The organism is Thiohalocapsa halophila (genome assembly GCF_016583825.1).
In the GTDB taxonomy this organism is placed as follows: domain Bacteria; phylum Pseudomonadota; class Gammaproteobacteria; order Chromatiales; family Chromatiaceae; genus Thiohalocapsa; species Thiohalocapsa halophila.
This window is the reverse complement of record NZ_NRRV01000002.1, coordinates 56,350-158,650: the sequence shown is the minus strand read 5'-3', so window position 1 is coordinate 158,650 and position 102,301 is coordinate 56,350. Positions and strand designations below refer to the sequence as shown.

The 102,301-nt window shown below is 69.0% G+C and carries 86 protein-coding genes and 1 pseudogene; 48 read left to right on the top strand and 39 right to left on the bottom strand.

Annotation, left to right across the window (positions count from 1 at the left end; genetic code table 11):
- A partial coding sequence (locus tag CKO31_RS01840) for a helix-turn-helix domain-containing protein (protein ID WP_200233480.1) occupies window positions 1-247 on the bottom strand: 247 nt, incomplete at its 3' end.
- A gap of 63 nt (window positions 248-310) precedes the next feature.
- A complete protein-coding gene (locus CKO31_RS01835) occupies window positions 311-1,039 on the bottom strand; it encodes a hypothetical protein (RefSeq protein WP_200233473.1) in 729 nt (242 codons plus the stop codon).
- Window positions 1,040-1,755: 716 nt separating this feature from the next.
- On the opposite strand from CKO31_RS01835, the gene CKO31_RS01830 reads away from it, so the two are divergent.
- On the top strand, window positions 1,756-1,899 hold the full coding sequence (locus CKO31_RS01830; protein WP_200233508.1) for an integrase: 144 nt from the start codon (window positions 1,756-1,758) through the stop codon (window positions 1,897-1,899).
- A 512-nt stretch (window positions 1,900-2,411) separates the two neighbouring features.
- Here CKO31_RS01830 and CKO31_RS01825 read toward each other — a convergent pair.
- From CKO31_RS01825 to CKO31_RS01795, 7 genes are all read right to left on the bottom strand, one after another.
- Entirely contained in the window at window positions 2,412-2,774 is a 363-nt protein-coding gene (locus CKO31_RS01825; protein WP_200233471.1) for a DUF2442 domain-containing protein, read from the bottom strand.
- A 517-nt stretch (window positions 2,775-3,291) separates the two neighbouring features.
- Window positions 3,292-6,777, bottom strand: a complete 3,486-nt coding sequence (locus tag CKO31_RS01820; protein ID WP_200233469.1) for an efflux RND transporter permease subunit — start codon at window positions 6,775-6,777, stop codon at window positions 3,292-3,294.
- 102 nt (window positions 6,778-6,879) lie between these two features.
- A complete protein-coding gene (locus tag CKO31_RS01815; RefSeq protein WP_200233466.1) occupies window positions 6,880-7,296 on the bottom strand; it encodes a putative toxin-antitoxin system toxin component, PIN family in 417 nt (138 codons plus the stop codon).
- The gene (locus CKO31_RS01810; protein ID WP_200233464.1) at window positions 7,283-7,561 is read right to left on the bottom strand and encodes a type II toxin-antitoxin system Phd/YefM family antitoxin; all 279 of its coding nucleotides are present in this window, start codon (window positions 7,559-7,561) and stop codon (window positions 7,283-7,285) included. The genes CKO31_RS01815 and CKO31_RS01810 overlap by 14 nt, the downstream gene beginning before the upstream one ends.
- 277 nt (window positions 7,562-7,838) lie before the next feature.
- On the bottom strand, window positions 7,839-9,323 hold the full coding sequence (locus CKO31_RS01805) for an efflux RND transporter periplasmic adaptor subunit (protein ID WP_242475063.1): 1,485 nt from the start codon (window positions 9,321-9,323) through the stop codon (window positions 7,839-7,841).
- A gap of 87 nt (window positions 9,324-9,410) precedes the next feature.
- Window positions 9,411-9,764, bottom strand: a complete 354-nt coding sequence (locus CKO31_RS01800; protein WP_200233462.1) for a hypothetical protein — start codon at window positions 9,762-9,764, stop codon at window positions 9,411-9,413.
- A gap of 203 nt (window positions 9,765-9,967) precedes the next feature.
- A complete protein-coding gene (locus CKO31_RS01795) occupies window positions 9,968-10,747 on the bottom strand; it encodes a TSUP family transporter (RefSeq protein WP_322789068.1) in 780 nt (259 codons plus the stop codon).
- A gap of 22 nt (window positions 10,748-10,769) precedes the next feature.
- On the opposite strand from CKO31_RS01795, the gene CKO31_RS01790 reads away from it, so the two are divergent.
- A complete protein-coding gene (locus CKO31_RS01790; protein WP_200233458.1) occupies window positions 10,770-11,459 on the top strand; it encodes an HAD hydrolase-like protein in 690 nt (229 codons plus the stop codon).
- Window positions 11,460-11,465: 6 nt separating this feature from the next.
- Here CKO31_RS01790 and CKO31_RS01785 read toward each other — a convergent pair whose 3' ends face one another.
- From CKO31_RS01785 to CKO31_RS01770, 4 genes are all read right to left on the bottom strand, one after another.
- Complete coding sequence (locus CKO31_RS01785) at window positions 11,466-11,687, bottom strand: hypothetical protein (RefSeq protein WP_200233456.1); 222 nt, start codon at window positions 11,685-11,687, stop codon at window positions 11,466-11,468.
- 22 nt (window positions 11,688-11,709) lie between these two features.
- The gene (locus CKO31_RS01780; protein WP_200233454.1) at window positions 11,710-12,645 is read right to left on the bottom strand and encodes a VOC family protein; all 936 of its coding nucleotides are present in this window, start codon (window positions 12,643-12,645) and stop codon (window positions 11,710-11,712) included.
- A 279-nt stretch (window positions 12,646-12,924) separates the two neighbouring features.
- On the bottom strand, window positions 12,925-15,474 hold the full coding sequence (gene hrpB / locus CKO31_RS01775) for an ATP-dependent helicase HrpB (RefSeq protein WP_200233453.1): 2,550 nt from the start codon (window positions 15,472-15,474) through the stop codon (window positions 12,925-12,927).
- Window positions 15,475-15,503: 29 nt separating this feature from the next.
- Window positions 15,504-16,535 (bottom strand): transglycosylase SLT domain-containing protein, encoded by a 1,032-nt coding sequence (locus CKO31_RS01770; protein ID WP_200233451.1) that lies wholly within the window; start codon window positions 16,533-16,535, stop codon window positions 15,504-15,506.
- A gap of 322 nt (window positions 16,536-16,857) precedes the next feature.
- Here CKO31_RS01770 and CKO31_RS01765 point away from each other — a divergent pair, with 322 nt between their 5' ends.
- The 5 genes from CKO31_RS01765 to rfbD all read left to right on the top strand — a co-directional run bounded on the left by CKO31_RS01765 (window position 16,858) and on the right by rfbD (window position 21,227).
- A complete protein-coding gene (locus CKO31_RS01765) occupies window positions 16,858-17,634 on the top strand; it encodes a class I SAM-dependent methyltransferase (RefSeq protein WP_200233448.1) in 777 nt (258 codons plus the stop codon).
- Entirely contained in the window at window positions 17,627-18,100 is a 474-nt protein-coding gene (gene rnhA / locus CKO31_RS01760) for a ribonuclease HI (protein WP_200233446.1), read from the top strand. Before CKO31_RS01765 ends, rnhA begins: the two co-directional genes overlap by 8 nt.
- Window positions 18,101-18,256: 156 nt before the next feature.
- Window positions 18,257-19,648, top strand: coding sequence for an MFS transporter (locus CKO31_RS01755; RefSeq protein WP_242475062.1), 1,392 nt, complete (start codon window positions 18,257-18,259; stop codon window positions 19,646-19,648).
- A 93-nt stretch (window positions 19,649-19,741) separates the two neighbouring features.
- Window positions 19,742-20,233: a single-stranded DNA-binding protein gene (gene ssb / locus CKO31_RS01750; protein WP_200233504.1), complete on the top strand. Its 492-nt coding sequence runs from the start codon at window positions 19,742-19,744 to the stop codon at window positions 20,231-20,233.
- A gap of 79 nt (window positions 20,234-20,312) precedes the next feature.
- The gene (gene rfbD, locus CKO31_RS01745; protein WP_200233439.1) at window positions 20,313-21,227 is read left to right on the top strand and encodes a dTDP-4-dehydrorhamnose reductase; all 915 of its coding nucleotides are present in this window, start codon (window positions 20,313-20,315) and stop codon (window positions 21,225-21,227) included.
- A gap of 153 nt (window positions 21,228-21,380) precedes the next feature.
- Here rfbD and CKO31_RS01740 read toward each other — a convergent pair whose 3' ends face one another.
- Entirely contained in the window at window positions 21,381-22,919 is a 1,539-nt protein-coding gene (locus tag CKO31_RS01740) for a hypothetical protein (RefSeq protein ID WP_200233437.1), read from the bottom strand.
- 546 nt (window positions 22,920-23,465) lie between these two features.
- Between CKO31_RS01740 and CKO31_RS01735 the strand changes: the two genes are divergently transcribed.
- Together CKO31_RS01735 and CKO31_RS01730 are read left to right on the top strand one after the other, a co-directional pair.
- Complete coding sequence (locus CKO31_RS01735; protein WP_200233436.1) at window positions 23,466-25,328, top strand: phosphoenolpyruvate carboxykinase (GTP); 1,863 nt, start codon at window positions 23,466-23,468, stop codon at window positions 25,326-25,328.
- A gap of 270 nt (window positions 25,329-25,598) precedes the next feature.
- The gene (locus CKO31_RS01730; protein ID WP_200233435.1) at window positions 25,599-26,024 is read left to right on the top strand and encodes a hypothetical protein; all 426 of its coding nucleotides are present in this window, start codon (window positions 25,599-25,601) and stop codon (window positions 26,022-26,024) included.
- Between the two features lie 43 nt (window positions 26,025-26,067).
- Here CKO31_RS01730 and CKO31_RS01725 read toward each other — a convergent pair whose 3' ends face one another.
- Both CKO31_RS01725 and CKO31_RS01720 read right to left on the bottom strand, forming a co-directional pair.
- On the bottom strand, window positions 26,068-26,412 hold the full coding sequence (locus CKO31_RS01725) for a hypothetical protein (RefSeq protein ID WP_200233434.1): 345 nt from the start codon (window positions 26,410-26,412) through the stop codon (window positions 26,068-26,070).
- Window positions 26,413-26,433: 21 nt separating this feature from the next.
- Window positions 26,434-27,231 (bottom strand): ComF family protein, encoded by a 798-nt coding sequence (locus CKO31_RS01720; RefSeq protein WP_200233433.1) that lies wholly within the window; start codon window positions 27,229-27,231, stop codon window positions 26,434-26,436.
- A gap of 250 nt (window positions 27,232-27,481) precedes the next feature.
- On the opposite strand from CKO31_RS01720, the gene mltB reads away from it, so the two are divergent.
- Entirely contained in the window at window positions 27,482-28,624 is a 1,143-nt protein-coding gene (gene mltB / locus CKO31_RS01715) for a lytic murein transglycosylase B (RefSeq protein WP_200233432.1), read from the top strand.
- A 104-nt stretch (window positions 28,625-28,728) separates the two neighbouring features.
- Here mltB and CKO31_RS01710 read toward each other — a convergent pair whose 3' ends face one another.
- The gene (locus CKO31_RS01710; RefSeq protein ID WP_200233431.1) at window positions 28,729-29,151 is read right to left on the bottom strand and encodes a secondary thiamine-phosphate synthase enzyme YjbQ; all 423 of its coding nucleotides are present in this window, start codon (window positions 29,149-29,151) and stop codon (window positions 28,729-28,731) included.
- Between CKO31_RS01710 and recG the strand changes: the two genes are divergently transcribed.
- Window positions 29,150-31,336, top strand: coding sequence for an ATP-dependent DNA helicase RecG (recG, locus tag CKO31_RS01705; protein ID WP_200233428.1), 2,187 nt, complete (start codon window positions 29,150-29,152; stop codon window positions 31,334-31,336). The two genes, CKO31_RS01710 and recG, sit on opposite strands and share 2 nt — an antisense overlap.
- A 3-nt stretch (window positions 31,337-31,339) precedes the next feature.
- On the opposite strand, the gene mtgA is transcribed toward recG, so the two are convergent.
- The 3 genes from mtgA to CKO31_RS01690 form a co-directional block, all read right to left on the bottom strand.
- Complete coding sequence (mtgA, locus tag CKO31_RS01700) at window positions 31,340-32,086, bottom strand: monofunctional biosynthetic peptidoglycan transglycosylase (protein ID WP_200233426.1); 747 nt, start codon at window positions 32,084-32,086, stop codon at window positions 31,340-31,342.
- A 145-nt stretch (window positions 32,087-32,231) separates the two neighbouring features.
- The gene (locus CKO31_RS01695) at window positions 32,232-33,815 is read right to left on the bottom strand and encodes a GAF domain-containing protein (protein ID WP_200233424.1); all 1,584 of its coding nucleotides are present in this window, start codon (window positions 33,813-33,815) and stop codon (window positions 32,232-32,234) included.
- A 105-nt stretch (window positions 33,816-33,920) separates the two neighbouring features.
- Window positions 33,921-34,622, bottom strand: coding sequence for a biliverdin-producing heme oxygenase (locus CKO31_RS01690; RefSeq protein ID WP_200233417.1), 702 nt, complete (start codon window positions 34,620-34,622; stop codon window positions 33,921-33,923).
- 566 nt (window positions 34,623-35,188) lie between these two features.
- Between CKO31_RS01690 and CKO31_RS01685 the strand changes: the two genes are divergently transcribed.
- The 5 genes from CKO31_RS01685 (at window position 35,189) to CKO31_RS01665 (ending at window position 42,688) form a co-directional block, all read left to right on the top strand.
- The gene (locus CKO31_RS01685; RefSeq protein WP_200233415.1) at window positions 35,189-36,235 is read left to right on the top strand and encodes an AAA family ATPase; all 1,047 of its coding nucleotides are present in this window, start codon (window positions 35,189-35,191) and stop codon (window positions 36,233-36,235) included.
- A gap of 147 nt (window positions 36,236-36,382) precedes the next feature.
- Window positions 36,383-37,372, top strand: coding sequence for a DUF58 domain-containing protein (locus CKO31_RS01680; RefSeq protein ID WP_200233414.1), 990 nt, complete (start codon window positions 36,383-36,385; stop codon window positions 37,370-37,372).
- Window positions 37,369-37,899, top strand: a complete 531-nt coding sequence (locus CKO31_RS01675) for a DUF4381 domain-containing protein (RefSeq protein ID WP_200233412.1) — start codon at window positions 37,369-37,371, stop codon at window positions 37,897-37,899. The genes CKO31_RS01680 and CKO31_RS01675 overlap by 4 nt, the downstream gene beginning before the upstream one ends.
- A 4-nt stretch (window positions 37,900-37,903) precedes the next feature.
- Window positions 37,904-38,878 carry a VWA domain-containing protein gene (locus CKO31_RS01670; protein ID WP_200233405.1) on the top strand — a complete coding sequence of 325 codons (975 nt, stop codon included), beginning with the start codon at window positions 37,904-37,906 and terminating at the stop codon, window positions 38,876-38,878.
- 66 nt (window positions 38,879-38,944) lie between these two features.
- A complete protein-coding gene (locus CKO31_RS01665; protein WP_200233401.1) occupies window positions 38,945-42,688 on the top strand; it encodes a BatD family protein in 3,744 nt (1,247 codons plus the stop codon).
- Between the two features lie 46 nt (window positions 42,689-42,734).
- Here CKO31_RS01665 and CKO31_RS01660 read toward each other — a convergent pair whose 3' ends face one another.
- Complete coding sequence (locus CKO31_RS01660; protein WP_242475061.1) at window positions 42,735-43,871, bottom strand: S1C family serine protease; 1,137 nt, start codon at window positions 43,869-43,871, stop codon at window positions 42,735-42,737.
- Window positions 43,872-43,973: 102 nt separating this feature from the next.
- On the opposite strand from CKO31_RS01660, the gene CKO31_RS01655 reads away from it, so the two are divergent.
- The 6 genes from CKO31_RS01655 (at window position 43,974) to CKO31_RS01630 (ending at window position 49,165) form a co-directional block, all read left to right on the top strand.
- Window positions 43,974-44,723, top strand: a complete 750-nt coding sequence (locus CKO31_RS01655; RefSeq protein WP_200233400.1) for a Nif3-like dinuclear metal center hexameric protein — start codon at window positions 43,974-43,976, stop codon at window positions 44,721-44,723.
- 328 nt (window positions 44,724-45,051) lie between these two features.
- Window positions 45,052-45,648, top strand: a complete 597-nt coding sequence (petA, locus tag CKO31_RS01650; RefSeq protein WP_200233397.1) for a ubiquinol-cytochrome c reductase iron-sulfur subunit — start codon at window positions 45,052-45,054, stop codon at window positions 45,646-45,648.
- Window positions 45,648-46,919 carry a cytochrome b gene (locus CKO31_RS01645; protein WP_200233396.1) on the top strand — a complete coding sequence of 424 codons (1,272 nt, stop codon included), beginning with the start codon at window positions 45,648-45,650 and terminating at the stop codon, window positions 46,917-46,919. Before petA ends, CKO31_RS01645 begins: the two co-directional genes overlap by 1 nt.
- On the top strand, window positions 46,916-47,656 hold the full coding sequence (locus tag CKO31_RS01640) for a cytochrome c1 (protein WP_200233394.1): 741 nt from the start codon (window positions 46,916-46,918) through the stop codon (window positions 47,654-47,656). Before CKO31_RS01645 ends, CKO31_RS01640 begins: the two co-directional genes overlap by 4 nt.
- A gap of 421 nt (window positions 47,657-48,077) precedes the next feature.
- Entirely contained in the window at window positions 48,078-48,683 is a 606-nt protein-coding gene (locus tag CKO31_RS01635) for a glutathione S-transferase N-terminal domain-containing protein (RefSeq protein WP_200233392.1), read from the top strand.
- Between the two features lie 62 nt (window positions 48,684-48,745).
- Window positions 48,746-49,165 (top strand): ClpXP protease specificity-enhancing factor, encoded by a 420-nt coding sequence (locus tag CKO31_RS01630; protein WP_200233390.1) that lies wholly within the window; start codon window positions 48,746-48,748, stop codon window positions 49,163-49,165.
- A 28-nt stretch (window positions 49,166-49,193) separates the two neighbouring features.
- On the opposite strand, the gene CKO31_RS01625 is transcribed toward CKO31_RS01630, so the two are convergent.
- The 3 genes from CKO31_RS01625 to CKO31_RS01615 are packed head-to-tail and all read right to left on the bottom strand — an operon-like array spanning window position 49,194 to window position 51,170.
- Window positions 49,194-49,559, bottom strand: a complete 366-nt coding sequence (locus CKO31_RS01625) for a DUF3301 domain-containing protein (protein ID WP_322789067.1) — start codon at window positions 49,557-49,559, stop codon at window positions 49,194-49,196.
- 48 nt (window positions 49,560-49,607) lie between these two features.
- Window positions 49,608-50,729 carry an AI-2E family transporter gene (locus CKO31_RS01620; protein ID WP_200233389.1) on the bottom strand — a complete coding sequence of 374 codons (1,122 nt, stop codon included), beginning with the start codon at window positions 50,727-50,729 and terminating at the stop codon, window positions 49,608-49,610.
- A 15-nt stretch (window positions 50,730-50,744) separates the two neighbouring features.
- The gene (locus CKO31_RS01615) at window positions 50,745-51,170 is read right to left on the bottom strand and encodes a hypothetical protein (RefSeq protein WP_200233386.1); all 426 of its coding nucleotides are present in this window, start codon (window positions 51,168-51,170) and stop codon (window positions 50,745-50,747) included.
- Window positions 51,171-51,451: 281 nt separating this feature from the next.
- Between CKO31_RS01615 and CKO31_RS01610 the strand changes: the two genes are divergently transcribed.
- The gene (locus CKO31_RS01610) at window positions 51,452-52,642 is read left to right on the top strand and encodes a TraB/GumN family protein (RefSeq protein ID WP_207147917.1); all 1,191 of its coding nucleotides are present in this window, start codon (window positions 51,452-51,454) and stop codon (window positions 52,640-52,642) included.
- 121 nt (window positions 52,643-52,763) lie between these two features.
- Here the strand turns inward: CKO31_RS01610 and CKO31_RS01605 are convergent, their stop codons facing one another.
- Window positions 52,764-53,348 (bottom strand): YqiA/YcfP family alpha/beta fold hydrolase, encoded by a 585-nt coding sequence (locus tag CKO31_RS01605; RefSeq protein WP_200233383.1) that lies wholly within the window; start codon window positions 53,346-53,348, stop codon window positions 52,764-52,766.
- Window positions 53,349-53,513: 165 nt separating this feature from the next.
- Between CKO31_RS01605 and CKO31_RS01600 the strand changes: the two genes are divergently transcribed.
- The 17 genes and pseudogenes from CKO31_RS01600 to CKO31_RS01520 all read left to right on the top strand — a co-directional run bounded on the left by CKO31_RS01600 (window position 53,514) and on the right by CKO31_RS01520 (window position 71,882).
- The gene (locus CKO31_RS01600) at window positions 53,514-54,161 is read left to right on the top strand and encodes an O-methyltransferase (RefSeq protein WP_200233382.1); all 648 of its coding nucleotides are present in this window, start codon (window positions 53,514-53,516) and stop codon (window positions 54,159-54,161) included.
- Window positions 54,162-54,246: 85 nt separating this feature from the next.
- Window positions 54,247-54,513, top strand: a complete 267-nt coding sequence (locus tag CKO31_RS01595) for a hypothetical protein (protein ID WP_200233381.1) — start codon at window positions 54,247-54,249, stop codon at window positions 54,511-54,513.
- Window positions 54,514-54,814: 301 nt separating this feature from the next.
- A complete protein-coding gene (locus tag CKO31_RS01590) occupies window positions 54,815-55,753 on the top strand; it encodes a D-hexose-6-phosphate mutarotase (RefSeq protein ID WP_200233380.1) in 939 nt (312 codons plus the stop codon).
- A complete protein-coding gene (glnE, locus tag CKO31_RS01585; protein WP_200233379.1) occupies window positions 55,746-58,625 on the top strand; it encodes a bifunctional [glutamate--ammonia ligase]-adenylyl-L-tyrosine phosphorylase/[glutamate--ammonia-ligase] adenylyltransferase in 2,880 nt (959 codons plus the stop codon). Before CKO31_RS01590 ends, glnE begins: the two co-directional genes overlap by 8 nt.
- Window positions 58,626-58,763: 138 nt before the next feature.
- The gene (locus CKO31_RS01580; RefSeq protein ID WP_200233378.1) at window positions 58,764-59,684 is read left to right on the top strand and encodes a branched-chain amino acid transaminase; all 921 of its coding nucleotides are present in this window, start codon (window positions 58,764-58,766) and stop codon (window positions 59,682-59,684) included.
- A 45-nt stretch (window positions 59,685-59,729) separates the two neighbouring features.
- Window positions 59,730-59,960 (top strand): zinc-finger domain-containing protein, encoded by a 231-nt coding sequence (locus CKO31_RS01575; protein WP_200233377.1) that lies wholly within the window; start codon window positions 59,730-59,732, stop codon window positions 59,958-59,960.
- Between the two features lie 141 nt (window positions 59,961-60,101).
- Window positions 60,102-61,499 (top strand): DEAD/DEAH box helicase, encoded by a 1,398-nt coding sequence (locus CKO31_RS01570; RefSeq protein ID WP_200233376.1) that lies wholly within the window; start codon window positions 60,102-60,104, stop codon window positions 61,497-61,499.
- Window positions 61,500-61,582: 83 nt separating this feature from the next.
- Window positions 61,583-62,365 carry an esterase/lipase family protein gene (locus CKO31_RS01565; RefSeq protein ID WP_242475060.1) on the top strand — a complete coding sequence of 261 codons (783 nt, stop codon included), beginning with the start codon at window positions 61,583-61,585 and terminating at the stop codon, window positions 62,363-62,365.
- Between the two features lie 132 nt (window positions 62,366-62,497).
- A complete protein-coding gene (locus CKO31_RS01560; protein WP_200233374.1) occupies window positions 62,498-62,734 on the top strand; it encodes a FitA-like ribbon-helix-helix domain-containing protein in 237 nt (78 codons plus the stop codon).
- Between the two features lie 53 nt (window positions 62,735-62,787).
- Window positions 62,788-63,153, top strand: a complete 366-nt coding sequence (locus tag CKO31_RS01555) for a type II toxin-antitoxin system VapC family toxin (RefSeq protein ID WP_200233372.1) — start codon at window positions 62,788-62,790, stop codon at window positions 63,151-63,153.
- A 234-nt stretch (window positions 63,154-63,387) separates the two neighbouring features.
- On the top strand, window positions 63,388-63,777 hold the full coding sequence (locus CKO31_RS01550; protein WP_200233370.1) for a hypothetical protein: 390 nt from the start codon (window positions 63,388-63,390) through the stop codon (window positions 63,775-63,777).
- A pseudogene (locus CKO31_RS27470) lies at window positions 63,746-64,075 on the top strand (N-6 DNA methylase); the annotation flags it as partial. The gene CKO31_RS01550 and the pseudogene CKO31_RS27470, both read left to right, overlap by 32 nt.
- A 98-nt stretch (window positions 64,076-64,173) precedes the next feature.
- A complete protein-coding gene (locus CKO31_RS01540) occupies window positions 64,174-65,169 on the top strand; it encodes a hypothetical protein (protein ID WP_322789070.1) in 996 nt (331 codons plus the stop codon).
- Window positions 65,170-65,398: 229 nt separating this feature from the next.
- The gene (locus tag CKO31_RS01535; RefSeq protein WP_200233358.1) at window positions 65,399-65,707 is read left to right on the top strand and encodes a helix-turn-helix domain-containing protein; all 309 of its coding nucleotides are present in this window, start codon (window positions 65,399-65,401) and stop codon (window positions 65,705-65,707) included.
- A gap of 35 nt (window positions 65,708-65,742) precedes the next feature.
- On the top strand, window positions 65,743-66,627 hold the full coding sequence (locus tag CKO31_RS01530; RefSeq protein WP_200233356.1) for a methylation-associated defense system protein MAD7 family protein: 885 nt from the start codon (window positions 65,743-65,745) through the stop codon (window positions 66,625-66,627).
- Window positions 66,628-66,633: 6 nt separating this feature from the next.
- Window positions 66,634-68,934 (top strand): methylation-associated defense system ATP-binding protein MAD8, encoded by a 2,301-nt coding sequence (gene mads8, locus CKO31_RS01525; RefSeq protein ID WP_200233354.1) that lies wholly within the window; start codon window positions 66,634-66,636, stop codon window positions 68,932-68,934.
- A gap of 2 nt (window positions 68,935-68,936) precedes the next feature.
- Complete coding sequence (locus CKO31_RS01520) at window positions 68,937-71,882, top strand: ATP-binding protein (RefSeq protein WP_200233353.1); 2,946 nt, start codon at window positions 68,937-68,939, stop codon at window positions 71,880-71,882.
- 147 nt (window positions 71,883-72,029) lie between these two features.
- On the opposite strand, the gene CKO31_RS01515 is transcribed toward CKO31_RS01520, so the two are convergent.
- Window positions 72,030-73,031 (bottom strand): OmpA family protein, encoded by a 1,002-nt coding sequence (locus CKO31_RS01515; RefSeq protein ID WP_200233352.1) that lies wholly within the window; start codon window positions 73,029-73,031, stop codon window positions 72,030-72,032.
- 88 nt (window positions 73,032-73,119) lie between these two features.
- A complete protein-coding gene (locus CKO31_RS01510) occupies window positions 73,120-74,073 on the bottom strand; it encodes an SLAC1 anion channel family protein (RefSeq protein WP_242475068.1) in 954 nt (317 codons plus the stop codon).
- 414 nt (window positions 74,074-74,487) lie between these two features.
- Between CKO31_RS01510 and CKO31_RS01505 the strand changes: the two genes are divergently transcribed.
- Window positions 74,488-75,555, top strand: coding sequence for a DUF2333 family protein (locus CKO31_RS01505; RefSeq protein WP_200233350.1), 1,068 nt, complete (start codon window positions 74,488-74,490; stop codon window positions 75,553-75,555).
- An 8-nt stretch (window positions 75,556-75,563) separates the two neighbouring features.
- Here CKO31_RS01505 and CKO31_RS01500 read toward each other — a convergent pair whose 3' ends face one another.
- The 5 genes from CKO31_RS01500 to CKO31_RS01480 all read right to left on the bottom strand — a co-directional run bounded on the left by CKO31_RS01500 (window position 75,564) and on the right by CKO31_RS01480 (window position 79,552).
- The gene (locus CKO31_RS01500) at window positions 75,564-76,562 is read right to left on the bottom strand and encodes an aldolase catalytic domain-containing protein (protein ID WP_200233349.1); all 999 of its coding nucleotides are present in this window, start codon (window positions 76,560-76,562) and stop codon (window positions 75,564-75,566) included.
- A 368-nt stretch (window positions 76,563-76,930) separates the two neighbouring features.
- Entirely contained in the window at window positions 76,931-78,169 is a 1,239-nt protein-coding gene (rpsA, locus tag CKO31_RS01495) for a 30S ribosomal protein S1 (RefSeq protein WP_200233348.1), read from the bottom strand.
- Between the two features lie 67 nt (window positions 78,170-78,236).
- Window positions 78,237-78,656, bottom strand: coding sequence for a hypothetical protein (locus CKO31_RS01490; protein WP_200233347.1), 420 nt, complete (start codon window positions 78,654-78,656; stop codon window positions 78,237-78,239).
- A gap of 207 nt (window positions 78,657-78,863) precedes the next feature.
- Window positions 78,864-79,340 carry an LEA/WHy family protein gene (locus CKO31_RS01485; RefSeq protein ID WP_200233346.1) on the bottom strand — a complete coding sequence of 159 codons (477 nt, stop codon included), beginning with the start codon at window positions 79,338-79,340 and terminating at the stop codon, window positions 78,864-78,866.
- Window positions 79,334-79,552, bottom strand: a complete 219-nt coding sequence (locus CKO31_RS01480) for a hypothetical protein (RefSeq protein WP_200233344.1) — start codon at window positions 79,550-79,552, stop codon at window positions 79,334-79,336. Before CKO31_RS01480 ends, CKO31_RS01485 begins: the two co-directional genes overlap by 7 nt.
- 188 nt (window positions 79,553-79,740) lie before the next feature.
- On the opposite strand from CKO31_RS01480, the gene CKO31_RS01475 reads away from it, so the two are divergent.
- The gene (locus CKO31_RS01475) at window positions 79,741-80,868 is read left to right on the top strand and encodes an efflux RND transporter periplasmic adaptor subunit (RefSeq protein ID WP_200233343.1); all 1,128 of its coding nucleotides are present in this window, start codon (window positions 79,741-79,743) and stop codon (window positions 80,866-80,868) included.
- Window positions 80,861-84,196, top strand: coding sequence for an efflux RND transporter permease subunit (locus CKO31_RS01470; RefSeq protein WP_200233342.1), 3,336 nt, complete (start codon window positions 80,861-80,863; stop codon window positions 84,194-84,196). Before CKO31_RS01475 ends, CKO31_RS01470 begins: the two co-directional genes overlap by 8 nt.
- A 511-nt stretch (window positions 84,197-84,707) precedes the next feature.
- Here CKO31_RS01470 and CKO31_RS01465 read toward each other — a convergent pair.
- The 6 genes from CKO31_RS01465 to folE all read right to left on the bottom strand — a co-directional run bounded on the left by CKO31_RS01465 (window position 84,708) and on the right by folE (window position 93,850).
- The gene (locus CKO31_RS01465; RefSeq protein WP_200233341.1) at window positions 84,708-86,585 is read right to left on the bottom strand and encodes a proton-conducting transporter transmembrane domain-containing protein; all 1,878 of its coding nucleotides are present in this window, start codon (window positions 86,583-86,585) and stop codon (window positions 84,708-84,710) included.
- Window positions 86,582-88,087, bottom strand: a complete 1,506-nt coding sequence (locus CKO31_RS01460) for a complex I subunit 5 family protein (protein ID WP_200233340.1) — start codon at window positions 88,085-88,087, stop codon at window positions 86,582-86,584. Before CKO31_RS01460 ends, CKO31_RS01465 begins: the two co-directional genes overlap by 4 nt.
- Window positions 88,084-89,529 (bottom strand): complex I subunit 5 family protein, encoded by a 1,446-nt coding sequence (locus tag CKO31_RS01455; RefSeq protein WP_200233339.1) that lies wholly within the window; start codon window positions 89,527-89,529, stop codon window positions 88,084-88,086. The genes CKO31_RS01460 and CKO31_RS01455 overlap by 4 nt, the downstream gene beginning before the upstream one ends.
- Window positions 89,526-90,209, bottom strand: a complete 684-nt coding sequence (locus CKO31_RS01450; protein WP_200233338.1) for a hydrogenase subunit MbhD domain-containing protein — start codon at window positions 90,207-90,209, stop codon at window positions 89,526-89,528. Before CKO31_RS01450 ends, CKO31_RS01455 begins: the two co-directional genes overlap by 4 nt.
- Window positions 90,210-90,529: 320 nt before the next feature.
- Window positions 90,530-93,016, bottom strand: coding sequence for a helix-turn-helix domain-containing protein (locus CKO31_RS01445; protein ID WP_200233337.1), 2,487 nt, complete (start codon window positions 93,014-93,016; stop codon window positions 90,530-90,532).
- A 195-nt stretch (window positions 93,017-93,211) separates the two neighbouring features.
- Window positions 93,212-93,850, bottom strand: coding sequence for a GTP cyclohydrolase I FolE (folE, locus tag CKO31_RS01440; protein ID WP_200233335.1), 639 nt, complete (start codon window positions 93,848-93,850; stop codon window positions 93,212-93,214).
- Window positions 93,851-94,508: 658 nt separating this feature from the next.
- On the opposite strand from folE, the gene CKO31_RS01435 reads away from it, so the two are divergent.
- From CKO31_RS01435 to CKO31_RS01415, 5 genes are all read left to right on the top strand, one after another.
- Window positions 94,509-96,284 carry an N-acetylglutaminylglutamine amidotransferase gene (locus CKO31_RS01435; RefSeq protein ID WP_200233333.1) on the top strand — a complete coding sequence of 592 codons (1,776 nt, stop codon included), beginning with the start codon at window positions 94,509-94,511 and terminating at the stop codon, window positions 96,282-96,284.
- A 150-nt stretch (window positions 96,285-96,434) separates the two neighbouring features.
- Window positions 96,435-98,198 (top strand): N-acetylglutaminylglutamine synthetase, encoded by a 1,764-nt coding sequence (ngg, locus tag CKO31_RS01430; protein ID WP_200233331.1) that lies wholly within the window; start codon window positions 96,435-96,437, stop codon window positions 98,196-98,198.
- Entirely contained in the window at window positions 98,195-99,304 is a 1,110-nt protein-coding gene (locus CKO31_RS01425) for an osmoprotectant NAGGN system M42 family peptidase (RefSeq protein ID WP_200233330.1), read from the top strand. Before ngg ends, CKO31_RS01425 begins: the two co-directional genes overlap by 4 nt.
- 135 nt (window positions 99,305-99,439) lie before the next feature.
- Complete coding sequence (locus CKO31_RS01420; RefSeq protein ID WP_200233327.1) at window positions 99,440-99,706, top strand: CCDC90 family protein; 267 nt, start codon at window positions 99,440-99,442, stop codon at window positions 99,704-99,706.
- Window positions 99,707-99,753: 47 nt separating this feature from the next.
- The gene (locus CKO31_RS01415) at window positions 99,754-100,344 is read left to right on the top strand and encodes a pyridoxamine 5'-phosphate oxidase family protein (RefSeq protein ID WP_200233323.1); all 591 of its coding nucleotides are present in this window, start codon (window positions 99,754-99,756) and stop codon (window positions 100,342-100,344) included.
- A 169-nt stretch (window positions 100,345-100,513) separates the two neighbouring features.
- Here the strand turns inward: CKO31_RS01415 and CKO31_RS01410 are convergent, their stop codons facing one another.
- Window positions 100,514-102,265, bottom strand: a complete 1,752-nt coding sequence (locus tag CKO31_RS01410; protein ID WP_200233321.1) for an alpha-amylase family protein — start codon at window positions 102,263-102,265, stop codon at window positions 100,514-100,516.
- Between the last annotated feature and the right edge of the window lie 36 nt (window positions 102,266-102,301).

Here is a 102,301-nt window from a genome sequence, read left to right as displayed (position 1 = left end):
GCCAACGCAGGTGCTTGTCCTTGAGCTTCGGCGGGCGCCCCGGAATCGGCTTGGCCTTGAGCGCGTTCTGCCCACCCTCGGCAAAGGCCGCCAGCCAGCGATACAGCGTGCGCTCGTTCACCCCGAACGCCGCCGCCACTTCCGCCACCGGCTGGCCGCGCTTGACGGCGGCCACCGCCTGCATGCGCATGGTCTGCAATGACTGATGGTCGAGCTTGCGCCCGTCGGAGTCGCGTTTGCATTTCATGCCGCCATTATACCAGACCTGGCTTTACTTTCGAGCGGCTTAGTAGGCCATTCGGTCACTATTTCACGGCATGAGAGCAATTGGACCACAGTTAACCTCCGGCCTCCTTGTATCTGCCGGCAATATGTGTTGAAAAATATCGAGGTACGTTTTGCCTTCAGTGGACCGGGGAGATACGAGGTGCTTGATCGTAGGCACAAGTTTCACTGCGGCATTCACTATCAGTGGAACGACGTTAAAGAAGACTCGCTCTTCAGGAAGTTCGTACTTAGCCGCATAGTCTGCATAACAACTTGACCCCAAGTAGCTTTCGATCTTCTGCGCGAGAGCCGGGCGAATTCGCGTCTCTTTTTGCGGCATTGATAAGAGTTCTTTGAAATCTGCCCACGAAAGGTAGACGTCAAATGTATCTGCACCCTCTTCCAGGGCGGGGAAGTCCAGGAGGACGTACATCTCCATGTTTCCTATCTTATCCGCGGTTTGCGCATAGTAGCTGTGCATGGTGCGCACTTTCTTGGCGTGGTTGTGATGCCTCGCGTTCCTAAGTACCAATAGGAGGGCTAGTTCGGGCTTGTCGTACCATGGTACGAGCTTGGGATGTCCGTCCTTCTCTAGAGCGTCGTATAGACTGTGGAAAGCGTTTAGCACATTGGCTAAACCCATTTCAATGTTCCCCACGGCTTCCGCTCGATCGACCTGTAGAAGACCGCCGCCATGGGCATGGTAGTTCGCTTCCAGCAGCACGCGCAGAGCGTGTGCCAAGTCTTCGAAGGCATCAGTGGTTGCGTTCACGATGGGAAGGATTCGTTGGTCTAACAGTTAACTAGGCAGCACCCAGTGTGTATTGTGCTAGCCTGACGGCAGCCTAGCACAATATCGCAAGCCTTCAATGCGTCCTCGAACCGTTCGTCCGAACACGGCCAAGAATCCCGCGGGCAAGCCGACACCCCGGCGCGAATCCGGCCGCCCGTCCGGCTGGGACCGATACCTGGAGCTGCTGGTACGCGAGCGGGTGCCCGCGTGACACCGCGAACGCGCGCCGCTGGTAAGTGCAGCGGGCGGAGGGCTTCGTGGCTGCAAGGCGCCCGAGGCGGTTGTCTGCGCTGACGGTTGAGGAGGTCACGGCGTTCTTTCCTCGGTACGCTCGTGAGAAGCACCTGACAGACTGCCAGTGTCGCCAAACAGTGGATGCGTTGCAATTGCTGGTGGTTGACTTGGCGCAATCGGGGGCGGCCCGCGAGGTGGACCGGGAATATTTCTGAGGGTCTGCTCGGGCGCTCAAGGCCACACATCCGACCCGGACGGCCGCGCTGTCGCCCGAGGCGGCGGTGGCCGAGCGTTTGGTGTACCAGCGCGCAGCCGTTGCTGCAGCTGGCCCGCACGCTGTGGGCGGAGCGCTATGGGTCGCGGACCGAGCAGACCTATGTGGATTGGTGCTACCGGTTTCTGCTGTTCTGTGGCCTGGGCAACGGGCAGGAGGTGGACGCCGCGGCGCTGGGCGCGGCGACGTGGAGCGCTTTCTCGGCGACGACATCTGCACCATGCAGGCGCTGCTCGGCCACAAGAATGTGTCCACGACCAAGATCTATACGCACGTGATGAACCGGCCGAAGGTGCTGCCGGTGCGTAGCCCGTTGGATGGGTTTGGGTGAGCAGATTGTGGATCTGTGTGCGGCCGCAGGTGGATGACAGTGCTGATTCGGTCTTCTTGGGCTCAGGGGAAGGCCGCGCCGCGGTGGAGCGCCGCGGCTTGGGCGATGACGCTGGAGAGACTGGGCGCAAGCGTCCAACGGAAGTCGGCTCGCGTGATTCGCGGAGCCGGCAGGGGTTTTGCGCCGGTGGCTGGGGGTGTCGTCGGGATCAGTCGATGGGGTTTTTTGCGCGGCGCTGGACCTTTCGCGCTTTTCGCGTGTTTCGTAGTTGCTCTCTTGAGGCTGTGTGATTGTACGTGGGAGTGACGCGAGCTTTAGGGCGGGTATTGTTGGCGTGCTGACGCCGCGCGCCCGGCGTTGAGCCGGGCGCGCGGCGGGCCGACTGGAAGTCGGCGGTCCCGCGGGGAGCTGCCGGCGTTCGGCTCGGCGGTGTTCGCCCGCCGTGGTGCCGGCGACGCTCCGTGCCTGAGTGCGCGTTGGCGCCAGAGCAGCTAGATGGCCGGCCGCCCGCGTCAGCGGCGGCCGGCCGGCAAGCGCTCGGCCTGGTGTGCCGGCTGGGCGGCTGCTGGTGCGCGTCCCGTGCTCTCCGCACGAGAATGCATGGCATACCGGTACAAGGTTGTTGGCTCGATATCGACCATCCCGCCTTGAAATTGCAGGCAACCCCAGTCGGGATCGATCTCCGCTGATCCGAGCTCGTCAACCGAGATGTGGTCGCCGATCAGCGGCTCTAAGTCGACCGTCGCGCGATCACCGTTGTCGAAGGTAAGCGCGAACCTGAACCCATCGCGTTGTTCAAACGTGGCAAGCTTCATTCTTACTCCATACTTGATGTGGATGTGCCGAGGGGGATGCTCCTTGTCGATGAGGAACATCCTGATGATGAATCCGTAGAAACGGCAAATCTCGGGCATGCTGCGGTGGTTTCGGCTGCGTTTTCATCGCCCAGCACACAAGCATGTTCACCGGCGCGCGCTTCACAACACAGAGCTTGCCTCTTGCGCTGAGCGGGCCAGGCGAGCGTCGGTTAACTGTTGTTGAGCTCACCGGGGCCGGCGTCTGGCCGCGGCATGTTCCGCATGTGGCGTTGCCGACCGTAGAGGATTGTATTTTGCCGCCGGTAGCGTGGGCCAAGGCGTCGGCGACCAGAGGTGGGCGCCGGCGGGAGGCAGAGCGAGGCGGTGTGGGTGCCGGGGCGGGTCGCATGGTGTTTCGTCGTTGCTCTCTTGAGGCTGTGTGATTGTGCGTGGGAGCGACGCGAGCTTTACGGCGGTTCTTGTTGGCATGTCGACGCCGCGCGCCCGGCGTTGAGCCGGGCGCGCGGCGGGCCGACTAGAAGTCGGCGGTCCCAGGGAGGGGCCTTTAGGCCGTGCCCCCAGATGAGCGCCGCGCTCAGCCGGAGGCTGGGGAGGGGGTGCCCTGCGCGGTGGGGGAGCTGCCGGGGTCCGGCTCGGCGGTGTCCGCCGGCAGTGGCGCCGGCGACTCTCCCTGCCCCAGTGCGCGCTGGCGCCACAGCAGGTAAATGGCCGGCAGCACGAACAGGCTCAGCAGCGGGGCAGTGATCATGCCGCCCACCATGGGTGCGGCGATGGGCTGCATCACCTCGGAGCCGACGCCGCCCTGGAGCATGATGGGCAGGAGACCGGCGAAGATGGTGGCCACCGTCATGGCCTTGGGGCGGATGCGCAGCACCGCGCCCTCTTCGATGGCGGCCTTGAGGTCGTCGCGGGTCGCGAGCCGGCCCTCGGCTTGCCACTGCTTGAGGGCGTTGTCCAGGTACACCAGCATCACGACACCGAACTCCGCGGCGACGCCGGCGAGTGCGATCAGGCCCACGGCGACGGCCACCGACAGGTTGTAGCCCAAGAGATAAATGAGCCAAAAGCCGCCCACTAGCGCGAAGGGCAGGGACAGCATGACCATCAGCGCCTCGGTGGTGCTGCGGAAGGTCATGTAGAGCAGGATGAAGATGATGGCGAGCGTCAGCGGGATGACCTGATTCAGGCGCTCCTGCGCCCTTGCCATGTACTCGTACTGACCGGACCAGGTGAGCGAGTAGCCCGCCGGCAGGTCCACCTCGTCGCGCACCACCTGGCGGGCCTCTGCGATCCAGCTGCCGAGATCGCGGCCGCGGATGTCGACGAAGGTCCAGCCGTTGAGGCGCGCGTTCTCGCTCTTCAGCATGGGCGCGCCGTCGACGATCTCGACTTCCGCCACTTGGGCCAGCGGCACCTGGGCGCCGGTGGGGGTGACGATGGGCAGCTCGCGGAGCTTCTGCACATCGTCGCGCTGCTCCCGGGGGAAGCGCACGTTGATGGGGTAGCGCTCCAGCCCCTCTACGGTGCGGCTGACATTGATGCCGCCGATGGCGGCGGCCACCAGGCTGTTGATGTCGCTGACGTTGAGGCCCACCCGGGCGGCGGCGAGCCGATCCGGGCGGATCTCCACATAGCGCCCGCCGGCGACGCGCTCCGAGAAGGCCGAGGTGGTGCCATCCACCGTCAGCACGGCGCGCTCCACGTCCTGGCCGATGCGCTCGATGACGTCCAAGTCAGGCCCCGCGATCTTCACGCCCACCGGCGTCTTGATGCCGGTGGCGAGCATGTCGATGCGGGTCTTGATGGGCATGACCCAGGCATTGGTGACGCCGGGCAGGTCCACGGTGGCGTCCAGCTCGTCGATGAGCTTGTCCACGGTCATGCCGGGGCGCCATTCGGACTCGGGCTTGAGCTGAATCAGCGTCTCGATCATGGTCAGTGGCGCTGGGTCCGTGGCCGTGTCGGCCCGGCCGATCTTGCCGAAGACCCGCTCCACCTCCGGCAGGGTCGCGATGAGCCGGTCGGTCTGCTGGAGCAGCTCCTGGGCCTTGCCGATGGACAGGCCCGGCAGGGTGGTGGGCATGTACATCAGGTCTCCTTCGTAGAGGTCCGGCATGAACTCGGAGCCCAAGCCCCGATGCCAGTCCTCCAACACGGGCACGCCGCGGAAGGTCGCCTGCCAGGCGTCGGCGAGCCCCGCCTGCCAGCTCTCGATGACCTCGACGGGCGGCCGCCGCTTGGGCTGCGCGGGTAGGTCGGGCTGAGCGGCAGCGAAGCCCGACGCGGAAGTTGTATCCTCGGCGGCTGTCGCGCCTCCTGCGTTTGCCCCACCGACGAGCGACGTGACCGCCGAGGCCGCCTGGAACGGCCACTTGAGCGGCTCCAGCAGCCCGCCGATACCCGCCAGCGGGATCAGCATGCTCGCCATCACCAGGATGGACACGAGGATGGTGGTCCGCGGCAGCCGCAGCACCGCCCGCAGGAAGGGCCGATACAGCCAGATCAGGAAGCGGTTCAGCGGATTCTTGTGCTCGGCCGGGATGCGCCCGCGCACCAGATAGCCCATCAACACCGGCACCAGGGTCACGGCCAGGCCCGCCGAGGCGGCCATGGCATAGGTCTTGGTGAAGGCCAGGGGTCGGAACAGCCGCCCTTCCTGCGCCTGCAGCGTGAACACGGGCAGGAAGCTGAGCGTGATGATGAGCAAAGAGAAGAACAGCGCCGGCCCGACCTCCACCGCCGCGTCGCCGATGACTCGCCAGTGCGCCTCGCCGCGGGGGCGCTCGCCGTGCTCCGCCTCATAACGCTCCAGGTGCTTGTGGGCGTTCTCGATCATGACAATGGCTGCATCCACCATCGCCCCGATGGCAATGGCAATGCCGCCCAGGGACATGATGTTGGCGTTGATGCCCTGCGCCTGCATCACGATGAACGCCACCAGGATGCCGAGCGGCAGGGTGATGATCACCACCAAGGAGGAGCGCAGGTGGAACAGGAAGGCCACACACACCAGCGCGACGACGAGAAATTCCTCGATCAGCTTGGTCTGCAGGTTGTCGACGCTGTCCAGGATGAGCTGGGAGCGGTCGTAGGTCTCGACGATCTCCACCCCGTCCGGCAGGCTCGGGCGCAGCTCGTCGATGCGCTGCTTCACCGCATCGATGGTGGCCAGCGCGTTCTCGCCGGAGCGCATGACGATGATGCCGCCGGTGATCTCCCCCTCGCCGTCCAGGTCCGCGATGCCGCGGCGCATTTCCGGGCCGATCTGCACCCGCGCCACGTCCCGCAGCAGCACAGGCGTGCCGTCGGGAGTGGTGTGCACCGGGATCAGCTCGATGTCTTCGATGGACGTGAGGTAGCCCCGGGTGCGGACCATGTACTCCGCCTCCGCGAGCTCCAGCACCGAGCCGCCCACCTCCCGGTTGGCGTTCTGCACCGCTTGGATGAGCCGCTCCAGCGGGATGCCGTAGCCGCGCAGCTTTTCGGGGTCGGCGACGATCTGGTACTGGCGCACCATGCCGCCGACGGTGGCCACCTCCGAGACGCCGGGCACGGTCTGCAGCTCGAACTTCAGGAACCAGTCCTGGAGGCTGGTCAACTGCGCCAGGTCGTGCTGGCCGGTGCGGTCCACCAGCGCATAGCTGTAGACCCAGCCGACGCCGGTGGCATCCGGCCCGAGCCTGGGCTGGACGCCGTCCGGCAGGTCCGACGCCGCCTGGTTCAGGTACTCCAGCACCCGCGAGCGGGCCCAGTACAGGTCGGTGCCGTCGTCGAAGATGACATAGACAAAGGAGTCGCCGAAGAAGCTGTAGCCGCGCACCGCCTTGGCGCCGGGCACCGACAGCATGGTGGTGGTGATGGGGTAGGTGACCTGCTCCTCCACCACCCGCGGCGACTGCCCAGGGAAGCTGGTCTTGATGATGACCTGCACGTCCGACAGGTCCGGGATGGCGTCCAGCGGCGTGTTCTTGAGCGCGACGATGCCCCAGCCTGTCAGCAGTAGGGCGGCGATCAGGACCAGGAAGCGGTTTTTGATGGACCAGAGGATGACGTGGCTCATGGTCTGGTCTCCTGGGGCTTGGCGCGTTGGGGGTGAGGTAAGGAGTACGACGTACGGAGTACGGAGTCCGGAGTCCGGGAGTCGGCTGAACGCATCCCGCTGTCAGCGCACACCGACGAGAAACGCCGCCGGCGGCAGGATGGGTATGCCCCGCCAGGGATGCAGGTCGGTGAGGTGCGCAGCGCTGGCGACGATCAGCTCCGCGTCCGCCGTCTCGGCGAGGGCGAGAAACTTGTTGTCCTTGGGGTCGGCGCAGTCCGTGACGACTTCGGTGACTGCGAGCAGCGTGGCGTGCTGCCGGAAGCCGTCGACAAAGGCCTGGCGCAGGTCCCTTGCGGCGTAGCGGTCGAATTTCGAGCGCATCAGCACGGTGCTCAGCTCCGCCAGCGTTTCGTCGGACGCGCAGACCTCGAATTGCAGCAGCGCCTTCTCGAAGGCCAGCGCCGGTACCGATTCCGGGCGGATGGCGGCACTCACCAGCACGCCCGTATCGACGACGAGCCGCCTAGCGAAGCTCATGCACCAGGGCCGACACCTCGGCGTCCGTCAGGGCGTCGGCGTCGGCCGCCGGCGCCTGCTCGGCGACAGTGCGGCGGTAGCGCGAGTACCAGCGAGCGGCTTCCTCCCGCCGCTGCCGCAGCGACATCAGCTCCTGCATATCCAGCTCGGACACGACATAGGCGACGGTGCGCCCGCGGCGGGTGACCTCCACCGGCTCGCGCTGGGCGCGGTCGATGAGCTCACCGAAGCGGTTTTGGGCTTCGACGGAGGTGACAGTGATCATCAGTAATCTCCCTAAAATGGCCAATATGCCTAGAATAGCCGGTTCGTGACGGGCGGCAAGTGGCTTAGCGCTTACCGGCGCCGGTATTGGAGGCGGTGAGCCATGCTCCGGGGAACCGCTTTGCTGATCCCCCCTGGATGCTGCATCGGCGGCCTTGGTGCACCGGATCTAGGCGTTTAGGGAGGTGCGCAGTGCGCGGTGCGCAGTCCGGTCGTCGCGCTGATCGGTATGGGCGCCCCCGCACCGCGCACCACGCACTTCGCACTTTCTGATGCGATCAGTGCACATGCGCCTGCCCCCCACCCATGCCCTCGTCCTCGGGCTCCGTCTCCGCCTCCCCCATCCGCATGAAGCTCGCCTGGAGGTTGGACTCGGAGTCGATCAGGAACTGGCCCGAGACCACCACCTCGTCGCCGGCGTCCAGGCCCGAGAGGATCTCCACCTCGTCGCCGCGCTGCATCCCCGTGACCACGTCCACCGGTTGGAAGCGGCCGTCGCCGAGTGCCAATACCACGCTCTCGCGCTCACCGGTGACGATGACGGCCTGGGTGGGCACCTTGAGCACGTCGCGCTTGGGGCCGCCGTAGATGATCACGTCGGCGAACATGTTGGGCTTGAGCGCCAGGTCCGGGTTGTCGAAGACCAGCCGTACCTTCAGCGTGCGGGTGTCCGGGTCGAGCTCCGGGTAGAGGTAGTCCACCTCGCCGTCCCAGGTGCGCCCGGGGCGGGCGGGGACCGTCATCTCGGCGGTGAGTCCTTCGCGCAGCCAGTCGATCTGGTGCTCGTAGATGTCCACCATGACCCAAACCCGGGCGAGGTCGGCGATGGTGAACATCTCGCTGGACTCGGTGACGTACATGCCGTCCCGTGCGGTCATTTGTGTGACGATGCCGTCGATGGGGGCGCGCACCGGGATGCGGTTGCGGGGCTCGCCGGTGCGCTCGATCTCGCGGATGATGTCGTCCGGCACGTCCAGGAGCCGCAGGATGTTCCGCGCCTTGTCTTCGCTGACCCGGCGCTGGGCGCCAGAGCGGTCCTGGGCCAGCAGGAAGTCCACCTGCGCGGACAGAATGTCCGGCGCATAGAGCTCGGCGAGCTGCTGGCCCGCCCGCACCGGCTCTCCTTCGGCGCGCAGGTTCAGGTCTTCGATCCAGCCCTCGGCGCGCGGATGCACGTGGGCGAGCCTGGTCTCGTCGTACTCGATGCGCCCGACGGTCTTGATGTACTTCCACAGCGTGCCCCGCTCGGCCTTGGCGGTGCGCACGCCGAGCGTCTGGACGACCGCCGGGGTCAGTGACACCTCGGGCCGCTTGCCCGTCATCGGGTCCATCATCTTCTCCACCAGGTCCATGCCACAGATGGGGCAGGACCCGGGCTCGTCCTTGACGATCTGCGGGTGCATCGGGCAGACATACTTGGGGTCAAGGTGCTTGGCGGCGTGCTCCATGGCGGTATCGTCTGCTGCCTCGGCCATGGACTCCGACGGCGCCGGGTCGGCCGCGGGCGGTGGCTCCTGTTCCACCAGGTCCATGCCGCAGATGGGGCAGCTGCCGGATTCATCCTTGACGATCTTCGGGTGCATGGGACACACGTAGGTCGGGTCCATGTGCTTGGCCGCATGCTCCATGGCCGTGTCGTCCATGGCCTCGGCCAGGTCTTCGCTCGGTTGCTCGCCCTCGCAGCCGGCGAGCAGGAGTGGGATCAGCGCCAGGGCGAGCGCCCTGACTGCGGCGCCGCCGCGGCGCCCTCGGTTAGCAGACATCTCGGGACTCTCCGGGTCGGGCCCCGGGCGGGTGTCGCCCCTGGGCCAGGATCAAGCGTTTGGCGGCCAAGGCGGCCGCCGGCGGCATTAACCGGAGAGGGGGCGCGGGGGCCGCAGCAGGCCGTCGGGGGTATAGTGGGGTGCTCCGGCAACCGGATGCGACACCGGCAGCAACGCGGGCCGGGAGAGGAGCAGGGGGGAAGGCGCGAGTACAAGGTGCCAGGCGCCTGCGACCTTGCCGAGGTTGCATTTCTGGCAGGCGTCACCGGAGACGGAATCAACGCCGCCGCTCCCGCTTGCGAGCGGCGCAGCCGTGATGGCGCCCTCGGCTGCGGCGGCGCCGTTCGTGTGCGGGCAGTCGACGACGGCAGCCGCGTGATCGGGCTGATGCACGCAGCCGAGCGCGTTGGCTGCGAACAACTGCAGATTGAGCAGCAGCACGCAGGCGACGGCGGCGATGTGTCGGCGGTGCCTGGACATGCCTCCAATGTGAATGCTCTGGGGGCGCTGTGCAAGTGCCGGTGATCGCCGCACGGCTTTGATGCCGCGCGGGCCCTGTGGGAGCGGCATCCCTGCCGCGACGATGCAGGGCGCGGACGGTGCCGAACGCGTCGCGGCAAGGATGCCGCTCCCACGGCGGCGCGTTACTGCGCAGCCGTGTCAGCCTGGGCCGCCGGCGCAGCGGCCTCTGCGGTGGCGAAGCGCTCCCACAGCAGATGGGCCGACACCGCCAGCGACACCGCCACCAGCACCGGGCGCACCAGCCGGGCGCCGTGGCTCAGCACCAGGTGAGCGCCGATCCAGCCGCCGATGAATTGTCCGGCGGCCATGGCAAGCGCTAGCGCCCACACGACTTGACCGCCGGCGACGAACAGCAGCAGCGCGGCGAGGTTACTGGTGAAGTTCAGAAGCTTGGCATGGGCCGTCGCACGCCGCAGGTTATAGCCCAGCAGTGCGACATAGCCGATGGCGAAGAAGGTGCCGGTGCCGGGCCCGAAGAAGCCGTCGTAGAAGCCGACGGCGGTGCCGACGGTGAAGGCGAAGGCCCGATCGCCAATGCGCCGGCGGGAATCCAGATCCGACACCCTTGGTGAGAACAGAAAGTACAGGGCGAAGCCAATGAGCAGCACCGGCACGAGCCCGGCCAACAGGTCGCTCGCCAGCACCTGTACGGCCACCGAGCCCGCGGCGGCGCCGACGAAGGTGCAGGCCACCGCCAGTGCCGCCGCGCGCAGGTCGATGGCACCGGCCCGCACGAAGCGCGCCGTCGCCGCAAAAGAGCCGAACACCGACTGCGCCTTGTTAGTGGCGAGCGCCTGCACCGGTGTGAGGCCCGCCCAGAGCAGGGCCGGCACGGTCAACAAGCCCCCGCCGCCGGCCATGGCATCGATGCCGCCGGCCACGAGTGCGATGGCGAACAACACGAGAGCGAGCTCCAACACTTCCATGACAACGGTAGATCGCGGTGGCGATGGCGGGGGAGACGGGGCGGGTGCCCGCTGGCGACTGGTGATCTTCGACTTCGACGGCACCCTGGCGGACAGCTTTCCGTGGCTCGCCGGGGCGCTGAGCGCGGTGGCCGCGCGCTGGGGCATCCGGCCGATAGGGCCCGAAGAGATCGAGCTGCTGCGCCAAGCCGGCCATCGCGAAATCCTACGCCGTTTGCAGGTACCCAGTTGGAAAGCGCCGCTGGTGGCCCGGGACCTGCGCCGGCGGATGACCGCGGACATCCATCATATCCGCCCTTTCGCAGACGTCGACGCCCTGCTGCGGGGGCTCCACGGCGCCGGGATCGAGCTGGCCATCGCTACGTCCAACAGCGCCGACAACGTGCGGGCCGTCCTTGGACCACAGGCGTTGCGCCGTGTCCGCCATCTAGAGACCGGCGCGTCCATTCATGGCAAGGGCGCGCGGCTCAGGCGCCTGCTGCGGCGCACAGGCGTGCCGGCGGCGGCCGCGGTCTACATCGGCGACGAGCTGCGGGACATCGAGGCGGCCCGGGCCGCCGGCGTCACCGCCGCCGCCGTCACCTGGGGCTACAACCGAGCGGAGGCCCTACGCCGGGCGGGGCCGGACCTGGTCTTCGAGCGGATGGAAGACATCCGGGCGCGGCTGTTCGCGCAGCGGCATGTGTGATCCAAGTCAGAGCCAGCGCCCCAGGTGTACGCCGGTGTTGACCCGGACCGGCCCCAAGTCGACGCTGGGCCCGGCGACGCCGATGCTGCCGTAGATGCCGCCACTGCAGCCGGTGAGGGACAGGCACAGCAGCGCGCAGGCGAGGGCGACCAGCGCGCGTGGAGGGAGGCGGAGCTGAAGCCAGCGCAGATGCCGTTGTCCACGCTGGTTGAAGAAGCGCATTACCATAGCGTCTATCTCGGTACGGGGGTCAGCGGGCGGCGGTTTGCCGGGTCCATGCCGGGTCCCAGCTCTGCACCAGGAAGCCCGCGCCGGTGGGGTCATTCAGCATGGCCACCTGCCCGCCCAGGGGATTCTCCCGCGGCTCCAGCAGTACGCGGCCGCCCAGGCCCGCGGCGGCCGCCGCGACGGCCGTGGGGTCGGCGACGCGGACATAGGCCATCCAGGTATCCTTGATGCCGTCGATGGGCTTGGGCCGCACGCCCAGGCGCGGCTGCCCTTGGGAAGACAGATAGCGATAGCCGCCCTCGCCCGCGGTGCCGGCCTGGTAGGCGGGGATCAGCTGCTGGTAGAAGGCGACGGTGGCCGCCGGGCTCGAGCTCCAGATTTCGTTCCAAAGCCAGTCGCCGTCCTCGGGCCGGTGGTCCGCCGGGTCCCCGGTGCGTGCCTCGAGCAGCGTCAGCACCGCACCCTTGGGGTCCGCGGCGACGGCCACCTGGCCGCGCTGGGGGATGTCCACCGGCGCTTGGAAGACGGTGCCGCCGGCGGCTCGTAGGCTGGCCATGGCGGCGTCCATATCGGCCACCGACAGCACTGGGATCCAGCGTGAGACATTGACGTCCGCATTGAAGCCGCGGGCATCGACGAGGCCGCCGATGCCGCGCCCGGCGTGCTCGATGACCGTATAGGTCTGTCCGGCACCCAGATCCACAGGGCGGAAGGTCCAGCCGAAGAGGTCGCCATAGAAGCGCTTGGCGGCGGCCGGGTCCTCGGTCAGCAGGTCGTGCCAGACCACTTTCCCCGGGAGCCGGTCCGCGCCCGCGCCGTCGATGGGCGGAAAGCGCGCTGGATCGACCGCGGCACAGCCGGCGAGGCCGAGTAGGCCGCCGAGCGTGGTGGAGCCGAGGAGGGCGGCGGCGAGCAGCGCGGCGAAGCCGCGCCACGGACTGGGCTTGGGGGTGGACATTGCGCTTGGCGCTCCTTGGGTGTCTTCGGTTGCCGTTGCGTGGCACAGGGTCTTGCTGGGCGGCGCGCAGGCGCCGGGGCCCCGCACGGGGGTCGAGCCCGTGCTGGCCGGGGCGAGCGCCTCGGCTGATCGCACCCGGTCCTGTCGTGGGCAGCGGTTCTACCAGTTGGGCCCGCGGCTGTCACGGCCGGCGGCCACGTGCGATGGTCTGCGCCGGTATTTCGTGGACAAAAGGCTTGCCCAGCCGCACGCGGACCGATGCGCGACCGAGGCCTGCGCTCATCCGAGGTGGCGCTTGAGCCCGCTCTTGACGGCCGGGGAGGCCGCCGGATCCTCCGGCCAATGGTGCTTGGGGTAGCGCCCGCGCATCTCCTTGCGCACCTCGGCATAGGCACCCCGCCAGAAGCCGGCGAGATCTCGGGTCACCTGAAGCGGCCGGCCGGCGGGGGAGAGCAGGTACAGCGTGAGCGGCTGGCGGCCGTGCCAAATGGCCGGCGTCTCGGTGGCGCCGAAGAGTTCCTGCATGGGCGCCTTCAGCGCGGGCTCGCCGGAGGGGTCGGCATAGTCGATGGGGCGCTCGGTGGCGGCGGGGGTCATCAGCTTCGGCGGTGCCAGCGTCTCCAGCCGCCGGGCGCGCTCCCAGCCCAGCAGCGCGCGCAGCACCTCCACGAGATCCAGGGCGCGGGCGTCGGCGAGTCGGCTCTTGCCTTGGAGCCAGACGCCGAGCCAGGCGCTCGCGTCGGCGGCGAGTGCGGCGTCGGACAGATCCGGCCAGCCGCCCTCCGGCTCCAGCCGACGGGCCAGCGCGACCCGGGCCTGGAGCTGGCGGGCGGCGGGCGTCCAGTGAAGGCTTGCGGCGAGGTCTTGGCCGATTGCCTCCAGCAGCAGCGCCTGCGCCGCGTCGGCATCTTCGATGGCAGCGGGCTGGGATGCGAGCACGAGTGGACCGAGGCGCGTCTCGCGGCGGGCGGCGGCGGCGCCGCGCTCGGCGTCCCAGATCAGGCGCTCGCGGGTCTCGACGGCGTCCGCGAACAGGGTCTCGATCTCCGCGCGATCCGTCGCCAGCGCGGCGCGGATGCGGTGGTCGCCGCGGGCGGCATCCAGGTCGGCGACGACGAGGTAGTCCGCCGCCGCCAGCGGGTCGTCGGGCGGTAAGGCCGCACCAGTGCCGCTCGCCAGCAGAAAGCGCCCGTCGCGGCCCCGGTTTTGGGCGATGCGATCCGGATACGCCAGGGCCAGCAGCCCTGCCGCAGCGTTGGAGACGGGCGCATCGGCATGGCCTCGCAGCAGCCGTTGCAGCTGCCTTGCGGCGCGGTCGATGGCGGCTAGGCGCCGGGGCTCGAAGCCCCGCAGCGCATCCGCCCGGCGCTGCTTGTCGCGGTATGCCGCGAGGGCCGCGAGCCGGCGCGCCAGGTCCACCGGCCGCGACTGGCCGGCGCCGCCGATCCAGGGATCGCGCTCCGCGAGCAGTGCAGCGAGATCGCAAGCGCGCTGGAGGCCCTCGCCGCCGGCCCGGCAAAGCATGGCCGCGAGCCGCGGGTGCGTCGGCAGCGTCGCCATGCGCCGGCCCAGCGGCGTGATGGTGGCGTTGGCGTCCAGGGCGCCCAGGTCTCGCAGCAGGCCCAGCGCTTGGGACCAGGCGGGTGCCGGCGGCGGGCTCAGCCAGGCCACCGCATTGGGGTCGGACACGCCCCAGAGGGCCAGCTCCAGTACCAGCGGGGCCAGGTCGGCGTCCAGGATCTCCGCCCGGCGCTGGGCGGGCCGGCGACGGTGGTCCGCTTCCGTCCAGAGCCGCAGACAGTGGCCCGGGCCCAAGCGCCCGGCGCGGCCTGCACGCTGCTCGGCGGACGCCTGCGCAATGGGCTGGGTGACCAGCCGCGTCATACCGGGGCCGGGCTCGAAGCGCGGCTTGCGGGTAAGGCCGGCATCCACCACCACGCCAATGCCCTCGATAGTGAGCGAGGTCTCCGCTAGATCCGTCGCCAGCACCACCCGGCGGGGTCCGTTCGTGCCCCGGGGCCTTGCGGGACGCAGCGCGCGCTCCTGGGCGGCCAATGGCAGGCTGCCGTGCAGCGGCAGCACCTCGACCCCCGGCGGCTCGCCCAGATCTGCGGCGATCCGGTCGATCTCGCCGACGCCTGGCAGGAAGGCCAGCACGTCTCCGGCATGCTCGGCGAGCACGCTGCGGATGGCGGGCGCCGTGGCGGCCACGGCGTCGCGCGGGCTGCGCTCGAGGTGAAGGACGGCCACCGGATGGCTGCGGCCCTCGCCGCGGATGATCGGGGCGGGGCTGTGGGCTCCGCCCAGCAACGCGGCGACGGCGTCGGCGTCCAGCGTCGCCGACATCACCAGGATGCGCAGATCCTCGCGCAGGGCCGCGGCGTCCAAGGCCAGCGCCAGACCCAGATCGGCCTGGAGGCTGCGCTCGTGGAATTCGTCGAAGATGATCAGGCCAACGCCGGCGAGCTCCGGGTCCGCCTGGATGCGGCGGGTGAGGATGCCTTCGGTCAGCACCTGAATGCGGGTTGCGGGGCCGATGCGCCGCTCGAAGCGCACCTGAAAGCCGATGGTCTCGCCGACGGCCTCGCCGCGCACTGCCGCCATGTGCGCGGCAGCCATGCGCGCCGCCGGCCGCCGCGGCTCCAGCATCAGGATGGCCCGATCGCCGAGCCAGGGTGCATCCCGAGGCTGCTCCAACAGCGCCGGCGGCACCCTGGTGGTCTTGCCGGAGCCGGTGGGGGCGGTGAGCACCGCATGACCCGCGGCCAGGGCCGCACGCAGGTCCGGCAGCGCCGGCTCGATGGGCAGCGGTGCCTCTGCGCGCGGCACGGAACCGGCCGCCTGCGGCCGGGGGCGGGTCAGCTGTCGCCGGCGCGGCCGCGGCGGCCGTCGGCGACATTGGGTCCGCCGAGCTTGCCGGCTTTGGCGAGGGCGCGGCGCAGCTTGTCGCCGCTGCCCACGGGCACCAGCAGGCGGTGCGGGCCCCGCGCAGGGGTGCGGCCGAGCTTGAGGCCCGGATTCAGGTCCCGCAGCCTTTGCACGGAGACGCCGGCGTGACGCGCGGCCTCGTGCAGGTGGATGCTGCTTGCGGCGTAGACCACGTCCAGCGCCGGGCCGTTCGGCAGCTTGGGCAGGCGCATGCCGTAGCGCTCCGGCCGCTCCACCAGCTCGAGGACGGCCAAGAGCTTGGGCACATAGTTCTCGGTCTCGGCGGGCAGGCTGCTCAGGGACCAGAAGTCCCGGGAGCCGTTCACGCGCATGGCCCGGCGCACACAGCCCGGGCCGCAGTTGTAGGAGGCCAGCGCCAGCGCCCAGTCGCCGCCCATTTCGTCATAGAGCTGCTTTAAGTAGCGGATGGCACCGCGGGTGGAGGCGAGCACGTCGTTGCGGCCGTCGTAGGCGCCGTTTTGGGCCAGCCCCATCTCGCGGCCGGTGTAGGGCATGAACTGCCACATGCCCGAGGCGCTCTTGGGAGAGACCGCACGCGGATTGTAGCGGCTCTCCACTTCCGGCAGCAGGGCGAGGGCAGTGGGCATGCGGGCGCGCTCGAGTTCCTCGACGATCAGGTGCAGGTAGGGACGCGCCCGGCGGTTGAGGTCGGTAAGATAATCGGCGTTGCTCGCCATCCGCCGCACCGCACGCTCGACGCGCGTATGGTGCGCTATGCCGAGGCTCGGGCCCCGGCGCACCCGCTCCCAGAGGTCCTCGCCGCTGTAGGCGCGGGTGCCGCGGCCGGTGACCTGAATGTCCGCAGCGGGACGGACATAGCCGTACTCCAGGGCGGAGACCGTGCGGGGCCCGGTACCGGCCAGGGAGCCGTCCGTGGGGCCTGATGCGCATCCCGGCAGCAGGCAGGCCAGCGCCGGCAGCAGCAGCACGAGCAATGGCACGAAGGGCCGACGCGCAGGCTCGTGCTGCGGTTGGCAGCGGCGTCCGGCGGGTGGCTGCGCAGGGCGTCGGCACCAGCGTTGGGGCGCCGAAACACGATCGGGCTGCCCGTCGTCGAACGGTCCGGGTTTCGGTGAAAGCATGGCGAGTACTTGATCGGCGTGAGAGGTTAATGTTGTTAGTCATTGTTTTTAGGCTCACCCCAGTCTACGGGATTTCCCTCAGGATTGCCATGCCTGCAGACTCCCGCGCGGCGCCGGCCGTCGTCTGGCCGGCGCGAGCGGTAGGGCTGCGGGCTGGAGCGACGGCGGTTGAGCCCAGCGCATGAAGTCCTGCCCGCGCACCCCGGCCGACGCGCTGAGTACCCTTGGTCATTGGTATCGGACTCCCCTCGGGCGCTACGTGGCCCATGCCGAGGCCGTGTGCCTGGAGCGACTCCTCGCCGACAGCTTTGGCCACTACGTGGTGCAGTTCGGTGCCCAGGAGCAGTTCGCGGACGCCATCGCCACGTGCCGCATCCGCCAGCGGGTGGTGCTCGGTGAGGGCGTGGACGCCGCTGTCGCCGACCGTGCCGGGATCCGGGCGCTGCCACAGGCTCTGCCGCTGGATTCAGCCAGCGTGGACGCCGTGGTTTTGCCGCACACCCTGGATTTCGTCGCCGAGGCGCCGGACGTGCTGCGGGAGGTGGAGCGGGTCCTGATTCCGGAGGGACGGGTGGTCATCTATTGTTTCAACCCGCTCAGCACCTGGGGGCTGCTGCGTTGGTGGCCGCTTCGCGGCGGCCGCCGGCGCGTACCCTGGTGCGGGGCCCAGCTGACACCCTTTCGCATCGGCGATTGGCTGCGCCTACTGGGCTTCACGCAGGAGACCCGAGAGATGCTCGTCTTCCGCCCGCCCCTGCGGCGGGCGCAATCGCCGCGGCTGGACTGGCTGGAGACGGCGGGGGCGAGCTGGTGGCCGTTGCTCGGCGGTGTCTTCGTGGTGCGGGCGGTCAAGCGCGTGCCGGCGCAGACGCCGCTGCGCCCGGCCTGGAAGCCGGCGTCGCCGCTGTTGCCGGGGCGTCCCGCGGAGCCGACGGTGAGGCGCGAGCGCAATGACTGATGCCGGCAGCCAGAGGCCGGCGCCGCCGGTGGAGATCTATACCGACGGCGCCTGCAAGGGCAATCCGGGGCCAGGCGGCTGGGGGGCGCTGCTGCGCTGGGGTGCCCATGAGAAGGAGCTCTGCGGCGGCGAGGCGAACACCACCAACAACCGCATGGAGCTCATGGCCGTGATCCAGGCGCTGGAGGCGTTGACGCGCCCGGCGGCCGTGATCGTGCACGTGGACTCGCGCTACGTGCAGGACGGCGTGGAGCGTTGGATGCCGCGCTGGAAGCGCAACGGCTGGCAGACCCGCGAGCGCAAGCCGGTCAAGAACCAGGACCTCTGGACACGCCTGGACCAGGCGCTGGCCAGGCACGAGGTCAGCTGGCGCTGGATCAAGGGCCACAGCGGGCATCCGGAGAACGAGCGCGCCGACCGCCTCGCCAACAAGGGCATACCGGCTCGGCGCCCGGCCCGCAGCTAACCCCCCTGTCGCGATGCGCGGATGCCGCAGCCTTCGCCGGAGGCCGGGCGCGGAGCTGATATCATAGTGGGTCGCTCGGGCTTGGCATCGGGCCGCCGTCAGCGCCGACGCCGTGGCGCCGCCGCACACAGTTTCTCGCCAGCAGAGGTTGCAAGCTTGTCCAGACCCGCATCCACACGTGCTGATCTACCGCCGCTGAGCGCCCTGGAGCGGCGGGCCGCGGGTGGTCTCGCGGCCATCTTCGCGCTGCGGATGCTGGGGCTGTTCATGATCCTGCCGGTGTTCGCGCTCTATGCGCACGACCTCGCCGGTGCCACACCCCTGCTGGTGGGTCTCGCCATCGGCGCCTACGGGCTGACCCAGGCCCTGCTGCAGATCCCATTCGGGCTGTTGTCGGACCGCATCGGCCGCAAGCCAGTCATCTACGGCGGGCTGATGCTCTTCGCGCTCGGCAGCGTCATTGCCGCCCTTGCCGACTCCATCCAGTGGGTCATCATCGGCCGGGCGCTTCAGGGCAGCGGCGCCGTGGCGGCGGCCATTATCGCGCTGACCGCAGACCTCACGCGCGAGAGCGTGCGCACCCGCGCCCTGGCCGTCATTGGCATCAGCGTGGCGCTGTCGTTCGCGGCGGCGCTGGTGCTGGCGCCGGTGCTGGGCGAGCTCATCGGCGTGTCCGGCATCTTTTGGCTCACGGGCGCCCTCGCGCTGCTGGGCATGGGGCTTCTGGCGCGCGTGGTGCCTTCGCCGGGGCGCTCGGCGACGCACCGCGACGCGGAGCCGGTGCCGGATCAGCTGGCGGGGGTGCTCGCGGATCGCACCTTGCTGCGCCTGGATGCGGGCATTTTCCTGCTGCATCTCACCATGGTGAGCCTGTTCGTGGTGCTGCCGTTGTCGCTGGCGGAGGCCGGGCTGGCAGGGGCGGCCCATTGGCAGGTCTATCTGCCCGTGGTGCTCGCGGCCATCGTGCTCATGGTGCCCTTCATCATCGCCGCCGAGCGCGCCGGGCGGGTGCGCGGGGTGTTGGTGGGCTCGGCCGCGGCCCTGGCGGCTGCGCTGCTCGGCTTCGCGGTGGCGCCGGCGAACCTGTGGCTGTTGGCGGCCCTGCTGACGGTGATGTTCACGGTGTTCAACCTGCTGGAGGCGGTGCTGCCGTCACTGGTGTCCAAGGCGGCGGGGGCCGGTGCCAAGGGCACGGCCATGGGCGTGTTCGCCAGTGCCCAGTTCACCGGCGCCTTCCTCGGCGGGCTGCTCGGCGGCCTGGCCCACGAGCGCTTCGGGCCCGAGGCGGTCTATCTGGTGGGTGCCGGTGCGGCACTGGTCTGGCTCGCGGTGGCCTGGACGCTGCGCCCGCCCGGGCAGCTGGCGAGCCATCTGCTACCGCTCGGGGAGCTGCCGGCGACGGCCCTGCCGACCCTGCGCGAGCGGCTGCTGGCCGTGCCCGGCGTGGAAGAGGCCGTGATCGCCGTCGACGAGGGCGTCGCCCACTTGAAAGTGGACAATCGGCGAATCGATTGGGCAAGATTGACTGCGACTGCGGCGGAGGTGTGACCGTCCGCTGCGGTGAGCTTATTGATGGCCCGGCGCTTCGGGTCGATGCAAGGCAAGACAGACTCCCAAGAACGGGGCAGGATGGAGGCTCGCATGGCCGGTGGCGGCGTCAACAAAGTCATCATCGTCGGCAACCTCGGTGCCGATCCAGAAGTGCGCTACACCGCCAACGGCAGCGCCGTGGCCAATATCCGTGTCGCGACGAGTGAGTCCTGGAAGGACAAGAACACGGGCGAGCCGCAGGAGCGTACCGAATGGCACCGCATCACGCTGTTTGCGCGACTCGGTGAGATCGCTGGTCAATACCTGCGCAAGGGCTCCAAGGTCTACATCGAAGGCAAGCTGCGCACCCGTAAGTGGCAGGGCCAGGATGGTCAGGATCGCTACACGACCGAGATCATCGCCGACCAAATGCAGATGCTCGACAGCCGCGGTGGCGGCGGGCAGGGAGTCGCTCAGGGACAGGGCCCCAGCTACGGCACCGGCCAGCAGCAGCCCGAGCGCGGGCCGGAAACCGGCGGTGGCAGTGCGCCCGAGGGTGGCTTCCCCGGCGACTCCGGCTTCGACGACGATATCCCTTTCTAGGCGTTACTGCGCGCCGGAACGATACATTCGGCTGCGGCCCAGCCGGGCCCGCCGTCAAGCACACCGTATCCAGACCCCTATGTCCGACCTCCCGCGCATCCTCCTCATTGGCTCAGACGGCCAGGTCGGCTGGGAGCTGCGCCGCACCCTGGCACCCGTGGGGCAGGTGATCGCCGCGTCCATGCACGGACACGCCGGCCCCCCCATCGATTTGCTGGATGCCTCGTCCATCCGCCGGGTGTTCAACGACGTGGAGCCGGACGCGGTGGTGAACGCCGCAGCCTACACCGCGGTGGACAGGGCGGAGACCGAGCCGGAGCTGGCCCGTGCCATCAACGCCGATGCCGTGCATGTGCTCGCCGAGCTCTGCGCGGATGCGGACATCCCGGTGGTGCACTACTCGACGGACTTCGTTTTCTCCGGCGACACCGACCACCCCTACCGCGAAACCGACGAGCCGGCCCCCACCAGCGTCTACGGCGAGACCAAGCGCGCCGGCGAGCTGGCTTTGCTGGACTCCGCCGCCGATGCCTTGGTGCTGCGCACGGCCTGGATCTACGGCGTGCGCGGCCGCAACTTTCTGCTCACCATGCTGAATCTGTTTCGCGAGCGCACCGAGCTTCGCATCGTCGACGACCAGGTGGGCACCCCCACCTGGAGCCGGATGTTGGCGGAAGTGACGGCACAGGTCATGCACGCGGTGTTCACGGGTGCGGTGGATATCAAGCAGGTGCGCGGCCTCTACCATGTCACCGGCGGCGGCGCCGTCTCCTGGTACGGATTCGCGAGCGCCATCCGTGAAGCGACCGGCAACGACTGCGAGCTGACGCCGATCCCCACCAGCGAATACCCGGCACCGGCCCGCCGCCCGCCTTACTCGGTGTTGGACACCAGCAAGTTCCGGGCGACCTTCGGCCTGAAGCTGCCGGACTGGCGCCACTCGCTGGCGCTCTGCCTCGAGGATCTTCCCCAACAGCCGGCGCCGCGGGCCTGAGCGGGCAGCGGCGTAAACGCCCTCGGCTCGAGCGCATCCGGGCCGACGCGGCCTAAGCAGGGAGGGGCAATGCGCTGAGCGAGTGCGAGCCGCTGGCTTGTGAGTCGATGCTCCTGCGCGCGGCTTTTCTGACCGGCGCCTCGGAGCACAGTGTCAGTCGTGCGGCTTGGTTGCCAAAATGCGCTCGATGCGTGCGCCATAGACCTCCAGCGCCACCCGCTCCGCCGGCAGCAGCCAATCCGCCTGCGCCGGCTCCTCCGGCGCCGATTTGCCCACCAGCTCGCGGAAGGCGTGCAGTGCCTTGCGCACCGCCGGATGCTCGGTGCGCACCACCATGCCCCAGCCGGGCCCCATGTCCATGGCGAATGCGGCCATGGGGTCATCGCCGGCGTCTGCGGGTGTCAGCAGCCCGAGACGCCAGAGCACCCGGGCCGCGGCATCGCTCAGGTGGGTGGCGGGCGCTGCCTGGCCGAGGGCGATGAGCGCCGCGAGTCGGCGCTGGTAGTCGCGCGTTTCCCTCGCGGACAGCGGTGCCAGGATCTTTGCCCGCGGCAGCGCCAGCACCTCCTCGCCCGCCAGCTGTAGCTCGATGTCCGGACCCGGCCGCTGCGGGTCGAAGGTCCATTGCGGCATGTCGCCGCCGGGGAGCGCGAAGCCGACGCCGTACTTGGCGCGCACCAGCTGCGGCTGCCGGTCCGCCTGGACCCGGCGCTCCAGGTGGGCAAGGAGCTCGGCCCAGGTGTAGGGATCGCTGCGGCCTTGTCCGTCGCGGTAGAACATGCCGGCGTTGCCGGTGACCACCGGTGAGTCATGCGCGAAGCCGTGCGGCGCCGGCCAGTGCGCCATGGCGGTGCGCGCCGGCGGCGACTCCCCCGGCCGGCGAAGCACGGCATCGGCGGCGCGGGCGCCGGGCGCTGGGGCTGCGCCGGGCGTGAGCTGCTTGTAGCCCTTCGGGGCGAGCTCCAGCAGTAGCGCCGGGCGGCCGGGCAGGGTGTCGCGAATCCGTGTGCCAGCGCTCGCAGCGGTCGGCGCCGTTGGGTCAGGCAACGGCGGCGGCTTCACGGTCCGGGTGTGCTTGTCCTCGCCCCGGGCCAGGGTCAGGACGCGGCGGCCCTCGGCTGCGCCCAGAAAATGGAACAGATAGTCCTCCACCGGATCCTCGGCGCCGGAATCTTTGCTCAGCAGGTACTTGGCAATGGCCAACACGGTGAAATTGTGCCGCAGCAGCCTTAGCTCCGTATCCTCGGGGCCCCGCAATCCGGCCATGGTGTCGCGGACGATCATGCGCACATGCGCGTCACAGAAGGGACCAAAGCCCAAATCCAGCCGCCGGCGGCCGCGCGCCGGGTCGGCGGCGGTGAGCGCCAGCAGCTCGGCGCCGTAGAGGTGGATCACCCGCTCGAAGGTGCGCGGCTGGAACTGCCAGACACCGGCCGCCGACCCCAGCCGGCCGCCGTCCAGCGGCGGGCGTACGAAGTCGTTCCAGGTGTGCGCGCTCTCGTGCTCGCCGGTGGCCAGGAGCTGACCCAGGTTGTAGCCCGTGCGCTCGGCCACGTCCAGCAGCGTCAGCAGCTGGCTGGGGCGGATATCCTGGGTACGGTCGTAGCCGCGGGCACGCCGCTCGGCCCGGGCCTCGAAGCGCTCTAGCGTCTGCTGCCGGGCAATGGCCGCATTCGTCGGGCGCGGTGGCACAATGGGCGACGCAAGGGCCTGCGTCGCCAGTAGCAGACAAAAGGCCACTGCCGGCAGGAGTAACAGGCGCAGGGAGGCGACGGCGGTCGGGCCGCAGCGATGGCGTGTAAGAGGCCGATGGCGGCAAGGCTGTGCATGGGCCGTCGGATCTGGTGGCTGGCGATGGCTGCGTGCAGACGGCTCAGGCTGCATCAGAGGTCGGGCTCGCGGTTGGAGCGCCCCGGGCTTGGGTGGTGCTGAGCTGTCATTGTCGCACCCGCCTCTGGCAAGGCGATGCCGGCGAGCGGCCGACGGCGGCCGCGTCTCTGCCGGCCATGGGCCAGCGGCACTCTGGATGTGGCGCATTGCTTGCATGCACGGATCTTCGTGTTTTCCGCCAACCGGGCTCGGGAATCGCCCGCGTCGGCCTCGCGGGGCAACCGGCGCTTGCCCCGGATCAGCCCGGGCGCCCGTTGTCCAACAGGGCGGAGACGATCTCGGTAACCTGACTGGATTACTGGCACAAGCGCGAGTCCTCGGCCTCAACTCCGCAGCGGAGACTAGATCATGACCACCACCCATGACGGTGCAAGCCGCACCGCGAACCGCAAGCTCCTGGATTGGGTCGACGCGATGGCCCGGCTGTGCAATCCCGAGCGCATCTACTGGTGCGACGGGAGTCAGGCGGAATACGACCGGCTGTGCGAGCAGATGGTGCAAGCTGGCGCCTTCGTCAGGCTGAATCCGGACAAACGGCCCAACAGCTATTTGGCCCGCTCCCACCCGAGCGACGTGGCCCGGGTCGAGAACCGCACCTTCATCTGCTCGGAGCGCGAGGAGGACGCGGGCCCCACGAACAACTGGATGGACCCGACCGAGATGCGCGCCATCCTGCGCGAGCGCTTCGACGGCTGCATGCGCGGGCGCACTCTGTACGTGATCCCGTTCAGCATGGGGCCCATCGGCTCGCCCATCGCACAGGTCGGCGTGGAGATCACCGACTCGCCCTATGTGGTGGTGAACCAGCGCATCATGACCCGCATGGGCCAGCCGGTGCTGGACGCCCTGGGCGAAGACGGCGATTTCGTGCCCTGTATGCACAGTGTTGGTGCGCCGCTGGCCCCCGGCGAGGCCGACGTGCCCTGGCCCTGTGCCGGTAATGTCGAGGACAAATACATCACCCATTTTCCGGAAACGCGGGAAATCTGGTCCTACGGCAGCGGCTACGGTGGCAACGCCCTGCTCGGCAAGAAGTGCTTTGCGCTGCGCATCGCCTCCGTCATGGCCCGGGACGAGGGCTGGCTCGCCGAGCACATGCTGATCCTTGGCGTGAAGTCTCCGGAAGGCAAGAAGCACTATGTCGCCGGCGCCTTCCCGAGCGCCTGCGGCAAGACCAACTTCGCCATGCTGATCCCGCCAGAGGGCTTCGAGGGCTGGGAGGTCACCACCGTCGGCGACGACATCGCATGGATCAAGCCGAATCCCGAGGACGGCCGCTTCTACGCCATCAACCCGGAGTACGGCTTCTTTGGCGTGGCGCCCGGCACCAACGAGAAGTCCAATCCCAACGCCGTTGCGTCGCTGAACGCCAACTGCATCTACACCAACTGCGCGCTCACCGACGACGGCGATATCTGGTGGGAGGGCCTTACGGACGAGCCGCCGGAGCACCTCATCGACTGGCAGGGCAATGACTGGACCCCCGGCTGCGGCCGCCCGGCGGCGCATCCCAATGCCCGTTTCACGGCGCCCGCCGGCCAGTGTCCATCCATCGATCCGGAATGGGAGAATCCCCAGGGGGTACCCATCAGCGCCTTCTTGTTCGGCGGCCGGGTGAGCAAGAACTTCCCGCTGGCGTTTCAGAGCTACAACTGGGAGCACGGCGTGTATATGGCCGCCACCATGGGCTCGGAGGCCACCGCCGCCGCCATCGGCCAGGCCGCCATGCGCCGCGACCCCATGGCCATGCTGCCCTTCTGCGGCTACAACATGGCGGACTACTGGCAGCACTGGCTGCGCATCGGCCGCCGCCATGTGGCTACGCCGCCGCTCATTTTCCGCGTCAACTGGTTCCGCAAGGACGAGCACGGCAAGTTCGTCTGGCCGGGCTTCGGCCAGAACATGCGGGTGCTCAAATGGGTCGTGGAGCGCTGTGACGGTCGGGCCTCCGCCATCGAGAGTCCGCTCGGCTGGCTCCCCGGCTGGGACGACCTGCACTGGGAGGGCTTGGACTTCGCCCCGGAGAAATTCTTCGCCATCATGAACATCGACAAGGAGGTCGCGCGCCGGGAGACCGTCGAGCAGGAAGAGCTGCTGACCCGCTTCGGCGATCATCTGCCGCACGAAATGGAGCTGGAGCGCGAGCTGCAGCTCGCCAGGCTATATCACTCCCCGCCGCTCTGGGACCTCTCGCGCGCGCTAGCGCGCTGAAGCGGCCCAAGGCCGAGTCGCGAGCCCCAGCCAATAGACCCGACCCGCCGCTGGGCCGGCGGCGGGTCCGTGCACCGATCAGTGGCCATATGGAGCGGCGAGCACTGCCGCCGCCGCCGTGCGCATCCGTTAGACTGGGTGATTGCCGCCGGGCGCCCCCTGCCCGCAGCGCCCGCGCCCGAGAGATGTTCCGCCAGCATGTCATCCGCTGCCCGCCATGGATGGACCGCCCGGCTGTTGGGGATGCTGTGCCTCTGGGGTGTTGCTGCAATGGCGTCGGGGCAGGGCGCCGTTGTCGAAGTCTCCGCCCCGGCTTCGCAGCGGGTGCAGGCCGTTGTCGACGCCGTGCGCTTCGCCTTCGGCCTGGAGAGCGCCTATTGGGACGACCCCGCTGCCTTCCGCACCCATGACGCCGTCTATGACCATTTCCGCCAGGGCTTCAGTCCCGACCTCGCTGCCGCCATGACTGCCCATGTGCTCGGCGGCGACGGCGACGTCGCCACCTGGGTGCCGGAGCAAGTCCACGTGGTGGAGCTGGAGGCGAGCCAGGCATTGGTGTGGTTCCCGACACCCGCATCCTTCGGCAGGGCCGGGCTTTGGGACCTCGCCGACTACATGCACGTGCACCTGCGCCGCGAGGGTGCGCACTGGGTGGTGGACTGGGCCAAGGACCGCTCGGCGCCGCCCGTGCGTTGATGAGCCTCGGGTATTGAGGCGGGCGGGGTGAGCTGGGCGCCTGTCAGCCGCGTCCGGGTAGGCTCAGCGCCCGGCGGAAGTCGCGCTCGGCAGCATCGATGCGCTCGGCCAGCGCCGAGCGTGCCGGGCCTTCCAGGCTCGCGGCGTAGTCGCGCAAGCTGCCGGTCAAGGCTGCGAGTGCGGCGGCGACGTCCGCGACCGGAAGCTCCGTGCCGCCTTGCCGCGCCCGGGCAGTGTCTGCGGCGGCATCCAGCGGCTCGACTTGGGCACTGCGCGGGATCAGCTTCTGGCTCCCATCGCTGGCATGCGCCGTCATGGGGCCAGTTTTGCAGTAGCGCTCGCCCTGCCATCGAAAGTACTGACCGACTGGGATCTGCGGGAATTTCATGGCTCGCCCTCTGCGGTGTCGTCATGGCGTTCGAGCCAGACACCAGACATCCACCCGGCTCGCACCGGCCCGGCGCAGCGCTCGGGCCACCTCGTCGACGGTACTGGCGGTGGTGACCACGTCGTCCAGCACCGCCACATGGGCGCCGCTCAGGTCCGCGGTGGCGCGAAAGGCCCCGCGTAGGTTCTGTGCTCTCGCCTTGCCCTCCAGTGTGGTCTGGGGCGGGGTCGCGCGGGTGCGCTCGCAGGCCGCGGCGGCCACCGGCAGCGCCAGCTCGCGACCCACCACCCGTGCCAGCTCCAGCGCCTGATCATAGCCGCGCTCGCGCAGCCGACGCATGTGCAGCGGCACCGGGACGATGGCCTCCGGGCGCTGCGGCGCCGCGTCCCCCAGCGAGGTCGCCAGCAGCTCGCCCATGAGCCTGAGGGTATTGAGCCGCCCGTTGAACTTGAAGCCCGCCACCAGGGCCGGCAGCGGCTGCTCGTAGCGGAAGGGCGCGTGCGCCCGCGCGAAGGCCGGCGGCTTGCGCCGGCAGCGCCCGCAGAGGGGGCCGTCGTCGCCGGCGCCGGCCGTCACCGGCGCCGGCAGCGGCAGGGCACAGCGCACGCAGGCCAGCCCGAGGGCCGGCAGGTCGCCCGCACAGCCGCGGCAGAGGTCGCGCCCGTCGTCGCCGGGCGCACCGCAGAGGATGCAGGTGGGCGGGAAGACCAAATCCGCCAGGGCCCGGCGCCAGCGCGCAAGCGCCGGCTGGGCAGGCAGCGGACCCCGCCGGGGGGCGTCCTCGGGGTCCGGGTCGGTGCTGGTGGTGATGTTGGGCATGGCGGGTATGCAGCGCGGCCGGCGTGCCGGCATTGGTGGCTGCGCCGATGGTGCGGCCTGACGGCGGCCGCCGGCAAGCCTCGGCCTCGGGGCGCCGTCGCCGGCAGGCATGCCCGCCGTCGGTCGGCAGGCGCGGTCTCGCGATCCCGGCGGCGCGTGGCGGGACAAGCGCCCTTATTCCGGCTAACATCCACCGCGCGAATCAACGACATAAGCCGGCGTCACAAGCCGGCTCTCCCGGGGGAAATCAATGCGCCATTCACCGCTTCGCCTAACGACCTTATTGCTGCTGCCCGTGCTCGCCGGCTGCGGCACCAACCCGAGTGCCGATGCGCCGACGGCTAGGCTCGCCAGCGCCCACAACGCCGCGGCCGAGCGGCCCGTCGCCTTCAGCAGCACGCCCAGGCTCACCAGCGGACCCTATGCCGGGCGCGGCGACGTGGAGCGCTTCATCGACCGTATGCAGGCCAAGGGCTACACCCGCGCCGAGCTGGTGGGCATCTTCTCGCGGGTGCGCCCGGATGACTGGATCATCGAGTACATGAACCGCCAGTGGCGGCCGTCATCCGGCCCCAACGGCGCCTGGAGCCGCTACCGCTCCCGCCACATCACGCCCGCCATGCTGAGCCGGGGCACGGCCTTTTGGAATCAGCACGCGGTGGAGCTGCGCCGGGCCTCAAAGGAGTACGGCGTGCCGCCGGAGTACATCGTCGCCATCATCGGCATCGAGACCAAGTGGGGCGGCTATATGGGCAAGCATCGCATCGTCGATGCCCTGGCCACGCTGGCCTTCGATTATCCGCGCCGTGCCGAGTACTTCACCGGCGAGCTGGAGAACTACCTGGTGATGGCCCGCCAGGAGGGCTTCGACCCCTTCCAGCCGGTGGGGCCCTTCGCCGGGGCCATGGGCTACGGGCAATTCATGCCCTCCAGCTATCTCAAATACGCGGTGGATTTCGACGGCGACGGCCGTCGCGACCTCTGGAACAAGGAGGACGCCATCGGCAGCGTCGCGCACTATTTCAAGCAGCACGGCTGGCGCAGCGGGGAGCCGGTGACGGTGCCGGCCACCGGCGGGGCCGGACTGCCGCAGTCCATGGATGTGGGCTTCAAGAGCCGCTATCGGGTGCGCGATCTCGCCAGGCGCGGCGTGCGCCCGTCCCTGTCGCTGGCGGACGACGCGCAGGTGAGCCTGCTGCGGCTCGATGCCTCCGGCGGCTATGAGTACTGGATCGGTCTCGACAACTTCCAGACCATCACCAAGTACAACAAAAGCACCTACTACGCCATGACCGTGCACCAGCTGGCGCAGGCGCTGAAGGCCAGGCGTGGCGGCAGCGCGCGCTATGTGGCCGAGCCCGACGGCGACGGGGCGCCGCCGCCCGCGAGCTGAGCCGCGCCCGAGGCGGGGCTCAGAGGGCTTTTCGGGGTGTCGGGGCAGCGTCATGGGGCGGCGTGTCGGGCCGACGTGTCGGCGCGACATCGCGCGCCGGCGTGTCAGGTCTTGCCCTGCACCGTTACCACCACCTGCCGGCGCTGGGCGTCGGTGCGGTGCTCGTACAGGAACACCCCCTGCCAGGTGCCGAGCGCACAGCGCCCGTCCGCCACCGGCAGGGTGAGGTCCATGTTGGTGAGAATGGACCGCACATGGGCCGGCATGTCATCGGCGCCCTCGGCCGTGTGGCGGAACAGCGCATCGCCGTCCGGCACCAGCCGGCCGAGAAACGCCTCCAGGTCCCGGCGCACCGTCGGGTCGGCGTTCTCGCACAGGATCAGCGACGCACTGGTGTGCTGCACGAAGACGTGACAGAGTCCGGTACGGATCTCGCTGTCCCGCACCGCCTCCTGCACCTGGGCGGTGATGTTGGTGGTGCCGCGCCCGCGCGTGGCCACCTCGAAACGCTGTTGACTCGTCTGCATGGCCGCGCCTCCGTCCCACCGTGACTCGACTGCCCGCACCGCCGCCGACACGCCGGCGGTCGATGCCTCGCAGGGATTGGACCAGATCCCCGTCACCGGGCTCAAGCGGGTCGGACCCAAGCTGGCCGAGCGCCTGCGCAAGCTCGGCATCCAGACGGTGGCGGCTTTGTTGTTCCACCTGCCGGCGCGTTACCAGGACCGCTCCCGGCTGCGCGCGCTGACCGAGCTGCGCGACGGCGACGAGGCCCTGGTGGAGGGCGTGGTGGCCGATGCCCAGATCGCCCACGGCCGGCGCCGCTCGCTCAAGGTCTGGCTGCGCGACGACGCCGGCGGCGGTCTGATGCTGCGCTTCTTTCATTTCTCCCGTGCACAGATGGAAGGCATGGGCATCGGCAAGCGCCTGCGCTGCTTCGGCGAGGTGCGCCAGGGGCCGCAGGCGCTGGAGATGGTGCACCCGGAGGTGCAGTACCGTGTCGACGACGCCCCCGGCGCCGTCGGTAACGGCGCCGCGGTGGACGCGCCGCTCACCCCCATCTACCCCTCCACCGAGGGCATGCAGCAGATCACCTGGCGCGGTCTGACGGACCAGGCACTGGCGCTGCTCGCCGCCCACCCGCAGGCGCTGGCCGACCTGGTGCCGGCGGCCATCGCCGAGCCCCTGGGCCTGCCGGCGCTGCACCAGGCCATCCAGACCGTGCACCGCCCGCCGGCGGATGCGCCGGTGCAGGCGCTGGTGGAGCGCAGCCATCCGGCCTGCCTGCGCCTGGCCTTCGACGAGATGCTCGCCCACCAGCTCGCCCTGCGCCGGCTGCGCGCGGAGCGCCGGCACCTGGCGGCGGCGGCGCTGCCCGGCGACGGTGATCTGCGCCGGCGCTTACTGGAGACGCTGCCCTTCGCGCTCACCGATGCCCAGCGCCGGGTGGTGGATGAGATCCAGCGCGACCTCGCCGGCACCCAGCCCATGATGCGGCTGCTGCAGGGGGACGTCGGCTCCGGCAAGACCGTGGTGGCCGCCCTGGCGGCCGTGCAGGTGGTGGAATGCGGGCGGCAGGTGGCGCTGATGGCGCCCACCGAGCTGCTTGCCGAGCAGCATCGCAAGAGCCTGTCGGGCTGGCTCGAGCCCCTCGGCCTGACGGTCGCTTGGCTCTCCGGTCGGCACAAAGGCGCCGAGCGCGCGGCGGTGCTGGCGGGCATTGCCGCCGGCGAGTCCCGGGTCATCGTCGGCACCCATGCGCTCTTTCAGCAGGACGTGGCCTTCGCGGCGCTGGGGCTGGTGATCATCGACGAGCAGCACCGCTTCGGCGTGCACCAGCGCATGGCCCTGCGGGAGAAGGGCTCCGACGACGGCCGGCTGCCGCACCAGCTCATCATGACCGCCACGCCCATCCCGCGCTCCCTGGCCATGGCGGTCTATGCCGACCTGGACCTGTCCGTCATCGACGCGCTGCCGCCGGGGCGCACGCCCGTCACCACTGTCGCGGTGCCGGACAGCCGCCGGGACGAGGTCATCGCGCGGGTGCAGCGCGCCTGTGCCGCCGGCCGCCAGGCCTACTGGGTCTGCACCCTGGTGGAGGAGTCCGAGGCCCTGCAAGCCCAGGCCGCCGAGGACGCCGCGGCGGACCTGCGCGAGCGCCTCCAGGGCCTGCGCATCGGCCTGGTGCACGGGCGGGTCAAGGCCGGCGAGCGCGAGCCCGTCATGGCCGCCTTCGCCGCCGGGGAGCTGGACCTGCTGGTGGCCACCACCGTCATCGAGGTGGGCGTGGACGTGCCCAACGCGAGCTTGATGATCATCGAGAACCCGGAGCGCCTGGGGCTGGCGCAGCTGCACCAGCTGCGCGGGCGCGTCGGCCGCGGCGAGGTGGCGAGCTTTTGTCTATTGCTCTACCACGCCCCGCTGACGGCCGCCGCCCGCGAGCGCCTGGACATCCTGCGCCGCGAGACCAGCGGCTTCGCCATCGCCGACGCGGATCTTCGCATGCGCGGGGCCGGCGAGGTGCTCGGCACCCGCCAGGCGGGTACGGCGGCCTTCCGGCTCGCCGATCCACTGCGGGACAAGGACCTGGTGCGCGCCGCCCAGCAGGGCGCCGACCGGCTGCTGGCGGATGATGCGCCCGGCGGCGGCGAGCGGGTGACGGCGCTGATCCACCGCTGGCTGGGCCACCGGGAGGATTACGGGCATGTTTGAATGTCAATGCGTGCCGGTCGCCGCAGGCCAGACGCCGTCCAGGTAGCCGGCGCCGCCCAGTTGGCGCATCTGCCGGCGGATCCAGCGCACCCGGCGCTGCACATGCGCCGACGGCGCCTCCACGCGGTAGCCGTCCGGGTTCGGCAGGACGGCGGCGAGGCGGGCCGCCTGTGAGCTGCTCAAGGCCACCGCCGGGCGGTCGAAGAAGCGCCAGGACGCCGCGCCGACGCCGAAGGTGTCCGGGCCGAACTGGGCGACATTGAGATAGATCTCCAGGACGCGCTCTTTCGGCCACAGCGCCTCCATCAGCAGCGTCATCCAGGCCTCCAGGGCCTTGCGCAGCGGGTCCCGCCCCGGCCATAGAAACAGGTTCTTCGCCGTCTGCTGGCTGATGGTGCTGGCCCCGCGCAGGCGCCCGCCGGCCCGGTAGTCCGCCCAGGCTTGGCGCAGCTGCACCAGATCGAAGCCGACATGCTCGGGAAAGCGCTGGTCTTCGGCGGCCACGGCCGCTAGGGCCATCGCCGGCGGGATGGCGTCGGCGGCCACCCACTCGTGGTAGAGGCGGGGCTTGGGCGCACCGGACCAGGTGGCGCCGACCCAGTGGCGCACCATGAAGGCCGATGTCGGCGGGTCGATCCAGCGCAGCAGGCACACCAGCAGCACGGACGCGAGGGCGAGCACGCCGAGTGCCATACCGACGGCCCTGGCGACGGCCGTGAGTCCGCGGCGTCGCTTGCGCGATGAGCCCATGTCGCGCCTGCGCTTGGTCACGGGCTGGCCATGAGGGTGCGGCCCGCTGCGGGCGGGGTCGCCATAGGCGCGAGTGCCGGGGCGCGGCGCAGCGGCGGCGCGGCGGCGCGTGCGGCGCCGACGATCGCGCGTCTGGCCTGTGCGCTCACTCCCGCAGCAGGTCCGCGTTCACCTGGCGCAGCAGCAGGCTGCGGAATTTTTTGGCGCTCAGCAGCACCGTGTCGCTCCAGGGCTCGGCGTGTCCGGTCTTGGTCTCCAGCCAAGCGGCGAAGGAGCTGCGGGGCGAGCGCGTGGTGCTCTGGCTGTTGAAGAGCGTGCTCTTGCGCGGATCACCGGCCCAGTACACCGTCTGCGGTTGCTCGGGGCGAAACCACAGGAAACGGCGCTCCAGTCGCTCCTCGTCGCGATAGGCTCCCACGCGTACCGCCAGCAGACCGCTGGCCTCGCGCTGATAGGCCGCCGCCGGCGGATAGACAGCGGGCAGCGCGTCGGTGGCGAACACGGGCTCCGGGTGCTCGCGCGCCAGCCAGGCCAGCAGCGCCTGCAGCTGCGCCGGTGCCGGGGTGCGGCCGTAGGTGGCGAGCTCGCCGCCCTTGGTATCCGCGAGCACGGCGCCGTCGGCCTGCACCAGCTTGAGCAGCGCATCGGCGACATGGAAGTCGCGGTCGGCGCCGGTCTCGAAGGCGGCGATGTCCGCCGCCAGCCGCGCGATGTCCCGGTCGCTGTCGCCGACGGCGGCGAGCCGGCGGTTGGTCTGATAGCCGGACACGCCGAGGGCGAAGACCTGCACCAGATCGGCGCAGCGCTCGCGCATCTGCAGCGGCACCGCACGGGGCTCGTGATGATGGCAGGCGATCAGACCCCAGAGCGCCCCGCTCAGCACCACCGAGAAGGACAGGGACGCCGTCACCTCCATGTTGTGGAGGTATTCGATGTGCACGGGCGAGACGGCGCGCAGGTCCGACAAGGTCAGATCAGACTCGAAGCCGGCAAGGGCGACGATGGGCACCGGCTCGGCGTCCACGTCCGGGATCTGGCGGTGTCGGTTGGCGAGGTAGAGGTCCCGGGCGATCTGCGGGATGTCGGAGGCCGGGTAGCGCAGCCCGAGGTAGGGGGCAAGGCCAGGCTCGGCTGCCTCGGCGATGACCTCGCCGCAGCCGTCCGGCAGGAAGCGATAGACCATGACCCGCCCGAAGCCGCTCAAGCGCTGCATTTCCTCCGCCAGGAGCCGGCAATGGGCGTCCCACTCCCGCGCCGTATGGGGCATGCGGTAGAGGGCGTGGGGCACCGGCCGCAGGGCGTGCTGCTGTTGCTCGCTCGGTAGTGCCCGCTCCAGCTCCAGCAGCCAGCTCTCGGCGGTGCGCGAGACGATCGCGTCCAGGGGGCCGTGCGGACCAGTGCTCAGGTCCGCCAGCACGAGCTTCTCGGCGTGTCCATTGCGCGACTGCGGCGTACTGGCGAGCGCCTGCTCCAGTGTCGCCATCTGCTCGGGCCGCACCGCCGGCTCGCCGTAGGCGACGCCTGCCTGTTGCAAGAGTCCCCGCAGGGATTGGCCGAGGGCACGCTCGGCCGGCACCCCGAGCCAGGCCTCCAAGTGCGTACTGGCGCAGCGAATGCTGGGGTCACCGATGCGCCCGCCCAGCAGCGCGCCATAGGGCTGGATGGCCCCAATGCGGTGCAGGGCCTCGCGCTCACATTCTTCGATGAAGCCAGGGTCCAGATCGGTCATCCGCGTTCGGCTTGGATTTGGTGGTGTTGGCGTGTCTGCCGCCAAGTGCAGGCGCACTGGGTGGGTGGCAAGCCCGAGCTGCGCCCGCCGGCGCAGGCCGCCTGCCTAGCCGCCCGCCTCCGCGAAGGCGGCGTGCATGGCCCCGAAGATGCGCAGCGCGCCGTCCAGCACGGCGGGCTCGCTGCCGGGTGCCTGCGCCGCCCAGGCCTCTAGTGCAACCCCGAAGCGCCGCCAGTCACCGGTGCCCTGATAACTGCGAAACTCCAGGAATGCCGTGGGCAGCGGGGCCGGCGCCGGTGCCTGCGACACCTGCTCGGCTTGTGCGAGCTCCTGACCGGTACCCCACCCGCTGCCGGGCGCGGCGCCGGGCCAATTGCTGCGCAAGCGTCGGGCGATGACCTGCCCGCCCAGGGTGGCGCCCTCGAGCACGTAGAGCCCGCCCAGAGCCGTCGCCGTGCGCTGCGCCCCAGCGGCGGCCAAGAGCCGGTCTACCCGAGTGCGCAGGCCCTCGGCTGCCAGCGGCCCGGCGGCCGGCGGGCCGCGCGCGGCTGTCGGCGTCGTCGGCGGGAGGGCTTGTAGGTCCTGTTGCAGTGCCGGCAGCTTGGGTGCGATGCCAAGCTCGGCGACCAGCGCTGCCGGTACGGCCGCGTAGAGGGCGGGCTCCACGGCCGTGTAGACGCCGTGCAGCGTCAGCAGATAGCGCCGATAGCCGGCAGGGCTGGGCCGCGGGCTGAGCACGGTCTGCATCAGCGGCAGGGCCTCGGTGGCGGCATGCACGCCTGCGGTGTGCTCGCGCAGTTGGCGCATGAGTCCGGGTGTCGGGCGCCCACCGCTTGCCGGGGGCCGGCGGCCGCGCTGTGCGCTCGCCATCGCCATCATCGCGCAGCCCGCCTGCGCAGCCGCGATGCGGTGTGGGCGCTGGGCGTTCGGCTTGCGCTGAACCGCCGCGCGATGAGGCAGGTGCTTGAGGGAGACATCAGCTGGTGCCCAAGTTGTTCAGGATTGAGACGGCTGCTACCGGTCTCGCGTACCGCCGCAGAACAAAGGTAGTAGATGGCGCTTGCAACCCCATAACAGAGCCTACGAGCGAGGCCGACCCAGCGACTTCGCACCGCCGCGGCGGAGCGGCGGATGCCACTGTCGACACCTGTGACTGCGCGGGCTTTGCCGGGTCGGCTTGACGCGGCCGACTTGAGGCGCAGGCTGGGGGGCAGGCTCGGGCACATCCCCCGATGGTAGCCGCCTTGGTGCTCGGATTACAGCCTCGTAACGCTGCGGCAGCCCAGGGTTAACGGCGTCCATGGCACCCTGTAGAGCATCGGCGCTGCGTTGCGGCGCGTGCGCAGAGCCAACCACCGTGGAGGAACGCTTGCATGTCCCAACCAAGCCCAGAGACGACCGCGCGCGCTTCCAGGGTGCAGGAGAGCCCGGCGGCCAATCCTGCGTCAAGCCCGGATCAGGCCGCCTTCGCACGGCTTCGGGCGGATTTGCGCGGGCGCATCGTCGGCCAGGACGCCCTCATCGAGCGGCTGCTCATTGCGCTCTTGGCCGACGGCCATCTGCTGGTGGAAGGCGCCCCCGGGCTGGCCAAGACCACGGCGGTGAAGGAGCTCGCCGCGCGCATCGAGGGCGACTTCCAGCGCGTGCAGTTCACGCCGGACCTGCTGCCCGGCGACCTCACCGGCACCGATGTCTACCGCGCCGAGACCGGCAGCTTCCATTTCCAGCCGGGGCCGCTGTTCCACAACCTGGTGCTCGCCGACGAGGTCAACCGCGCCCCGGCCAAGGTGCAGTCCGCGCTGCTGGAGGCCATGGGCGAGCGCCAGATCACCGTCGGCGGGCGCACCTACCAGCTGCCCTGGCCCTTTCTGGTCATGGCCACACAGAACCCCATCGAGCAGGAAGGGACCTATCCACTGCCCGAGGCGCAGCTGGATCGTTTCCTGATGCACGTACGGGTGGACTATCCCGACCCGGCCTCGGAGCGCAGCATTCTGGATATCGCCCGGGCCGAGGCGCGCGGGCGCCTGCACCGCCCGGACACCGACGAGGCGTCGCAGATCGGCCACGCCCAGATCCATGCCGCCCGGGATGCGGTCATGGATCTGCACATGGCGGCGCAGCTGGAGGAATATCTGATCCAGTTGGTCCTCGCCAGCCGTGATCCGGCCCCCTATGACGCCGACCTGGCGCGGCTGGTGGACTATGGCGCCAGCCCGCGGGCCACCATCGCGCTGGACCGCTGCGCAAGGGCCCATGCCTGGCTGCGCGGCGCGGAGTACGTGACGCCGGAGGACGTGCACGCCGTCGCCTACGACGTGCTGCGCCACCGCGTGCTGCTCAGCTATGCCGCCGAGGCCGAGGGCGTGGACACCGACGCCTTCGTCGCCGAGCTGATCCGGCAGGTGCCGGCGGTTTGAAGTTGGAAGTTGGAAGTTTGAAGGGTGAAGTTTGAAGTCAGAGCGCTGCGTCGGGGCGGGGCGCCTGCGGGTATCCGGTATGCGGGGCCTGGCGCATGGCGGCGCCCTGCATCCATGCCCGGCGCGGGATTGATCGTCGGCTAAGCCATGTCTGTGCCCATCGACAACCCGGCCATTCGCGTCGATGCCGAGGATCTGATCGGGCTGCGCGCGCGGGCCGAGCGCCTGAAGCTCAAGCGCGCGGCCACGTCGCGTGCGGCGCTGGCGGGTGCGCACCGCTCGCGCTTTCGCGGCCGCGGCATGGACTATCGCGAGTCGCGGCACTACCAGCCGGGGGACGACATCCGCAACATGGACTGGCGGATCACCGCCCGCGCCGGCGACCCGCATGTGAAGATCTTCGACGAGGAGCGCGAGCGCCCGGTGGTGCTGTTGGTGGACTTCGGCCCGAGCATGTTCTTCGCGAGCCGCGGCGTGCTCAAGTCGGTGCAGGCGGCGCGTCTGGCGGCGCTCATCGGCTGGTCCGCCGTCAGCCGCGGCGACCGCGTCGGCGCGCTGCTGTTCAACGGCGGCCACACCGAGCTGCCGCCCCGCGGCGGGCGCCGCGGGCAGATGCGCCTGATCCGGGCGCTGGTGGACGCGGGCGACCCCCGGCGGCGCCTCCACGCGGTGGGGGAGGCGACGCCCGCCGAGCCGGGCGGCCTGGGCGACGCGCTGGTGCGCCTGCGCCGCGTCGCCCGGCCCGGCAGCCTGGTGTTCCTGCTCTCCGACTTCTACCGCATGGACGCCGACACCAACCGCCACCTGGGCCAGCTCGCCCGCCACAACGACCTGCTCGCCGTTCAGCTGCTGGACGCCCTGGAGCTGGCACCGCCGCCGCCCGGGCGCTACGGCATCAGCGACGGGCGCAGGCGCGGCGTCTTCGACGCCGCAGATGTCCGCGAGCGCAAGCGCTGGCGCAGCCACTTCGAGGCCCACCATGCGGCGGTGACTCGGCTCATGGAGAGCAACGGCGTGCCGCTGGTGCCATGCCGGACGGATGCGGACCCGGTGACCGTGCTCACCGAGCTGCTGCGGGCGCGCCCCGGCGCCGGTACGCCGCGGGGCCCGCTGGCGGCGGGAGGGTCGGCGGCATGACCACGCCCGCGGACAACCAAAGCGGCGGCCAGCCGGCGGCGGGGGCCCTGCCGCCGGCGCACCCCGCCCTTGGTACGCCGGAGCAGCTCCATCTGCGCGACATCCGCGAGCCGGGTGCACCGCCGGCCTGGCCGCCGGCGCCGGGCTGGTGGCTATTGGGCGTGCTGCTGTTGGCGGCGCTCCTGCCCGCGCTCTGGCGCCTGCGGCAGGCTTTGCTGCGCCGGCGCCGGCGCGAGCGGATCATCGGCGAGCTCGAGCGCCTGCGCGGCGCCGACTGCGGCCCGGCGCTGGTCGGCAGCGTCTCGGCGCTGCTGAAGCGGGCCGCGCTGAGCCGCTACCCGCGGAGCGAGGTGGCCGCGCTCACCGGCGACGACTGGCTCGCCTTCCTGGACCGCACCGGCGGCGCCGGCGGCTTCAGCGCCGGCGCCGGGCGGGTGCTCGCCGACGGCGCCTATGCGCCGCGGCAAGACTGTGATGCGAGCGCGCTCATCACGCTTGCGCGGCGCTGGCTGCGCCAGAATCTTTAGTGATATGGATCTCGAGCTCGCACACACCTGGGCCCTGGCCCTGCTGCCGCTGCCGTGGCTGGTGCGCCGCCTGCTGCCGCGGGCGGCGGCCGGCGGTGGTGCGCTGCGGGTGCCCTTCTACGCGGCCCTGGTGGAGGGCGAGCGCCCGGGGCTGGCGCTGGCGCGCTGGCCCGCGCTGCTGGGGCTCCTGGCCTGGGCCCTGTTGGTGCTGGCGGCGGCGCGCCCCCAGTGGATCGGCGAGCCGGTGGCCCTGCCGCTCGCCGGGCGCGACCTGATGCTGGCCGTGGATATCTCCGGCTCCATGCGCGAAGAGGACATGGTCATCGGCGGGCGCATTGTGGATCGGCTGACGGCGGTGAAGGCCGTCGCCGGCGACTTCATGGAGCGTCGCGAAGGGGACCGCGTGGGGCTCATCCTGTTCGGCCAGCAGGCCTATGTGCAAACGCCGCTCACCTTCGACCGCGACACCGCCCGCACCCTGTTGTTCGAGGCCGCCGTCGGGCTCGCCGGGCGGGAGACGGCCATCGGCGACGCCATCGGTCTGGCCGTGAAGCGCCTGCGCGACGCCGACACCGACGAGCGGGTGCTGATCCTGCTCACCGACGGCGCCAACACCGCCGGCACCATCCGCCCGCTCAAGGCCGCCGAGCTGGCGGCCGAGGCCGATGTGCGCATCCACACCATCGGCGTCGGCGGCGATCCGCGCAGCGCCTACGGCCTGACACTGGGCCGCAACCCGCTGGACGAGGGCACCCTCAAGGCCATCGCCGAGACCACCGGCGGGCGCTACTTCCGCGCCCGCGATGTCGACGAGCTGCAAGCCATCTACGCCATGCTCGACGAGCTGGAGCCGGTGGCGTCGGACCAGGCCACCTTCCGACCGGTGGACGAGCTCTATGCCTGGCCGCTGGCGGCGGCGCTGGTGCTGAGTGCCGTGGCGGCGGCGGGTCGCGCCGGGCTCACTGAGAGGTGGGTCTGATGGAGCGGCTGGCCGCACATGGCTTTCAGCCCGGTCCGGCGCCGGGACCCACTCCGGGAGGCGCCCATGCCCGATGAATTTCGGCTCCTGAATCCCGGCTGGCTTGTGGCGCTGGTGCCGCTGGCGCTGCTGTTGGTCGGCCTTGCCCGCAATGGGGGTGGCAGCGGCCCCTGGCGGCGCGTCATCGAGCCGCACCTGCTGGCGGCGCTCACCGTGGGTGCCGACGGCAGGCCCCAGCGCTGGCCCCTGGCGGTGCTGGCGCTCGGCTGGCTGGTGGCGGTTATCGCACTGGCCAACCCGACCTTCGAGCGCATTGAGGTGCCGGCGTTCCGCGATGCGGCGGCGCGGGTGGTGGTGCTGGATCTGTCCCAGTCCATGCTCGCCGACGATCTGGCGCCGAACCGCCTGGAGCGCGCCCGCTTCAAGGTCGAGGACATCCTGCGCCGCAGCCGCAACGGGCAGGTGGGCCTGGTGGTCTTCGCTGGCGATGCCTTCACCGTCGCGCCGCTCACCGACGACGGCGAAACCATCCGCAACATGCTGCCGGCGCTGTCGCCGGAGATCATGCCCGCGGCGGGCAGCCGGCCCGGCCTGGGCATTCAGGAAGGCCTCAAGCTGCTGCGGCAGGCGGGTGTGCGCGACGGCGAGGTCGTGGTGCTCACCGATGACCCGGGCGGCGCCCGCGCCCGCTCGGCGGCCGCGGACCTGCGACGCGCCGGCCACCGGCTGGCCGTGATCGGCGTCGGCACACCCGAGGGCGCGGCCGTACCCGGGGTGCGCACCTCCCGCGGGGCGGTCATCGCCCAGCTGGAGGAGGGCAAGCTGCGCTCCCTGGCGCGCCATGGCGGCGGCGACTATGCCCGCATCAGCGTGGACGACGCGGACCTGCGCGAGGCGCTGGCCCGCGACGAGAGCGGACGCGTGCGCGAGGACGAAGACCCCATGCAGGCGGATGTCTGGAAAGAGCTCGGTCCCTGGGTCACCCTGGCCGTGGTGCCGCTGGCGGCGCTCGGCTTCCGGCGCGGCTGGCTGCTGCTGCCGGCGGTGCTGGCGCTGAACCTAGGGCTTGTGACGCCGGCGCCCGTGCTCGCCCAGACGAGCGGCGGCGGGCCTGCCGATCCCGCTGCCAGCGCCTCTGCCGCACCGGAACCGGGCCTCGGCGAGCGCTGGCGGGACCTCTGGCAGCGGCCCGATCAGCAGGCCGCCGGCGCCCTCGCCGGCGGTGACTACGCGCGCGCGGCCCGCCTGGCGCAGGACCCGGCGCGCAGCGGTGCGGCCCGCTACCGGCTCGGCGATTTCGATGCCGCCGCGGAGGCCTTCGGCGCCGCGGACGACGCCCAGGCTCACTACAACCGTGGCAATGCCCTGGCCCGCGCGGGGCGCCTGGAGGCGGCGCTGGAGGCCTACGACCAGGCGCTGGCGCGCGCGCCGGACATGGCGGATGCTGCCTACAACCGCGAGCGGGTGCAGGAGGCCCTGGAGCGCCGCGAGCAGCAATCCCAGCAACAGCGCTCCGACCAGAGCCAAGGTCAGCAGCAAGACCAGGGCCGGCAGGGCGACGCCGGCGAGCAGTCCGGCGAGCAGTCCGGCGGCGATGATGCCGATGCCCAGGCCGGCGAGGGCGGGGGCGGCAGCGCCGGGGATCAGCAGCAAGGCGCCGCCGGCAGTGGCGGCGCCGGCGACTCCCAGCGCGATGCCCAGAGCGATGCTCGCAATGATGCCCAGCGCGATGACACCCAAGGCGCCGGCGGTGATGGATCCGGCGCGGACCAGGAGCGCAGCGCCGGCGGCGGCGCCGACCGTGACGCCGCTGAGGGCGCGGAGTCCGAGTCCAGGGCCGGGTCGTCCGGGATGCGCCGCAGCCATTGGTCCGCGGCCAGATGGCGGAGGATCCCTGGTGAGCCGAGCACGGAGAATCCGAGCATGAGCGCAACCGTCAAGCAGCCATGGCTCGCGGCTGTCGCGGCGGCGCTGCTGTTGTGGTCCGGCGGCCTGTGGGCCGAGGTTAGCGCGCGCTTCGATCGCAGCACGGTGCACGAAGGCGACACCGTCAACCTGATCATCGAGACCGACGGGCTGCGCGGCGGCCAGCCGGACCTGAGCGCGCTGGACGCCGACTTCGAGGTGCTGGGCACCAGCACCGGCAGCCGGATCCAGATCGTCAACGGCCGCCAAAGCGCCATGCGCACCTGGAAGGTGCAGTTGGCGCCCAAGCGCCAGGGCTCCATCGAGGTGCCGCCCATGCCGGTGGGCGACGAGCGCACGCCGGCCCTGCGCCTGACCGTCACCGAGACGCCCCGGGAGCCGGCGGGGGTGCCCGGCGACGATCTCTTCCTGGAGGTGGACGTCGGCGGCGACGGCGGGCCCGTTTTCGTGCAACAGCAGGTACCGCTGACGGTGCGCCTCTACAGCGCCCTGCCGCTGCGCGGCGGTGAGCTCAGCTCGCCGCGTCCGGACGGCGCGGTGCTGGAGCGCCTGGGCGAGGACGTGCAATACAGCACCAGGCGCAACGGCCGGCGCTACCAGGTCATCGAGCGGCGCTTCAGCCTGAGCCCGGAGCGCAGCGGCGAGCTGCGCATCCCGCCGGTGAGCTTCTCCGGTGATCTGCGCAGCGCCGACGGCGGCCCCTTCGGCGATGACCGGCTGGCGCATTTGTTCCGCGACCCGCTGTTCGAGCGCTTCAGCTCGGGGTTCGAGCGCGGCGAGCCGGTGCGCGCGCGCTCGCGGGCGGTGACCCTGGAGGTCGAGCCGCAGCCCGACGACTTCGACGGACGCTGGTGGCTGCCGGCGCGCGAGCTTGCCATCGACGACTCCTGGGAGCGCGACCCGCCGGCGCTGGCCCGCGGTGAGCCCGCCACACGCACTCTCACCATCACCGCCACCGGGCTGGCCGGCTCGCAGATTCCCGAGATCGCCGTGCCGGCGCCGGACTCGGTGCGGGTCTACGCGGACGATGTCGAAGCGGAGACCCGCACCGATGGTGAAAAGCTCTTCGGCGTCAGCCGCCAGCAGGTCACCGTCATGCCGACGGCGGGCGGCAGCGTCACCTTTCCGGAGATTCGCGTGCGCTGGTGGGACGTGCAGGCGGGCCGCGAGCGCACGGCAGTGGTGCCGGCGCGGCGCTTGCCGGTGGCGGGCGCCGCCGGCGGCGCTGCATCCGCTGGTCGCGATGCGCCCGCCGCAGGGAGCACGGCATCGGCAGCCGCGGGCCCGGCGGACGCCGGTGCTGGAGACGGCGCTGCGCCGGCGGATGCGCCCCTGCCCAACCGGCTTGCCGAGACGCGCCGGCCGGTGGGCTGGCTGCTGCTGGTGGCAGCACTCCTGGGCGGCTTGGCCCTGCTCTGGCGGCTGCGGCATCGCTTACCGCGGCCGCGCCTGCCCGGCGCCCTGCGGCCCGCATCCGGCGCGGCTGCGCCCGGCCTTACCGGCAACGGGCGGCGGGCGTCTGCGGTGCGTCCGGGCGGCGGCTCGGCGCAGGTGTCGGCGCTGCGTGCGGCGGCGGCCAACGGCGACGCCCGGGCGGCCGCACAGGCGCTGCTGGGGCTGGCGCGCCGGCACTGGGGTGCAAGCGCGCCGACGAGCCTGGGCGGCATCGCCGCTCGGCTCGCGGCGGACGGCACGGCCGCCGGCGAGCAGGCGGGTGCCGCGGTGCGCGGGCTGGAGGCGAGCCTGTACGGCCCGCAGGCGGGGGCTTGGGATGGCAGCGGCTTCGCCGAGCAGGTGCTGCCCCGGTTCACCAGCCGCGCTGGGGGGGCGGCGGGCGAGGCCGGCGACGAGGCCCTGGCACCGCTCTATCCCCAGCGGCGCTGACACGGCGACCGCATCAATTGCGGTTGCTACGGGGCTGCGGGCGGCCTCAGCAGCCGGCGGCGTCGCGGCAGCCGCGGTTGGCAACCCGTTCCGCGGCGGTGTGCTCGGTCGTCGGCCGCAGTCCGGTGCGCACCTTGGCCGTCAGCTGCTCGCTGCCGCGCCAGACGGCGAGCTCGATCGACCCGCCGGCACCCGCAGCGATGACGGCCTCCCGCAGCGCCGGGGAGGTGAGCACCGGCTCGCCGCCGGCGGCGACGATGACATCCCCGGTGCGCAGGCCCGCGGCCGCCGCCGGGCTCTCGGGCAGAACGCGGCTGACGAAGACGCCGCGGGGTGCGCGCACGCCGAAGCGCTCGGCCAGCCCAGGCTCCAGAGTGCGGGCCCCGATGCCGATCCAGCCGCGCTCCACGTTGCCGCCCTGCGCAATGGCTGCTACCACGCGCATGACCCGATCCGCCGGGATCGCGAAGGCGACGCCCTCGGAGTAGCCGCTGTCGGACATGATGGCCGTGTTGATGCCCACCAGCCGGCCCCGGGTGTCGATGAGCGCGCCGCCGGAGTTGCCGGGGTTGATGGCGGCGTCGGTCTGGATGAAGCCCTCGATTTCCGTCAGGCCCAGCTCGGAGCGCCCCAGGGCGCTGACGATGCCGAAGCTGACGGTCTGGTCTAGGCCGAAGGGATTGCCGATGGCGAGCACCACGTCGCCGGGGCGCAGCGCTGCCGGCTCGCCGACGTCGATGCCGGGGCCGGGCGCCTCGTCGATGCGCAGCACTGCCAGGTCCGTGGGGGCGTCGATGCCGAGCAGCTCGGCGTCCAGGATGCGGCGGTCCGGCACCTGAACGCCGATGGCGTCGGCTCCGGCGACCAAATGGCCGCTGGTGACCAGCAGCCCGTCATCGGACACCAGCACTGCGGAGCCGCGGCTCAGGCCGGGGATGGCGCCATTGCTCGGCGGCGGCGGGGCCTCGCCGGGCGCGCCATAGCGCTGGCCGAATACCCGCAGCACCGACGGCGCGGCGCGGGCGACGGCGTCGGCGTAGGAGCTCGCCGCGGTCGCTGGCACAGGCGCTGCTTGCAGCGGCGGAGGGTCGGAGCGCGCCAGCACCAAAACGGCGGCGAGCGCCATTGCGCCGGCGCCGAAGCCGCCCGCCGCGGCCGCGAGGATTTTGTACCCATGCGTCATGCCCGTTAAGCTAGCATGCGCTCGCTGCGCGCGCATGGGGGTACCCGGGATGGCGCGTCGGCGCAGCGGGCTTGAACGACATAGCGGAACGACAACGGAGTTATGACCGACAGCACCGAGATTGGCCGTTATTGCGATGAGCTCTTGGCGGCGAGCACTGTCGCCGACTACTGCCCCAACGGCCTCCAGCTCGCCGGTGCGCGGCCGGTGCGCCGGCTGGTGAGCGGCGTCACCGCGAGCCTGGCCCTCATCGAGGCGGCGCTCGCCGCGGATGCGGATGCCATCCTGGTACATCACGGCTGGTTCTGGAAGGGGGAGGACCCGCGCCTGGTGGGCATGCACGGCCGCCGCGTGCGCGCAGCGGTGCGCGGGGGCTTGGCCCTCTTGGCTTACCACCTGCCGCTGGACGTGCATCCAGAGCTGGGCAACAACCGCCAGTTGGCGGCCGTGCTGGACCTGCGGGATGCGGCGGCGGCCAGCGCCGATGGGCTCGTCTGGACCGGGACGCTGGCAGCGCCGCAGCCCGGCGCGGCGGTGGCGGCGCTGGTGGCGGAGCGCCTCGGGCGCAGTCCGCTGCATGTGCCCGTCTTGGAGCGGCCGGTGCAGCGCATCGCCTGGTGCACCGGGGCGGCGCAGCGCTTCATCGACCAAGCGGCGGCACTGGGCGCGGACCTGTACCTGAGCGGCGAGGTGTCGGAGCCCACGGTCCACCAGGCCCGCGAGCTGGGGCTGGACTACATCGCCGCCGGTCATCACGCCACCGAGCGCTACGGTGTGCAGGCCTTGGGCGAGCACCTCGCCGGGCACTTCGGGCTGGGCCATGGGTTCATCGATATCGACAATCCGGCTTGACCGTGTGCGGGCCGGAGCCGAACCGGGCGGCGGCAAAGCCGCAGATAGCAAAGGGTTTTGCGCTTTGTCGTGGCTCGGTGGTGCACTTTTTCGTCCAATGGGGGTCTCTTTGGGCTGGGCGCTGCGGCAACGCCATCGGTGCCGTCAAAACCGCAGTGAATTAGGGATATCCTTGACCCGGCCTGGATCGATCACGGACAATGTGCGATTCCTTGAGAAGAGCTTTCCGATATTCTGATTTTCTTTTGACCGCCCGACGTTTTCGCGGCCCCGGCGTGTGTGAGCGGCGGGTCGTCAGGCATCGGGCCCAGCGGGGGTCGACCAGACAATGAACGCAGAAGGCGTGGATCAAAAGCGCAGACGGGTGCTCGTCACTGCAACGAGTGCCGTCGGTGCCGTGGGCGTGGGCTTCATCGCCGTGCCCTTCATCTCCTCGATGAACCCGAGTGCGAAGGCGCGCGCCGCCGGCGCGCCGGTGCAGGCCGACGTCAGCAAGCTGGAACCCGGCGCGCTGCTCCGCGTCAAATACCGCGGGCAGCCCATCTGGGTCGTCCGGCGCACGGACAAGATGCTGGAGGCGCTGCCTACGCTGGAGCCCAAGTTGGTGGATCCAGACTCCGAAGTGGAGTCCCAGCAGCCGCCTTATTGCGCCAATCCGACGCGGTCGATCAAGCCGGAATACTTCGTCGCCATCGGCATCTGTACCCACCTCGGCTGCTCGCCGACCTACCGGCCGGAGTTCGGGGCGGACGACTTGGGTGCCAACTGGAAGGGCGGATGGTTCTGTCCCTGCCACGGCTCGAAGTTCGACCTTGCCGGAAGGGTGTACAAAGGCGTGCCTGCACCCACCAACCTGGTGATTCCAAAACACAAGTACGTCAACGAGAACACCATCCTCGTCGGCGAGGATGAAGGAGCGGCCTGATGAGCTCAGATACCACGGCTACCGCTGCGGATCAGGCCCCGGGGGGCTTCCTCGGCTGGCTTGACAAGCGCTTCCCGGTGATGGCGGTCTGGAATGACCACCTCGCCCAGTACTATGCACCGAAGAACATGGGCTTTTGGTCCTTCTTCGGCTCCCTTGCCCTTGTGGTGCTGGTGCTGCAGATCGTCACCGGTCTGTGGCTCGCCATGTCCTACAAGCCCTCCGCCGAAGAGGCCTTCGCGTCGGTGGAGTACATCATGCGGGATGTCAACTGGGGTTGGCTGATCCGCTACATGCACTCAACGGGCGCATCTTTCTTCTTCATCCTGGTCTACCTGCATATGTTCCGTGGGCTCATGTGGGGTAGCTATCAGAAGCCGCGCGAGCTGCTGTGGATCATCGGCGTCGTCATCTACCTCGCCATGATGGCCACCGCCTTCTTCGGCTACCTGCTGCCTTGGGGACAGATGTCCTACTGGGGCGCGCAGGTCATCGTGAATCTGTTTGCAGCGGTGCCTGGTGTCGGCGAGGAGCTGTCCACCTGGGTGCGTGGTGACTATGTCATCTCGGACACGACGCTGAATCGGTTCTTCGCGTTCCACTTCGTCATTCCCTTCGTCCTGGCGGCGCTGGTGTTCCTGCACATCGTGGCACTGCACACCGTTGGCTCCACCAACCCCGACGGCGTGGAGATCAAGAAAGGACCGAAGGGCAACAAGTGGAGTGACAGTGCGCCGTCGGACGGCATTCCCTTCCATCCGTATTACACGGTGAAAGACATCGTCGGCCTCACGGTTTTTGCGGCGATCTTCTCCTTGGTGGTCTTCTACGCGCCCGAGCTTGGCGGTCTGTTCCTGGAGGCGCCCAACTTCCAGCCCGCCGATCCGCTGAAGACACCGGAGCACATCGCGCCCGTGTGGTACTTCACGCCCTACTACGCGATGCTGCGTGCCGTGCCTCCCATCGGCGGCTCGCAATTCCCGGGCGTGGTGGTGATGTTCGGGGCCATCCTGATCCTGTTCCTGATGCCCTGGCTGGACCGCAGCCCGGTCCGCTCCATCCGCTACAAGGGCATGCTCTCGAAGATCTTCCTGGGCGCCTTCGCCGTGTCCTTCGTGGTGCTGGCCTACCTCGGCCTGCAACCGGCGACGGAGCTGTACACCTTGATGTCGCAGATCTTCACCGTGGTGTACTTCGCGTTCTTTCTGCTGATGCCGATCTACACCAAGCTCGAGAAGACCAAGCCCGTGCCGGAGAGGGTCACGACATGAACAAGCTCCTGATCGCCGGCATCCTGCTGCTGCTTCCCTTCACCGTCGGCGCCGCCGGCGGCCACGGCCCGGAGCTGGAGGATGCCAACATCGACTTGAAAGACAAGGCATCGCTGCAGCGCGGCGCCAAGTACTACGCCAACTACTGCCAGGGCTGCCATTCGCTCAAATACATGCGCTACCGGCGTATGGCCGAGGATTTGGGCATCCCGGAGGACGAGCTTCGCGAGAACTTGATCTTCGGTGACGCCAGGCCAACGGACATGATGACCAACGCGGTGCGGCCCGCGGATGGGGAGCAATGGTTCGGCACCGAGATTCCGGATCTGAGCCTGGTAACGCGTTGGCGTGACCCCGACTGGGTTTATACCTATTTGAAGACCTACTACGTCGACGACTCGCGGCCCTACGGCGTCAACAATCTCGTGTTCCCCAAGGTGGGTATGCCGCATGCTCTGAGTAATCTTCAGGGTGTCCAAAAGCCCGTCTATGCAGAGCATCACGGCGATGGCGGCGGCGAGCCGCGGGTGGTGGACGTTGAGCTGGTGGAGGCTGGCGAGCTGACGACTGAAGAGTACGACACCATGGTCCGGGACATCACCAACTTCCTCACCTATGTCGGCGAGCCCTACAAGCTCGAGCGTCGCAGCCTGGGCCTCTATGTGCTGCTCTTCCTGGGCCTAATGTTCATTCTCGCCTACTACCTGAAGAAGGAATTCTGGAAAGACGTGCACTGAGGACCGCGCCAGGCACGCCTGGCAGGGCCCCCCCTGGCAGGGCCCCCCTGGCAGGACCCCTTGGCAAGACCCAGGCGGCCGGCCGATGCGACGCAGCCCGAGCGTCGCTGATTGCCGCCATCAGCGCCCGCGCTTCCCCGGCCACCACGTCGGGGGCCGCGGGCGCTGACGTCTGTGCAAGGCGCCGAACATCGGGTCGGGGCCGGCGGCAGCGGGCTCTTGCCAGCCCTGCATAGCAGCCTTGCGTCCGGGAAATGGACAAACCCGATTCGGTGTATCCTAGCGGCTCGGATGTCGATATCTGCCGCCGTGCAAGTTGCCGGCGCGCCACGCTTCCGTAGGACACACGCCCCTGGATTGCCGGCAGCCAGGCGGGCGTCGCCGATGTGCCATGCCGGCGGCTGCCGAGAGTTGAGGTGTGATGACGCTCTTCTCCGATCCGAAATGTCCCTACTGCCACCGCGTGCGCATGGTGCTGGCGGAAAAAAAGATCAACATCACCATCGTCGATGTGGATGCTCAGGACCTGCCGCCCGAAGTCCTCGAGGCGAATCCCTATGGTACCGTGCCCACATTGGTGGATCGCGACTTGGCGCTTTATGAGTCCCAGATCATCATGGAGTATCTGGACGAGCGTTTCCCGCACCCGCCGCTGCTGGCGGTAGATCCGGTGGGGCGGGCGAACGCCCGCCTGCTGATGCACCGAATCGACCGGGATTGGTACTCGCTCGTGGGCCAGATCGTGCACGGAGACGACGCCGCCGCCACGGCGGCCCGCGACGCGCTGCGCGATAGCCTCACCACATCGGCGCCTATATTTGCCGCGAGCGCCTTCTTCATGAGCGACGAGTTCTCGCTGGTGGACTGCTGTATCGCACCATTGCTGTGGCGGCTGCCGGCGCTGGGCGTGGATCTGCCGGCCGCCGCCGTCGCCGTGACGGAGTACAGCACCCGCCTGTTCGAGTGGCCGTCTTTCCGGCGCAGCCTGTCGGAAGCCGAGCGCGAAATGGTTGCCGACCTGGCCTGACGCCGCATCCGATCATCCTCCTGAGCCGCCGCATTGCCAGCACCGTTCATCCGGTGACCGCCATGACCTCCAACCGCCCCTATCTGATTCGCGCCATCTACGAGTGGATCATCGACAATGACATGACGCCACACCTGATGGTGGACGTTGAGCACCCCAGCGCGATCGTCCCTATGGAGTTCGCGGAGAACGGGCGTATCGTGCTGAATGTGGCGCCGCAGGCCGTGCATGGGTTTCAGATCGGCAACGACCTGATCCACTTCTCCGCCCGCTTCGGCGGGCAGCCCTTCTCCATCGAGCTGGCGCCACAGGCCGTCGTTGGCCTGTTCGCCCGCGAGAACGGCCAGGGCATGCTGTTCCCGGATGAGGAGCCGACCGAGGACGAGGCGGCCGACGCCGACGCGGCCGGCGGCGGTGAGGACGTCGCCGGCGATGACGACAGCAAGAAGCCCTCGCGCCCCAATCTGCGCGTCATCAAATAGCCTCCACAAGGCTCGGCGAAAGCCCGATTCAGGGCTCGAAGCGCCCGCGCGCCGCCCCGTCGTCGGGCCCGCCATCTGGGTTGGTATCATCCGGCTCCAGCCACAGGGACTCCAGCCGCAGCCCGAGCAGTGCCAGCTGGCCGGTACGTCGCTCCACGCCGTCGCTGCTGAACTCGAAGCGATAACGCCGGCGCAGCCTCACGCCTCTGGGCGTCCACACGAGCGCCATACCGCGCAGCGCCACGGCTTGATCCAGCAACTGCACATCGGCCCGCTGGCAGGCGCGGCGCGCTTGCGCGAGTGCCAGCTCGCGGGCTCTGAGCGTATTCAGCCATAGCCAGCTGACGAGCAGCACCACCAGCAGGGCGCCCAAGCTATCGATGGTGAGGCTCACGGCATTGCCAAGGGAGCGGGCAAGGACATTGGATTGCGCGGCGGAGGCTCAGGCTCCGGGATCCAGCTCGCCGGCGGCACTGTCCTCGGGGGGTGTCAGCGGCAGGGAATTGCTGCGACCCGCGGCCACCAGCGCACGGGCCTCGTCGGCTGGGCCGAGCATGACTGCGATGGGGTAGGTCTGGGTATTCGCGCCGAAGCCGATCTTGAGTGCCATGGTCAGGGGTACCGACAGGAACATGCCGGAAGGCCCGAGCACCCAGCCCCAGAAGATCAGCGACAGAAAGACCACCAGTGTGGACAATCCCAGCCCCTGACCCATGACGCGCGGCTCCAGGAAATTGCCGATGGAGACGTTCACCACCATGTACCCGATGGTCACCAGCAGCGCGTCCTCGACACCGAGCTGGATCAGGGCCAGCATGATCGGCGGTACCCCGGCGATGATGGAGCCGATGGTGGGCACGAAGTTCAGCAGGAACGCGAGCATGCCCCACATGGCCGGAAAGTCCACGCCAAGGAAGCGCAGCCAGGCCCAGAGCAAAACGCCGGTGAGCACACTGGTGCAAAACTTGAGAAACATGTAGCGGTTGATGGTGTGCATCACCTCGTGCAGGTGGCTCAGCGAAGCCTCCGGCTGCCGCAGGGCCGCACGCAGCTTGCTGGGCAGGCTGTTGGCCTCGAACAGGATGAAAATCACCGTCAGCAAAATCAGGAAGGCGTTGGTCAGCACGCCGCCGATCCCTCGGATCAGCTCCGTTGCCATGCCGAAGATGCGGCCTGGGTCGATGATGGAATTGACCGCCTGGCGCGAGACATGGATGCCGACGTTGTCGAGCCAGGTGACGAGCTCTCCGGTCAGGCCCTTCACCCGCTCCTGATAGCTCGGCAGGCTCGCGTTGAAATCGTTGAGCGAGCCGCTGAACAGCCCCACGACGGCGCTCCCGGCCCCGACAAGTGTCGCCACTACCACCAGCATTGCAGCCCACGCCGGCAGGCCGTGGCTGCGCATGTATTGCAGCGGCGGCACCACCAATACTGCGATGAACACCGCCAGCAGGAAGGGGGTTACCAGGTTCGACGCCGATTTCAGCCCGGCCACCACCACCACGAAGGCGCCGGCCACGAGCAGAAAGCGCGCCGCCGGAGTGAAGCCGTTTTGCTCTGCCATGGACATGCGCAGCGTTTAGAAGGCCGGCAGCCCGCTGTGCAGTAGCCAAGCCGCGAGGCTGTCGTCCCAGCGCCAGTCTTGGCGATCCAGCACCCGCTTCACTCGCTGCTCGTCCTCCAGGACATAGTCGATCTGCACCAGTCTGAGCGCCTTACCGTCGGGCGTGATGCTCATGGGGCGGACCACTTCGAGGCTCGTGACACGGATGTTCTCCAGCGGCTCCAGGTCCAGCTCTTCGCGCGCGTCCGGGTGCAGCAGCTCGACGGCCGCGCGCCAGTAGCCCCAGCGCAGTGCCTCGCGGTAGGCGTTGGTGCTGGCCTGGAGCGCGCTGGCTTTGCGCTCGCGCTCCATGTTGGCGCAGCCGGGCAGGGCGAGCACGGCGGCGAGCCCTAGGAGCAGCGCCGGCAGCAGCGCTGGTGCGACGGGAGCATAGCTGGGCATGGCAAGGGACTGCGTACGGAGGGGCGGACTTGGCGGCCGGTGTTGGCCGACCTGACGCAAGATCGGCTCGGCTGCATCATAAACCCCGCTTCGGCGCCGGCCAATGCCGCCGCGGCCACCGGTGGGCGCAGGGGTTGCGCTATCATGCACTGTTTGACCCCAAGGAGCCCGTCGCCGCCGTGACAAGCCCCCCGGAGAACCCGCAGCCCAGCCCCCAGCCGCACCCCCAGCAGGATGCCGCCGCGGGCGCGGCGGCCCCGGAGCCCGTCAAGGAGGTCCATCTGCACGGCGCCGAGATCCAGCTGCTCGGCACGGCACATGTCTCCCGCGCCAGCGAGGCGCAGGTGCGCAAGCTGCTCGCCGGCGCCGGCGCCGGCTCCGGTGTGGGCTTCGACGCGGTCGCCGTGGAGCTCTGCCCGAGCCGCTTCGAGTCCCTGACCGACCCGGATCGGCTGAACCGCATGGACCTCTTCGCCGTCGTTCGCGAGCAGCGCGTCTATGTGGTCTCCGCGAGCCTAGCCCTGGCCGCCTACCAGCAGCGGCTCGCCGATCAGTTCGGCATCGAGCCCGGGGCCGAACAGCGGGCCGCCATCCAGCTGGCGCACGAGCGCGGCCTGCCGGTGCTGCTGGTGGACCGCGATATCGGCGTCACGCTGCGCCGCGCCGCGGCCAATCTGGGCTGGTGGAAGCGCCTCAATCTCTTCTCCGGGCTCCTGGCGGGTATGCTCTCGCGGGAATCCGTCAGCGAGGAGGAGATCGAGCGGCTCAAGCAGGGCGACGTGCTGGAGACCACCTTCGCCGAGTTCGCCGCGGACCGCGCAGACCTCTTCGAGCCCCTCATCACCGAGCGCGACCGCTACATGGCAGCCCGCCTACGCCAGGAGCTCGCCGCCGGCGGCCACCAGCGGGTGCTGGCGGTGCTCGGTGCCGGTCATCTCGCTGGCGTCGCCGAGCAGCTGACGGCGCCGGGTGCACTGGCCGCGGATCCCGCCGAGACCATCGCCGCCCTGGATCGGGTGCCGCCGCCGTCACGCTTCTGGCGGGTCTTTCCTTGGGTGGTGGTGACCGCCATCCTCGGCGTCTTCGCCTACGGCTTCACCCGCAGCCAGGAGCTGGGCTGGAATCTGATCTGGGACTGGGTTCTCATCAACGGCGGGCTGTCGGCACTCGGCGCCGCCGTCGCCGCCGCGCACCCGCTGACCGTCCTGGTAGCCTTCTGCGCGGCACCACTCACGTCTCTGAACCCCACCATCGGTGCCGGTATGGTCACGGGCGCCGCTGAGCTCATGCTGCGCCGCCCGAGTGTCGGCGACTTCGGCGCGCTGCGCGACGACGTCACCACGCTGCGCGGCTGGTGGCGCAACCGCGTCTCGCGGGTGCTGCTGGTGTTCATTCTCGCGAGCCTCGGCTCCGCCGTCGGCACCTATATCGCCGGCTTCCGCATCGTTGGCCGGGTTATCGGCGCCGGCTAGTCACTCATCCTCACCGGCATCGGCGCAGGCCCCTAGCTCGACTCTGACCGACGCAACACCCGCCAGCGCTTGCTGTCCTCGCTAGGCGCCTAGCCAAGCTACGCCTGACAGAGACGGTGAGCTAAGCCAAAGCCTCGGGCGTGAGCGCATCCCTGATCACATCCAGCACCTCGTCCAGGTGCTGGAAGCCATGGTCGCCGCCGGGAAAGGCCAGCACCCGGGCACAGCCGCGGTAGAGCGCCGCCGCCGCCCGGGTGTCGATGATCTCGTCGTCCAGGTCCAACAACAGCGTCGTGGGTGCTGACAGGTTGGCGCAGGGCCGGGCGGGGGCATAGTCGCGGGTCTGATCCGCCAGCTCACGGGTGAGCCGATAGCGCTCGCCGGTGGCCGTCACCTGCTCGCCGAGGTGCCCGCGCAGCTGTGCCCAAGGCCGCAGCGCCGGGTTGATCATGAACAGATGCGCACAGGGTAGGCGGGTGATGAGCCAGCGCCCGTAGAAGCCGCCCATGGAGCTGCCCACCAGCACCGGCGGCCCATGGTCCGCGACCACCTGCTCCAGCACGGCCGTGAGCTGGGCCGCGGCCTCGTGCGGGCGGTGTGGGGCATAATCCGGCGCCAGCACCGGCAGCGGGTCCAGGGCGTCGCGCAGGCGGTTCGCTTTGTCGGAGTTGCCGGAGCTGTTCAGGCCGTGCAGGTAAATGAGCATGGGTCGGTTGGCGCCAGTCGCTTTTGATGCAGCGCAGCATTGTACAGTCTCGCGTCGGCGCGCGGCAGCCGCCGGCTGGCTCGCGCGTCTTGATCTGCGGCCCGCCTACGCAATCTTCTCCTAATCACCCGGGCCGCCGCGCCCGCCGCCTTTTGAGGGGCTGCCATGTCCGACTCCGTGCTCCCCGCGCTGCTCCAGTCCTATCTCGACGAGCTGGTGCCGGACCGCCCGGCGGAGCTGCGCGCCATGGAGGCGCTCGCCGCCGCCGAGGGGTTTCCGATCATCGGTCCGGCTTGCGGGCAGCTGTGCTACCTGGTCGCCCGCATGGTCGGCGCAAGGCGGATCTTCGAGCTGGGCTCGGGCTTCGGCTACTCCACCGCTTGGTTCGCCCGGGCCCTCAAGGAGACCCATGGCGATGCCGGCGAGGTGCATCACACCGTCTGGGAGCAGGACCTATCGGAGCAGGCCCGCCGGCACTTGGCGGCGCTGGGGCTGCTGGACCTTGTGCGCTTCCACGTGGGTGAGGCCGTGGCCGCGCTCTCCGCGCAAGCCGGTGGCTTCGATCTGATCTTCAGCGACATCGACAAGGAGGACTATCCGGCGTCGCTGCCGGTGATCGAGCGCCAGTTGCGCCCCGGCGGCGTGCTCATCGTCGACAACCTGCTCTGGGGCAACCGCGTCCTCGATCCTGCCGCCGACGACCCGGCCACCGCCGGTATCCGCCGCTTCACCCGCCTGATTGCCGACAGCCCGCAGTGGACCGGCAGCATCCTGCCCATCCGCGACGGGCTGCTGCTGGCGCTGAAGCGCTGATTTGCGGCCGCGCTGGCGCAGCGTGCGGCGACCCTCGCCCGGCTATACTGGCGGGCAAAGTGTTTCAGCCGAAGGTCCCCGCGCTATGTCTGCCAAGCAGCCGAGTCCCACCGAGCGTGTCGAGGCGTTGTTCGAGGCGCTCACCAGCCATTACGGCGACGGCGACGATCGCGAGCTACGCGCCGCCGCCAAGCTCTTGTTGGTGGCCCTGGACAAGATCCGCACCCACGGCGGGCGCAACTGGCCCTCCCTGCTGGACGAGTACATCCAGATCGTCAAGCATGACCCGGAGCGCTTCGCGCGCATGCTCCAGTCCAACAGCAGCAGTTCTTCCGATGAGCTGTTGGCCTAGCTGTCCGCACCGACGGCTTTACCGGCGCTGCGGTCGGCGGCAGGCGGCCTCCTGCGGTGTGCGCAGCTTCGGTGAGTGCCTGTGCCGCGTCGCTTGGCTTTGACTTGGCGGGCGCCGACTTGCAAGCGGCCCGTCGGGCGGTCGGGCTGCAAGCCTCGGTGTCTGCGCTGCGCCTGACCCCGGCGCTTGTCGTTATACTGGCGGGCGCGCGCGGCGCGGCTCGCGTCGGCGCCGATCGCCCCTATTGTCCGCGGTAACGCGCAGCAACCAAACCGGCCGCAGCGGCCGTTCAGGAGCCTCTATGGACATCGGCCAGGCGAACGAAGAGTTCGGCATCGCCGGCGTGCTCAGCATCTGTGCCGGCGAAGGCGGCTTTCCGATCATCTGCATCGACAACGAGCACGCCCGCGCGGAGATCTCCAGCTATGGGGGGCAGGTGTTGTCCTTCCACCCGCAGCGGGCGGCGCAGGACCTGCTCTTCGTCAGCGAGTATGCCTACTTCCAGCCTGGCAAGGCCATCAAGGGCGGCATTCCAGTGTGCTGGCCCTGGTTCGGGCCGGACCCGGAGGCCAAGGGCCGCCCGGACCACGGCTTCGTGCGGGCGCGGCAGTGGCGGCTGCTGGGCACCGAGGCCATGGTGGACGGCAGCACGCGGGTGCGCCTCGGCTGCCGCGACGACGAGGCCAGCCGCGCGCTCTGGCCGCACGCCTTTGCGCTGGAGGTGGAGGTGACCGTCGCGGACACCTTGGGCGTGGCGCTCACCACCCGCAATACCGGTGAGGCGCCAATCACCGTCACCCAGGCATTGCACAGCTATTTCAAGGTGGGCGACGTGCGCCGGGTGCAGGTGCTCGGCCTCGCGGGCTACGAATACATCGACAAGGTCGCTCGCAGCGAGCCGGGCGCGGCCGACCCCGGGCAGGTCGACGTGCACATCACCCAGTCCGGCCCCATCAACTTCGACGGGCCCGTGAACCGCATCTATCTGGACACCGGCGAGCGGCTGGTCATCGACGACCCTGCGCTGAGCCGCCAGATCCGCATCGACCGCGAGGGCAGCGGCTCCGCGGTGGTGTGGAACCCCTGGATCGAGCAGTCCAAGCAAATGGGCGACTTCGGCGACGACGAATACCTGCAGATGGTCTGTGTCGAGACCACCAATGCGGCCGCGGATGCAGTCACCATTCCCGCCGGCGGCAGCCACCGCCTCGCCAGCCGCTACGGACTGGTGCATGACTGACGCGCGTGCCGACAGCGCAGTGGCCGGCGAGGGCCCGGCGGCGGGGCACTGGGCGCAGTGGCTGGACTGGGCGCAGGAGCAAGGGTCGGCGGTGCCCGAGGATGCCGCCTTCCAGCATGCGCGTGCCCAGGTCTGGGCCGCCAGCGAATTCGCCGCCCTCACCGCCGCCCGCAGCCCGGAGACACTGGCTCGGCTCATCGCCGAGGACGCCCTGAGCCGCGCACCGGAGGCCGGCGAGCTGGATCGCCTGCTCGCCAAGGAGCTGGAGCACCTGTTCCCGGACGCCCCGGACGAGCCGGGCCTGGCGCGCTGTCTGCGGCGCTTCCGCCGCCGGCAGATGCTGCGCATCGTCTGGCGGGACCTCGCCGGCTGGGCGAGCCTGGACGAGACCCTGGAGAGCCTCTCCGCGCTGGCGGACACCTGCATCCAGCGCGCACTGGAGCTGCTCACGGCCTGGACCGAGGCCGAGCTCGGCGTACCCGAGGACGCCGAAGGCCGCCGCCAGCGCCTGCTGGTGCTGGGCATGGGCAAGCTCGGCGCCCGCGAGCTCAACATGAGCTCGGATATCGACCTGATCTTCGCCTTTCCGCACACCGGCGAGACCCGCGGTGGTCCCCGACAGCTCACCAACGAGCAGTTCTTCACCCGGCTCGGCCAGCGGTTGGTGCAGGCCCTGGACCAGGTCACCGTGGACGGCTTCGTCTTCCGCGTGGACACCCGGCTGCGCCCCTTCGGCAGCGCCGGGCCGCTGGCCATGAGCTTCGATGCCATGGAGGGCTACTACCACGCCCAGGCGCGGGAGTGGGAGCGCTATGCCATGACCAAGGCGCGGGTTGTGGCCGGGCCACCGGGGCCGGCGGCGGCGCTGATGGCCATGCTGCGCCCCTTCGTCTACCGGCGTTATCTGGATTTCGGCGCCATCGAGTCGCTGCGCTCGCTCAAGGTGATGATCGCCCGCGAGCTCAAGCGCAAGGGCATGGAGCACAACATCAAGCTCGGCCCCGGCGGCATCCGCGAGATCGAGTTCATCGGCCAGTCCTTTCAGTTGATCCGCGGCGGACGCGAGCCGGAGCTGCGCATCCCGGCCATCCAGCCTGTGCTGACGCGCCTCGGCGAGAAGGATCTGCTCACCGCCGCCGACGTGGCGGCCCTGACCTCCGCCTATCGCTTTCTGCGGCTCACCGAGAACCGTCTCCAGGCCTGGCAGGACCGCCAGACGCATGTGCTGCCGGAGAAGCCGGAAGCCCGGCAGCGGCTCGCGCAGAGCATGGGCTTCGACGACTGGCCGGCCTTCGCGGCGGTACTCGACGACCAGCGCGAGCGGGTGCAGCGCTGCTTCGAGGCCATCTTCGCCGAGCCCGGCGGCGGCGAGCACCCCCTGGCCGCGCTCTGGAGCCGGAAGCCGGACAGCGACGAGATGGAGCGGCTGCTGACCGAGCACGGCTTCCGCGAGCCGGCGGCGGCCGCGGCGGCCATTGCCGACTTCCGCGAAGCCGCCACCCGCCGGGGCTTGAGCACCCGTGCCGCCGAGCACCTGGACTGCGTGGTGCCGGCGCTACTCGCCGCCGTCGCCGAGAGCGATGTTCCGGACCTGGCCCTGCCGCGGGTGCTGAGGGTGCTGGAGTCCGTGCTCGGGCGCACCGCCTATCTGGCGCTGCTCGCAGAGCACCAGGACGTGCTGCGCCAGCTGGTGGTGCTGAGCGCGAAAAGCCCCTGGTTCGCGGAGCGCACGGCCAAGCAGCCGCTGCTGCTGGACGAGCTGCTGGACCCGCGCCGGCTCTACGAGCCCCTGCGCCGCGCGGACCTGGAGCAAGAGCTGGACGTGCTGCTCGCCACCGTCGGCGAGGACGACCTGGAGCAGCGCATGGAGCGCCTGCGCCAGTTCGTGCAGGGCAATAAGCTGCGCACGGCGGCGGCGGACATTACCGGCGTCATCCCGCTCATGGTGGTGAGCGACTACCTGACGGAAATCGCCGAGGTGGCCACGGAGCGCAGCCTGGCCATCGCCTTCTGCGATCTTACCCGGCGTCACGGGCTGCCGCCCGGCACGGCGCTCACCCAGCCCGGCCTGCTGGTGCTGGGCTACGGCAAGCTCGGCGGCATCGAGCTCGGCTACAACTCGGACCTGGACCTGGTGTTCCTCTACGACGAGGCCCTGACGGAGGCGTCCACCGAGCCTACGGCGGCGGACCAGCGCGTCGTCAGTGGCAGTCAGTTCTACGTGCGCCTGGCGCAGCGCCTCATCCACATCATGACCACGCCGACCTACTCCGGCGTGCTCTACGAGATCGACACCCGCCTGCGCCCGGACGGCGACAAGGGCATGATCGCCCGCACCCTGGCCTCCTTCGCCAACTACCAGCGCGAGGAGGCCTGGACCTGGGAGCACCAGGCGCTGGTGCGCGCCCGCCCGGTGGCCGGCGATGCCCGCCTCGGCGAGCGCTTCCAGCAGATCCGCGCCGAGATTCTGCAGCTGCCGCGCGACCCGGCTGAGGTCCGCAACCGCGTGCGGGACATGCGCGCGAAGATGCGCGCGTCATTGGACAAGAGCCGGGAAGGCCGCTTCGACCTCAAACAGGGCCGCGGTGGTATTGCCGATATCGAATTCATTGTTCAATATTCGGTGCTTCGCTGGGCCGCCGAGCACCCGGAGCTCACGGTCTGGACGGACAATGTGCGGCTGCTGGAGACCCTGGACCGGCTCGCATTACTGCCCGGCCTCGCCGCGCAGGAGCTCACCGACGCCTACAAGGCCCTGCGCACCGCCTACCATCGCAACGCCTTGCAGGATTCGCCCGGGCTGGTATCGGACAGCGAGCTGGTGGCCGAGCGCGAGGCCGTCGCCGGACTCTGGCAGCAGCTGATGGACTGACGCGCTCAGGCGTGTCTCGGTGCGCGCCCCGGTCAAGCCCGCCCGCGAGCTTCGACAGCGCAGACCGCAGGGCGTTGTCAGCCGACCCCATGCCGCCTCCCCAGCGCGCTGTAAACCCTGTCTCAACGGAGAACGACAATGAGCATGGCCGACCGCGATGGCGTGATTTGGCACGACGGCGAGCTCGTGGACTGGCGCGACGCCAACACCCATGTGCTGACCCACACGCTGCACTACGGCATGGGGGTCTTCGAAGGGGTCCGTGCCTATGCCACCGAGCGCGGCGCGGCCATCTTCCGGCTCCAGGACCACACCAAGCGGCTCTTCAACTCCGCCCACATCCTGGGCATGCGCCTGCCCTATGACGCCGACATACTGAACACGGCCCAATGCGCCGCCGTACGCGAGAATGGGCTCGAATCCGCCTATATCCGGCCCATGCTCTACTACGGCCCCGAGGGCATGGGCCTGCGTGCCGACAACCTGAAGGTGCACTGTATCGTCGCCGCCTGGCATTGGGGCAGCTATCTGGGCGAGGAGAGCATTAAGCACGGCATTCGCATCAAGGTGTCGTCCTTCACCCGCCATCACGTGAACATCACCATGTGCCGGGCCAAGGCCAACGGCAACTACATGAACTCCATGATGGCCTTGCAGGAGGCCGTGCGCGACGGCTACGACGAGGCCCTGCTGCTGGACGCCGAGGGCTATGTCATGGAGGGCAGCGGCGAGAACGTCTTCGTCGTCCGCGACGGCGTCATCTACACCCCGGACCTGACCTCCGCGCTGGACGGCATCACCCGCAAGACCGTCATGGCCCTGGCCGCGGACATGGGCTTAGAGGTCATCGAAAAACGCATCACCCGGGACGAGGTCTACATCGCCGACGAGGCCTTCTTCACCGGCACCGCTGCCGAGGTGACCCCCATCCGCGAGGTGGACGGTCGCGCCATCGGCAGCGGCACCCGCGGACCCATTACCGAGCGGCTGCAGACCAAGTATTTCGACGTGGTGCACGGGCGCAGCCCCGAGCACCTGCATTGGCTGACGCTGGTCTGAGGCGCGAGCCGAATCCATGCTGTACACCGTGAAGGAGCCTCATCCATGCTGAAGTCGCGACGCGACCGGCCCTCCCAGCCCGCCGCGAGCCCGCCGCCAGCGGCCGAGCCAAACGTACGCACCGTCACCCGCAAGGACCTGCCCCTGTCCTGCCCGATGCCGGATGCAGAGGTCTGGAACATGCACCCACGGGTCTATCTGCCCATCGAGGATGATCCGAATCATGAGGCGATCTGTCCGTACTGTGGGGCGAAGTATAAGTTGAGGGACGAGTGACGAGTGACGAGTGACGAGTATCGAGGGCTGAGGGCTGAGGGCTGAGGGCTGAGGGCTGAGGGCTGAGGGCTTGAGTGCCTCCTCTTCCCTCGAAACTCGACACTCGCCCCTCGAAACTCGAAGCTCGCCCCTCATCAATCCATGAGCACTGAGCCAGACTCCTCCGACAGCTGCGGCTTCGCGTCGCTCGACCTCGTCGAGCCGCTGCTGCGCGGCATCGCCAAGGCCGGCTTCGAGACGCCGACGCCGGTGCAGTCCGCCGTGATTCCGCCGGCGCTGGACGGCCGCGATCTGATGGCCGCCGCGGCCACCGGCTCCGGCAAGACGGCGGCCTTTCTGCTGCCCATCATGCAGCGGCTGCTGGCCTCGCCGGCGCCCCGGGCCGGCACCCGCGCGCTGGTGCTGGTGCCGACGCGGGAGCTGGCCTACCAGGTGCTGGACCATTTCCACGCCCTCGGCAGCTACTCCCGGCTCACGGCCGCCGCCATCGTCGGCGGCGACCCGCGCAACCACCAGGTCAACGCGCTGCGGCGCAACCCGGAGATTCTCATCGCCACGCCGGGGCGTTTCTTAGAGCACCTGGAGACGGGCGAGGTGGACCTCACCGACCTGGTCTTCCTGGTGCTGGACGAGGCGGACCTTATGCTGGACATGGGCCTCGTCGAAGACGTTGTCGCCATCATCACCCAGGCCCCCGCTGCGCGTCAGTCCCTGCTCTTCTCTGCCACCTTGCACCGGCGCGGCGTGCCGGAGCTTGCGGCGCACCTGTCGCGAGACCCGCTCACCGTCACGCTGGATCATCATCGCAGCGCTCACCCGGACATCGACCACCAGCTGATCCTCGCCGATGACCCGGCGCACAAGGCGCGGCTGCTGCATCGGCTGCTGATGGAGGCGGACTACGAGCGCGCTCTGGTATTCAGCAACACCCGCGCCGGCGCAGAGGCGGCGGCGGCTCGGCTCGCGGATCTCGACATCCGCTGCGCCGTGCTGCACGGGGAGCTGGACCAGCGCGAGCGCAAGCGGGTCATGGGCCTGTTCCGCGACGGAACTGTGGCGGTGCTGGTGGCGAGCGACGTTGCCGCCCGCGGGCTCGACGTGCCCGGTGTGGAGCTGGTGGTCAATCTGGACGTGCCGCGCAGCGGGGACGACTACCTGCACCGCAGCGGGCGCACCGGCCGCGCCGGGCGGTCCGGGCTCACGGTGTCGCTGGTGAGCGCGCCGGAATGGAACCGCATGGCGGGTATCGAGCGCTATCTCGGGCTCCATGTCGAGCAGCGTACGCTGGACGGGCTGGATGCGCTCTTCCGGGGCGCGCCGAAGCGGCGAAAGCCGGCCAAGAAGGCGGCGGCCCGCCCGGGAGCCAAGCGCGCTGCCGGAGCCGCCAAGGCGAAGCCCAAGGCCGGCGCTAAGGCCGGCGCCAAGTCCAAACAGCGACTGCGGGATCGCAAGAACATCGGCAAGCGCCGCCAGCCTGCCGCCAAGCCATCCGGGGACGGTGTCGAAGCCGGCTTCGAGCCGCCGAAGCGGCGGCATTGACGCCGGCCAAGCCGAGCGCCGGCGCGTGCGGCGAAGCCGCTGCCCGCACAGCTCGCCCCATACGAAAGAAAGGACGCAGTCCTATGGCCCACAGCTTCGAATCGAACAACCGCGTCGCCGGCAAGCTCATGCAGCGGCTCACCGCGCCGATGCGCCTGGCACTGGAGGCTCGCGCCCCGTGGGAATTGGGCGCCAATATTGCCGCGCAGCCGCTGCTCGCCACCGCCCCGAAGGGCGACGGCCATCCGGTGCTGGTGCTGCCGCTCATGTTCGGCAGCGATCTGAACACCCTGCCGCTGCGCGGCTTTCTCTCCGGCCGCGGCTATGCGGTCTCTGCCTGGGGGCAGGGCGTGAACCTGGGCCCCCGCGCCGGGGTGTTCGACGCCTGCCGCCGCCGCCTGGCCGAGCTCGCGGAGGGCTACGGCCGAGCGGTGAGCCTGGTGGGCTGGAGCCTGGGCGGCCTCTATGCCCGGGCGCTGGCACTGGCGGCGCCCGGCGAGGTGCGCCAGGTGCTCACCCTGGGCACGCCCGTCGACGGCGAGCCCCGCCCCGCCGACCTGTGGCGCGGATACGAGCGCCTCACCGGCCATCCCATGGGTCTGCCGGCGGAGCTCGGCGACCTGCACGGAGCGCTGCCGGTGCCCACCAGCAGCCTTTATAGCCGCAGCGACGGCATCGTGCCCTGGGAGCACAGCATCATCCCCAGCGGACCCGAGGCCGAGAACATCCAGGTGGAGTCGAGCCACCTCGGCCTCGGCGTGCATCCGCTGACCCTCTACGCCATCGCCGACCGTCTCGCCCAGCCCGCCGACGCCTGGCAGCCCTTCAGCCGCGAGGGCTTGCGGGCCTGGCTCTATCCCGAGTAACGGCGTTCTGGCCAGACTACGGGAGATACGCCCTTGAAGACCTCGGTAGAGACCAGCTCGCTCGGCGTTGCCTAGACGGCTCCCATTGGTCTGCCAGCATTGCAATCATTGTCTTAAGTGTAGGGCCGGGCCTTGGCCAACCTGCTCGTCAGAAACCTCGATCAGCGTATCGTCGATGCGCTCAAGCGCCGTGCCGCCGGCCATGGCCGCAGCGCGGAGGCCGAGCATCGGCTGATCCTGGAGCAGGCGCTGCTGTCCCCGCCCAAGCGCAGCTTCGCCGAGGTCCTGGCCTCCATGCCCGATGTCGGCGAGGACAGCGACTTCGAGCGCGCCGAGACCAGGGAGCGGGCTGCGGGTGTATTTGATTGACATCAACGTCATCAGTGAAGGCGGCAAGGGCGAGAAGGCGGACCGGGGCGTCCGTGCGGTTCTTCCAGAGCGCTCGCAACGACGGCCGCAAGCTGTTTCTATCCGCCGTCACCGTCGGTGAGCTGCGCCGCGGCGTCGAGCTGATCCGCCATCGCGGCGACACGGATCAGGCGGAGCGACTGGCACGCTGGCTCGAGACCGTGCTGCAGGACTACGCCAGCCAGATCCTGAGCCTGGACGCCGACGTGGCGCAGGTCTGGGGCCGGTTGCGCGTGCCCCACCATGAGAACGCCCTCGACAAGCAGATCGCGGCCACCGCGCTGGTCTACGACCTGACGCTGGTCACCCGCAACAGCAACGATTTCACGGCCACCGGCGTGCGGTTGCTGAATCCGTTTGGGCAAGCGACCACACCGTGACCGAGAAAGTCCCCATGAAGGAGTCCCAGGATCGCGTTGCCGAAGCCCCCGAGGCCTTCGAGCCGCCGGCCAAAACTGACGCTGCCGTGCCGTCATCCCCAGACGCGACGAGCCAGGACCAGGCCACGACCCTGGAAGACGGCATGCTGCTGGACTACATCAGCAACCAGCCGGTCAAGGACACAGCCAAGGAGCAGGTGCGCCAGCGCATCGCCCGCGATCGGTCGCAAGGGCGTGGTCAAGATCCGCTCGCCGGAGGAGGCCGAGAAGGACTTCGCACTGCTCAAGGCGGCAATGGCCGAGGCCGACAGCTGTCTCTGGGGCCTGTGGACCAACGGCCTGGACTTCTTCTACTTCGAGAAGGAAACCACCCGCTTCGACGTCAAGTTCCGCTCCATGGGCGACTGGCCCCTGGCGGACGAGACCATCGGCACGCGGCTCTTGGCCTCCGGCGCCCGGCTGCGCAAGGCCGAGCCGGAGATGCTCAAGGCCGCTTTCCGGCGCTGCCACAACTTCATCCCAGGAGATCGTCGGCGACAACCTGCGCGGGGATCGCGGCCAGTACTTCACGCCCCGTGGCGCGGTGAAGCTGATGGTGCGGATGCTGGACCCCAAGCCGAATGAGCGCGTGCTGGATCCGGCCTGCGGCACCGGTGGCTTCCTGGCGGCCACTGTTGCGCACCAACTCGCCCGCTACAAGCGCGACACCGTAAGCGGCGCCGACGGCGCCGAGCCGGACACGGCCGATGCACTGAGCGCCGCCGATGCGGTGCGTCGCTATGTACAGACCAACCTGTTCGGCTGCGACTTCGACCCGGCCTTGGTGCGTGCGACGACGATGAACCTGCTCATGGCCGCCGGCGACCGCGGCCACGTCTTCCACCTGGACAGCTTGAGCTTCCCGCAGGGCCACCTGGACGGCCTGCCCGCGGCCAAGAAGGAGATCCCCTTCGGCACCATCGATGTGCTGATGACCAACCCGTCCACGACCTCTATGCGGCAGGGCGGCGCCGGGAGATCGTGCAGGGGTTCTACTTCAACAGCTGGATGGGCGGCGACGAGCCGAACGCGGACCGGCTGCTGCGGCTGTTGGCTGAAGTGGACCCGGGCTTCGCCACCGATCCGCGGCTGGACCGGGCTCTGGCCTTCGTCGGGCCCGCCGCGGACACGGGCGGGGCGACCGCCGGTTTCGGCCCCTTTTCCTTCGCCGGCCGGGGCGGGTATGACCGCGACATCCTGCAACGGCTGTTCGACGACCTCCCGCGGGACCTGGGCGGCCAGCCGGGCGGCGAGACCGCCGCGGCCCATCGGCACTTTTTGACCATGGCCCGCCGCCGCGCCTTCTTCGAGCGCCGCGACGGCGGCTGGCGCACCATGCTGCCGTATCGCTCGAGCGAGCGGATGCTGGCGGCGATGACGGCCGGGACAGAGACCAACGGCGAACGGCAGGCACTGCTCGCACGGTTGCTGCCCGATTTGATCACCGGCATCAACCGCGGCGAGGGCTTGAGCGAGCCGGCGCGGCTCGGAACCGCCACCGGCACGGATCCCAATGCCGGCGGCAGTCTGGCACTTCAGGTGCGGGAGGTGGAGAACGGCACCATCCGCAGCTATCGGCTATTTCCGGCGGCGCGCTTCTCGCTGGCCGTGGAGGACGCGGCGGTGGGCTTGCGCTTCGTCGAGCACATGCCGAATGCGCTGTTGCTGCGCTACCACGGCCCTGCCGGCGATTCGGACCCTGCGGTGAATCGAGATGCCGCCGCGCTCACCATCGACCTCGATGTCTTCGAAATGCTGATGCGGCTCAACGCCGGTTATCGACCGACGGTGGAGGAGCAGCAGGGCCATTACCTGAACCTGATCGTGTTCAAGAACCTGTTGGGCTCCGAGCCCTATCGGGAGGTGCTGCTCACCACCACCGGGCATGACTTCTTCCGCGTGCAGCGCGAGGACGATGGGCGGTTGACGATGGAGCGCCTGGGCGCAGGTTTCGCCGCCGGGCGGGCACCCGGGTGAGCACGTTGGACCGGGGCCAACTGGACCAGCATTGCGCTTCGTGTTGGGTACGCGGCTCTTCATGACTTGCCCCGTCTACGGGTATCCCGTACATTCTGGTTTGTGAGAACAGTCATCGAAACGCCGACATTTTCAACCTGACGGCCGAGGGCGTTGTCTATCTGATTGCGCTCTACGGCAAGTCGCATCGGGACAACATGCAGGCGGAAGCCATCAAGAGGGCGAAATCGTGAACGTCGACAAGATTGCCGAGGCCATCGAGCGCGATGCCGGCGGCGAAGTCCCGGGGCTGCGCGACGGATTGGCGGAAATGGCGGCCGGGCGCGCCGGCCGCGCCTACACGGCTGAGCAGCTGTTGGTAAAGGCCGCCCGAGAACGCCTGGGCCTGTCTCAGCAGGCCTTTGCCGATCTCATCGAGACGCCGGTGGCGACGCTGCGCGATTGGGAGCAAGGTCGATACGCCCCGCCCGGCGCGGCGCGATGCCTGTTGGAGATTGCGCTGCGGCATCCGGAAGTGCTGAACGAAAGGGCGGCTTGAATCGCAACCACCCACGCGCGTCAGGGGAGAAGCAGATGGGCCTATCCAAGCGCGACACGGAGATGGGGCTGCACAAGATCAGCTACCTGGAGTTTAAGTACCTGGAAATGGATCGGGTGCTCACGGCCTTCTTCGCGCGACTGGCGCACGATGGCTTTCCGAGCCGGCTGCGGCGCAAGTTCGAGCTGTCGGTGGAGGCCTTCACGGACGAGCTCCTCGCGCATCCGGAGTGGTTCAGCGGATTCCAGGGCCACCGCAAGGTGTTGGAGCGCTGGATCGAGACTCACCTGCTGGACCTGGTCAACCGCGGCAAGGCCAACCAGGCCGTCGCCGCGCCGCGGCCGCTGCATGGTTTCACCTATCGCTTCCGCAATCCCAGGCACGCACGGGACTACGGCGCTGCCCAGCACTTGTACGAGATGCTGTTCTACGCCCGGCACGGGGCCGGGCAAAAGGCCATCGATCACTTGAAGCGGTTCTTCTTTCCGGGGCAGGACCCGGGTACCGGGTGCACCGACGACGCGCTGCTGGACGTGGAGACCCAGGCCTTGAGCCGCCTGCTGAACCAGGTGGAGGACGCCCCGGACTCCCGCAATGACCGTGACAGCTGGCCGCCGCTGTGCATTGGTGCAGCAGACCTGCTGGCGGACGACGTGCAGCGGCTCTTGTTCTACGAGCGCTTCATTCCGCGCTCGGTGATGGTGGACTACCTGAAGACGCTGCTGGCGTTCCACCTCGCCTTCGATGCCCCGAGTATCGATGACCGCCGCGCACTGCGAGAGAACCAGCGCGCCTTCGTCGCGCGCCTGCGGGAGATCGGCTTCTACCGTGATTTGTCCGATGCCTATGTCGCGCAGACCGTTACGCCGCGCTACCGCATTGGTGAGGCACCATCTACGGGCGGAGCGAGCGGCGGATAAGGAGACATGATGCGCGGACTGCGGCCACTGGAGCCCTATGAGCTGGCGCTGGCGGTGGAGGAGACGGTGGCCCCATTGCTCGCCGAGACGGTGCGTGGGCGTGGCGCTGGCCACTGCATGCGGGTGTCCGATCTGGACCGGGACCTGATGCTGCGGCTTTGCACCCGGCTGCGGGAGGAGGTCTCGGAGGCCAATATCGTCATCCTCAGCGACGGTCGGGACCCGTCCATCCCACCGGCCCTCGGCGTCAGCGCCACCAAGCTGGTGGAGCTGCGCAACCCGGAGGCCGACGGCCGCCTGCGACCGCCGCTGCTGGCATTCGTGCCCTCGGAGCTGCGCACCGCCGCGGAGGATTCCTTTGGTACCGCGACCTTCGAGGAGCTGACCCTCGGCGAGGTGCTGCCACGGTTGCGCACAAGCCTGCTGGAGGAACTGCCGACTGCGCTGCGCGGGGCGCTGACCCAGGGCCTGGGTCGCCTGCGCGACGGTGATGAGCCCTGGCCCTTTGCGGACGATGCGTCCGTAGTGCGCTGGCTGCTCACGGCCAAGGCGAACGGCGCAGATCCGGAGAGCTACGGGGGGGCGCTGTACGAGATCGGCCTGGTCCCGGACTTCGAGCTGTTCGCCGATCCGGCAACGGCGCCGGGGCGATTGACCCGCAATCGGGACTGCATGCGTCGGCTCACTTGGTCCGAGGGCTCGGAGCGGGCACGGGTGTCGGCGCTGGGACTGGCGGAGCGGGCCTTCCGCAACCAGCTCGGGGAGTACCTGGCCGATGCCGGGCTGCTCGATCCGCGCGGTTGGACCCGACAGATCGTGCTGGACCGCAACCTGTGGCCGCTGGCCTTTCATCGCTGGGCCTTCGAGGATGGCGGCACGGAGCCGGAGGCGATCTGCATCCAGGAGGTGACCACGGATCTGCCGGTCGTTCCCGAGGACGAAACGGACCCCAAGCTCTCGCAACTGATCGGCCAGCAGATCCTTCCGCTCGGCGGCACCGGCAAGCCGGGCGGGCTGCGCAAGTTCTCCGTGGGCTTCGCGGTGGACCCGGCGCCGTCGCGGGTGCAGGGACTGGCGCGGTTCGCGGCGCAAGTGATTTCCCGCGACCATGGCCCGGTGGGGCTGGTGCGCACCAAGCAGGCATGGAAGACGGGCACGCTCAGCGCGCGGATCGGCTTCACGCGGCTGACCAAGGTGGACTGGGAGGAGGGTTGGCACTTTGTGCGCGTGCTGGCGCAGACCGAGGACGGCGAGCTGGTGCCACTGGCGGATATTGACGGCAATCCATTGCCCTGGGCCGCAGACAGTGAGCTCGGGGTGCCGCACCCGAACGAGAGCGAGCTGTTCTACGTGCTTCCGGAGTCCGAAGTAGACGTGGAGCCGCCGCAACGTGCGACGCCGAAGGCAGTCAGCGTGACCCACGCGCAACGGCTGCTGCAATTCACCGCGATCAGCGAAGGCCGCCACCCGCACGCTATCCAGCCCACCGAGGTGCAATGGGCCGAGCGCCGCACCGCGAGCCGCGTCGGACACGGCAGCGAGACCATCGAGGCGCATTTTGGCCGCGATGGGCGGGTGCAGGTGCCGGTGTCGCGGGTACTGAAACAGGTGGAACAGAAGATCCTGGCGGCGCCGGACGGGCCCGTGTCCTGGCGGCTCGCCGTTGTGCTGGGCGAGGCCGGCGACAGTACGGGCGAGGTGAGCCGTTGGCCGTCCGGTCCGGAGTGCAGCGCTTTTCTTCAGGCTCGGGCGGCCTACTTCGCGGCACTGCGGGCCGACACCCGGGAGCTGATCACCCAAGGGGCGGACTTGAGCGCCCTGCGGACCGAGGTCTTTCGCTACGCCAGTGCCTACGTGGAGCTGCTGCAGACCCTTGCTCGCGGCGCCGGCGCCCATGAGCCCGCGACGCGCTCGCGGGCGCTGTCGGACCTGAGGCGTGTGCTGACGGTGGATGCCGTGACCCTGGCCATCACGGACCACCGCGACCGGCAACGCAACGCCGTGCTGATGGCGCCCACTCATCCGCTGCGCGCGCTGTGGCTGGTGGTTTGGGCGGAGCTGGGTCGGCGGTGGCTGGATGCCGGCATCCGCGCGCCGAACGAGTTTCTGACGAGCACGCGCGAGGCCCTGCTCGAACAACTGGGTCCGGTCGCCTTTCCGCCGATGTTGCCCAACGCGGTCGGCAGTGTGCTGACAGCGGTGGAGAATCTGAGCCCGTTCTGGAGCCTGTATGCCCGAAGCTGCGGCTCGCGGTGCTGCCGGCAGCGGCGTTTCGTGCCGAGCCGGAAGCCCACGCGGCTCATCTGACCTTGCTGTTCGATCTATTCCCGGCGGAGGAGGTGGGTGCGGCCAGGGTAGACCCACGAGAGGCGGTCGCACCGCTCCACGGGTTGATTCAGGATTTTCATGTCGAGTACGTAGAGGACGCGACAAACGTGTCCTGGCATCGGCAGCCGCGGCACGGCTCCGCGCTGCCGCTGGTAGACGCCGAGGAACTGACCGATCTGCTCGCAATCTTGTCGGAGCGTCTTTCCGCTGCGGCGGCGACAGTAGCGACCGGGGAGACCGGCCTGACGCTGCGACCGGTCGTGACGCTCGCTCTCGGCGGGGAGGAGCGGGCACTGCTGCATCAGGTGCACGAGGTCAGCGACTGGGTGATGACGCTTGACCGGAACCTGGGCATCGAGTTCTTCGACCACGGGCGCATGGTCAATCGGCCGGACTATCTGATCGACCATTCACCGGCGGGGCTCGAGCTCTCGGGGCACAAGCTGGTGATCACATCCCGCTCGGTGACGGAGCTGGAAGCGATGTTGCGGCCGGTGTTGCGGGACTATCGGCTGGATGCCGACGGGCGGCATGCGGTGGCGATTCTGGAGCAGTTGCGCTCGCTGTCCGGACGGCTGGCGCTGAAGCTGATTTCGGCGCCTACACAACGGGCCGAGGCGCTCGGCCTGGCGCTGTCGCGGATGTATCTGGAGCACCAGGGGGCATTCGAGAACCAGATCGTGATCCCGCTGGACGCGCACCTGGACCTGTACCGGGCGCTGAAACAGAAGGCGGACGAGCTCGGGGAAGAGGTCAGCTTCAAGCGGACGGACTTGGCGCTGGTGGACCTGGACGCGGCGGCGCGCGTGATCACCTGCCGCCTGGTGGAGGTGAAGTGCTGGAGTCAAGTCGGCGACCTTGCTGCCTTCAACCAGCTCAAGACCAGCGTCGCGGCGCAGATTGAACAGAGCCAGATGGTACTGGCCCATCACTTCGATCCGCACCACACCCCGGCGGACCGGCCGGATCGGCTGGTGAAGACACGCGAGTTGACCGCACTGCTTGAGCTCTACCTCGATCGCTCCGAGCGCTATGGAATCATCGCACCGGCCGCCGCCGACGAGGCTCGGTTCCTGCTGCGCACGCTGGAGGATGGCTATCGGCTCGCGTTCACACGGAGCGCCGTGATCTTCGACTTCGAAAAGCCTGGCACCGAGGCCCCGGAGATGGACCAGGGCGTCGAGTACCACCGCATCGGCGTGGATCTGATCCGCCAGCTGGTGGAGGCGGCGGCGCCGTCCCCCGAGACGACGATCGCGCCGCCGAGCGATTTGGTGATGGCGGCTCCGGAGCCGGAGCGTGCACCGCGCGGCCCGGAGCTGGATGAGCGTCGCGAGCGCGCACCGTCCGTGCCGACGTTGACCGATGCGGCTTTCATGAACCGCATGCGGGATCGCACCGTATCGTGGGAGCGCATGGAAGCGGGTACTGGACCCGATCGTGCGTACCGTCCGGACGAATCGAGCGGGTCGCTGACGTCCAAGGTTGCCGATGATGATGGCTCCGAGGGGAAAGCACCCCATCGGCATGCAGCGGGAAGGGATGATGATCCGCCTGCGGCCGATCGAGAGTGCGTCTCAAGGCTCGACGAAGGCCACCCGGATGTGACGGCGGAGTCTCATGCGACGCCGACCAACCACATCGACGAGGTCGCTGGGACGTCATCACCGAGGCAGGAAGCGGCGCATCCTGACAATGGGCCAGACTACGATGTGATGCTGGGCGTCACCGGCGACTCACCGCAGTACGGCCTGCTCGGCGAGTGCAACAGCCGCAAGGTGGCGTTGGACCTGAACCAAACCCACACCATCAGCCTGTTCGGCGTGCAGGGCGGCGGCAAGAGCTACAGCCTGGGCACGACTGCTGAGATGGCATCGCTGGTGATCCCGCGGATCAACCGGTTGGTGCAACCATTGGCAACGGTCATCTTCCATTACAGCCCGACCATGGACTATCGGCCCGAATTTACGTCCATGGTGGACCCGAACGATGACAACGAACAGCTCGGGCGACTACGCGAGCGTTATGGTGCAGAGCCAGCCGCCCTGGAAGATGTCCTGCTGCTCGTGCCCAGCGACAAGCTGGAAGAGCGGCGCGGGGAGTATCCGGGACTGACGGTACTTCCGCTGAAGTTCTCCGCCGCCGAGCTGCAAACCGCTCACTGGCGCTTCCTGATGGGCGCCGTTGGTAACCAGGCGACGTATCTGCGGCAACTGAACCGGGTCATGAAGTCGATTCGCGACGAGGTCACGCTGGAGGGCCTGCGGGCGGGCATCGACGCGTCACGGCTGCCCGATCATCTCAAGGAGCTGGCCCGCATGCGCCTGGACCTGGCGGCCGAGTATATCGACGACGGCGAGCGGCTTGCCGAGCTGATTCGCCCCGGCCGGCTGATCATCGTGGACCTGCGCGATGAGTTCATCGAGAAGGATGAGGCGCTGGGGTTGTTCGTCGTGTTGCTGCAGCTGTTTGCCGACGCCCGCTACGATGGCAGCAGCTTCAACAAGCTCGTGGTCTTCGACGAGGCCCACAAGTACATCGACAGTCCGGACCTCGTCGCGGGGCTGGTGGAAGTCGTTCGGGAGATGCGCCACAAGGGGACCAGCATTCTGGTGGCCAGCCAGGACCCGCCTTCGGTGCCGGTGTCGCTGATCGAGCTCTCCAGCCAAGTCATCCTGCACAAGTTCAATTCTCCGGCCTGGCTCAAGCATATCCAAAAGGCCAATGCCGCATTGGCCGGGCTGACCCCGTCGCAGATGGCCCACCTGAAGGCGGGTGAAGCCTACGTCTGGTCAAGCAAGGCCTCGGACGATGCCTTCAGCAAGGGTGTGGTGAAGGTCCGCATGCGTCCACGGGTGACGCGGCATGGGGGTGGAACCAAGACAGCCATGGGTGTTACAGGCTTAAATCCTGGTCCACAGCAATAAACGAGGTCTCACGCACCCCGTGAAGGCCATGGGCGTCGCGGTTGAGCCGAGCTCCCGCGCGCGCTCAGGTATGTCCGCGTCGGCCGCAACCAGAGCGGCCAGGCCCCGCCGGCTCGGGGCCCAGATGACGCCGCCGCGGGCAGGGGCTCAGCCGGGGGTGTCCGCCGGCGTCTGGAGCAGGATATCCACCCGCCGATTGCGCCGGCGGCCCTCGGCGCTGGCGTTGTCGGCGATGGGCTCGGCGGCGCCGACGCCTTCGATGCGCAGGCGCTCGGCGCTCACGCCGAGACCCACCAGGGCCTCGCGCACCGCCGCCGCCCGCTCTTCGGACAGCTGCTGATTCGCCGCGGCGGCGCCGGTGGCATCGGTGTGTCCGCGCAGCACCACCTGCTGCCCCGGATGCCGCTTGAGGAAGGCCGCGATCTCGGCAAGCTCGGATTCGGCGGAAGCCGGCAGCTCGGCGGTGCCGGGGGCGAAGGCGAGCGCCGCCTCGTCCAGGCGGATCAGCACGCCGGCCGGAGTAAAGCGGGCACCGAGCCGAGCATAGTCCGCCGTCAGGCTGCCGTAGCGTTGGGCGACGTCGGCGGCCTGCTCGGCGGCGGCATCCGCGGCTGCCCGGGCGGCGGCGACGTCCGTCTCCAGCGCCTCGATGCGGTCCGTCGCGTCGGCGAAGGCGCTCGTGCGCGTGGCGAGGGTGTCGAGCCGCTCGCGGGCCGTCTCCAGCTCGGATTCCAGGGCCTCGACGCGCGCTTGCAGTGCCTCGACATCGCCTGCGCGGGCGAGCTCGGCGGCGGGCTCGGGCTGAGCTGTCGACGCAGCCGCAGCCGCCGGCGTCGGGGCCGGCGCTTGTGCCGGCCCTGCGTCGGGCGCCTGCGGCGATGCCGGCGCCGTGAGCGCTGTCTCTGCCGCCGTCTCCGGTGGCGGGTCCGCGGGCTCTGCTGGTGGCGCCGAGGGGGGCTCTGGCTTTGACGGGCTTTGGCCAGCGGATGCGCGCTGCTGTGCCAGCGGCACCCGCTCACCGTCGGTGAGGCTGTAGAGGAGGAAGAGGCCGCCGGCGAAGAGCGCGGCGAGCACACCGAGCACGATGCCGTTGCGCAGCAGCGCTCGGCTCGGTTTGACGGTGGCCGGTGTCGGGCTGGGGTGATTCATGGCTTTCTGTCTCCGTGCTGAGTGTTGGCTGGCGTGACGGCTGCGGCGGGTCCGATGCTGAAGATCAGCCGGCGCGCCGGCGCGCGGCTCACTCCGGCAGGCAGATGCCGCGCTCGTAGACGGCGCGTGCGGTCTGCACCAGCAGCAGCACGACGATGCCGGACAACATGGTCAGCAGCCCGAAGCCGAGATACAGGAAGCCGATCCGGCCCGTCTGCTCAGCCATCAGCATACTGGCGATGGCGATGGCCGCCAGCGGAAAGGAGTAGGCCCACCACGACAGGTAGAAGCGTATGCGCAGGAAGCGCGTCGCCTGCGTGGCCAGCACCACGGTGAAGAAGAGCGCCGAGAAATACAGGATCTGCGCGAAGACATCCAAGCCGCCGGTGAGGCGAACATAGGCGATGAAGCCCACCGCCGGCGGTGCCACCAGGATGAACAGCGTCGGCACCAGCCGCTCGGGCAGGGCCTGGTGGAAGAGCACCCGGTAGAAGACGATGGTCAGCAGCACCGGCCAGAGCAGAATGCCGACGCTGAAGAAGAACCAGGACACCAGGTCGTAGCCGAGCGGCACCCCTGCCACCGGCACCAGCACATTGCCCACGGCCGGAATGAACCAGGCCGGGTTCATATGCTGGACCTGAAAGTGCTCGTGGTGCATCCAAGCGTTGAACACGAACAGCGTGAAGCCGAGCTGTAGTGCCGAGCCGGCAATCCACAGCCAGCGGCTCGCCTCCGGCGCTGTGTGCAAATAGACGATGGCCAGCAACAGCAGGCTGATGGCCATGGTGGGCATGAAGTGGATGCGCACCGGGTGCTGGACCTCCGCGCGCACGGCGGCCGGATAACGGATCGTCTTGGCGACATAGACGCCGGCGAGGGCGACGAAGAGCACGCTGACGCCGCCGATGAGCCAGGGTACGAAGGGGAAGTGCTGGCCCAGCACCGACTGCGCCTTCTCCCAGCCGATGGTGAGGCCGGCGAGGCCCATGACCATGGCGAAGAAGGCGGCAGGGAAGTGCTCCAGGCGACTGCCGGGCATCTCTAGGTTGGGCGGTGCGGCGCGGGTGGGCGCCGCCGGGTTGGGCGGTGCGGCGCCGGCGGGCGCCGCCGGGCTGGTAGCGTCTGTCGACATGGTGCCTCCAAGAATCGGTTCTGCGAGGCGCCGTCTGGCCGGTTGCGTCGCGGCGGGCGCCAAGGGATGTCTAGCAGTCTAGGCAGCGCACCGGGGCATCGCATTGACAAATCTCGGAGCGAAGCACTGGGTTAAGACCGGTGAGCCGCGGATCTCCCGGCGATATGCCGGGCCTGATCCATGGTCTCAACCGGGGATTGCCGATCCGCAATTCCTTAGAAATTAGAAAACGCTAATGTACTTGCCGATAGGGTCACACCCGGCGCTTTGGCACCAGTCGATGTCCGCGCGCCGCCGGCCAAAACCTCTGGAGGCAGGACCATGAACGATTTCTCGACACAGCCGCTGGCGGTGACCGCCCGAGCCGCGGCGCGCAGCGGGCGGCGACGGGCCGGCCCGGCCCGGGCACTGCGCTGGGTACTTGGGGCGCTGTTGGCCCTATTGCTGCTGAACCTGGCGCTGATGCTTTACTGGGGCCGGCAACCGCCGGTGTTCGACGTGGTCGAGCGGGCGCAGGCGGAGGTCGCCGCGGCCGGCGGCAGCGAGACCCCGGCGGGGGTGGCGACCACGGCCGCCATCATCGGGATCGGCGACACGCTGCTGAACAAGCCGGGCGGCTTTCTGCACAATGATCGCCTGCCGCCCGGCGCCATCATGGACAACTGCCCGAGCTGGGAGTGCGGTGTGGTGATGGCGCTACGGGATGCCGTACAGGCGCTGCGCGACGATTTCACCCGCGCGCAGACCCAGTCGGTGGAGAACTTGGACGTGAAGCGCGCGGACATGAAGCTGGCTATGGACCCCAAGGCCTGGGTGCTGCCGGCGGCGGAAGATGCCTACGCCGAGGGCATTGCGGCCCTGCGGGCCTATCTCGGCGATCTGGCCAAGGGGCAGGCACGCTTCTACCCGCGGGCGGATAACCTCGCCGACTATCTGGGGCTGGTCGAGAAGCGTCTCGGAAATTTCGGCGTGCGCCTGGGGGCCGCCGCCGGCGCGACACTGGACTTGGACCCCATCGCCGGACACATCGCCGACGACGCGCTGCCGGCGTCCGGCATGCCGCTGGACCCCGCCGGCAGCGCGGTCTACGATCCCGCACGCGTCGACGACGTCTTCTTCTGCGCCCGCGGCTACAGCTGGGCCTTTTTGCACGTGCTGCGCGGCATCGAGCGGGATTTCGCCCATGTGCTGGCGGACAAGAACGCGGACATGCAGATACGCCGGATCGTCCACGACCTCGAAGGCGCCATCAAGCCCATGCGCAGCCCGGTGGTGCTGAACGGCGGCGGCTTCGGCCTGCTCGCCAACCATTCCATGGTGGCGGCGTCCTATGTGGCGCGCGTGAACGCCGCGGTGATCGACTTGGGGCTGCTACTGGAGCAGGGCTGAGGCCGCGGTCAGATCTCGGAGACCACCTTGTCGTAGAAGGCGACGAAGTCGTCCCGCTGCGGACCCTCGCGCCATTCGATGGCGGCGCGCGGGTGTTGGTTCAGCTGGCCGGTAATGTTGTAAGGCAAGAGCGGCCCCCATTCGATGTCCTGGCGCAGTGGCACCAGGTGGCTCTGGATGACCTCGATCACCGGGCGCAGGTCGAATTTGGGGTTGCGCAGGAAGCCGAGCAGCAGCTCGGTGTGGCAATTGCCGGCGCCGCGGCCGAAGCCGAGCATGGTGGCGTCCACGCGGTTGCAGCCGAGGATGATGGCCTCGATGGTGTTGGCGAAGGCGAGCTGCATGTTGTTGTGCGCATGGATGCCGATGTCCTTGCCCGTGCCCGCCAGCGCCTCCGAGTACCGGCGATAGAGCTTATCCACCTGCTCGCGGTAGAGGTGGCCGAAGCTGTCGACGATGACCATGGTGCTGGCCGGCGTCTCGGCGATGCCGGCGAGCACGGTATCGATCTCGTCGTCGGTGATGTTCGACACGGCCATCAGGTTGGCCGTGGTTTCGTAGCCCAGCTCCGCGGCATGGCGGATCATGGCCACGGCCTCCGACAGTTGATGGGCATAGAAGGCCACGCGGATCATGCTGAGCGGGCTGTCGCCGGCGGGGACGAGGTCCGTCTGCCAGTCCGACTTGCCGGCATCGGCCATGGCGGCGAGCTTGAGACCGGTGCGCTCGGCGTCGTGGTCGCCCACCACGCGCTGCAAGTCTGCCTCGTCGCAGTGGCGCCAAGGGCCGAACTTCTCGACCGGGAAGGTCTTTTTCGAATTCTTGTAGCCGATCTCCATGGCGTCGATGCCGGCGGCAACACAGGCCTCATAGACGGCCCGCACGAAGTCGTCGCTGAAGCGGTGGCCGTTCACCAGCCCGCCGTCGCGCACGGTGCAATCGAGCACCTTGAGCTCCGGCCGGTAGGTAATCCAGGGGGCTTTGTCTTCGGCCTTCGTCTCCGCCATGGTGCTCGTCTCCGCTCCGAGTTGTGTCGATCCGCCATTGTGCGCCGCAGACCGTCGCTCGGGCATTGGCATTGATCAGCTTCCGCGGTCTTGGGCGGTGCCGGCGCCCGGCGCGGTTGTTGCGCTGTGGGAGCGGCGTCGCCGTCGCGACCGGCAGGTGGAAGGCGAGGCGGGAGGCTTGCTCGGTAGGCTTCGGGCCGTGCCAGCCAGCGGCATCCCGCTCGCGCTGGGACGGCACTCCCCGGGGCGCTATCTGCACGGCACGGGCCGAAGCGTCAACAAGCGCAGGCGGTCAGCTACCAGCCGACGCGGCTGCGGCTTCTGCTCATTTCAAACTTCACCCTTCCAGCTTCATTCAAACTTCGCGATCACTCATCCCGCCCCATCTGCTCCTTCAGCAGATCGCCGAAGGTGCCCATGCGATCGTCGGGCTCCGGGGCTTCGTCGCGACGCCCGCGGCCGCCGCCGGGCTTGCCTCGGCGCTCCTGGCCGTAATCGTCCCGGGCCTGTGAGGCGTTTGTGTCTTCAGCGAGGGAAAGGCCGATGCGCTTGCGCTCGGGCTCGACCTTGAGCACGGTGGCGGTCACTTCCTGGCCGGTGCTCAGCACCTCGTCCGGATGGTTTAGGCGGCGGCCGGCGCCGAGCTCGGAGATGTGGATCATGCCCTCGAGGCCCGGCTCCAGCTCCACGAAGGCGCCAAAGGGCTGGGTGCGGGTGACGCGTCCGTCGACCCGGCTCCCGGGGGCATAGCGGGCGGTGACGTCGGACCAAGGGTCTTTGGCCAACGCGCGGATGGACAGCGCGATCTTCTGCGGGCGCTTGGGGTTACCGGTGTCCTCGATGCGCAGCACCTGGACTTCCACGTCCTGGCCCAGGCTCAGCACTTCTTCCGGGTGGCGGATGCGCGTCAGCGACATCTCGCTGATATGCACCATGCCCTCGACGCCGCCCAGATCCACGAAGGCACCGAAGTCCTTGAGGCCCACGACTTTGCCGTTGAGCACCGCGCCCTCTTGCAGCTGCTCCTTGAGGGCCTCTGCCTGGGCGGCGCGCTCGGCTTCCAGCAGCGCGCGGCGGGAGACCACCAGGTTCAGGCGTTTGCCGGCCTCGAGCTTGGTGATGCGAAAGGCGTGGTGCTGCCCGACCATGCTGGACAGGTCCTCGACGAAGCGGATGTCCGCCTGGGAGGCCGGGCAGAAGGCCCGGTGGCCGGCGATGCGCACCTCGAGCCCGCCCTTGGTGGTGCCGGTGATACTGCCCTCGACCGGCAGGCCCTGCTGGTAGGCCGCCTCCAGCTCCTCGGCGCCGTGCAGTTGCTTGCCGTGCTTGCCGCCGAGGCTGACGGCGCCGGTGTCGGCATCGACCGCGGCCACCGTGGCCTCCAGCTCGTCGCCGACGGCGACGCTAAGGTTGCCTTCCTTGTCCTTGAGGTTACCGATGTCTATGGCGCCCTCGGCCTTGCCGCCGAGGTCCACGAAGACCTGCTCTTCGCCGATGGCGATCACCTGGCCCTTGACTCGGTCGCCGGGCTTGGGCCGTTCGGCGACGGCCTGCTCGGTTTTCTCCAGCTCCCGTAACAGGGCCTCGAACTCACTCTCGTCTGTCATCTCTCTTGGCCTGTCTGGGGGGCCGGGCTGGTCTCTACGGCGCGCCGGTTGATTGTCGGCAGTTGCGCTAGTGGTGATGGTCGTGGCCGTGCGGGCACGGCTCACTGGTGGGCAGACCACCGCGATCGGTCACTTCGTCGCGGTAGTCGATGAAATCCTGTAGGTGGGCGACGAGCCGCTCGGTGAGGGCGGCGTCGTCGGTGTGCCCATGGGCGTGGCCGTCGGTGCCGTTGGCGTGGCTGCCCCTGGCCTGAGCCTGCGCCTGAGCGATGGCGAGGTCCGGTGCGACCATTTCCAGAACCACATAAGCCAGCAGGCCTTCGGCGATGAGCTGCGCCGCCTGTGCCCGCCATTGCGGCCATTCCGCGTTCAAGGCGCTCGCCTCGGCGGAATCCAGGCGGCCGACTTGCTCAGCCACCCAAGCGTTGACGAGGCGGCGTGGCTCCGGGCCCGGCTCGGGCGAAGCGCTGGCGTTGGGGGTGGACATGGGGCTGGCGCTGAAGGGCGGTGGGCCTGGCGCTGCGGGATCGGCACGGCGACGATTGTCTGTGAATTCTAACCATCCCGGACGGCGGGAGCTAGCGTTTAGCCGTCATCGGTTGACCAGTATCCAAAGATCGGGGCGGGCCCGAGGCCTGCGCAGGCGAAGCGCTGCTTCCTGAGCTAGGAAATCGGTTGCCGGTGCTCATCCGCATCAGCGCAGCGAGGCGGCGAGGCGCAGCATACCCTTGAGGTCGATTGTGCCGACGTGCCGATAACCCACGCGCAGCTTCGGCAGCACCGCCACCTTGCCCTCCAGACGGTAGCGCCAGGGCTGCGGCGTCAGCGCGAGCTTCGGCAGCGTGCGCGCCAGGTGACGGGCGTCACCGCTGACCATGACTTCCATGTCTGCTTCGCCCCGCGCCGGCACTCGCCGCCGCAGGTCGGCGTCGCCGGCGGCGATGTGCTGCTCTTCCAGCCAGAGCCTGTAGGTCATAGCGAAGACGGGCAGGGGGATGGGATTCGGGTTCTGCACCCGCAGACCCACGCGCAGGCGCTGCTCGCCGGCGCTGAGCTGATCGGGGCGCACGGCGGTGAGCTTCACGTCGGGCGGCTCCAGGCCGCGGATCAGCCAAGCCAGTGCGGCAGCCGCCAGGAGCAGGACGATGCCGATCAACAGCCAGCTCAGCACGATGCCATTCCTCTCGCGTTCGTGTCAGCCGGCGACATGCAGGTGGACCTCGCACAGCGAATGGGTGATAAGGGCGCGAGCCGCAGCGCGGCCTGTTCGGCGGCCACCTGCAAGGGCACACTGGTAGCGGCCGCGGCCGTTACCAGAAGCCGGTCCGACTGCGCCGTGGCCGCGATGCCGACGGCGTCGGCGAGGGCCGGCAGGTTGGCCATGGCCGTTTGCGGATAGCTTACCCGTTTCGGTCAGGGTTTTCCGGTCGTGGAGGACGCCAGCCTGGGCAGACACTGCGCTGGATCATGGCGGCTCGCAGCCAAGCCTCTAAGGTCGGTGAAAGATTTGCTGGATCAAGGCAATACAAGTATATTAGAAAAGTCTAATACATTTTCGGGAAGACGATGCCATGAATGTGCAACCACAGACACCGCGCCTGCTGGCGCTGCTGGCGGTCGTTTTCGCACCGCCGGTGCTCGCGGCGGGCGATGCGCCGCCGGCCGCCGCAGCGGCGGAGCTGGAGACCGCGGAGGTCAGCCACCGCACCGTGCCGCGGGAGTATCGGCTCGACGGCGTCGTCGAGGCGGTGAACCGTACCACGGTCTCCGCCCAGACCCAGGGGCAGGTGGAAGAGATCCTCTACGACGTGGACGACTTCGTCGAGAAGGGCGAGATCCTCGTGCGCCTGCGCGACAACCAGCACCGTGCCCGGGTCGCTCAGGCCGCCGCGGAGCTCAAGTCGGCGACGGCGGAGCTTGCGCGCGCGGAAGACGCCTACGCCCGCGTCGAGGGGCTGTACAAGAACGAGAACGTCTCCGAGTCGGAAATGGACCGGGCCACGGCGGAGCTGGCCAGCGCCGAGGCCCGGCTGGACGCGGCCCAGGCAGCCTTGGAGCAGGCGCGGGAGCAGCTTCAGTACACGCGCATTCGTGCCCCCTACTCCGGCATCGTCACCAACCGCCACGTCGAGCTGGGCGAGATCGCGAGCCCCGGCCAGCCGGTCATGACCGGCATCTCGCTGGAGGAGCTGCGGGTCACCGTGGACGTGCCGCAGAGCGTCATTCCGGCGGTGCGCAAGATCGGCGAGGTGAACGTCTACCTACCGAACGGCCTCCAAGAGACCGAGCCCGATGTCACTGTGGTGCAGCCCGAGCGCATCACCGTCTTCCCGTACGCGGACATGGGCTCCAACACCTTCAAGGTGCGGCTGGATCTGCCCTCGGATCTGGTGGATCTCTTCCCGGGCATGTTCGTCAAGACGGGCTTCGTCACCGGTAAAAAGGATGAGCTCACGGTGCCAAGGGACGCCGTCGTCTATCGCTCCGAGGTTACGGGTGTCTATGTGGTGGACCCGGCAGGCAAGGTGCACTTCCGCCAGATCCGCGTCGGGCGCAAGCACGGCGACGAGCTGGTGGTCCTGTCCGGCCTGATGCCGGGTGAAACCGTGGCGTTGGATCCCATCGCCGCCGGTGTCGCGCTGAAGGCCCAGGCCAGAGCCCAGGCCCAAGCGCAGGCGGAGGGCAACCAGGATGGCTGACACCGAGACCCCGGCTGCCGGCGACAGGGACGCCGGCGGCGGCCACGCCGACAGCGGCGGGGGCGGCGGCCTCGGCCTGTCCGGCCGCATCGCCGCCCAGTTCCAGAACACCGAGATCACGCCCTTGCTGGCTGTGGTCGGCCTGCTGCTCGGCCTGTTCGCCATCCTGGTAACGCCGCGGGAGGAGGAGCCGCAGATCAATGTCACCTTCGCCGATGTGTTCATCCCGTTCCCGGGGGCGTCGGCCACGGAAGTGGAGCATTTGATTGCCGGCCCTGCCGAGCAGGTGCTCTCCGAGATCAAGGGCGTCAAGCACATCTACTCGATCTCGCGCCCGGGCATGGCCGTGGTGACGGTGCAGTTTCGCGTTGGCGAGGACCGCACCGACGCCATTGTGCGCCTGCACAGCAAGATCCAATCCAACGAGGATTGGCTGCCGCCGAACCTCGGCGTCGGACAGCCGATCATCAAACCCAAGGGCATCGACGATGTGCCCATTCTGACGGCGACCCTCTGGTCCAAAGACCAAGCCGTCGGCGCCTACGAGCTCGGTAAGGTGGCGCATGCCATCGAGCAGGAGATCAAGCGCGTCGAAGGCACCCGCGACGTCTACACCCTGGGCGTGCCGGAGCAGGTGGTGCGGGTGATTCTTGACCCCCAGGCGCTCGCCGCCCACGGCATCGACATCACCGACCTGCGCCGGGCCCTTCAGGCCAGCAACACCATCCGCGACGACATCGGCGTCGTGGCCGACAACACCGAGGTGCTGGTGCAGGCCGGCACCTTCTTGACCGACCCCCAGGGCATCGGAGAGCTGGTGGTGGGCCTGCACGGCGGGCGGCCCGTCTACCTGCGCGACGTCGCCCGGGTAGAGCGCGGCCCCGAGGAGCCCGAGACCTATGTCTGGATGGGCATGGGCCCGGGCGCCGCCCGCAGCGACGGGGACGCTGGCGAGTGCGCACTCGCCATGGGCTGTGCGACGCCCGCCGTGACCATCGCCGTGGCCAAGAAGGAGGGCGAGAACGCCGTGGACATTGCCGCGCGCGTGGTGGAGCGCTTCGGCCAGCTCCAGGGCACCTTCATCCCCGAGGGCGTCGAGGTCAGCATCACCCGCAACTATGGTGAGACCGCCGATGCCAAGGCCAAGAAGCTCATCACCAAGCTGGCGTTCGCCACCACTAGCGTCGTGGTGCTGGTGCTCTTGGCCCTCGGCTGGCGCGAAGCGCTCATCGTCGGTGCCGCCGTCATCGTCACCTTGGCCCTGACGCTGTTTGCGAGCTGGGCCTACGGCTTCACGCTGAACCGGGTGTCGCTGTTCGCGCTCATTTTCTCCATCGGCATCCTGGTGGACGACGCCATCGTCGTCGTCGAGAACATCCACCGGCACATGGCGCTCTGGCCGCGCAAGAGACTGCTGGAGCTGATGCCAGGCGCCGTGGACGAGGTGGGCAGCCCGACCATCCTGGCCACCTTCACCGTCATCGCAGCATTGCTGCCCATGGCCTTCGTCACCGGGCTGATGGGGCCCTACATGAGCCCCATCCCCATCAACGCCTCGATGGGCATGCTCATCTCCCTGGTGGTGGCCTTCGTGTTCACGCCCTGGATGAGCAACTTCCTGCTCGGCAAGCGCCACGATGCCGCGGCAGCGTCCGGGGAGCCCGCGCACGGGCACCACGAAGAAGGCGGCAGCGATGTCTTGAAGCGCCTGTTCAACACCCTCATCGGCCCCTTCCTGGCGGGCGGCCGCGGCAAGCTCAACCGCTGGCTGTTGCTGGCGGGCCTGCTGCTGCTCATCGCGGGCTCGCTCCTGCTCGCCGTGAACCGGGTGGTGATCATGAAAATGCTGCCCTTCGACAACAAGAGCGAATTCCAGGTGGTGCTGGACATGCCCGAGGGCACCAGCCTGGAACAGACCGCCCGCGTGCTCGGCGAGATGGGCAGATACCTGAGCACCGTCCCCGAAGTGGCCAACTACCAGGTCTACGCCGGCACCGCCGCGCCCATCAACTTCAATGGCCTGGTACGCCAGTACTACCTGCGCGAAGGCCCGCACCTGGGCGATATCCAGGTGAACCTGGTGGACAAGCACCACCGCGACGACAAGAGCCACAAGATTGCGCTCAAGCTGCGCGAGCCGCTCCAAGAGATCGCAAGGCAATACGACGGCAACGCCAAGATCGTCGAGATCCCGCCCGGTCCGCCGGTGCTCTCGCCGCTGGTGGCCGAGGTCTACGGCATCGACTACGACGGCCAGATCGCCATCGCCAAGCAGGTGCGTGACGTCTTCGGCGAGACGGCCGACATCGTCGACATCGACGACTCCGTGGAATACCCGTCCGAGAAGGTGCTCGTAGTCGTGGACCGCGCCAAGGCCGCGCGTCTGGGCGTGGAGCAGGCCAGCGTCGCCCAAGCCCTGTCGACGGTCTTGGAAGGCGAGGACATGAGCTTCCTGCACGGCGCCAACGTCAAATACGCCGTGCCCATCCGCGTCGAATACGCCGCCGCCGACAAGGCCGACCTGGAGCAGGTGCTGGCCCTGCGGGTGCGCTCCCGGGGCGGGCAGTTAGTGCCCCTGTCGGAGATCGTCGACGTGGTGGAGACCACCCGCGCCCACAGCATCTATCACAAGGACCTGCTGCCCGTGGTCTATGTCACCGGCGACATGGCCGGGCCCATCGACAGCCCGCTGTACGGGCTGTTCGCCATCGCCGGGCAGCTCACCGATGACCTTGGCCTGCCGCAGTGGTACATCCAACAGCCGGACAATCCCTATGAGTTCAGCGTCAAATGGGACGGCGAATGGCAGATCACCTATGAGACCTTCCGCGACATGGGGCTGGCCTACGCCATCGGCCTGCTGCTGATCTACCTGCTGGTGGTGGCCCAATTCCGCAGCTACCTGGTACCGCTGGTGATCATGGCGCCGATTCCGCTGACCATCATCGGCATCATGCCCGGCCACGCCCTGCTCGGTGCCCAGTTCACCGCCACCAGCATGATCGGCATGATCGCGCTCGCCGGCATCATCGTGCGCAACTCCATCCTGCTGGTGGACTTCATCAACCAGCAGGTGCGCGCGGGTGACAGCCTGGAGCAGGCCGTGGTGGACTCCGCCATCGTCCGCGCCAAGCCCATTGCGCTCACGGCGCTTGCCGCCATGGCCGGCGCCGCCTTCATCCTCGACGACCCGATCTTCTCGGGCCTGGCGGTGTCGCTGCTGTTCGGCCTGTTCGTCTCCACCGTGCTGACGCTGGTGGTGATCCCCGTCGTCTACTACGGGGTGATGCGCAAGCGGGTGGAGTGGATTAGGACGGCGACTGGATGAGGTTCAGCGTGCCGGCATCGGACCGGCAGGACCGAGATCGCAGCCGCCAGGGATGGCGGCGCATGTGCGGACAAAACGAAAGCGCTTGGCGCCGGGGCATGGCCCGGCATGGGCATGTCTTGATCTCCAATCCGGGCTCCAACTGCATCAGACCGCGCAGCGCCAGCGCATAGGCAGCGATGCGCTCGCTCCTGGGAGATAAGTATACCGTCCCTAAAATCTATGACGCAGCGGAGGCTCAGCCGTGCTGACTGCTGCGGCTGTTTGGGCGCCTCGTCAGCAAAGGGCAGGCTCGACACCTATGTTGTTGCGCCCGTGGCCCGCCTTCAGCGCAGGAGGTCTTCGATGCTGTCTTCGGTGAGAGTCCGCTCGGAGCAGAGCAACAGGGTGTGGGGGCCTGCAGCTGCGCCCCGTGGGAGCGGCGTCCTCGCCGCGATTGGCCTCGATCGCGCCGGGGACGGCGCTGCCAGAGCGTTGGGCGGCCTCACGATCAGCGCCGAGCGGTCATCTCTCACCAGGGAGGCCAGCCCACTGGCCAGGGCCACAGCGGTGTGCTCTTGGCGCTGAGCAAGAGCACCGCGGCCAAGCCCACGGCCACGGCTAGCAGCAGCACCGGCAATTGGCGGCGCAGCCAGCCCTCGGCGGACGTCAGCGCATCCAGGCCGGTGGCGCCGTCGTGCTCGCGTGCAACCCACCAGGCGACCCAGGCCGCTTGCCAGGCGGCGAGTCTGCGCAGCAGGCCGTGGATGAGGCGCCCCAGCCAGCGCCCGGCGGCGGCCAAGGGCCACCAGAGATCGCCGGCGGGCAGGCGTTGGCTGAGCCATGGTGCCACCCGGCGCAGGCTCCAGCCGAGGATGCAGGACAACAGCAGCCCGAGCCCGAGCGGCCAGAGCAGGGCGGGTAGGGCGCTCAGCGGAGGCCAGGCATCGCCACCGGCGCGCTCGCCGGTGAGCCAGCCGGCCCAGAACGGCAGGCCGAGCGCGGCGAGCACGCTCAGCAGCCAGGCCATCGGCATCGGCGCGAGCGACGGCCCATTAGCGGCGTTCGCTTGCGAGCGCTCAAGCCACTGGCGCCATAGTGCCCGCACCATCAGCGCCGTGGTGCCCGCGGCGGCCAGGCTCAGCCAGAAGGCGACGGTCTTCTCGCCAGCCGTGTCCAGCGCCGTCTTGGCACCCCACTTGGTGATCAGCCCGGAGCCCAGTGCGCCGCTCAGCGACAGCGCCGGCAGCGTCAACAGGGACCACAGCAGCCAGGTTGGCCAGGGCGGCGCTCGCTCGCTGATGCCGACACCGAGAAACAACGCGCCCTTGGTCAGTCCATGGTGGGCGGCGAACAACACCACCAGTGCGCCGACCGCGGGCCAGCTGTCCGGCTGCAACAGCCCCAGCGCCACCAGCGCCGTGATCATGCCCATCTGGCTGACGCTCGAATAGGCCAGCACCGCCTTCGGTTTGGGCTGTGCGACGCCCCACAACGCCGCCGCGAACGCACCGAGCAGGCCGGCCCAGAACATCGCCAGCCCCAGCTCGCGAAAGGACCCGTCGACGCCGGTCATCCCCAGCGGCAGCGTGCTGAGCCAACCCACCAGTCCCGCCTTGATCATGACGCCGCTGAGCACGGCGCTGGCCGGTGTCGGTGCCACCGGATGCGCCAACGCCAGCCACAGGTGCAGACCGATGACCCCGGCCTTGACGCCGAAGCCGAGCCAGAGCAGGAGCCCCATCCACACACCCGCGTCGGCCGTCGCCAGGGTCGTGCGCAGCTCAGACAGGGTGAGTGCCGAGCCGCTGCCGGCAGCCCAGAGCAGGCCGGCCAGGAGCACGCCCTCGCCGAGCACGGCCATGACCAGATAGGCCAAGCCGCCGGTGCGCGCCGCGCGGGTGCCGGTGTGGATCACCAGCGGAAAAGCCGCAAAGGTCATCAGTGCGAAGCCGAGGTAGAAGCTGGCGATATCCTCGGCCACGAGCAGCAGCAGATTGCCGCAGAGCGTCAGCGGCCAGAACAGCGCGAACCGCAGCAGGCGCGAGCGGCTCTCCTGATCGCCGGCCAGCGCGCGCGTCTGCTCGCCGGCGAGGTAGCCGCGGGCATACCAGCCCGAGAGTCCCCACAGCAGCGCCGTGAAGGTCAGCAAGAGTCGGCGCTGCTCATCCAGCGCCCAGTGCCCGCCGAAGAGCCAGGCCTCGAGCCAAAGGCTGCCTTCCGCGCTCAGCAAGGCCAGCAGCAGCGCCGGCGCGGGCGCGCTGATCCAGAGCCAGTCCAGGTGCGCCCGTGGCCGCTCGGGGGCGATCAGCGCCCGCAGCAGCACGCGCACCGCCAGCAACAGCGGCCACAGCAAGGCCGCGACGAGCAGGGGCGCGAGCAGCTGGGGCGCGAGGTGCAGCGCAGTCATGGCGCGAGGTAATTCTGATTCGCCACCCGGGTCGCCCACTGCAAGGGGCTGAAGGGTAGGCCCGCCAGCATCCCGCCCAGTAGACTCAACAGCGCTGTGACCAGCGCCGGCACCAGCAGCCAAGCGCTGGTCTCCAGCCGGCTCGGCGCGCGCTCCGCCGGCCACGCGCCGATGCCATGGGCCGGTCCGCGGCGGAACCAGAGGCGATCGACGATGGGCAGGAAGTAGGCCGCGTTGAGCAGGGTGCTGGCCACGAGCACGGCGATGACCCAGGGCATCTCGGCCTGCACAGCGCCCATGCCCAGCGTCCACTTGGTGATGAAGCCCACCAGCGGCGGCATGCCGATCATGCCCAGCGCGCCGACGGTGAACGCCAGGCTGCTCAGCGGCATGCGCCGGCCGACGCCGTCCAGCTCATCGATGCGATGAATGCCCAGCTCTTCGGCGTAATTGCCGGCGCAGAAGAACAGGGTGACCTTCATCAGCCCCTGATGCAGCAGATGGGCGAGCGCGGCAATGGTCCCCAGCGGTCCGAACAGACCGATGCCGAGGACGATGTAGGACACCTGGCTCACCGTGGAAAAGGCGAGCCGGGGCTTGAGCTCCTGCTGGGTCAGCGCGCGCACTGAGCCATAGACGATGGTCACGGCGGCGATCACCACCAGCCCATCGAGCACGCCCAGGGCCGCGCTGAAGCCGATGCCATAGACGTCGTAGACCAGCCGTACAATGCCGAAGGCGCCCGCCTTGACCACCGCCACCGCATGCAGCAGGGCGCTGACCGGTGCCGGCGCCACCATCGCCCGCGGCAGCCAGCCATGCAGCGGCACCAGCGCCGCTTTTACGCCGAAGCCCAGGATCAGCACCCAGAACAGACCGATCAGCAGGCCGTGATGGCTGGGATCGAGCGCGGCCAAGGACTCGTACTGACCGAAGCGCTGGTCACCGGCCAAGATCTGCAAGGCGACCATGCCGATCATCAGCACCAGCCCTGCGCTGAGCGTATAGCGCAGGTAGACGGTGGCCGCGGCCAGGGCCTGGGGCGTGCCGCGATGGGCCACCAGCGGATAGGTGGACAGCGTCAGCAGCTCGTAGAAAATCAGCAGGGTGAACAGGTTGCCGGCCAAGCTGATGCCGAGGGTGCTGGCGACGCACAGGCTGAAGAAGCCGAAGAAGCGCCGGCGGTTGGGTGAGTCCTCGAGGTAGCCAATGGCATAGATGGTGGTGAACAGCCACAGCAGCGAGGACAGCCCGGCGAAGGTGAGCCCGAGCGCGTCCACCCGCAGGACGAAGCTCAGACCCTCGGCCACCGGAAACTCGACCGCGTAGACCTCCCCGGCGATCAGACCCCGCGCCATCCAGATCACCAGCACCAGCTTGACCAGTGCGGCAGCGAGATTGAGCACCGTCCGGGTGCGCACGGCCCCCTCCGGCAAGACAAAGATCACCGCCGCGGTGAGCAGGGAGCTGGCCAGCGTGGCCAGCGGCAGGAAGGCGCTCATGGCAGCCCCGCTGGAGCCAGAGCAGCGAGCGGCCAGGCGGCCGCCAGACCCAGCCCGATGGCGGCCAGCGCCAGCGCCAAGGCGATGAGCTCCATTGCCAGCGGCAGCTCGCGGAAAACGGGCTCGGGGACATCCTCGACGAACGAGCAGCGCAGCACCCGGAACACATAGGCGGCGCTGAGCAGCGTGCCCAGCGCCAGCACCAGCACCCAGGGCCATTGGCCCGCGGCCAGCGAGGCCTGCAGCCACAGCCACTTGGCGGTGAAGCCGGCGCTGGGCGGCAGCCCCATGATGGTGACCGCCGCGAGTCCGAAGGTCATCAGCGACAGCGGCAGCCGGCGGCTGGTCCCCGTCAGTCCCTCCAGACGCTGCGCGCCGGTGGAGAGCAACAGATTGCCCGCAGCCATGAACATGGCCGCCTTGGCCAGCGCATGTCCGGCGAGCTGCACCCAGGTTGCCTGCCAGGCCATCGCCGCGACGCCCGCGCTGGTGCCGGCCAGCAACGGGAAGGCCAGCATCAAGTACCCCAATTGGCCGATGGTAGACCAGGCCACGAGCTGCTTGAGCCCCGCCGCGCGACAGGCCTGCACCCCGCCCCAGAGCACCGCCAGGCTGCCGAGCACGCCCAGCGCCCAGGCACCGGCGATGGCCTCCGGCAGCAGGAGCCGCCAGAGCAGCAGCAGGATGAAGAATGAGGCCTTGACCACCAGGGCACCGTGGATTGCACTGACTGGGGTCCAGGCGCTGCCATGCACCGGCGCCAGCCAGCTGTGCAGGGGCACGATCGCCGCTTTCAGCAGCAGCCCGCTGGCCAGCAGCGCAACGGCGATCTGGGTGACCGGGTCGGGCTGGGCCACCGCCCCCAGCCCCGCCAGATCGAGCCGGCCCCAGGCGCCGAGCAGCAGGGCGATGCCGAGCAGCCAGGTGAGCGAGCCGACCAGCGCGAACAGCAGATAGCGCAGACCCGCGCTGAGGGCTTCGGCGCTGCCGGGGAGCAGCATCATGCCGACGGCGCAGAGTCCCATCAGCTCCAGTCCGACATAGAGCAGCAGGAGATCGGCCGCGATCCAGATCAGCCCCAGCCCCAGCCCCAGGCCGCCCAGCAGGGGCCAGAGCCAGGCATAGGCGCGCCTGCCGAGGATGGTGGCACGGGCATAGCCGACGGCATAGAGGGCGCTGGCCAGCAGCAAGAGCTGCGTCAACAGCCCTAACAAGGCGGCCAGTCCGTCCAAGCGCCAGTGCAATGTGAGTGGACCGAGCGTCAGGCGTCCTGCCATTGGCCCCGCCTCGATACCGAGTAGCAGCCAGAGCGCCATCAGCGGTAACGGCAGGACAACGAGCAGCACCAGGCCACTGTGACGCGGGGGGCTGGCCCAGGCCAGCAGGCCAAGGGCCAAGGGTGCGAGCAACAGCCAGAGCAGGTGCAGCGGCAGTGGACTCATGGACCCGAGCCCGAGCCAGCAGGGGAAGCGCCACTCAGGGTGATCTGGCCTGCCTGTGCATGCAGGCGCAGCAGCAGAACGGCGCCGAGGATCGAGCCGAGCAGCGCCACCACCAAGCCCACCAGGATCAGCCCCCGCACCTCGGCCACGGGCCCGGCGAGCCCCGCCAAGAGCAAGAAGACCCCTGAGCCGAGCAGATTGAAGGCCAACAGCCGGCGCAGCAAGTGGCGCTGAATAGTGAAGGCCCAGAGCCCAAGGCCCATGATCAGCACACCGGTTGCGGCCAACAGCGTGGTCGCCGACGCCGGCGGTGTCAGCGCGTCAACGCCGAGCAGCCAGATCAGGGCGATGCCGGCTAGACCCAGCCAGCTCAGGATCAGCAGCCAGCGCAGCGGGGCGGTGGAGCGTGCCCGCTGCGGTGTCTCATCCACTGGCGCCAGGCGCGGCAGCGCGCCGCGACCGCGCAGTGTCCACAGCAGCGTGCCGCCGGTCAGGAGCGCCCCGAGCAGCGCCTCGGCCAGCGCGAGCCACGGCGCCCCGAGCAGCAGCCAGGCCAGGGCCATCAGCAGCGCGAAGGCCACGAGCCCGAGGCAGGCACGCCACAGGTGCCGCTGCAGGAGGCAGAAACCGGCCGTCAGGAGCAATAGCCCCGCCAGTCCCCAGGCTTCGATTGGAGCCATGACCACTGAATGCGCCCCGTGACGGGTGGGTAGAGATACTGGGGATCAGAGCGATGTCGGGGCTGCGATCAAGGAATGAGGATGATACGGTGACAGTATACTTATTTTGTCGTACCAGCCGCGTGCCGACATGGCCGTTTCTCTCAAGATGGAAGGATTCGCCGGGGCAGTCTACTCGTCTCGGTCGCCGGCAGACGCGGACCGCTCGGGATTGATACAGCCTCGGTGCGCGCCGCGAGCGCCGACGCCGGCTTCCTTATCTCAGCCCGAGCGATGCAGGGGTCCTTGTTCAAGGCCGCGGGCGCCCGGCCCGGTCGTCATCACTTGCGGGCGAGGTGGGCCTGTACCATCTTGAGCTCGCCGTAGGAGCAATCGTCTCCAAGGGCCTGCTTGGCGGGGCCGAGCGTGTCGGTCCCCGTCTCGGTGAGGACGGCGGACATCCGTGCGAGCTTCTCGTCGCCGATGAAATCCGTGACGGCCAGCTTACCGGCCCGGATGAAGTCGGCTAGGTGGCCCTCGATGGTGGTGGGCTTGAGCGAGCGGCGCTCGGCGATCTCCTGGATGCTCAGGCCCTCGCGGTGGAGGCGGTAGCTGGTGAGCCGGGTGTCGGTGTCCTGCGCGGTTTCTGTCGGGTTGCGTGGTTTGCCGGGGCGCGCAGCGGCTTCGGCGTCGCTGGCGGCGGGTTGGCGATGCTCGGCGACGATGGCGAGGATCTCGGCGCCGTAGCGCTCGACGCTGCGCTTGCCGATGCCGTGGATGGTCTTCAGGGCCTTCCGGCTGTTCGGGCGGGCTTCCGCGATGCGGCGCAGCACCGCCCGGGTGAGCGTGTGATGCTGGGTGCTGCCGTCGCGCGCTTCGGCTTCTCCCTTGCGCTTGCGCCACGCCTGCAGCGCTGCGAGGAGGTCGTCGGGGCCTTCCGCCGCGCCGGCGTCGGGCTCGGGCCTGTTCCCGGTCTGCGGCGGGCGGGCGTCGAGATCGATGCGTGCCTTGGACGCCGCGTCGAGATAGGCGCTGGTGGCGAAGCCCTCGCGGCAGCTCTCGATGCAGGCGGTCTTGATGGCGAATGCCTTGCGCAGCTCTTCGACGGCCTGACCGAGCGACTTGCGCAGCGCCTTGTTGTCGGTCTCGAAGCCGAAGGCATTGAGCCAGGGCCGCAGCTGCGCGTCGAGCCGCGACCCGAAGTACGCGGACGCCTTGCGCACGCGCTCTTGGAGATGGGCGTCGTCCTCCGGTACCTGGTCCTCGCGGTACAAGCAGCGGAGCTGGTTGCGGAACTTGCCGCCCACCTCGACGACCTCCCGGCGCATCTGCTGCTCCAGCTCGTCCATGCTGTCGGAGCCGTGGGCGTCGATGACGCTCGCGTTGTCGCGCAGCAGCCCGAGCAGCCGCCGCAACCGGGCGCCGAGGTCGTCGAAGCTCCAGCATTCCTGCAAGAGGCGCTGCTGGTAGGCGATGCGGGCGCGATCGAGCTGGGTCCAGGTCGGCGGGTTGCGGGTCGCCGCGCCGACATAGTGGGCGACCCGGCGGTCGGTCATCACCGCGCGGCGGGGGATGGGGGTGCTCAGCACCAGGCCCTCGAAGGTCTTGCAGCGGCTCAGGGCCACGTAGACCTGGCCGTGGGAGAAGGCGGCGCCGGCGTCGATGACGGCGCGCTCGAAGGTGAGCCCCTGGCTCTTGTGGATGGTGATGGCCCAGGCGAGGCGCAGCGGATACTGGATGAACTTGCCCACCACCTCCTCGGTGATCTCTTTGGTCTCCGGGTCGATGCGGTATTGGACGTTCTCCCAGGCGACGGGCTCCACGTCGATCTCGGTCTCGGGGTGGGTGCCGTCGGGCGGGCAGCGCACGACGATGCGCTCGCGCTCCAGCTCCGTGACGGTGCCGATCTTGCCATTGAAATAGCGCTTGTCCGCCGAGCTGTCGTTGCGCACGAACATCACCTGGGCGCCCGCCTTGAGCGTGAGCGTTTCAGCGGTGGGATAGGCGTGGGCCGGGTAGTCGCCCTCGATGCGCGCCGTGAAGCTCAGGGGCTTGGCGTCGAGATCGCGCAGGCGGGTGTCGTTGATCCGATCGGCGCTGCGGTTGTGGGTGGTCAGGGTGATGTAGCCGTCCGCGTCATCGGGGGTGAAGCCGGGGATATGTCGGGCATTGAGCTGCGCCAGCGCGGCATCGTCCAGCTGGTTGTCGCGCACGCGGTTCAGCAGCGCGATGAAGTCCGCATCGGACTGGCGATAGATATGCTCCAGGGCGATGGGCGTCACATCGGTCGCCGCGAGCGCCCGACTGCTGAAGAAGTAGCCCGAGTCGTAGAAGTCCCTGAGGATGGCCCAGTCCTTGTCCGGCACCACCGGCGCGAGCTGGTGCAGGTCGCCGATCATCAGCAGCTGCACGCCGCCGAAGGGCCGATCGGTGCGGCGCTGGCGGCGCAGCACGAAGTCCACCGCGTCCAGCAGGTCGCAGCGGACCATGCTGATCTCGTCGATCACCAACAGGTCCAGGCCCTGGATGATGTCGCGCTTCTGCCGGTTCAGGCGGTGTGCCGCCGCCTGGCGCTCGGCCTCGCCGCCGGGCACGAAGGGCCCGAACGGGAGCTGAAAGAAGGAGTGCAGCGTGACGCCGCCGGCGTTGATCGCCGCCACGCCGGTGGGAGCCGTGACGATCATCTGCTTCGGCGACGCCTGCTTCAGCTGGTGCAGGAAGGTGGTCTTGCCGGTCCCCGCCTTGCCGGTGAGAAAGATGCTGTGGCTGGTGGTGGCGACGAACTCCCGCGCCAGTTGCATCAGCGGATTTGACTCGGACTGCGCCATGCTCGGGCACGCTCCGTGACTGTCCAGGCCGGTCCGCATTATCCATTCTTTGCGTGTTTTCTGTCACGAGACAACGCCCGTTGCGGCAACCGGACGGCGCGGCAGTGCCGGTGCACGCCGCTGCGTAACCCAGTACAGCGCCGGTGGCGGGGCCGGTACCGCCGGTAGATGTCGGCGCGAACAGGCTGCCAGCCGCTACTTGTGCAGGAAGCTCATAAACTCCGAGCGGGTGCGCGGGTCGTCCTCAAAGGTGCCGCGCATGGCGCTGGAAACGGTGGTGCTGCTCTGCTTCTGGACGCCGCGCATCATCATGCAGGTGTGGCTCGCCTCCATAACCACGGCGACGCCGTGGGCGCCCAAGTGCTCCATGAGGGCGTCGGCCACCTGGTTGGTAAGGCGCTCCTGCACTTGCAGGCGGCGGGCGAAGACATCCACCACGCGGGCGACCTTGCTGAGGCCCACGACCTTGCCGTTCGGGAGATAGCCGACATGGGCATGGCCGAAGAAGGGCAGCATGTGGTGCTCGCACATACTGTAGAACTCAATGTCGCGGACGATGACCATCTCTTTGACGTCTTCATCGAAGACGGCCTTTTTGATGATCTCTTCCGCAGAGAGCTCATAGCCGCTGGTGAGGAAGTCCATTGCCTTGGCGACACGCAGCGGCGTGCGGCGCAGGCCCTCGCGCTCAGGGTCTTCGCCGATCTCCTGCAGCATCTGCCGTACGAGACGCTCCTTGGCCTCATCGTAGACCTCGTTCTCGGCGTCGGCTTCGAAGCTGTCGGCGTAATGGCCGTCGGTGGCGATGCGCGCTAAGCGCCCTTCTGCTGCCATGGTCGTCTTCCTGCTGGGTCGGTCGCGGGCGGCCATGCGGGCCGCCGACTGCGTTTTGTGGAGTCGCAGCCCGGCCCGAAGCATGGCTGGGTCTGCGCTGGCTGGCGCAGAGAATAGGGGCTCGCGCGGCGATTCCCATCAATAGGGGTGCGCCGCGACATCCCTGCTGACATTGCGTGCTTGTGCTGTAAGGAGTTGTCGTTGGTCGCTGAGCGCGGCGTGATGCGCGGGCATGCAGGGCTTCAACGGCAGGGCAGCGCGGTGTGACATTGATCGAGATCCTTGTCGGGGCGCTGCTTTCTGGCAGCGCTATCCGGCTTCCGGTAGCATAGACGACCGTAACGCTCGGCCGCTGTCCACTCGAACGCGCGAGGGAACCTGTCTCCGGCCGACAGCTTTTGCGCGCAGGACCCAGCCGGCCGCGATCCACGCGAGCATCCGCAGCGGAGGCGCGCATTTTCGCCCCGACGACCGGGAGCCCGATCCTCATCGACACCGCGCTCGACGCTGGCATCGGGTCGCTGCTGCGGCCGCAGCCAGTCGGTCCCGTGACCTGTGCCCGCCCGGGGCGCAGGCGCCGGCGCCTTAACGCCGTGTCTTCATCGGTCGCTGTGCCGCTCGCCCTGCCCGCCGCCCCAAGCCCGAGGAAACAAGCATCATGTGTGGATTCTGCGGTGAGATCCGCTTCGACGACCGCCCCATCGATCTGGCCGCGCTGGCCGCCGTCAACGCCGTCATGGAGCCCCGCGGTCCCGACGCCAGCGGCCTGTTCCAGCAGGGGCGGGTGGCGCTGGGCCACCGTCGGCTCAGCATCATCGACCTCAGCACCCACGCCGGCCAGCCCATGGTGGACAGCGACCTGGGGCTGACGGTCGCCTTCAACGGCTGTATCTACAACTACAAGCAGCTGCGCGAAGAGCTCGCCGGCAAGGGCTACCGCTTCTTCAGCCACGGCGACACCGAGGTGGTGCTCAAGGCCTTCCATGCCTGGGGCGCGGACTGTGTGCAGCGCTTCCACGGCATGTTCGCCTTCGCCGTCGCCGAGCGCGACAGCGGACGCCTGACGCTGGTGCGCGACCGCCTCGGCATCAAGCCGCTGTACTTCGCCGAGCTGCCGGGGGGCCTGCGCTTCGCCTCCACCCTGCCGGCGCTGCTGGCGGGCGGCGGCATCGACACGGACCTGGACCCGGTGGCGCTGCATCATTACATGCACTTCCACGCCGTGGTGCCGGCGCCGTATACCATCCTGCGCGGCGTGCGCAAGCTCCCGCCGGCGACCATCCGCGTCATCGAGGCGGACGGCACCACCCGCGAGCACGGCTACTGGGCGCCGACCTTCGAGACCTTGCCGGAGGAGCAGGGCCTGAGCTTCGACGACTGGCAGGACCGCGTGCTCGGCGCCCTGCGCACGGCCGTGGAGCGCCGGCTGGTGGCGGACGTGGACGTCGGTGTGCTGCTCTCGGGCGGGCTCGACTCCAGCCTCATCGTCGGCCTGCTGGCGGAGGGCGGGCAGACCGGGCTCAACACCTTCTCCGTGGGCTTCGAGAGCGTCGGCGACGAGGCCGGGGACGAGTTCCAGTACTCGGACATCATCGCCTCGCACTACGGCACCCGCCACCACAAGATCCACGTCGACTCGGCCTCGCGGCTGCTGCCGAACCTGCCGAGCTGCATCCGCGCCATGGCCGAGCCCATGGTGAGCCACGACGTCATCGGCTTCTTCCTCCTCTCCCAGGAGGTCGCCAAGCACGTCAAGGTGGTGCAGAGCGGGCAGGGCGCCGACGAGGTCTTCGGCGGCTACCACTGGTACCCGCCAATGCAGGAGAGCACCGATGCGGCCATGGACTATGCGCGGGTCTTCTGCGACCGCGGCCACAACGAATATCTGCGCGCGGTGCACCCCAGGCTGCACGGCGACGACTACAGCCGCGACTTCATCCGGGCCCACTTCGACATGCCCGGCGCCGAGGCCGCGGTGGACAAGGCGCTGCGCATCGACCAGCTCGTCATGCTGGTGGACGACCCCGTCAAGCGCGTGGACAACATGACCATGGCCTGGGGCCTGGAGGCCCGCGTGCCCTTCCTGGACCACGAGCTGGTGGAGCTGGCTGCGCGCATCCCGGCGGAGCACAAGCTCTGCGACGACGGCAAGTGCGTGCTGAAGGCCGTCGGGCGCCGTGTCATCCCCAAGGAGGTCATCGACCGGCCCAAGGGCTACTTCCCGGTGCCGGCGCTCAAGTACCCGCGCGGCGAGGTGCTGGACATGATGCGCGACGCCGTGACCTCCCAGCGCGCCCGCGACCGCCAGCTCTTCCAGCCGGAGTACGTGCAGGAGCTCCTCGCCGACCCGGAGTCGCACATCACGCCGCTGCGCGGCTCCAAGCTTTGGCAGGTGGCGTTGTTGGAGCTTTGGCTTCAGGAGCACGGCATCTGAAAATCAGTGCGTAGTGCGAGACGTGCGCAGTGCGGTTCTGCGCCAGCATCGCGAGGATGCGCCCCGCACTTCGCACCGCGCACCGCGCACTCGACCCCTAGGACGAAGCTCGCCCAAGCAGTAAACGAAACCGGGACGAGAGGACAAACCATGACCACCCGCGACAACATCCACCACCGGCTCGAGCGCAAGCGCGGGCCGTCGGTGAGCAGTTGGGACAACAAGCCCCGCAGCGACGACGAGAGCTGGTCCGAGACCGTCATCGATTGCGGCTGGGGACGGCTCATCTTCGGGCAGACCTTCAACGACCCCCAGCGTCTCGCCCGCTGCCTACAGGACGAGCAGCCCGGGCGACGTGATGTGGCCCTGTACCTGCGCGACCCGCACGTGGTGCTGTCCTATGCGCCGCAGGACTTGTTCTTGGACCCGTCCCACACCTTCCGGCTGTGGTTCGAGCGCTACCAGTTCACCCAGCGTCGACCCAAGGGCTTCGTCGTGCGGTTGCTGACCAGCCACATGGATGCGGAGGCGGCGACTCGGCTCTATGCCGCACGCAAGATGGTGCCGCCGGACCCGGACTTCATTTTTCAGCAGCGCGCCTCGCGGGTGCTGCATTACTGGGTGGCCGAGGACATACAGGACGGCGCCATCCTCGGCGTCGTCTGCGGCGTCGACCACGTCGAAGCCTTCGGCGACTACGAGCGCGGCGCCAGCCTCTGGGCGCTGTGTGTGGACTCACAGGCGCCCTACCCTGGTATTGGTGAGATGCTGGTGCGCCAGGTGGCGGAGTTCTATCATGCCCGCGGCCGCGCCTTCCTGGATTTGTCGGTGATGCACGATAACCGCGGCGCCATCCGGCTCTACGAGAAGCTCGGCTTCGAACGGGTGCCGGTGTTCGCGCTGAAGAACAAGAACGCTTATAACGAGCCCCTGTTCATCGGCAAGCAGCCAGAGACCAACCTCAATCCGTATGCCACCATCATCGTCAACGAGGCGCGCCGCCGCGGCGTCGGCATCGAGGTCATCGACGCTGAGGCCGGCTACTTTGCGCTGAGCCTCGGCGGTCGGCGGATCGTCTGCCGGGAGTCGCTGTCCGAGCTCACCACCGCCGTGGCCATGAGCCGCTGCGACGATAAGGCCGTCACCCAGCGCCTGCTGCGCCGCGCCGATCTCAAGGTGCCGGAGCAGTGCGAGTTCGAGGCCCTGGACCAGGCCGAGGCCTTCCTCACCAAGCACAAGCGCGTGGTGGTCAAGCCCGCCCGCGGCGAGCAGGGCGCCGGCATCAGTGTCGATATCCGCTCCGTGGCAGACCTGGAGCGCGCCATCACCGCCGCCGAGCGCATCTGCGAGACGGTGATCCTAGAGCAGTTCTGCGAGGGGGACGATCTGCGCATCATCGTCATCGACTTCGAGGTGGTGGCTGCCGCGGTGCGCCGCCCGGCGCATGTGATGGGCAACGGTCAGAACACGGTGAACGAGCTGATCCAGATCCAGAGCCGGCGCCGCCGCGCCGCCACCGGCGGCGAGAGCTCCATCCCCATGGACGACGAGACCGAGCGCTGCGTGGTCCAGGCAGGCTACCGCATGGACCAGGTGCCGCCGGAGGGAGAGCTGCTGTGGGTACGCAAGACCGCTAACCTGCATACCGGCGGGACCATCCACGACTGCACCGACCAGCTGAGCTCGACCCTTGCGACCGCGGCAAAAAAGGCCGCCCGGGAGCTTGATATTCCGGTGACGGGGCTGGATTTTCTCGTTCCTGAAATCAGTGGCGCCGAGTACGTGATCATCGAGGCCAACGAGCGCCCCGGACTCGCAAATCACGAGCCGCAGCCAACCGCCGAGCGCTTCGTGGATCTGCTGTTTCCGCAGACCGCGACCCGCCACCCTGCCAACCGAGAGACCCGGGTTTGAAAGCCGTTCCCATCGATCACGAGTACCTGCTCGACATCCTGCTGCGGCTGCTGTTTACGCCCAGCCCATCCGGGTACACCGACCGCGTCGTGCACCTCGTCTGCGAGGAGCTCGAGCGCATGGATGTCCCTTTCGAGCTCACCCGCCGCGGCGCCATCCGCGCCACGCTGAAGGGCGAGGCGGAGCGGCCCAACAAGGCCATCGTGTCCCACATCGACACCCTCGGCGCCATGGTCAAGTCGCTGAAGCCCAACGGGCGGCTGCACCTGGTGCCCGTGGGACACTGGAATTCGCGCTTCGCCGAGGGCGCCCGTTGCACGCTCTTCACCGACCACGGTCAGCACCGCGGCTCCATCCTGCCGCTGAAGGCGTCCGGTCATACCTTCGGCCCGGAGATCGACTCCCAGCCGACGGGCTGGGACTACGTGGAGCTACGCATCGACGAGCGGGTGTTCGACCTTGAGGGCTTGTTGCGGCTGGGCGTGCACGTGGGTGACTACGTGGCCATCGACACCAACCCAGAGGTCACGGCCACCGGCTTCATCAACTCCCGTCACCTGGACGACAAGGCCGGCGCCGCACTGCTGCTCGCGGCCACCAAGGCGGTAAAGGAGCAGGACGTGCCGCTCCCCGTGGACTGCCATCCGCTGTTCACCATCTCCGAGGAGGTGGGCTCCGGTGCCTCGGCGGCGCTGCATCAGGACGTGGCCGAGATGCTCACCATCGACAACGGCACCACTGCGCCCGGGCAGAACTCCAGCGAGTTCGGCGCGACGATTTGCATGGCGGACATGGGCGGGCCCTTCGACTATCACCTGACCCACCGCATCATCCAGATCTGCCAGGAGTTCCAGATCCCGCACCAGCGCGACGTGTTCAAGTACTACCGCTCCGACAGTGCCGCCGCGCTGGAAGCCGGCAACGACGTGCGCACGGCCTTGGTGACCTTCGGGATCGACGCGAGTCACGGCTACGAGCGCATCCACCAAGAGGCGCTGGAGTCCATCGCCGAGCTGGTTGCCATCTACATGCAGTCGCCGCCGCTCTATGCGCGTGATCGCTTCGAGATGGGCCCGCGGGCGGGCTTCCCGACGGTGCCCGGCTGACGAAGGGGGGAGGGACAAGAGGCGAACGGCTTGCCCTTCCTCGCTCGCCCTGCGCGTGACACCGCGCCGAGACTGGACAAGCATTCCAAATAGGCCGATGTTCCCAGGCTACCCCGCCGGCACTGGAGTGGATGTATGTCAACGGTCACTTTCGACACGCTGGAGCTTGTGGAGAAGCTCAAGACCGCCGGCTTTGCCCAAGAGCAGGCGGAGGCGGTGGTGCGCGTCATCGCCGATGCCCAACAAGAGCTCGTCACCAGGGAGTACCTCGACCACGCCCTGAAACGCGAATGCGCCTCGCAGCTCGGTCCCATCCGCACGGAGTTGGCCGTGCTCAAATGGATGATGGGCGTCGTCATCGGCGGCCTCGTTGCACTGATCATCAAGAGCTTCTTTGCCTGAGCCCGGTTCTGCTTGCTGCCGAAAAGCTCGAGTGCTTTGCGCAAGTAATGGACGAGCACTTCTACAACGACCTTGACGCGACGTTGGAGCAGGTGTGGCAGCGCCTCGGGCGCGGGGTGGCGGACCGGCGCTCAGGGATGCACACGGTGCAGCTGGCGAGCCTCGGCCCGGATGGCACGCCGCGCGTGCGCACCGTAGTGCTGCGGGGTATGGACCGCGGGGCGCGGTTGCTGCGGGTGCATACGGACCGACGCTCGGCGAAGTTTGCGCAGATCGCCGAGCGCCCGGCGGTGGAGATTTGTGCCTATGATCCGCGGGCGAAGATCCAGATCCGCGCCCGCGGATTGGCCGAGGTGGTCACCGCAGACGGGGCCGAGCCCGCCTGGGCCGCCACCGGATCCGGTTCGCGCGTTTGCTATCGGGCACCGGCCGGACCGGGAACGCCGCTGGCGGATCCCGCCGCGGCGGACCCGCAGCCAACGGCGCCGGCGCACGCCGACGCGGGCCGCGAGCACTTCAGCGTGGTGCTGACGACGGTGGCGCGCTTCGACTGGCTCTACCTTGCCGCTCGCGGCCACCGGCGGGCCTGCTTCGAGTGGCGTGAGGGTGGCTGGCAGGGCACCTGGCTGGTGCCTTGAGACTGTACCGCCCGGCTCGATCGAAGGGCGACAGGCACTCGGCACGCACACGGCTGTGGTCCTGGATCGGGCAGTGGGCCCGGGTAGCGCAGGCGGCGCACTGCGACCAAGCTACACCCCCCCGGTGTGTGCGCGAGCGCGCCCGGGGGTGATGGCACCACGGGACCCGTCAGCCGAAGGCGAGGCGCTGCTCGGTGCCGTCGGCGGCGCGGGTGATTACCTCGAAGCCCGCGGTGGCGAGATCCGCCCGCAGGGTTGCGGTGTCAGCACCGTTGCGCCAGGTGAGCTCCAGCTTCGGATCTGCCGTCTCCACGACCGTGAGCTCGCCGGCGAAGGCCGGCGTGGTGTTGCGCAGCCGGATCAACGCCAACTGGTCGCGGACGACGGGCTGGGCGAGACCCTCTCGCACGTCGTCCATGGACAGGTTGGTGCGGTTGATCTCCTTGTGCCCGGCGGCACCGCCGGCGTCCGCGGCGGCATAGTCGTTGCGGCCTGCGAAGAGGTCCAGGTACCACACCTGCGGGATGCCCGGCATAAAGAGCTGGATTGCCCGGGCCAGCAGGAGCTTCTGCTCGTCTTCGCCGAGGGCGCTGAAGAAGGTGGCGTTGACTTGGTAGTAGGCGATTTTCTTGCCGTCGGTGCCATAGAGGTTCTTGACTCGGCCGCCATGATTGATGATGGCCTCCATGACGGCGTCGATACGGGCGTCGTCCAGCAGGCCGGCATGATGCACGCCGTCCACCACCACGCCGCGCAGGTCCAGCACGGGGATGCCGTCGTGGCAACCGAGCATGTTGATGGTCTCCAGTCCGCGGGTCTGGATCTCGCCGATCCAGCGCTTGAGCGGTGTGCCGGTCTGGTACTCGAGGGCGTCGATGACCAGCCCGGGGAAGAAGAAGTCGTAGATGGGATAGCCCTGCGCGGCGACCTCTTCATGCAGCTCCTTGCCGTATTCCGCGTGGACCTCCGGGAACACGATGAGGTCGTGCTGGCGGGCGATGTTGCGCAGGCGCCCCAGGTATTGCCAGGTGCCCGGCTTGTTGAAGAAGTTCGGCTTGCCCGGCTCCTTGTGCAGGTAGGCGAAGGCGTCCAGACGGATGATCTTGGCGCCATAGCTCTTGAGCTTGCCGAGAGTCTCGTCGTAGAACTGCCACACCCGCTCGGAGCGGGCGTTCAGGTCCATCTGGCCCAGGTATTCGCGCTTGCCATCCACCACGGCCAGGGTTTCGCTGCGGCAGTGGTTGTAGCCATCCAGGTCGATCTCGTCCGGTGTCACGCCGTTCTCCAGTGCCCCATTCACCATCATTGCAATGGAGGGCGCGACGGATTCGTCCACGCCGACTTCGATGAGCTCGTCCGGGGCGACCGGGCGGTAGGTCACCTTTTGGTAGAAGGTGTTCCAGTAGGGGCGGTCGGTGCCGTCCGGGAAGCGCACATCCAAGATAGGCAGACCCGGTTTGCGCAGGAAGAGCTTCTCCAGGTGCTCGGAGTCTGGAATCACATGGCCGTCTGGGCCCATCTCGCCATGCTCGTGCCAAAAGGCGTTCCAATCGACGAAGAAGTCCTTGTACTCAGAGTCATCGCCGTTGCGCAGCAGGTCTTGGAACTGCGGTGAGGCCACCGAGAGGTGATTGAGCACCAGATCGAACTTGAACTGGATGCCGCGCTGCGTGAGTGCCGCCAAGTCATCCGGCGTTACCAGCTCTTCGTTGAGGTCGTAGTCGATGACCGAGAAGCCACGGTCGAGGTCGCTGTGAAAACAGGTGGGCAGGAGGTAGAGCAGCGAGAAGGCGCTGTCGAAGTCCGGCTGTTGGAGCAGCGAGACCAAGTCGGAGAGTCGGTTACCGATGCTGTCCGGATAGACGTTGAGCATCACGCCGTTCGGCAGGGTCTGAACGGCGGCGTCCGCATGATGTGCCATAGCTGGTTTCCCCCTAGCTGGAACCGGCAGCGGTTG

What these genes read in the sequence shown, in the direction of transcription:
- CKO31_RS01410 (WP_200233321.1), bottom strand. Translation starts at nt 102,265, where the DNA reads ATGGCACATCATGCGGACGCCGCCGTTCAGACCCTGCCGAACGGCGTG.
- CKO31_RS01615 (WP_200233386.1), bottom strand. Translation starts at nt 51,170, where the DNA reads ATGCCCAGCTATGCTCCCGTCGCACCAGCGCTGCTGCCGGCGCTGCTC.
- rfbD (WP_200233439.1), top strand. Translation starts at nt 20,313, where the DNA reads ATGTCCGACCTCCCGCGCATCCTCCTCATTGGCTCAGACGGCCAGGTC.
- CKO31_RS01465 (WP_200233341.1), bottom strand. Translation starts at nt 86,585, where the DNA reads ATGACTGCGCTGCACCTCGCGCCCCAGCTGCTCGCGCCCCTGCTCGTC.
- CKO31_RS01725 (WP_200233434.1), bottom strand. Translation starts at nt 26,412, where the DNA reads ATGAAATTCCCGCAGATCCCAGTCGGTCAGTACTTTCGATGGCAGGGC.
- CKO31_RS01455 (WP_200233339.1), bottom strand. Translation starts at nt 89,529, where the DNA reads ATGAGTCCACTGCCGCTGCACCTGCTCTGGCTGTTGCTCGCACCCTTG.
- CKO31_RS01665 (WP_200233401.1), top strand. Translation starts at nt 38,945, where the DNA reads ATGCCCGATGAATTTCGGCTCCTGAATCCCGGCTGGCTTGTGGCGCTG.
- CKO31_RS01810 (WP_200233464.1), bottom strand. Translation starts at nt 7,561, where the DNA reads ATGATCACTGTCACCTCCGTCGAAGCCCAAAACCGCTTCGGTGAGCTC.
- CKO31_RS01645 (WP_200233396.1), top strand. Translation starts at nt 45,648, where the DNA reads ATGAGCTCAGATACCACGGCTACCGCTGCGGATCAGGCCCCGGGGGGC.
- CKO31_RS01600 (WP_200233382.1), top strand. Translation starts at nt 53,514, where the DNA reads ATGTCCGACTCCGTGCTCCCCGCGCTGCTCCAGTCCTATCTCGACGAG.
- CKO31_RS01490 (WP_200233347.1), bottom strand. Translation starts at nt 78,656, where the DNA reads ATGTCCACCCCCAACGCCAGCGCTTCGCCCGAGCCGGGCCCGGAGCCA.
- ngg (WP_200233331.1), top strand. Translation starts at nt 96,435, where the DNA reads ATGACCACCCGCGACAACATCCACCACCGGCTCGAGCGCAAGCGCGGG.
- CKO31_RS01590 (WP_200233380.1), top strand. Translation starts at nt 54,815, where the DNA reads ATGGACATCGGCCAGGCGAACGAAGAGTTCGGCATCGCCGGCGTGCTC.
- rpsA (WP_200233348.1), bottom strand. Translation starts at nt 78,169, where the DNA reads ATGACAGACGAGAGTGAGTTCGAGGCCCTGTTACGGGAGCTGGAGAAA.
- mtgA (WP_200233426.1), bottom strand. Translation starts at nt 32,086, where the DNA reads ATGGGCTCATCGCGCAAGCGACGCCGCGGACTCACGGCCGTCGCCAGG.
- CKO31_RS01605 (WP_200233383.1), bottom strand. Translation starts at nt 53,348, where the DNA reads ATGCTCATTTACCTGCACGGCCTGAACAGCTCCGGCAACTCCGACAAA.
- CKO31_RS01710 (WP_200233431.1), bottom strand. Translation starts at nt 29,151, where the DNA reads ATGCAGACGAGTCAACAGCGTTTCGAGGTGGCCACGCGCGGGCGCGGC.
- CKO31_RS01470 (WP_200233342.1), top strand. Translation starts at nt 80,861, where the DNA reads ATGGCTGACACCGAGACCCCGGCTGCCGGCGACAGGGACGCCGGCGGC.
- CKO31_RS01530 (WP_200233356.1), top strand. Translation starts at nt 65,743, where the DNA reads ATGGGCCTATCCAAGCGCGACACGGAGATGGGGCTGCACAAGATCAGC.
- CKO31_RS01640 (WP_200233394.1), top strand. Translation starts at nt 46,916, where the DNA reads ATGAACAAGCTCCTGATCGCCGGCATCCTGCTGCTGCTTCCCTTCACC.
- CKO31_RS01475 (WP_200233343.1), top strand. Translation starts at nt 79,741, where the DNA reads ATGAATGTGCAACCACAGACACCGCGCCTGCTGGCGCTGCTGGCGGTC.
- glnE (WP_200233379.1), top strand. Translation starts at nt 55,746, where the DNA reads ATGACTGACGCGCGTGCCGACAGCGCAGTGGCCGGCGAGGGCCCGGCG.
- CKO31_RS01515 (WP_200233352.1), bottom strand. Translation starts at nt 73,031, where the DNA reads ATGAATCACCCCAGCCCGACACCGGCCACCGTCAAACCGAGCCGAGCG.
- CKO31_RS01595 (WP_200233381.1), top strand. Translation starts at nt 54,247, where the DNA reads ATGTCTGCCAAGCAGCCGAGTCCCACCGAGCGTGTCGAGGCGTTGTTC.
- CKO31_RS01620 (WP_200233389.1), bottom strand. Translation starts at nt 50,729, where the DNA reads ATGGCAGAGCAAAACGGCTTCACTCCGGCGGCGCGCTTTCTGCTCGTG.
- folE (WP_200233335.1), bottom strand. Translation starts at nt 93,850, where the DNA reads ATGGCAGCAGAAGGGCGCTTAGCGCGCATCGCCACCGACGGCCATTAC.
- CKO31_RS01505 (WP_200233350.1), top strand. Translation starts at nt 74,488, where the DNA reads ATGAACGATTTCTCGACACAGCCGCTGGCGGTGACCGCCCGAGCCGCG.
- CKO31_RS01510 (WP_242475068.1), bottom strand. Translation starts at nt 74,073, where the DNA reads ATGCCCGGCAGTCGCCTGGAGCACTTCCCTGCCGCCTTCTTCGCCATG.
- CKO31_RS01635 (WP_200233392.1), top strand. Translation starts at nt 48,078, where the DNA reads ATGACGCTCTTCTCCGATCCGAAATGTCCCTACTGCCACCGCGTGCGC.
- CKO31_RS01500 (WP_200233349.1), bottom strand. Translation starts at nt 76,562, where the DNA reads ATGGCGGAGACGAAGGCCGAAGACAAAGCCCCCTGGATTACCTACCGG.
- CKO31_RS01570 (WP_200233376.1), top strand. Translation starts at nt 60,102, where the DNA reads ATGAGCACTGAGCCAGACTCCTCCGACAGCTGCGGCTTCGCGTCGCTC.
- ssb (WP_200233504.1), top strand. Translation starts at nt 19,742, where the DNA reads ATGGCCGGTGGCGGCGTCAACAAAGTCATCATCGTCGGCAACCTCGGT.
- mads8 (WP_200233354.1), top strand. Translation starts at nt 66,634, where the DNA reads ATGATGCGCGGACTGCGGCCACTGGAGCCCTATGAGCTGGCGCTGGCG.
- CKO31_RS01480 (WP_200233344.1), bottom strand. Translation starts at nt 79,552, where the DNA reads ATGGCCAACCTGCCGGCCCTCGCCGACGCCGTCGGCATCGCGGCCACG.
- CKO31_RS01780 (WP_200233454.1), bottom strand. Translation starts at nt 12,645, where the DNA reads ATGTCCACCCCCAAGCCCAGTCCGTGGCGCGGCTTCGCCGCGCTGCTC.
- CKO31_RS01450 (WP_200233338.1), bottom strand. Translation starts at nt 90,209, where the DNA reads ATGGCTCCAATCGAAGCCTGGGGACTGGCGGGGCTATTGCTCCTGACG.
- CKO31_RS01565 (WP_242475060.1), top strand. Translation starts at nt 61,583, where the DNA reads ATGGCCCACAGCTTCGAATCGAACAACCGCGTCGCCGGCAAGCTCATG.
- rnhA (WP_200233446.1), top strand. Translation starts at nt 17,627, where the DNA reads ATGACTGATGCCGGCAGCCAGAGGCCGGCGCCGCCGGTGGAGATCTAT.
- CKO31_RS01460 (WP_200233340.1), bottom strand. Translation starts at nt 88,087, where the DNA reads ATGAGCGCCTTCCTGCCGCTGGCCACGCTGGCCAGCTCCCTGCTCACC.
- CKO31_RS01730 (WP_200233435.1), top strand. Translation starts at nt 25,599, where the DNA reads ATGGCGTCGGGGCAGGGCGCCGTTGTCGAAGTCTCCGCCCCGGCTTCG.
- CKO31_RS01805 (WP_242475063.1), bottom strand. Translation starts at nt 9,323, where the DNA reads ATGTCTGCTAACCGAGGGCGCCGCGGCGGCGCCGCAGTCAGGGCGCTC.
- mltB (WP_200233432.1), top strand. Translation starts at nt 27,482, where the DNA reads ATGCGCCATTCACCGCTTCGCCTAACGACCTTATTGCTGCTGCCCGTG.
- CKO31_RS01790 (WP_200233458.1), top strand. Translation starts at nt 10,770, where the DNA reads ATGACAACGGTAGATCGCGGTGGCGATGGCGGGGGAGACGGGGCGGGT.
- CKO31_RS01575 (WP_200233377.1), top strand. Translation starts at nt 59,730, where the DNA reads ATGCTGAAGTCGCGACGCGACCGGCCCTCCCAGCCCGCCGCGAGCCCG.
- CKO31_RS01630 (WP_200233390.1), top strand. Translation starts at nt 48,746, where the DNA reads ATGACCTCCAACCGCCCCTATCTGATTCGCGCCATCTACGAGTGGATC.
- CKO31_RS01785 (WP_200233456.1), bottom strand. Translation starts at nt 11,687, where the DNA reads ATGGTAATGCGCTTCTTCAACCAGCGTGGACAACGGCATCTGCGCTGG.
- CKO31_RS01660 (WP_242475061.1), bottom strand. Translation starts at nt 43,871, where the DNA reads ATGACGCATGGGTACAAAATCCTCGCGGCCGCGGCGGGCGGCTTCGGC.
- CKO31_RS01735 (WP_200233436.1), top strand. Translation starts at nt 23,466, where the DNA reads ATGACCACCACCCATGACGGTGCAAGCCGCACCGCGAACCGCAAGCTC.
- CKO31_RS01765 (WP_200233448.1), top strand. Translation starts at nt 16,858, where the DNA reads ATGAAGTCCTGCCCGCGCACCCCGGCCGACGCGCTGAGTACCCTTGGT.
- CKO31_RS01825 (WP_200233471.1), bottom strand. Translation starts at nt 2,774, where the DNA reads ATGTTCCTCATCGACAAGGAGCATCCCCCTCGGCACATCCACATCAAG.
- CKO31_RS01680 (WP_200233414.1), top strand. Translation starts at nt 36,383, where the DNA reads ATGTCTGTGCCCATCGACAACCCGGCCATTCGCGTCGATGCCGAGGAT.
- CKO31_RS01670 (WP_200233405.1), top strand. Translation starts at nt 37,904, where the DNA reads ATGGATCTCGAGCTCGCACACACCTGGGCCCTGGCCCTGCTGCCGCTG.
- recG (WP_200233428.1), top strand. Translation starts at nt 29,150, where the DNA reads ATGGCCGCGCCTCCGTCCCACCGTGACTCGACTGCCCGCACCGCCGCC.
- CKO31_RS01695 (WP_200233424.1), bottom strand. Translation starts at nt 33,815, where the DNA reads ATGACCGATCTGGACCCTGGCTTCATCGAAGAATGTGAGCGCGAGGCC.
- CKO31_RS01445 (WP_200233337.1), bottom strand. Translation starts at nt 93,016, where the DNA reads ATGGCGCAGTCCGAGTCAAATCCGCTGATGCAACTGGCGCGGGAGTTC.
- CKO31_RS01685 (WP_200233415.1), top strand. Translation starts at nt 35,189, where the DNA reads ATGTCCCAACCAAGCCCAGAGACGACCGCGCGCGCTTCCAGGGTGCAG.
- CKO31_RS01580 (WP_200233378.1), top strand. Translation starts at nt 58,764, where the DNA reads ATGAGCATGGCCGACCGCGATGGCGTGATTTGGCACGACGGCGAGCTC.
- CKO31_RS01675 (WP_200233412.1), top strand. Translation starts at nt 37,369, where the DNA reads ATGACCACGCCCGCGGACAACCAAAGCGGCGGCCAGCCGGCGGCGGGG.
- CKO31_RS01820 (WP_200233469.1), bottom strand. Translation starts at nt 6,777, where the DNA reads ATGAGCCACGTCATCCTCTGGTCCATCAAAAACCGCTTCCTGGTCCTG.
- CKO31_RS01815 (WP_200233466.1), bottom strand. Translation starts at nt 7,296, where the DNA reads ATGAGCTTCGCTAGGCGGCTCGTCGTCGATACGGGCGTGCTGGTGAGT.
- CKO31_RS01655 (WP_200233400.1), top strand. Translation starts at nt 43,974, where the DNA reads ATGACCGACAGCACCGAGATTGGCCGTTATTGCGATGAGCTCTTGGCG.
- CKO31_RS01435 (WP_200233333.1), top strand. Translation starts at nt 94,509, where the DNA reads ATGTGTGGATTCTGCGGTGAGATCCGCTTCGACGACCGCCCCATCGAT.
- CKO31_RS01720 (WP_200233433.1), bottom strand. Translation starts at nt 27,231, where the DNA reads ATGCCCAACATCACCACCAGCACCGACCCGGACCCCGAGGACGCCCCC.
- CKO31_RS01420 (WP_200233327.1), top strand. Translation starts at nt 99,440, where the DNA reads ATGTCAACGGTCACTTTCGACACGCTGGAGCTTGTGGAGAAGCTCAAG.
- petA (WP_200233397.1), top strand. Translation starts at nt 45,052, where the DNA reads ATGAACGCAGAAGGCGTGGATCAAAAGCGCAGACGGGTGCTCGTCACT.
- CKO31_RS01690 (WP_200233417.1), bottom strand. Translation starts at nt 34,622, where the DNA reads ATGCGCCAACTGCGCGAGCACACCGCAGGCGTGCATGCCGCCACCGAG.
- CKO31_RS01415 (WP_200233323.1), top strand. Translation starts at nt 99,754, where the DNA reads ATGGACGAGCACTTCTACAACGACCTTGACGCGACGTTGGAGCAGGTG.